136 protein-coding genes, 12 tRNA genes, 1 other RNA gene, 6 pseudogenes and 1 riboswitch (2 of these 156 running past the window's edge) are annotated in these 115343 nt (G+C 23.7%); of the genes and pseudogenes, 44 read left to right on the top strand and 111 right to left on the bottom strand.

Annotated elements, in window-relative coordinates; all coding sequences use genetic code 4:
• From ACQH26_RS02665 to ACQH26_RS02680, 4 genes are all read right to left on the bottom strand, one after another.
• Positions 1-245, bottom strand: partial view of a hypothetical protein gene (locus ACQH26_RS02665; RefSeq protein WP_425382771.1) — the 5' portion only. 217 nt of this gene lie to the left of the window's left edge; only the first 245 of its 462 coding nucleotides appear in the window; the start codon lies at positions 243-245; its stop codon lies off the left edge, out of view.
• Positions 246-481: 236 nt separating this feature from the next.
• On the bottom strand, positions 482-2107 hold the full coding sequence (locus ACQH26_RS02670; protein WP_425382772.1) for a hypothetical protein: 1626 nt from the start codon (positions 2105-2107) through the stop codon (positions 482-484).
• 22 nt (positions 2108-2129) lie between these two features.
• The gene (locus tag ACQH26_RS02675; protein WP_425382773.1) at positions 2130-2741 is read right to left on the bottom strand and encodes a hypothetical protein; all 612 of its coding nucleotides are present in this window, start codon (positions 2739-2741) and stop codon (positions 2130-2132) included.
• Positions 2742-3215: 474 nt separating this feature from the next.
• On the bottom strand, positions 3216-3809 hold the full coding sequence (locus tag ACQH26_RS02680; protein ID WP_425382774.1) for a hypothetical protein: 594 nt from the start codon (positions 3807-3809) through the stop codon (positions 3216-3218).
• A 152-nt stretch (positions 3810-3961) separates the two neighbouring features.
• Between ACQH26_RS02680 and ACQH26_RS02685 the strand changes: the two genes are divergently transcribed.
• On the top strand, positions 3962-4321 hold the full coding sequence (locus ACQH26_RS02685) for a helix-turn-helix domain-containing protein (RefSeq protein ID WP_425382298.1): 360 nt from the start codon (positions 3962-3964) through the stop codon (positions 4319-4321).
• Between the two features lie 40 nt (positions 4322-4361).
• Positions 4362-4850, top strand: coding sequence for an IS630 family transposase (locus ACQH26_RS02690; RefSeq protein ID WP_425382775.1), 489 nt, complete (start codon positions 4362-4364; stop codon positions 4848-4850).
• A gap of 364 nt (positions 4851-5214) precedes the next feature.
• Here ACQH26_RS02690 and ACQH26_RS02695 read toward each other — a convergent pair.
• The 11 genes from ACQH26_RS02695 to ACQH26_RS02745 all read right to left on the bottom strand — a co-directional run bounded on the left by ACQH26_RS02695 (position 5215) and on the right by ACQH26_RS02745 (position 7245).
• Positions 5215-5290 (bottom strand) — tRNA-Asp (locus ACQH26_RS02695).
• A gap of 1 nt (position 5291) precedes the next feature.
• Positions 5292-5366, bottom strand: a tRNA-Met gene (locus ACQH26_RS02700).
• Positions 5367-5387: 21 nt separating this feature from the next.
• Positions 5388-5477, bottom strand: a tRNA-Ser gene (locus ACQH26_RS02705).
• 13 nt (positions 5478-5490) lie between these two features.
• Positions 5491-5567, bottom strand: a tRNA-Ile gene (locus ACQH26_RS02710).
• 7 nt (positions 5568-5574) lie between these two features.
• Positions 5575-5651 (bottom strand) — tRNA-Met (locus tag ACQH26_RS02715).
• A 34-nt stretch (positions 5652-5685) separates the two neighbouring features.
• Positions 5686-5761: transfer RNA gene (locus ACQH26_RS02720), tRNA-Ala, on the bottom strand.
• 13 nt (positions 5762-5774) lie between these two features.
• Positions 5775-5851: transfer RNA gene (locus ACQH26_RS02725), tRNA-Pro, on the bottom strand.
• A gap of 1 nt (position 5852) precedes the next feature.
• Positions 5853-5929, bottom strand: a tRNA-Arg gene (locus tag ACQH26_RS02730).
• A gap of 107 nt (positions 5930-6036) precedes the next feature.
• Positions 6037-6112: transfer RNA gene (locus ACQH26_RS02735), tRNA-Cys, on the bottom strand.
• Between the two features lie 197 nt (positions 6113-6309).
• Positions 6310-6726: a transfer-messenger RNA gene (gene ssrA, locus ACQH26_RS02740) on the bottom strand.
• Between the two features lie 96 nt (positions 6727-6822).
• Positions 6823-7245 (bottom strand): BspA family leucine-rich repeat surface protein, encoded by a 423-nt coding sequence (locus ACQH26_RS02745; protein WP_425382776.1) that lies wholly within the window; start codon positions 7243-7245, stop codon positions 6823-6825.
• 838 nt (positions 7246-8083) lie between these two features.
• On the opposite strand from ACQH26_RS02745, the gene ACQH26_RS02750 reads away from it, so the two are divergent.
• Both ACQH26_RS02750 and ACQH26_RS02755 read left to right on the top strand, forming a co-directional pair.
• Positions 8084-9204 (top strand): IS3 family transposase gene (locus tag ACQH26_RS02750; protein WP_425381867.1). Its coding sequence is split into 2 segments (ribosomal slippage): positions 8084-8354 and positions 8354-9204, totalling 1122 coding nucleotides; the frame shifts between segments, so codons are not numbered across the junction.
• A 9-nt stretch (positions 9205-9213) separates the two neighbouring features.
• Positions 9214-9952, top strand: a protein-coding gene (locus ACQH26_RS02755) for an IS5 family transposase (protein WP_425382777.1) whose coding sequence is annotated in 2 segments (ribosomal slippage) — positions 9214-9423 and positions 9425-9952 — 738 coding nt in all. Because the reading frame shifts where the segments join, the coding sequence is not laid out codon by codon here.
• Here ACQH26_RS02755 and ACQH26_RS02760 read toward each other — a convergent pair.
• The 3 genes from ACQH26_RS02760 to smpB form a co-directional block, all read right to left on the bottom strand.
• The gene (locus ACQH26_RS02760) at positions 9949-10470 is read right to left on the bottom strand and encodes a hypothetical protein (protein WP_425382778.1); all 522 of its coding nucleotides are present in this window, start codon (positions 10468-10470) and stop codon (positions 9949-9951) included. The two genes, ACQH26_RS02755 and ACQH26_RS02760, sit on opposite strands and share 4 nt — an antisense overlap.
• Positions 10471-10627: 157 nt before the next feature.
• Positions 10628-11527 carry a hypothetical protein gene (locus tag ACQH26_RS02765; RefSeq protein WP_425382779.1) on the bottom strand — a complete coding sequence of 300 codons (900 nt, stop codon included), beginning with the start codon at positions 11525-11527 and terminating at the stop codon, positions 10628-10630.
• 413 nt (positions 11528-11940) lie between these two features.
• Positions 11941-12372, bottom strand: a complete 432-nt coding sequence (gene smpB / locus ACQH26_RS02770) for an SsrA-binding protein (protein WP_338961046.1) — start codon at positions 12370-12372, stop codon at positions 11941-11943.
• A gap of 276 nt (positions 12373-12648) precedes the next feature.
• Between smpB and ACQH26_RS02775 the strand changes: the two genes are divergently transcribed.
• Positions 12649-13041, top strand: coding sequence for a hypothetical protein (locus tag ACQH26_RS02775; protein WP_425382780.1), 393 nt, complete (start codon positions 12649-12651; stop codon positions 13039-13041).
• 10 nt (positions 13042-13051) lie between these two features.
• On the opposite strand, the gene ACQH26_RS02780 is transcribed toward ACQH26_RS02775, so the two are convergent.
• From ACQH26_RS02780 to ACQH26_RS02855, 16 genes are all read right to left on the bottom strand, one after another.
• Positions 13052-13540, bottom strand: coding sequence for an IS630 family transposase (locus ACQH26_RS02780; protein ID WP_425381862.1), 489 nt, complete (start codon positions 13538-13540; stop codon positions 13052-13054).
• A gap of 40 nt (positions 13541-13580) precedes the next feature.
• The gene (locus ACQH26_RS02785) at positions 13581-13940 is read right to left on the bottom strand and encodes an IS630 transposase-related protein (RefSeq protein WP_425382781.1); all 360 of its coding nucleotides are present in this window, start codon (positions 13938-13940) and stop codon (positions 13581-13583) included.
• Between the two features lie 109 nt (positions 13941-14049).
• Entirely contained in the window at positions 14050-14562 is a 513-nt protein-coding gene (locus tag ACQH26_RS02790; RefSeq protein WP_425382782.1) for a hypothetical protein, read from the bottom strand.
• An 80-nt stretch (positions 14563-14642) separates the two neighbouring features.
• Positions 14643-16919 (bottom strand): ribonuclease R, encoded by a 2277-nt coding sequence (gene rnr / locus ACQH26_RS02795; protein ID WP_425382783.1) that lies wholly within the window; start codon positions 16917-16919, stop codon positions 14643-14645.
• A gap of 106 nt (positions 16920-17025) precedes the next feature.
• A complete protein-coding gene (gene secG, locus ACQH26_RS02800) occupies positions 17026-17289 on the bottom strand; it encodes a preprotein translocase subunit SecG (protein WP_174480339.1) in 264 nt (87 codons plus the stop codon).
• 88 nt (positions 17290-17377) lie between these two features.
• On the bottom strand, positions 17378-17788 hold the full coding sequence (locus tag ACQH26_RS02805; protein ID WP_425382784.1) for a transposase: 411 nt from the start codon (positions 17786-17788) through the stop codon (positions 17378-17380).
• Positions 17760-18011, bottom strand: coding sequence for a transposase (locus ACQH26_RS02810; RefSeq protein ID WP_425383067.1), 252 nt, complete (start codon positions 18009-18011; stop codon positions 17760-17762). Before ACQH26_RS02810 ends, ACQH26_RS02805 begins: the two co-directional genes overlap by 29 nt.
• Before the next feature lie 21 nt (positions 18012-18032).
• Positions 18033-18398 (bottom strand): transposase, encoded by a 366-nt coding sequence (locus ACQH26_RS02815; protein ID WP_425382104.1) that lies wholly within the window; start codon positions 18396-18398, stop codon positions 18033-18035.
• Between the two features lie 162 nt (positions 18399-18560).
• Positions 18561-18920 carry a helix-turn-helix domain-containing protein gene (locus tag ACQH26_RS02820; protein ID WP_425382360.1) on the bottom strand — a complete coding sequence of 120 codons (360 nt, stop codon included), beginning with the start codon at positions 18918-18920 and terminating at the stop codon, positions 18561-18563.
• 113 nt (positions 18921-19033) lie between these two features.
• On the bottom strand, positions 19034-19252 hold the full coding sequence (locus ACQH26_RS02825) for a transposase (protein WP_425382155.1): 219 nt from the start codon (positions 19250-19252) through the stop codon (positions 19034-19036).
• Between the two features lie 40 nt (positions 19253-19292).
• Positions 19293-19652, bottom strand: a complete 360-nt coding sequence (locus ACQH26_RS02830; protein ID WP_425381863.1) for a helix-turn-helix domain-containing protein — start codon at positions 19650-19652, stop codon at positions 19293-19295.
• A gap of 109 nt (positions 19653-19761) precedes the next feature.
• The gene (locus tag ACQH26_RS02835) at positions 19762-19884 is read right to left on the bottom strand and encodes a hypothetical protein (RefSeq protein WP_425381957.1); all 123 of its coding nucleotides are present in this window, start codon (positions 19882-19884) and stop codon (positions 19762-19764) included.
• Positions 19885-19924: 40 nt separating this feature from the next.
• Positions 19925-20284: a helix-turn-helix domain-containing protein gene (locus tag ACQH26_RS02840; RefSeq protein ID WP_425381863.1), complete on the bottom strand. Its 360-nt coding sequence runs from the start codon at positions 20282-20284 to the stop codon at positions 19925-19927.
• A gap of 410 nt (positions 20285-20694) precedes the next feature.
• Positions 20695-20979, bottom strand: a complete 285-nt coding sequence (locus ACQH26_RS02845; RefSeq protein WP_425382785.1) for a hypothetical protein — start codon at positions 20977-20979, stop codon at positions 20695-20697.
• A gap of 48 nt (positions 20980-21027) precedes the next feature.
• Positions 21028-22320, bottom strand: a complete 1293-nt coding sequence (locus ACQH26_RS02850) for a hypothetical protein (protein ID WP_425382786.1) — start codon at positions 22318-22320, stop codon at positions 21028-21030.
• Positions 22257-22505 (bottom strand): hypothetical protein, encoded by a 249-nt coding sequence (locus ACQH26_RS02855; RefSeq protein ID WP_425382787.1) that lies wholly within the window; start codon positions 22503-22505, stop codon positions 22257-22259. The genes ACQH26_RS02850 and ACQH26_RS02855 overlap by 64 nt, the downstream gene beginning before the upstream one ends.
• A 568-nt stretch (positions 22506-23073) precedes the next feature.
• Between ACQH26_RS02855 and ACQH26_RS02860 the strand changes: the two genes are divergently transcribed.
• Positions 23074-23863 (top strand): IS5 family transposase gene (locus ACQH26_RS02860; protein ID WP_425382012.1). Its coding sequence is split into 2 segments (ribosomal slippage): positions 23074-23334 and positions 23336-23863, totalling 789 coding nucleotides; the frame shifts between segments, so codons are not numbered across the junction.
• Here the strand turns inward: ACQH26_RS02860 and ACQH26_RS02865 are convergent.
• From ACQH26_RS02865 to ACQH26_RS02880, 4 genes are all read right to left on the bottom strand, one after another.
• Positions 23849-24010 carry a hypothetical protein gene (locus tag ACQH26_RS02865; RefSeq protein ID WP_425382710.1) on the bottom strand — a complete coding sequence of 54 codons (162 nt, stop codon included), beginning with the start codon at positions 24008-24010 and terminating at the stop codon, positions 23849-23851. The two genes, ACQH26_RS02860 and ACQH26_RS02865, sit on opposite strands and share 15 nt — an antisense overlap.
• 9 nt (positions 24011-24019) lie before the next feature.
• Positions 24020-25140 (bottom strand): IS3 family transposase gene (locus ACQH26_RS02870; RefSeq protein ID WP_425381874.1). Its coding sequence is split into 2 segments (ribosomal slippage): positions 24020-24870 and positions 24870-25140, totalling 1122 coding nucleotides; the frame shifts between segments, so codons are not numbered across the junction.
• Between the two features lie 22 nt (positions 25141-25162).
• Positions 25163-25312 (bottom strand): hypothetical protein, encoded by a 150-nt coding sequence (locus tag ACQH26_RS02875; RefSeq protein WP_425382711.1) that lies wholly within the window; start codon positions 25310-25312, stop codon positions 25163-25165.
• A 176-nt stretch (positions 25313-25488) separates the two neighbouring features.
• Entirely contained in the window at positions 25489-26091 is a 603-nt protein-coding gene (locus ACQH26_RS02880) for a hypothetical protein (protein WP_425382712.1), read from the bottom strand.
• A 545-nt stretch (positions 26092-26636) separates the two neighbouring features.
• On the opposite strand from ACQH26_RS02880, the gene ACQH26_RS02885 reads away from it, so the two are divergent.
• Positions 26637-27518 carry a DegV family protein gene (locus ACQH26_RS02885; protein WP_425382788.1) on the top strand — a complete coding sequence of 294 codons (882 nt, stop codon included), beginning with the start codon at positions 26637-26639 and terminating at the stop codon, positions 27516-27518.
• 50 nt (positions 27519-27568) lie between these two features.
• On the opposite strand, the gene ACQH26_RS02890 is transcribed toward ACQH26_RS02885, so the two are convergent.
• The 18 genes from ACQH26_RS02890 to ACQH26_RS02975 all read right to left on the bottom strand — a co-directional run bounded on the left by ACQH26_RS02890 (position 27569) and on the right by ACQH26_RS02975 (position 43234).
• A tRNA-Trp gene (locus ACQH26_RS02890) sits at positions 27569-27643 on the bottom strand.
• A 59-nt stretch (positions 27644-27702) separates the two neighbouring features.
• Positions 27703-28164, bottom strand: a complete 462-nt coding sequence (locus ACQH26_RS02895; RefSeq protein WP_252319930.1) for a Fur family transcriptional regulator — start codon at positions 28162-28164, stop codon at positions 27703-27705.
• A 25-nt stretch (positions 28165-28189) separates the two neighbouring features.
• The gene (locus ACQH26_RS02900) at positions 28190-28444 is read right to left on the bottom strand and encodes an acyl carrier protein (RefSeq protein ID WP_425382789.1); all 255 of its coding nucleotides are present in this window, start codon (positions 28442-28444) and stop codon (positions 28190-28192) included.
• Positions 28445-28504: 60 nt separating this feature from the next.
• Positions 28505-28864 (bottom strand): hypothetical protein, encoded by a 360-nt coding sequence (locus tag ACQH26_RS02905; RefSeq protein ID WP_342273029.1) that lies wholly within the window; start codon positions 28862-28864, stop codon positions 28505-28507.
• A gap of 115 nt (positions 28865-28979) precedes the next feature.
• The gene (locus ACQH26_RS02910) at positions 28980-29300 is read right to left on the bottom strand and encodes a hypothetical protein (protein ID WP_425382790.1); all 321 of its coding nucleotides are present in this window, start codon (positions 29298-29300) and stop codon (positions 28980-28982) included.
• A 215-nt stretch (positions 29301-29515) separates the two neighbouring features.
• A complete protein-coding gene (locus ACQH26_RS02915; RefSeq protein WP_425382791.1) occupies positions 29516-29647 on the bottom strand; it encodes a hypothetical protein in 132 nt (43 codons plus the stop codon).
• A gap of 81 nt (positions 29648-29728) precedes the next feature.
• On the bottom strand, positions 29729-30316 hold the full coding sequence (locus ACQH26_RS02920) for a hypothetical protein (protein WP_425382792.1): 588 nt from the start codon (positions 30314-30316) through the stop codon (positions 29729-29731).
• Positions 30317-30379: 63 nt separating this feature from the next.
• On the bottom strand, positions 30380-30736 hold the full coding sequence (locus ACQH26_RS02925; RefSeq protein ID WP_338961069.1) for an MG284/MPN403 family protein: 357 nt from the start codon (positions 30734-30736) through the stop codon (positions 30380-30382).
• A gap of 75 nt (positions 30737-30811) precedes the next feature.
• Positions 30812-32263, bottom strand: coding sequence for a proline--tRNA ligase (gene proS / locus ACQH26_RS02930; RefSeq protein ID WP_425382793.1), 1452 nt, complete (start codon positions 32261-32263; stop codon positions 30812-30814).
• A 6-nt stretch (positions 32264-32269) separates the two neighbouring features.
• Positions 32270-34051 (bottom strand): hypothetical protein, encoded by a 1782-nt coding sequence (locus tag ACQH26_RS02935; protein WP_425382794.1) that lies wholly within the window; start codon positions 34049-34051, stop codon positions 32270-32272.
• A gap of 14 nt (positions 34052-34065) precedes the next feature.
• Complete coding sequence (locus ACQH26_RS02940) at positions 34066-34767, bottom strand: acetyltransferase (RefSeq protein WP_425382795.1); 702 nt, start codon at positions 34765-34767, stop codon at positions 34066-34068.
• A gap of 50 nt (positions 34768-34817) precedes the next feature.
• Positions 34818-36233, bottom strand: coding sequence for a cardiolipin synthase (gene cls, locus ACQH26_RS02945; RefSeq protein ID WP_425382796.1), 1416 nt, complete (start codon positions 36231-36233; stop codon positions 34818-34820).
• A gap of 208 nt (positions 36234-36441) precedes the next feature.
• Positions 36442-36532: transfer RNA gene (locus ACQH26_RS02950), tRNA-Ser, on the bottom strand.
• 200 nt (positions 36533-36732) lie between these two features.
• Positions 36733-39339, bottom strand: coding sequence for a class 1b ribonucleoside-diphosphate reductase subunit alpha (gene nrdE / locus ACQH26_RS02955; RefSeq protein WP_425382797.1), 2607 nt, complete (start codon positions 39337-39339; stop codon positions 36733-36735).
• A gap of 17 nt (positions 39340-39356) precedes the next feature.
• On the bottom strand, positions 39357-40376 hold the full coding sequence (gene nrdF / locus ACQH26_RS02960) for a class 1b ribonucleoside-diphosphate reductase subunit beta (RefSeq protein WP_425382798.1): 1020 nt from the start codon (positions 40374-40376) through the stop codon (positions 39357-39359).
• 157 nt (positions 40377-40533) lie between these two features.
• Positions 40534-40699, bottom strand: a riboswitch (cobalamin riboswitch).
• Positions 40700-40889: 190 nt separating this feature from the next.
• Complete coding sequence (gene coaE / locus ACQH26_RS02965) at positions 40890-41483, bottom strand: dephospho-CoA kinase (RefSeq protein ID WP_425382799.1); 594 nt, start codon at positions 41481-41483, stop codon at positions 40890-40892.
• 10 nt (positions 41484-41493) lie between these two features.
• Positions 41494-42432 (bottom strand): tRNA (adenosine(37)-N6)-threonylcarbamoyltransferase complex transferase subunit TsaD, encoded by a 939-nt coding sequence (tsaD, locus tag ACQH26_RS02970; RefSeq protein ID WP_425382800.1) that lies wholly within the window; start codon positions 42430-42432, stop codon positions 41494-41496.
• Positions 42407-43234, bottom strand: coding sequence for a purine-nucleoside phosphorylase (locus ACQH26_RS02975; protein ID WP_425382801.1), 828 nt, complete (start codon positions 43232-43234; stop codon positions 42407-42409). Before ACQH26_RS02975 ends, tsaD begins: the two co-directional genes overlap by 26 nt.
• 286 nt (positions 43235-43520) lie before the next feature.
• Between ACQH26_RS02975 and ACQH26_RS02980 the strand changes: the two genes are divergently transcribed.
• Positions 43521-43745 carry a hypothetical protein gene (locus ACQH26_RS02980; protein WP_425382802.1) on the top strand — a complete coding sequence of 75 codons (225 nt, stop codon included), beginning with the start codon at positions 43521-43523 and terminating at the stop codon, positions 43743-43745.
• Between the two features lie 176 nt (positions 43746-43921).
• On the opposite strand, the pseudogene ACQH26_RS02985 reads toward ACQH26_RS02980, so the two are convergent.
• From ACQH26_RS02985 to ACQH26_RS03005, 5 genes and pseudogenes are all read right to left on the bottom strand, one after another.
• Positions 43922-44284 (bottom strand): annotated as a pseudogene (locus ACQH26_RS02985) (IS3 family transposase); the annotation flags it as partial.
• A 48-nt stretch (positions 44285-44332) separates the two neighbouring features.
• A pseudogene (locus ACQH26_RS02990) lies at positions 44333-45157 on the bottom strand (IS256 family transposase); the annotation flags it as partial.
• Positions 45158-45165: 8 nt separating this feature from the next.
• Positions 45166-45654 carry an IS630 family transposase gene (locus ACQH26_RS02995; protein ID WP_425381862.1) on the bottom strand — a complete coding sequence of 163 codons (489 nt, stop codon included), beginning with the start codon at positions 45652-45654 and terminating at the stop codon, positions 45166-45168.
• A 40-nt stretch (positions 45655-45694) separates the two neighbouring features.
• A complete protein-coding gene (locus tag ACQH26_RS03000; RefSeq protein ID WP_425382729.1) occupies positions 45695-46054 on the bottom strand; it encodes a helix-turn-helix domain-containing protein in 360 nt (119 codons plus the stop codon).
• A gap of 113 nt (positions 46055-46167) precedes the next feature.
• Complete coding sequence (locus ACQH26_RS03005) at positions 46168-46329, bottom strand: hypothetical protein (RefSeq protein ID WP_425382284.1); 162 nt, start codon at positions 46327-46329, stop codon at positions 46168-46170.
• Positions 46330-46416: 87 nt separating this feature from the next.
• Here ACQH26_RS03005 and ACQH26_RS03010 point away from each other — a divergent pair.
• A protein-coding gene (locus ACQH26_RS03010; protein WP_425382275.1) for an IS5 family transposase occupies positions 46417-47206 on the top strand; the annotation gives its coding sequence in 2 pieces (ribosomal slippage) (positions 46417-46677 and positions 46679-47206; 789 coding nt in all).
• Here the strand turns inward: ACQH26_RS03010 and ACQH26_RS03015 are convergent.
• From ACQH26_RS03015 to ACQH26_RS03045, 7 genes are all read right to left on the bottom strand, one after another.
• The gene (locus tag ACQH26_RS03015; RefSeq protein ID WP_425382283.1) at positions 47203-47340 is read right to left on the bottom strand and encodes a hypothetical protein; all 138 of its coding nucleotides are present in this window, start codon (positions 47338-47340) and stop codon (positions 47203-47205) included. The two genes, ACQH26_RS03010 and ACQH26_RS03015, sit on opposite strands and share 4 nt — an antisense overlap.
• Before the next feature lie 5 nt (positions 47341-47345).
• Positions 47346-48827: a hypothetical protein gene (locus ACQH26_RS03020; protein ID WP_425382282.1), complete on the bottom strand. Its 1482-nt coding sequence runs from the start codon at positions 48825-48827 to the stop codon at positions 47346-47348.
• Positions 48828-49084: 257 nt separating this feature from the next.
• Positions 49085-49999, bottom strand: a complete 915-nt coding sequence (locus tag ACQH26_RS03025) for a hypothetical protein (protein ID WP_425382281.1) — start codon at positions 49997-49999, stop codon at positions 49085-49087.
• Between the two features lie 43 nt (positions 50000-50042).
• Positions 50043-50393: a hypothetical protein gene (locus ACQH26_RS03030; RefSeq protein ID WP_174480758.1), complete on the bottom strand. Its 351-nt coding sequence runs from the start codon at positions 50391-50393 to the stop codon at positions 50043-50045.
• Positions 50394-50557: 164 nt separating this feature from the next.
• Complete coding sequence (locus tag ACQH26_RS03035) at positions 50558-50800, bottom strand: hypothetical protein (protein WP_425382803.1); 243 nt, start codon at positions 50798-50800, stop codon at positions 50558-50560.
• Between the two features lie 13 nt (positions 50801-50813).
• A complete protein-coding gene (locus tag ACQH26_RS03040; protein ID WP_425382804.1) occupies positions 50814-51332 on the bottom strand; it encodes a hypothetical protein in 519 nt (172 codons plus the stop codon).
• A complete protein-coding gene (locus tag ACQH26_RS03045; protein WP_425382805.1) occupies positions 51283-52089 on the bottom strand; it encodes an ATP-binding cassette domain-containing protein in 807 nt (268 codons plus the stop codon). The genes ACQH26_RS03040 and ACQH26_RS03045 overlap by 50 nt, the downstream gene beginning before the upstream one ends.
• Positions 52090-52304: 215 nt before the next feature.
• Here ACQH26_RS03045 and ACQH26_RS03050 point away from each other — a divergent pair, with 215 nt between their 5' ends.
• From ACQH26_RS03050 to ACQH26_RS03075, 6 genes are all read left to right on the top strand, one after another.
• Positions 52305-52457, top strand: coding sequence for a helix-turn-helix domain-containing protein (locus ACQH26_RS03050; RefSeq protein WP_425382806.1), 153 nt, complete (start codon positions 52305-52307; stop codon positions 52455-52457).
• Between the two features lie 8 nt (positions 52458-52465).
• The gene (locus ACQH26_RS03055; protein WP_425382576.1) at positions 52466-52663 is read left to right on the top strand and encodes a hypothetical protein; all 198 of its coding nucleotides are present in this window, start codon (positions 52466-52468) and stop codon (positions 52661-52663) included.
• 40 nt (positions 52664-52703) lie between these two features.
• Positions 52704-53192 carry an IS630 family transposase gene (locus tag ACQH26_RS03060; protein ID WP_425382099.1) on the top strand — a complete coding sequence of 163 codons (489 nt, stop codon included), beginning with the start codon at positions 52704-52706 and terminating at the stop codon, positions 53190-53192.
• 639 nt (positions 53193-53831) lie between these two features.
• Positions 53832-54952 (top strand): IS3 family transposase gene (locus ACQH26_RS03065; RefSeq protein ID WP_425381867.1). Its coding sequence is split into 2 segments (ribosomal slippage): positions 53832-54102 and positions 54102-54952, totalling 1122 coding nucleotides; the frame shifts between segments, so codons are not numbered across the junction.
• A gap of 9 nt (positions 54953-54961) precedes the next feature.
• Positions 54962-55099 (top strand): hypothetical protein, encoded by a 138-nt coding sequence (locus ACQH26_RS03070; RefSeq protein WP_425382807.1) that lies wholly within the window; start codon positions 54962-54964, stop codon positions 55097-55099.
• Between the two features lie 188 nt (positions 55100-55287).
• Positions 55288-55791, top strand: coding sequence for a hypothetical protein (locus ACQH26_RS03075; RefSeq protein ID WP_425382808.1), 504 nt, complete (start codon positions 55288-55290; stop codon positions 55789-55791).
• An 83-nt stretch (positions 55792-55874) separates the two neighbouring features.
• Here the strand turns inward: ACQH26_RS03075 and lon are convergent, their stop codons facing one another.
• From lon to ACQH26_RS03095, 4 genes are all read right to left on the bottom strand, one after another.
• Positions 55875-58259 carry an endopeptidase La gene (lon, locus tag ACQH26_RS03080; protein ID WP_425382809.1) on the bottom strand — a complete coding sequence of 795 codons (2385 nt, stop codon included), beginning with the start codon at positions 58257-58259 and terminating at the stop codon, positions 55875-55877.
• 268 nt (positions 58260-58527) lie between these two features.
• Positions 58528-59838: a trigger factor gene (tig, locus tag ACQH26_RS03085; RefSeq protein ID WP_425382810.1), complete on the bottom strand. Its 1311-nt coding sequence runs from the start codon at positions 59836-59838 to the stop codon at positions 58528-58530.
• 15 nt (positions 59839-59853) lie between these two features.
• A complete protein-coding gene (locus ACQH26_RS03090) occupies positions 59854-60615 on the bottom strand; it encodes a DUF3196 family protein (protein WP_425382811.1) in 762 nt (253 codons plus the stop codon).
• 36 nt (positions 60616-60651) lie between these two features.
• Positions 60652-60727 (bottom strand) — tRNA-Arg (locus ACQH26_RS03095).
• A 142-nt stretch (positions 60728-60869) separates the two neighbouring features.
• Here ACQH26_RS03095 and ACQH26_RS03100 point away from each other — a divergent pair.
• The 16 genes and pseudogenes from ACQH26_RS03100 to ACQH26_RS03175 all read left to right on the top strand — a co-directional run bounded on the left by ACQH26_RS03100 (position 60870) and on the right by ACQH26_RS03175 (position 70312).
• Positions 60870-61322: a hypothetical protein gene (locus ACQH26_RS03100; protein WP_425382812.1), complete on the top strand. Its 453-nt coding sequence runs from the start codon at positions 60870-60872 to the stop codon at positions 61320-61322.
• 117 nt (positions 61323-61439) lie between these two features.
• On the top strand, positions 61440-61799 hold the full coding sequence (locus tag ACQH26_RS03105) for an IS630 transposase-related protein (protein ID WP_425382813.1): 360 nt from the start codon (positions 61440-61442) through the stop codon (positions 61797-61799).
• A gap of 40 nt (positions 61800-61839) precedes the next feature.
• Positions 61840-62328 (top strand): IS630 family transposase, encoded by a 489-nt coding sequence (locus tag ACQH26_RS03110; RefSeq protein ID WP_425381862.1) that lies wholly within the window; start codon positions 61840-61842, stop codon positions 62326-62328.
• 155 nt (positions 62329-62483) lie between these two features.
• Positions 62484-63026, top strand: a complete 543-nt coding sequence (locus tag ACQH26_RS03115) for a hypothetical protein (RefSeq protein WP_425382814.1) — start codon at positions 62484-62486, stop codon at positions 63024-63026.
• Positions 63027-63029: 3 nt separating this feature from the next.
• Positions 63030-63161: a hypothetical protein gene (locus ACQH26_RS03120; protein WP_425382815.1), complete on the top strand. Its 132-nt coding sequence runs from the start codon at positions 63030-63032 to the stop codon at positions 63159-63161.
• A 64-nt stretch (positions 63162-63225) separates the two neighbouring features.
• Complete coding sequence (locus tag ACQH26_RS03125) at positions 63226-63573, top strand: transposase family protein (protein ID WP_425381897.1); 348 nt, start codon at positions 63226-63228, stop codon at positions 63571-63573.
• A gap of 4 nt (positions 63574-63577) precedes the next feature.
• Positions 63578-64072: a transposase family protein gene (locus ACQH26_RS03130; protein WP_425381872.1), complete on the top strand. Its 495-nt coding sequence runs from the start codon at positions 63578-63580 to the stop codon at positions 64070-64072.
• 130 nt (positions 64073-64202) lie between these two features.
• Positions 64203-65420, top strand: a complete 1218-nt coding sequence (locus tag ACQH26_RS03135) for a hypothetical protein (protein WP_425382816.1) — start codon at positions 64203-64205, stop codon at positions 65418-65420.
• Positions 65421-65585: 165 nt separating this feature from the next.
• Positions 65586-65945 (top strand): helix-turn-helix domain-containing protein, encoded by a 360-nt coding sequence (locus ACQH26_RS03140; RefSeq protein WP_425381863.1) that lies wholly within the window; start codon positions 65586-65588, stop codon positions 65943-65945.
• Positions 65946-65985: 40 nt separating this feature from the next.
• Positions 65986-66474: an IS630 family transposase gene (locus ACQH26_RS03145; RefSeq protein WP_425381862.1), complete on the top strand. Its 489-nt coding sequence runs from the start codon at positions 65986-65988 to the stop codon at positions 66472-66474.
• 129 nt (positions 66475-66603) lie between these two features.
• Entirely contained in the window at positions 66604-66963 is a 360-nt protein-coding gene (locus tag ACQH26_RS03150) for a helix-turn-helix domain-containing protein (RefSeq protein ID WP_425382360.1), read from the top strand.
• Positions 66964-67102: 139 nt separating this feature from the next.
• Positions 67103-68223, top strand: a protein-coding gene (locus ACQH26_RS03155; RefSeq protein WP_425382817.1) for an IS3 family transposase whose coding sequence is annotated in 2 segments (ribosomal slippage) — positions 67103-67373 and positions 67373-68223 — 1122 coding nt in all. Because the reading frame shifts where the segments join, the coding sequence is not laid out codon by codon here.
• A 170-nt stretch (positions 68224-68393) separates the two neighbouring features.
• On the top strand, positions 68394-69008 hold the full coding sequence (locus ACQH26_RS03160) for a hypothetical protein (protein WP_425382818.1): 615 nt from the start codon (positions 68394-68396) through the stop codon (positions 69006-69008).
• Positions 69009-69293: 285 nt separating this feature from the next.
• Positions 69294-69518: pseudogene (locus tag ACQH26_RS03165) on the top strand (DNA translocase FtsK); the annotation flags it as partial.
• Positions 69511-70041 carry an FtsK/SpoIIIE domain-containing protein gene (locus ACQH26_RS03170; RefSeq protein WP_425382819.1) on the top strand — a complete coding sequence of 177 codons (531 nt, stop codon included), beginning with the start codon at positions 69511-69513 and terminating at the stop codon, positions 70039-70041. The pseudogene ACQH26_RS03165 and the gene ACQH26_RS03170, both read left to right, overlap by 8 nt.
• A 103-nt stretch (positions 70042-70144) precedes the next feature.
• Positions 70145-70312 carry a hypothetical protein gene (locus ACQH26_RS03175; RefSeq protein ID WP_339043248.1) on the top strand — a complete coding sequence of 56 codons (168 nt, stop codon included), beginning with the start codon at positions 70145-70147 and terminating at the stop codon, positions 70310-70312.
• Between the two features lie 65 nt (positions 70313-70377).
• On the opposite strand, the gene glyA is transcribed toward ACQH26_RS03175, so the two are convergent.
• Both glyA and rpiB read right to left on the bottom strand, forming a co-directional pair.
• A complete protein-coding gene (glyA, locus tag ACQH26_RS03180; protein WP_425382820.1) occupies positions 70378-71679 on the bottom strand; it encodes a serine hydroxymethyltransferase in 1302 nt (433 codons plus the stop codon).
• A 37-nt stretch (positions 71680-71716) separates the two neighbouring features.
• A complete protein-coding gene (gene rpiB, locus ACQH26_RS03185; RefSeq protein WP_174480264.1) occupies positions 71717-72145 on the bottom strand; it encodes a ribose 5-phosphate isomerase B in 429 nt (142 codons plus the stop codon).
• Positions 72146-72408: 263 nt separating this feature from the next.
• On the opposite strand from rpiB, the pseudogene ACQH26_RS03190 reads away from it, so the two are divergent.
• Positions 72409-72662 (top strand): annotated as a pseudogene (locus ACQH26_RS03190) (PPC domain-containing DNA-binding protein); the annotation flags it as partial.
• Positions 72663-72789: 127 nt separating this feature from the next.
• Here the strand turns inward: ACQH26_RS03190 and fba are convergent.
• The 14 genes from fba to ACQH26_RS03260 form a co-directional block, all read right to left on the bottom strand.
• Positions 72790-73659 (bottom strand): class II fructose-1,6-bisphosphate aldolase, encoded by an 870-nt coding sequence (gene fba / locus ACQH26_RS03195; RefSeq protein WP_425382821.1) that lies wholly within the window; start codon positions 73657-73659, stop codon positions 72790-72792.
• A 137-nt stretch (positions 73660-73796) separates the two neighbouring features.
• Positions 73797-75401 (bottom strand): CTP synthase, encoded by a 1605-nt coding sequence (locus ACQH26_RS03200; RefSeq protein WP_425382822.1) that lies wholly within the window; start codon positions 75399-75401, stop codon positions 73797-73799.
• A gap of 36 nt (positions 75402-75437) precedes the next feature.
• Complete coding sequence (gene rpoE / locus ACQH26_RS03205) at positions 75438-75845, bottom strand: DNA-directed RNA polymerase subunit delta (RefSeq protein ID WP_425382823.1); 408 nt, start codon at positions 75843-75845, stop codon at positions 75438-75440.
• Positions 75846-75896: 51 nt separating this feature from the next.
• Complete coding sequence (gene argS / locus ACQH26_RS03210) at positions 75897-77537, bottom strand: arginine--tRNA ligase (RefSeq protein ID WP_425382824.1); 1641 nt, start codon at positions 77535-77537, stop codon at positions 75897-75899.
• An 83-nt stretch (positions 77538-77620) separates the two neighbouring features.
• Positions 77621-78712 carry a hypothetical protein gene (locus ACQH26_RS03215; RefSeq protein WP_425382825.1) on the bottom strand — a complete coding sequence of 364 codons (1092 nt, stop codon included), beginning with the start codon at positions 78710-78712 and terminating at the stop codon, positions 77621-77623.
• A 31-nt stretch (positions 78713-78743) separates the two neighbouring features.
• On the bottom strand, positions 78744-79937 hold the full coding sequence (locus ACQH26_RS03220) for an HD domain-containing protein (RefSeq protein ID WP_425382826.1): 1194 nt from the start codon (positions 79935-79937) through the stop codon (positions 78744-78746).
• 190 nt (positions 79938-80127) lie between these two features.
• Complete coding sequence (gltX, locus tag ACQH26_RS03225; RefSeq protein ID WP_425382827.1) at positions 80128-81573, bottom strand: glutamate--tRNA ligase; 1446 nt, start codon at positions 81571-81573, stop codon at positions 80128-80130.
• An 80-nt stretch (positions 81574-81653) separates the two neighbouring features.
• Entirely contained in the window at positions 81654-82313 is a 660-nt protein-coding gene (locus ACQH26_RS03230; RefSeq protein WP_425382828.1) for a hypothetical protein, read from the bottom strand.
• A gap of 97 nt (positions 82314-82410) precedes the next feature.
• Positions 82411-83070, bottom strand: a complete 660-nt coding sequence (locus ACQH26_RS03235; protein WP_425382829.1) for a hypothetical protein — start codon at positions 83068-83070, stop codon at positions 82411-82413.
• A 14-nt stretch (positions 83071-83084) separates the two neighbouring features.
• Complete coding sequence (locus tag ACQH26_RS03240) at positions 83085-83588, bottom strand: hypothetical protein (RefSeq protein WP_425382830.1); 504 nt, start codon at positions 83586-83588, stop codon at positions 83085-83087.
• An 85-nt stretch (positions 83589-83673) separates the two neighbouring features.
• A complete protein-coding gene (gene ychF / locus ACQH26_RS03245; RefSeq protein WP_425382831.1) occupies positions 83674-84771 on the bottom strand; it encodes a redox-regulated ATPase YchF in 1098 nt (365 codons plus the stop codon).
• Between the two features lie 32 nt (positions 84772-84803).
• Positions 84804-85292, bottom strand: coding sequence for an IS630 transposase-related protein (locus ACQH26_RS03250; RefSeq protein ID WP_425382832.1), 489 nt, complete (start codon positions 85290-85292; stop codon positions 84804-84806).
• 220 nt (positions 85293-85512) lie between these two features.
• Entirely contained in the window at positions 85513-85782 is a 270-nt protein-coding gene (locus ACQH26_RS03255; protein ID WP_425382833.1) for a hypothetical protein, read from the bottom strand.
• Positions 85783-86033: 251 nt separating this feature from the next.
• A protein-coding gene (locus tag ACQH26_RS03260; protein WP_425382834.1) for an IS3 family transposase occupies positions 86034-87154 on the bottom strand; the annotation gives its coding sequence in 2 pieces (ribosomal slippage) (positions 86034-86911 and positions 86911-87154; 1122 coding nt in all).
• Between the two features lie 75 nt (positions 87155-87229).
• Here ACQH26_RS03260 and ACQH26_RS03265 point away from each other — a divergent pair.
• A pseudogene (locus ACQH26_RS03265) lies at positions 87230-87451 on the top strand (transposase); the annotation flags it as partial.
• Positions 87452-87493: 42 nt separating this feature from the next.
• Here ACQH26_RS03265 and ACQH26_RS03270 read toward each other — a convergent pair.
• The 3 genes and pseudogenes from ACQH26_RS03270 to ACQH26_RS03280 form a co-directional block, all read right to left on the bottom strand.
• Positions 87494-87640, bottom strand: a pseudogene (locus tag ACQH26_RS03270) (IS256 family transposase); the annotation flags it as partial.
• A 46-nt stretch (positions 87641-87686) separates the two neighbouring features.
• Entirely contained in the window at positions 87687-88925 is a 1239-nt protein-coding gene (locus tag ACQH26_RS03275; RefSeq protein WP_425383068.1) for an IS256 family transposase, read from the bottom strand.
• Positions 88926-89020: 95 nt separating this feature from the next.
• Positions 89021-89287, bottom strand: a complete 267-nt coding sequence (locus tag ACQH26_RS03280) for a transposase (RefSeq protein ID WP_425382835.1) — start codon at positions 89285-89287, stop codon at positions 89021-89023.
• Positions 89288-89515: 228 nt separating this feature from the next.
• Here ACQH26_RS03280 and ACQH26_RS03285 point away from each other — a divergent pair.
• Positions 89516-90305, top strand: a protein-coding gene (locus tag ACQH26_RS03285; protein WP_425382012.1) for an IS5 family transposase whose coding sequence is annotated in 2 segments (ribosomal slippage) — positions 89516-89776 and positions 89778-90305 — 789 coding nt in all. Because the reading frame shifts where the segments join, the coding sequence is not laid out codon by codon here.
• 104 nt (positions 90306-90409) lie between these two features.
• Here the strand turns inward: ACQH26_RS03285 and ACQH26_RS03290 are convergent.
• The 3 genes from ACQH26_RS03290 to ACQH26_RS03300 form a co-directional block, all read right to left on the bottom strand.
• Positions 90410-90898 carry an IS630 family transposase gene (locus tag ACQH26_RS03290; protein WP_425381862.1) on the bottom strand — a complete coding sequence of 163 codons (489 nt, stop codon included), beginning with the start codon at positions 90896-90898 and terminating at the stop codon, positions 90410-90412.
• 40 nt (positions 90899-90938) lie between these two features.
• Complete coding sequence (locus ACQH26_RS03295) at positions 90939-91298, bottom strand: helix-turn-helix domain-containing protein (RefSeq protein ID WP_425381863.1); 360 nt, start codon at positions 91296-91298, stop codon at positions 90939-90941.
• A gap of 117 nt (positions 91299-91415) precedes the next feature.
• A complete protein-coding gene (locus ACQH26_RS03300; RefSeq protein ID WP_425382836.1) occupies positions 91416-91571 on the bottom strand; it encodes an IS630 transposase-related protein in 156 nt (51 codons plus the stop codon).
• A gap of 261 nt (positions 91572-91832) precedes the next feature.
• On the opposite strand from ACQH26_RS03300, the gene ACQH26_RS03305 reads away from it, so the two are divergent.
• Positions 91833-92486, top strand: coding sequence for a hypothetical protein (locus ACQH26_RS03305; RefSeq protein ID WP_425382837.1), 654 nt, complete (start codon positions 91833-91835; stop codon positions 92484-92486).
• A gap of 131 nt (positions 92487-92617) precedes the next feature.
• Entirely contained in the window at positions 92618-94441 is a 1824-nt protein-coding gene (locus ACQH26_RS03310; RefSeq protein ID WP_425382838.1) for an MATE family efflux transporter, read from the top strand.
• Positions 94442-94742: 301 nt separating this feature from the next.
• Here ACQH26_RS03310 and ACQH26_RS03315 read toward each other — a convergent pair.
• From ACQH26_RS03315 to ACQH26_RS03330, 4 genes are all read right to left on the bottom strand, one after another.
• Positions 94743-95532 (bottom strand): IS5 family transposase gene (locus tag ACQH26_RS03315; protein ID WP_425382839.1). Its coding sequence is split into 2 segments (ribosomal slippage): positions 94743-95270 and positions 95272-95532, totalling 789 coding nucleotides; the frame shifts between segments, so codons are not numbered across the junction.
• Between the two features lie 35 nt (positions 95533-95567).
• Positions 95568-95765 carry a hypothetical protein gene (locus tag ACQH26_RS03320; protein WP_425382840.1) on the bottom strand — a complete coding sequence of 66 codons (198 nt, stop codon included), beginning with the start codon at positions 95763-95765 and terminating at the stop codon, positions 95568-95570.
• Between the two features lie 342 nt (positions 95766-96107).
• The gene (locus ACQH26_RS03325) at positions 96108-96371 is read right to left on the bottom strand and encodes a hypothetical protein (protein ID WP_425382841.1); all 264 of its coding nucleotides are present in this window, start codon (positions 96369-96371) and stop codon (positions 96108-96110) included.
• Positions 96372-96380: 9 nt separating this feature from the next.
• A protein-coding gene (locus ACQH26_RS03330; protein WP_425381867.1) for an IS3 family transposase occupies positions 96381-97501 on the bottom strand; the annotation gives its coding sequence in 2 pieces (ribosomal slippage) (positions 96381-97231 and positions 97231-97501; 1122 coding nt in all).
• A gap of 211 nt (positions 97502-97712) precedes the next feature.
• Here ACQH26_RS03330 and ACQH26_RS03335 point away from each other — a divergent pair.
• A protein-coding gene (locus tag ACQH26_RS03335) for an IS5 family transposase (RefSeq protein WP_425382842.1) occupies positions 97713-98502 on the top strand; the annotation gives its coding sequence in 2 pieces (ribosomal slippage) (positions 97713-97973 and positions 97975-98502; 789 coding nt in all).
• 355 nt (positions 98503-98857) lie between these two features.
• Here the strand turns inward: ACQH26_RS03335 and ACQH26_RS03340 are convergent.
• The 4 genes from ACQH26_RS03340 to ACQH26_RS03355 all read right to left on the bottom strand — a co-directional run bounded on the left by ACQH26_RS03340 (position 98858) and on the right by ACQH26_RS03355 (position 103197).
• On the bottom strand, positions 98858-100096 hold the full coding sequence (locus ACQH26_RS03340) for an IS256 family transposase (protein WP_425383069.1): 1239 nt from the start codon (positions 100094-100096) through the stop codon (positions 98858-98860).
• 89 nt (positions 100097-100185) lie between these two features.
• Positions 100186-100806: a hypothetical protein gene (locus ACQH26_RS03345; protein WP_425382843.1), complete on the bottom strand. Its 621-nt coding sequence runs from the start codon at positions 100804-100806 to the stop codon at positions 100186-100188.
• Between the two features lie 326 nt (positions 100807-101132).
• Positions 101133-102107 carry a DUF3626 domain-containing protein gene (locus ACQH26_RS03350; protein WP_425383070.1) on the bottom strand — a complete coding sequence of 325 codons (975 nt, stop codon included), beginning with the start codon at positions 102105-102107 and terminating at the stop codon, positions 101133-101135.
• A 31-nt stretch (positions 102108-102138) separates the two neighbouring features.
• Entirely contained in the window at positions 102139-103197 is a 1059-nt protein-coding gene (locus tag ACQH26_RS03355) for a DDE-type integrase/transposase/recombinase (RefSeq protein ID WP_425381996.1), read from the bottom strand.
• A 263-nt stretch (positions 103198-103460) separates the two neighbouring features.
• On the opposite strand from ACQH26_RS03355, the gene ACQH26_RS03360 reads away from it, so the two are divergent.
• On the top strand, positions 103461-103793 hold the full coding sequence (locus ACQH26_RS03360) for an IS630 transposase-related protein (protein WP_425382844.1): 333 nt from the start codon (positions 103461-103463) through the stop codon (positions 103791-103793).
• On the opposite strand, the gene ACQH26_RS03365 is transcribed toward ACQH26_RS03360, so the two are convergent.
• Positions 103786-104274, bottom strand: a complete 489-nt coding sequence (locus ACQH26_RS03365) for an IS630 family transposase (RefSeq protein WP_425381862.1) — start codon at positions 104272-104274, stop codon at positions 103786-103788. The two genes, ACQH26_RS03360 and ACQH26_RS03365, sit on opposite strands and share 8 nt — an antisense overlap.
• Before the next feature lie 40 nt (positions 104275-104314).
• A complete protein-coding gene (locus ACQH26_RS03370; protein ID WP_425381863.1) occupies positions 104315-104674 on the bottom strand; it encodes a helix-turn-helix domain-containing protein in 360 nt (119 codons plus the stop codon).
• Between the two features lie 131 nt (positions 104675-104805).
• On the opposite strand from ACQH26_RS03370, the gene ACQH26_RS03375 reads away from it, so the two are divergent.
• The 5 genes from ACQH26_RS03375 to ACQH26_RS03395 all read left to right on the top strand — a co-directional run bounded on the left by ACQH26_RS03375 (position 104806) and on the right by ACQH26_RS03395 (position 107422).
• Positions 104806-105189: a hypothetical protein gene (locus tag ACQH26_RS03375; RefSeq protein ID WP_425382845.1), complete on the top strand. Its 384-nt coding sequence runs from the start codon at positions 104806-104808 to the stop codon at positions 105187-105189.
• A gap of 149 nt (positions 105190-105338) precedes the next feature.
• Entirely contained in the window at positions 105339-105767 is a 429-nt protein-coding gene (locus ACQH26_RS03380; protein WP_425382846.1) for a hypothetical protein, read from the top strand.
• Positions 105768-106068: 301 nt separating this feature from the next.
• Positions 106069-106263 (top strand): hypothetical protein, encoded by a 195-nt coding sequence (locus ACQH26_RS03385; RefSeq protein ID WP_425382847.1) that lies wholly within the window; start codon positions 106069-106071, stop codon positions 106261-106263.
• A 2-nt stretch (positions 106264-106265) separates the two neighbouring features.
• Positions 106266-106403, top strand: coding sequence for a hypothetical protein (locus tag ACQH26_RS03390; RefSeq protein WP_425382848.1), 138 nt, complete (start codon positions 106266-106268; stop codon positions 106401-106403).
• Between the two features lie 188 nt (positions 106404-106591).
• Complete coding sequence (locus ACQH26_RS03395) at positions 106592-107422, top strand: hypothetical protein (protein WP_425382849.1); 831 nt, start codon at positions 106592-106594, stop codon at positions 107420-107422.
• 179 nt (positions 107423-107601) lie between these two features.
• Here the strand turns inward: ACQH26_RS03395 and ACQH26_RS03400 are convergent.
• Positions 107602-108391, bottom strand: a protein-coding gene (locus tag ACQH26_RS03400) for an IS5 family transposase (protein WP_425382012.1) whose coding sequence is annotated in 2 segments (ribosomal slippage) — positions 107602-108129 and positions 108131-108391 — 789 coding nt in all. Because the reading frame shifts where the segments join, the coding sequence is not laid out codon by codon here.
• Between the two features lie 678 nt (positions 108392-109069).
• Between ACQH26_RS03400 and ACQH26_RS03405 the strand changes: the two genes are divergently transcribed.
• Positions 109070-110190 (top strand): IS3 family transposase gene (locus tag ACQH26_RS03405; RefSeq protein WP_425382817.1). Its coding sequence is split into 2 segments (ribosomal slippage): positions 109070-109340 and positions 109340-110190, totalling 1122 coding nucleotides; the frame shifts between segments, so codons are not numbered across the junction.
• Positions 110191-110192: 2 nt separating this feature from the next.
• Here ACQH26_RS03405 and ACQH26_RS03410 read toward each other — a convergent pair.
• From ACQH26_RS03410 to ACQH26_RS03435, 6 genes are all read right to left on the bottom strand, one after another.
• Positions 110193-110690 carry a hypothetical protein gene (locus tag ACQH26_RS03410; RefSeq protein ID WP_425382850.1) on the bottom strand — a complete coding sequence of 166 codons (498 nt, stop codon included), beginning with the start codon at positions 110688-110690 and terminating at the stop codon, positions 110193-110195.
• Positions 110671-111159, bottom strand: coding sequence for a hypothetical protein (locus tag ACQH26_RS03415; protein WP_425382851.1), 489 nt, complete (start codon positions 111157-111159; stop codon positions 110671-110673). The genes ACQH26_RS03410 and ACQH26_RS03415 overlap by 20 nt, the downstream gene beginning before the upstream one ends.
• Positions 111125-111316, bottom strand: a complete 192-nt coding sequence (locus ACQH26_RS03420; protein WP_425382852.1) for a hypothetical protein — start codon at positions 111314-111316, stop codon at positions 111125-111127. Before ACQH26_RS03420 ends, ACQH26_RS03415 begins: the two co-directional genes overlap by 35 nt.
• A 12-nt stretch (positions 111317-111328) precedes the next feature.
• A protein-coding gene (locus ACQH26_RS03425; protein ID WP_425382853.1) for an IS3 family transposase occupies positions 111329-112449 on the bottom strand; the annotation gives its coding sequence in 2 pieces (ribosomal slippage) (positions 111329-112179 and positions 112179-112449; 1122 coding nt in all).
• A 39-nt stretch (positions 112450-112488) separates the two neighbouring features.
• Positions 112489-114168, bottom strand: coding sequence for a hypothetical protein (locus tag ACQH26_RS03430; protein ID WP_425382854.1), 1680 nt, complete (start codon positions 114166-114168; stop codon positions 112489-112491).
• Positions 114098-115343: the 3' portion of a hypothetical protein gene (locus ACQH26_RS03435; protein WP_425382855.1), read on the bottom strand. 116 nt of this gene lie beyond the right edge of the window; only the last 1246 of its 1362 coding nucleotides appear in the window; its start codon lies beyond the right edge, outside the window — the gene reads right to left on this strand; its stop codon occupies positions 114098-114100. The genes ACQH26_RS03430 and ACQH26_RS03435 overlap by 71 nt, the downstream gene beginning before the upstream one ends.

Genomic DNA, 115343 nt, shown 5'->3' on the forward strand with positions numbered 1-115343 from the left:
TTTTCTGCAGAATGATTTAAAATATAATTTACACTCATATAATTTAATAAACTAAATCCATTTGTTATTTCTAGTGTTATTTCTATAATAAGTCTTTTTTCTTTATATAATTTAAGATTTTCAAAAAAACTTTTATCAAAATTTGAAAAACCAATTAACATTAAACCAATTACCATAATTAAAATAGTTAAAATAAATAAAAATAAGGTTGCTAATTTTATTTTTTTATATTTTTGCAATATCATTTATAATTTTCCTTTCAAAATAAAAACCCATTTGCTTTTATCTCAACAAACAATGGGTTAAAAACTACTATATTATTTATATTTTTTATACATAAGAATAATAACAAATTTATATTAATTTTACAATTAATAACCTATATAATTAAAACTATTTTATATAAGTAGTATATAAATATTAAATTATAGTTATCAAAATTTAACCCATTTTCATAAAATCAACACTTATTTTTAAGTATTTAAATTCACTTTACTTTAAAAGTAAAATTAAAACTATGAGGTTTGGGAACATAGCCACTGCTTGTCAAATCTTTTCCAATATGAAATCTAATTTTTTTAATATCATCAGTCTTAATAATATCAGTTGCCTTTAATGATAAATTATTACCATCAATATCTAAAAAAGTAAAAGCAGTTAACTCATCAATTTGTACATTTAAAGCTTTAACAAAATATCCTTTAAAAGTAGCAAGTGATTTAATAACAAGATTTCAATTAATATTTGGATCAACCGTCGAATCAGGATAATCTAATAAGAAAAAAGTAGAATTATTTTTTGCAAATTGATATATTTCTTGTCAATATTTATTTTCTAAAAAAGTTTCTAGATCACCAATATTAACATAATCATTAACATTAATATTTTCAATACTATTATTTATTGAATTTGAAAAACCAAAATAATAACTCAATTCCTTATATTTAAAATGATTACCACTATTATCACTAGTCAATAATACATGTGGAGGACTATATTTTATTAATGATTCATCACTATCTACTGCTTCTTGTACCATACTAAAAGGAACAAAATCAATAGGCTTAACTTTAAAATAATCAATAACCTCTTCAATACTTGTTGGTTTTAACTCAATGAAATCATAAACAACATTTGGATTAGAAACATATGTTATATAAAAAGGCTTTAATGGAAAATTTGAAGAATATGAATAAAGGTTAACATATTCTTTGGAACTACTCACAGCATTACCAACATAATTTAATTCGGGATTATAAACTAATTCGAAATATGGTTTAATAGTAGCTACATCATTAAAGTCAATATTTGGTAAAGGAATTGTTGATATTATTGGATAAAGATGAGTAGTACTAGCAAATTCTTCTTCATAATCATTAATAAATTTATTAATTTCATCTTCGATTGTTTTATAAATAACAGTATTATCAATTTTATCCGCATAATAAAAATTAGTTGATAAATAACCATGTGTTCATTGTTCTTGCAAATAATCACTACCATTTGGAAATTTTCCTGAAATATGTTTACTAAATTTTCCTTCAAATTGATTAAACATCATAAATTTTTCATAAAATTTAGCAGTATTTTTAATTAATGCAATTACTGGTATTTTAAATTCAATAAATGAAGATTGTAACTTTAATTTTAAATCAAATTTAGTAACACCATCAGTTTGAATTAAACTCTTATCTAATTCATCATTACTATTAGGTTTATAAAAAGTGAAATCATAATTAGTAATATTAGTTGGAAAAAAACTATCTCATCAAGATTCTTTTATTAATAAATCAAAAACTTGTTTTTTTGATTCTTCTTCAAAAAATGACAAACGTAAATTTTTATTACTACTATCAATTGGAACATCATTCATATCAACAATAATTGATTCTTCTGAAATATTTTGTTTAAAATCACCAATATTAAAAGCACTCTGCATAGCAAGAGCAATAAAAAAAGTACTAATTGCTAAACCAATTATCATAATTAAAGAAATAATTATTGTCAGAAAACTTTTTTTTACTTTTACTGGTTCTACTTTACCAGTAACATATTTAGTAATATTATTTAGTTTTCTTCAATCATCATTATCTTTCTTTTTAGCCATATATTATTCACCTAAATTTCCATTATCTAAAACTTAATTCATACATTTTAATAATACTTTTAATTAAATATTTTTTATTTTCAATAGTATTTAATCATCAATGCAAAATAGCAATTCATCATAATAAGAGTGCTATAACCGCGAAAATCAATACTGTTATTCGATAAGGACTGTCACTATAAGAAAACATAAAAAAACTAATACCAATAATTATTAAGTTAACAATAGAACCAAATATTAAAAAAAATAAACAACTTAAACCAATACCTCTAATAGTTTTAGATAAAAAAACGGGTAAAATCATAATTAAAATTATAAAAGCAAATAAAACAGTAACTAACATTGCTACTACTTTTAATATTGCACTTTGAAAAACTGGTGCTGATGGTATATCAGGAAGATTAGCAACCAATTGACCAAAACCAATGCCATTAAAAAAAATCAAACCAATTCAAAAAATTTGAATAGTTAAAATAAATATTCGCGAAAAACCATCACCAAGACTAGTAAAATAAACTCTTGTTAAATTTAAATCTAATAATGAAGGTAAAGGAGTTTCCTTTAATTTCTTTACCTCTTTTTGACCAATAAGATTACTTGTAGTTAAAAATTGTTTATCTAATGATTTATCCATATCTTTCACCCATCCTATAAAATAATTATAATGCATTTTATTTAAAAACTATATAGTTAACTTATATCCGAATTTTAAATCTATAAAATAATCAAATTATTATTTTAAAATAAATACAAACATAATTAATAATATCTATTTTTAACTACAAATAATATGAAAAATAAACAATAATTTTCAATAATTATTGTTTATTTTAATAATATAGTATTGTTTAAATATTTTTTTGATTATATGGAGTATCCAGAAATACTTACACTTGCTAAGTGTGACTGAGAATATGATAAATCTATTGAGTTTATTTGTTTTCACTTATCAACTTGATTATTTAGACTTTCTATATTTTCATCACATACAGATTGTAATTCAATATTATCCATAATTAATATTTCTTCTTCATTATTTATATTTATTAATTCTTGTGATTTATTTGCATTATTTCTTTCTAAGTTATTATTTGATTTAAAATTAGTTCTAATTAAAACCTATTAAGCCTCCAACTAAACAAAGAGGTAAAATAGGTAAAATTCAAAAAGACATTGAAACTAATTTATTGTTTTCAACTTGCTCTGACTCTAATTTAAATGTTGCCAATTGTTCTTGATTAAATCATGAAATTTGTTCTAATGATAATGATTGAATTTCTGATTTTGATAATAATTGCATTGGTTTTGAATTAAATTTTTCAACTTGTTTTACTGTTGTTGAAGCAACTGTTGTGCTATTAAAATATTTATTTATTTTTCCCTCAAAAATTTTTCGTTGTTCTGCTGTCAAAAAATGAATTTGCTCTTCTGTACAAGATTGGATTTGTTCAACTGTAAATTTTTCTATTTGTTCTGGTTTAAATTTTGGTATTTGTTTGTTTGTGAACGATTGAATTTGTTTTGGACTAAATGCTTTAATTTGTTTTGGACTAAATGCTTTAATTTGTCATTTTGTAAACACTGGAATTTGTTTGGCTGTAAATGCTTGAATTTGTTTTTTATTAAACACTTTAATATGTTTTTGCGTAAATAATTGTATTTGTTCTGCCGTTAGTAACTGCAGTTGTTCTTTAGAACTCATTTCAATATTATATAAAAAATTTAATGATAATATAGCTAACTAAAGTAATATTTACTCATAAATAATATAAAATAATAATATGTAATTTAAACAGTTTTTGAATTTAAAAGTACAATTCAGCAATAATTAAAATAGATTAGGAAGATTAAATTATGCCAAAACCATACAGTGAAGACTTACGAAGAAAAGTAATAGAAGCTTATGAAAGTAAAAATATGAAAATTAAAGAAATTTGTAAAGTGTTCAATATCACTAGAAAGACTTTATTTTTATGAAGAAAAAGAAAAAAAGAAACTGGGCATATAAAACCAATTTTGAATTATCAAAAAGGACATAGCCACAAAATAAAGGATTTAGATGAATTAAAAAATTATTTAGCAGAAAATAAAGATGTTACAGTTCAAAAAGTAATTGATAAATTTGGAAATATAACTAAAGAAACAGTTTATAACTATTTTAAAAAACTAAATTATACATATAAAAAAAACTTTTCTATATGAACAAAGAGATAAAAATAAACAAGAAGATTTTTTAAAAGAAATAGCTAAAATAATGAATGAAGATTTAGTATATATTGATGAATCTGGAATTGATGATAATGAATTTTATAAATATGGTTGATCTGAAAAAGGTAAAAGATTATTTGATAATAAACCCGCATATAAAATAAAGAGAATGAGTATAATTGGTTCACTAAATAAAGGTAAATTAAAAGCCTTATGAGCATTTGAAGGACATTGCAATAGTAAAATTTTTGAATCATATGTTAAAAATAAACTAATTCCAGTATTAAAGCGTGGACAAATTATAGTTTTAGATAATGCAACGTTTCATAAATCTAAATTAACACAACAATTAATTGAAAATGCTGGATGCAAACTATTATTTCTTCCGCCATATTCTCCTAATTTAAATCCAATTGAACATTTTTGATTTGCTATAAAACATAATATAAGAAAAATATTACCAAATTATTGACCAAATATTAAAAAAGCGATTGATTTTGTTTTTCAAGATATGAATAAACATTACTTTAGTTAGCTATATATTTTTTAAAATTGGTTCATTGATACCATTTTCTAATGTTAATGCATTATTCACTGGTATCAATGTCTCAACATTATTGCTACTTATAATACTTGAAGATGAGTTATTAAAGTTTAATAAATTGTTTAGCATATTTTTGCTCCTTTTTAAAAAAAACTATTATAAAGTAATAGTTAAATTTAAATAAAATTATATTGATTATTTAAATTATACGTGTATTTTAATATTTTTAATTTACTTAATCAATCAAAAACTTTCTTCCATAATGAATAAAATAATTATTAATTACAACAATAAAAAAGAGTAAGACCTTTTACTTACTCTCTAAATTAATACTGCTTATGTTTTATTTTCTAAATGGCGGTCTTGACGGGGATCGAACCCGCGATCTCCTCCGTGACAGGGAGGCGTATTAACCACTTTACCACAAGACCGTGGTTGCGGAGACTGGATTTGAACCAATGATCTTCGGATTATGAGCCCGACGGGATACCACTTCCCCACTCCGCGATGTATAAAATTTAATAATAATGGAGGAGGCTGAGGGATTCGAACCCTCGAGCACTTGCGCACTGACAGTTTTCAAGACTGTTCCCTTCAACCGGACTTGGGTAAGCCTCCGAGTATTTAAGTATGGTGGACCCTATCGGATTCGAACCAATGCTCGCCCGGTTATGAGCCGGGAGCTTTAACCAACTAAGCTAAGGGTCCTAGACTATGGTAGCGGGGATGGGACTCAAACCCATGGCCTCTCGGGTATGAACCGAACGCTCTAATCAACTGAGCTACCTCGCCAGTTTTAGTTTAAATGTTTAAACCGATATATAAATGGTGGACCCTATCGGGATCGAACCGACCACCTCCTGCGTGCAAGGCAGGCGCTCTACCAAATGAGCTAAGGGCCCTTGTTTTTAATAATGGTCGGGAAGACAGGATTCGAACCTGCGACCTCTCGGTCCCAAACCGAGCGCTCTACCAAGCTGAGCCACATCCCGATGGTGCGCCTGGCAGGACTTGAACCCACAACCTTTTGATCCGTAGTCAAACGATCTATCCAATTGATCTACAGGCGCATTTAATTACTAAAATTTATAGTAACTCATTAAATCATTAAACCTAATCAATTATAACTTATTAAAAGTAATATTTACAAGTATATTTGCAAATATTATTAATATTTTGGAGGAGCCGATCGGATTCGAACCGACGATCAAAGTTTTGCAGACTTATGCCTTAAACCACTTGGCCACGGCTCCAAATATAATTAAAAAAATTTAAAGACTTTTCAATATTACCAAGACTAGTTACTATTTGCAACTTGTTTTACAATATTATTCATAAAATATTTAAATATTTTTTTATTATTTATTTCACTAATTAAAATTTTATAAAGTTATTTATAATTAATTATTAAATTAAATAATAAAAAAAGCACAATTGTGCATTTAATTTATGGTGGAGATGGCGGGGATCGAACCCGCGTCCAAAAGTTAACTGACTAACTGTATCTACAGTTTAGTATAATTTAGAAAAATCACTATTTAATAACAAATTATACGAAATTATGAATAGCTAGTTAATGGAAATTCGAAAAAATTTATTAACATCATTTTTTCTAGTTTATCCTTATGATACGTTACTAATATTGATAAACTTGCTATTAGCAACGGTAGTATTTACTTCTTAAGTAATTAAACAGGTAAAACTGCTTGATTTCCTAAACCAAATCCAAAGTTGTTTAACTTTGTTGTGAATCAGTTAGGTACTACGGTTTTAGTTTGTTTTCCGGTTATGAAACCTCGTAGTATTATGGTCTACCAAACCACTGCCACAATTAGTTGTTCACTCCTGTCGAAACCAGAACATCCCCGCTAATATTATACATTACTTTCTAATATAAAGCAATTTTTGGTTTTCTTAAAAATTACTAATAATTCTTTCAAATTTTCATCATAAATTATAAAATCTAAAAATTAAAATTTGGCAATTTATCAATGCTATTACTAATTCGAGAATTAATAGCAAAATTATCATGAATTATTACTTTTGAAACATTTCATTGTGATAAATTTTGATCAAACGTTATTGCACCAGCAAACAAACCATACATATCTGTCACTTTATTTACATTTCAACTTGAAATATTTTGATCAAAAGCATGTGCATTAAAAAACATACCTCTCATAATTTTTAATTTTTCTACTCTTCAAACTGAAATATTCTGATTAAATGAAGTTGCATATGCAAACATATCACTCATATCTGTAACATTTGAAACATCTCAACCCGAAATATCTTGATTAAATGATGAAGCACTTTGAAACATCTGTTTTGTACTTGTTATTTCTGATGGTAACTGATCTGGTACTTTTTGAATTGTTTTTGGCATTTTAACAGCTTGAATTTCTCCAATTTTATTTTCATAAAATCCAATTTGAACAATTTCAGTAGTTTTTATATCTGATAAATCTATTTTACTAGTTGTTTGCTCTTTTCCATTACTATCAACGTAAATTGTATCTTGTTGTTGTATTATTGTATATTTATAACGATTTGATTGTCTATTTGAATTTGGTGGTTTAGGTAATAAAATTTTTGGATTAGATTGTGATTTTATTTTTTTTCTTTTTCATTTTCTTCCTCGTTTTTTGCTTCTATATCAGAAGTATACAAAATACCAGCAGTGGCTCCACCAACTAAAGTAGTACCACCAACAATGGCAGTAATAATTTTCTTTTTTTACTTTTTTCAGACATAAAAAACCTCTCTTAAATTCTTAATTTTTTTATAATGGCATGACCATATTTTATATAATTTTATGTAATAAAGTATTTAATATGCTTAAATTTTATTTCAATAGTGATTTGTTAAAACATTTTGAAAATATTAAAAAAAATAAAAATCCCACTTCATAATTACATTTTATTTATGGTCTAAAAAATAATCATGAAATAGGTTATTTTATTATTTATTATATTAAATTCAATATTAAATCATATATAAATAATTTTCTATAAAACTAAGAAATATTTTTATATATAGCTAACTAAAGTAATATTTACTCATAAATAATGTAAAATAATAATATGTAATTTAAACAGTTTTTGAATTTAAAAGTACAATTCAGCAATAATTAAAATAGATTAGGAAGTGGATGGGTTACACTTTATTGGACACTAATTACGTAGACAAGTGAACAAATTAGTTGAAAGAAAGGAACTATAATTATGGCCAATATTAATTCATATACCGATGAATTTAAAAAACAAATAGTAGCTTTATATCAAAGCGGCAAATCAGTATCTTACCTTGCTAAAGAATATAATGTTACAAGAGCAGCTACTTATAATTGAATTAAGCAATTTACTAATTCAGGTAGTTTTAAAGCTAAAGATAATCGTTCTGTTGAAGAAAATGAATTAATTAAATTAAGAAAAGAATTAAAACAATTACGAATGGAAAATGATATTTTAAAGCAAGCAGCACTAATAATAGGCAGAAAATAGAAATTATTACAAACAATAAGTTTAAATATAAAATTCGCACAATGTGTCATTTTTTAAAAATTTCTAAATCAACATATTATTTTAATTTAAAGAAAAAAGAAAATAAAATTCAAAATAATATTTATGATGAAGCTATTATTAGTGCTTTTAAAGAAAATAAATGTGTTTATGGAACAAGAAGATTAAAAGTAATATTAGAAAACCAAGAAATTTATTTATCAAGACGAAAAATTAAAGAAATTATGAATAAGCATAATTTAATATCAAAATACACTAAATTATCATTCAAAAATCATAATAACAAAGTAAATGATGAAAAAATCACTAATCTTGTGAATAGAAACTTTAATAATAGGCTTAAAAATGAAGTTATTGTCAGTGATTTAACTTATGTTCAAGTTAATGGTAAATGAAACTATATTTGCTTATTAATTGACCTATTTAACCGCGAAATTATTGGACATAGTGTAGGTACTAGAAAAGATGCCTTATTAGTACATCAAGCATTTATGCAATCAAATCGCTGTTTAAAAGATATTCAAATATTTCATAGTGATTGTGGTAATGAATTTAATAATAAAATTATTGATAAACTTTTACTAGCATTCAATATTACTCGCTCTTTAAGCAAAAAAGGTTGTCCTTATGACAATGCTGTTGCTGAAGCAACTTTTAAAACTTTCAAAACTGAATTTATTAATGATAAAAATTTTAGATCATTAATCCAATTAAAATTAGAATTATTTGATTACATCAATTGATACAACAACATAAGAATCCACAGCACTTTAAACTACTTAACTCCAGTTAATTATCAAAAACAAATGTCTACCAAAAAATAGTCCTAAAAAGTGTTGCCATTCCAAAATAGCAAAAAGAAAACAAAACCAAGAAGTTTAGATTTATATGAAGTATTTTGTGCAATTTTATATGTATTAAAAAGTGGTTGTCAATGAAGAATGCTACCAAAAAATTTTCCAAAATGACAAACTGTATATTATTATTTTCAAATTTGAAGTAAAAATAACGGTAAAGAAGCTAGTGTATGGCAATTAATTTTAAAAAAAATTGGTTAAAAAAGTTCGTATCAACAATAATCGCAAAGAACAAACTAGTTTTTGTATAATTGATTCGCAAAGTGTTAAAAATACAGATACTACTGAAAATAAAGGTTATGATGCTGGTAAAAAGATTTCAGGAATAAAGCGTCATATTATTGTTGATTCTCAAGGTTTACCACATGCAATTTACATAACCACAGCAGAAAAAACAGATCGTAATAGCGCTATAATAATGATTGAAAATGAAAAAGAAAATCTTTCTGCAGTTCAAAAAATAATAGTAGATGCTGGTTATACTGGTGAAAAATTTGCTTCTGAAATCAAAACAATCATAAATGCAAATGTTGAAATTATAAAACGCAATGAACTACATACTTTTGTAGTATTACCAAAAAGATGAATTGTAGAACGAAGCTTTGCTTGATTAGAAAAATACAGAAGATTATGAAAAAATTGTGAAAGAAAACTAAATACTAGTTTACAAATGGTTGTTCTTTCCTTTATTTCAGTTTTATTAAAAAGATTCTAAACAGGTTCTAACATTAACTCCAATTCCGTTGGTGTAAGCTTATAAACTTTATCTTCTTGTGTCCTAAAAATATTACCTTGTGAATCAACACCCAAATCATAAATATTTTCATCTGCTAATTTTTGAGGAACAAAATTAATAATATTATATTGTAAAGTTACTTCACCTACATAGTTATTCTTACCAATAATCGTAACAGAACTTACACTATATTTTTTAATATCAAAATTTTCAATAGTTAGTAATGCAGCTTTTTTATTTACTTCTTTAATTCCTATTAATAAACTCATTTTAGATGGCATTAGATCTTTTCCACTATTAACTTTTCCCAAATTATATTCAGTAATGATATCAGCTAAGTCAATTGCACTATATTGTTTTTCTAAAATTGTTTTATTTTTAATATTATTATTTTCAAATTTAGTTTTTTGTGAAGTTGTTTTTAAAACATCCTCAGTTAAATTTCCTATGGTTGTTGATAATGTTAAAGCACCTACTGCTGCTAATAATGTTTTCATATTAAAAACCTCCTTTTTATTTTTATAATTAATTTATAGAAACATTAAATTAATTATAAAAATAAAAAATAATTATAAATTAATATTTTAAAACTTTAAAAATAAACTACAAGTATTTTAATAATTAACACTTTAAATATAATATCTAAAAATAAACTTATTTTGTCATTAAAACATTATGCTTTTCTGTCACTCAATAATTTGAAGAAAATAACATAATAAATATTAAACTAATAACAGTTAATAACGCAATACTATTACCAATATAAAACATTATTTCGTTATTTAAAGTAATTAAATTATAATTAATAAAACTATCGAGTAAATCAACACTACAAGTTAAAATAGCTATACATGATGCATAAATTCCTGTGATAGGCATTAATTGTCGATAATTTCAATCTAAAACCAAACTATATACAACAAAACTACAAATACCAAAAGCAATATTGGATAAAATTTGTGAAATCAAAACTGCGTAAATATTATTAGTTACTAAACTAATCATAATACTTACTATATAAATCCCAAAACCAAAATATAAAGCAATATTAGCACTGAAAAAATAATATAATCATCATCCCAATAAAAAAACACCAATTACTTGTGGCAAAGTAGTAAATAAAGTTTTATAAACATGCCATCTTTGATCAATATTACTTATTCTATAATTAAAAAATTGAGAATTCATTAAATAATAAATTAAATAAATAGTTAATCCAAACATAATTAAAATTATTATTTTTCATTGAGAAAAAGTTTTAATTTTTTTTAAAACTATTTCATCGTGCATACCCATATTTTTTGGATCTTCTCGTAAAAGAAAAGACATGAAAAAAGTTAAAATGAAAAAACACAAAGCAGCAATAATAAAATAACTGATTTTTGAAATTGTAATAGTTGAAATATTAAACGTAAGCATATTAATTGGTATAATAATTAAACTTGCCAATAATCCTGGAACAATAAGTATAGTAAAAGTTAAAAAAGCATGTGATTTTACAAAATATTGTTCATTGAACATTAATTCATGAACTCCTAATGATGCAGTACTCATTCCTAACGCAATATTTAACAAAATCAAAGATCATAAATTTGGTACAATTAAAACTAAACAGCAAGTAACCAAAAGTCAACTATGCATTCATCAAATATACAACTTTCTTTTTTTAAATTTTGCAGTAAAAAAAGTAGCTGGTATAGGAAAAATAATTACAGTAAGCGAAATAATTACTGTAATACTAATTGATTCAGTTACTAAATTAGTTAATGATAAAACTAAAAAATTATTAATAACTTTTAAACTATTAATACCAAGATAAAGAAAAAAATAATAACTAATAAATAATCATTGTCACTTATTTATCTTTTGCTTAAAAAGAAAAAATAAATAAAAACTTGTAAATAAACAAAAGATTATTAAGAAAGGTAATCATATTATCATAGTTTTTTCCTTTCTTAATTAAATTATTATTTTTTGATTTGTCTTACTGCATCACGATTTTTAATGGTCTCTCTTTTATCATAATTTTTTTTACCACGAGCCAATGCTATTTCTAACTTTGCTCTACTTTTACTATTTAAATATATCATTGTTGGAACAACAGTTAAGTTTTTTTGCTTTTGTTCTTGTTGAATTTTTTTAATTTCACGAGCATTTAAAAGTAATTTTCTTTTTCTTAATGGATCAAGTATATAACTAGTAGTAAATTTATAAGTATTAATGTTCATATTAATAATATAAGCTTCATTATTACTAAAAGTTACATAACTATCCTGTAAAGATACATTACCTAAACGAATTGATTTAATTTCAGAACCAGTCAAAACAATTCCCACTTCTAATTTTTCTAATAATTCATAATTAAAGTACGCTTTTTTATTTTTTGCAATTATTTTCATTGTTTCCACCATTATTTTCATAAACTTTATAATTAGATTATATAATAATAATTTCATAAATACTGAAATACTTACTTAAATTTGTTTTTTATTAAGAACATGCTATAATCTAATGAAGGTTAGATTAATCAATAGTTTTTCTAGCAATGATTAATGTAAAATTAAACATAAAATTAATATTTGTTGTATAGCGACCCAAGAAATAGATTTTATATTTGTTTTACGGGTTTTTGTTAATTTTATATATTAATAAATAACTGAAAGGAGTCTAAGGACATGGCAGGAGAGTTAAATACTAAAGCAACAGCAGTAAAAAATAGTCAATTTTATCAAGGCGATTTGGGTTTTGATAAAAATAATAATGATAAAGTAATTATTTATAAGATTTTAACTGGTAAAAAACTTGAGGTTTGTAAAATTATTATTGATGAACAAAATCATATTTTAAAAATTTCTACTAAAACGGAAATTATTAATGAAGATGAATTTGAAATTTACACATTTGCTTTAGAAGCAGATACTGCTGATTTTATCTTAAAACTTATTGCTAAAAATCAAATTAATGCTGAAATTAATTATGCATTTATAAATAATATTGAAGATTCTTATAATATATCTGAATCAGACTCATTAGAAGAAAAAAAGAGAAAAATTAGGAAACTCTTTTAACTATTTATAGCTAACTAAAGTAATGTTTACTCATATCTTGAAAAACAAAATCAATCGCTTTTTTAATATTTGGTCAATAATTTGGTAATATTTTTCTTATATTATGTTTTATAGCAAATCAAAAATGTTCAATTGGATTTAAATTAGGAGAATATGGCGGAAGAAATAATAGTTTGCATCCAGCATTTTCAATTAATTGTTGTGTTAATTTAGATTTATGAAACGTTGCATTATCTAAAACTATAATTTGTCCACGCTTTAATACTGGAATTAGTTTATTTTTAACATATGATTCAAAAATTTTACTATTGCAATGTCCTTCAAATGCTCATAAGGCTTTTAATTTACCTTTATTTAGTGAACCAATTATACTCATTCTCTTTATTTTATATGCGGGTTTATTATCAAATAATCTTTTACCTTTTTCAGATCAACCATATTTATAAAATTCATTATCATCAATTCCAGATTCATCAATATATACTAAATCTTCATTCATTATTTTAGCTATTTCTTTTAAAAAATCTTCTTGTTTATTTTTATCTCTTTGTTCATATAGAAAAGTTTTTTTTATATGTATAATTTAGTTTTTTAAAATAGTTATAAACTGTTTCTTTAGTCATATTTCCAAATTTATCAATTACTTTTTGAACTGTAACATCTTTATTTTCTGCTAAATAATTTTTTAATTCATCTAAATCCTTTATTTTGTGGCTATGTCCTTTTTGATAATTCAAAATTGGTTTTATATGCCCAGTTTCTTTTTTTCTTTTTCTTGATAAAAATAAAGTCTTTCTAGTGATATTGAACACTTTACAAATTTCTTTAATTTTCATATTTTTACTTTCATAAGCTTCTATTACTTTTCTTCGTAAGTCTTCACTGTATGGTTTTGGCATAATTTAATCTTCCTAATCTATTTTAATTATTGCTGAATTGTACTTTTAAATTCAAAAACTGTTTAAATTACATATTATTATTTTACATTATTTATGAGTAAATATTACTTTAGTTAGCTATATAAATTTCTTCTCAATTATAAACTGAACCATAACACAAAGCTTTAATTTTAAAATCATTGTTATTATTGATAATTTCTAAAATAGTTTGGGCAATAGAAATCCCTGAGGCAACTATATCATCAATAATAATAATGTTTTTTTTATTAAAAAAATTAATATATTTAGGTAATAAATGAATCTTATTAGTAATTTCCATTTGTCTTTCGCTAACTTTTAATTTATTTTCTCAAAATTTACGATAGTTATCAACTTGGAAAATATTATTAATAAATAATATTTTATAATTTAATTTTTTTTTAATAATTTTAACTAATTCAATTATTACTAATTCTAAACTACTAACTGAAGTAGGTTTTTTTGGCATCATAATAAAATAATCTAAATTTTCAAACAAATTAAATTTTTGACCAACTTCAAATAAATTAGTTGCTAATCTTATTACAATATCTTGTTCAATATTTACTTGCTTAATTAAGTTATAATCTTCATTAACTCACAATAAATCCGGATATTGTTTTAAGCCTGGCGATTTAAAATAATTATAATAATAGCATTCAATGTTAAGATTGCTTTGTTGAATTAATCTTTTTTGCCCTTGTATTTTCATTTTTTTACTCCATTTTTCTTTTCACTTTTATTTTTTTTAACTTTACCATTTAGTTTTATCTTTTTTCTATATTTAAAATTATTTGCTTTATACATTTTTGATGATTGATTATTATTATTTTTATCACGGTTTTTATTTTGCTGACCATTTTCTTCTAAAATAAAATCAATAGTTCTAGCAACTTTATTTGCACTTTTTACAAGAACACTGATCTTTTGACCAAGAGCATACTGTTTTCGTTTTCTTTCACCAAACAAAATCATTGCTTTTTCATTAAAAATATAATAATCATCAGTCATGTCTGCAATTCTAATTAAACCCTCAATTGTATTATCTAACTCAACAAATAATCCAAAACCAGTTACACTAGAAATTATACCTTCAAATTTATGACCAATAAATTGCATCATGTATTCTGCTTTTTTCATTTGATCTACAGCTCGTTCACACTCTAATGCTTTTAATTCCATATTACTAGATTGCTCAGCAGCTCAATTACTAAAACTTTGATATTTCTCAATTATTTTAGCATTTATTTCTCTTTTAACTATATATTGACGCAATAAACGATGAACTATTAAATCGGGATAACGTCTAATTGGCGAAGTAAAATGTGTATAATAATCACTAGCAAGTCCAAAATGGCCAATACATTTATTAGTATACTGTGCTTTTTCCATACTTCTTAATAATAAAGTTGATAAAACTTGAAATGTTGGTAATTGTTTTAAAGAATTTAATAATAATTGTAAATCTTTTGAACTAATATTTGTGATTTTTGGATTTAATTTAATACCCATTAATTTCAGAATTGTAACCATTTGATGCATTTTTTTAGAACGAGGATGTTCATGAACACGATAAATAAAAGGTAATTTCATATCAAATACAGTTTTAGCAACTACTTCATTAGCTCTAATCATAAAACTTTCAATTAATTTTTCAGCGATATCACGAGTTCTTAAAATAATATCAGTTACTTCTCCATTATCGTTAATAATTGTTTTTGCTTCATTAATTTCAAAATCAATTACTCCAGCATCTTGTTTAAACTTTCATAAAATTTGGTGCAATTCTTTTGCTTTTAGTAACATTTCTCAAATTTGTGGATGTGTTTTAATAAAATTTGGATTTTTACCATTATATCCATCATTTACTTCGTCATAATTCATTCTTCTTGCTGATTTCATAAATGCCTGATAAATTTTATATTTTACTGTTAAACCATTCTTATCAATTTCCATATCACAAACCATACATAAACGTTCTACTTGTTCATTTAAAGAACAAATACCATTTGATAACTGCGTTGGTAACATAGGAATAACACGATCTGCTAAGTAAACAGATGTACCACGAGTAAATGCTTCTTCATCTAAAGGACTATTTTCTGTTACATAATGACTAACATCAGCAATAGCTACAATTAAACGATAATTACCATTAACTAGTTTAGTAACACAAATAGCATCATCAAAATCTTTAGCATCTTTACCATCAATTGTAACTAATAACTCTTTAGTCAAATCAATACGACCAATTTTATCTGATTCTAAAACTGTTAATGGCACCTTATCTGTTGCTGCTAATGTTTCAACATCAAATTGTGCTTTAATACCAATTTCATAAATAACAACTAAAATATCAACACCAGGATCGTTAATATTACCCAAGATTTTAGTAATAGTAACATTAAAAATATTTTGTTCAAAATTTTTAATTTTTGCAACAACAATATTATTTTCTAACGCTTTATCGGGGTTTAAAATATTAACTTCATACTGTTGTAACTTTGCATTTTGAATTAATAATGTTTTTACTTTCGTATCTGCATTAACAATAACAGTACCAACAAGAAGATTAGTATCACGTTTAATAATTTTTAATACTACAGCCTCATCATTCTGATTATTAATTTTTACTAACTTACATAATACTTCATCATTATTTAACGCATTATTTATGTTTTTTATATTAACGTAATATTCTTCTTCACTATTTAATAATTTAACAAATCCAAATCCTTTTTTAGTAATTTGAATTTTGCCAATAAATAAATTATTATTTTTTAGCATATAAAATTGTTGTTCTTTATTTTCCAAAATAATTTCACTATTTTTCAATTCTTCTAAATCAGCAATAAGTTCTTGCTGTTGATGATGATTAGTAATATTAAGTTTCACTGTTAAATCAACCGTTGATAAAGGTGTAATACTATTTTGTAACTCATTAATAATCTCTTGCTTCATTTCAATCAATCCCAACTTTATCCTAATTATATAATTAATTATAATCTATCTTTTAAAATTTATAAAAAGGCACATTTTAGTGTGCCTTTTTATAAAATAATTATCATTAATTTATAACTCCAATAGTATTAATAAGAATTCTTACTATTATTGCCATAGTAAATAACGATATACCTAATACTAAAGTGGCAATAGAAAATAACTTACTTCAACCACGTTCTTTAGTACTGGCAAATAATTCTTGATTACCCCCACTTAAAGCACCAAGTCCATTATGATTTTTTTTACCTTGTAATAAACCTAAAATTACTAATAATATAGCGATAATTAAGGCAATAATTTCAAAAGCAAAAATAATGTTTTGACTCATTTTGTCACTTCCACTTCTTTATAATATTATTAATTTTACACTTAATTTTACTAAAAATAAAAAAATTTCATAATTATAGTTAACTAAATTAATGTTTACTCATATCTTGAAAAACAAAATCAATCGCTTTTTTAATATTTGGTCAATAATTTGGTAATATTTTTCTTATATTATGTTTTATAGCAAATCAAAAATGTTCAATTGGATTTAAATTAGGAGAATATGGCGGAAGAAATAATAGTTTGCATCCAGCATTTTCAATTAATTGTTGTGTTAATTTAGATTTATGAAACGTTGCATTATCTAAAACTATAATTTGTCCACGCTTTAATACTGGAATTAGTTTATTTTTAACATATGATTCAAAAATTTTACTATTGCAATGTCCTTCAAATGCTCATAAGGCTTTTAATTTACCTTTATTTAGTGAACCAATTATACTCATTCTCTTTATTTTATAGTTAACTAAATTAATGTTTACTCATATCTTGAAAAACAAAATCAATCGCTTTTTTAATATTTGGTCAATAATTTGGTAATATTTTTCTTATATTATGTTTTATAGCAAATCAAAAATGTTCAATTGGATTTAAATTAGGAGAATATGGCGGAAGAAATAATAGTTTGCATCCAGCATTTTCAATTAATTGTTGTGTTAATTTAGATTTATGAAACGTTGCATTATCTAAAACTATAATTTGTCCACGCTTTAATACTGGAATTAGTTTATTTTTAACATATAGCTAACTAAAGTAATGTTTACTCATATCTTGAAAAACAAAATCAATCGCTTTTTTAATATTTGGTCAATAATTTGGTAATATTTTTCTTATATTATGTTTTATAGCAAATCAAAAATGTTCAATTGGATTTAAATTAGGAGAATATGGCGGAAGAAATAATAGTTTGCATCCAGCATTTTCAATTAATTGTTGTGTTAATTTAGATTTATGAAACGTTGCATTATCTAAAACTATAATTTGTCCACGCTTTAATACTGGAATTAGTTTATTTTTAACATATGATTCAAAAATTTTACTATTGCAATGTCCTTCAAATGCTCATAAGGCTTTTAATTTACCTTTATTTAGTGAACCAATTATACTCATTCTCTTTATTTTATATGCGGGTTTATTATCAAATAATCTTTTACCTTTTTCAGATCAACCATATTTATAAATTCATTATCATCAATTCCAGATTCATCAATATATACTAAATCTTCATTCATTATTTTAGCTATTTCTTTTAAAAAATCTTCTTGTTTATTTTTATCTCTTTGTTCATATAGAAAAGTTTTTTTTATATGTATAATTTAGTTTTTTAAAATAGTTATAAACTGTTTCTTTAGTCATATTTCCAAATTTATCAATTACTTTTTGAACTGTAACATCTTTATTTTCTGCTAAATAATTTTTTAATTCATCTAAATCCTTTATTTTGTGGCTATGTCCTTTTTGATAATTCAAAATTGGTTTTATATGCCCAGTTTCTTTTTTTCTTTTTCTTCATAAAAATAAAGTCTTTCTAGTGATATTGAACACTTTACAAATTTCTTTAATTTTCATATTTTTACTTTCATAAGCTTCTATTACTTTTCTTCGTAAGTCTTCACTGTATGGTTTTGACATAATTTAATCTTCCTAATCTATTTTAATTATTGCTGAATTGTACTTTTAAATTCAAAAACTGTTTAAATTACATATTATTATTTTACATTATTTATGAGTAAATATTACTTTAGTTAGCTATATGATTCAAAAATTTTACTATTGCAATGTCCTTCAAATGCTCATAAGGCTTTTAATTTACCTTTATTTAGTGAACCAATTATACTCATTCTCTTTATTTTATATGCGGGTTTATTATCAAATAATCTTTTACCTTTTTCAGATCAACCATATTTATAAAATTCATTATCATCAATTCCAGATTCATCAATATATACTAAATCTTCATTCATTATTTTAGCTATTTCTTTTAAAAAATCTTCTTGTTTATTTTTATCTCTTTGTTCATATAGAAAAGTTTTTTTTATATGTATAATTTAGTTTTTTAAAATAGTTATAAACTGTTTCTTTAGTCATATTTCCAAATTTATCAATTACTTTTTGAACTGTAACATCTTTATTTTCTGCTAAATAATTTTTTAATTCATCTAAATCCTTTATTTTGTGGCTATGTCCTTTTTGATAATTCAAAATTGGTTTTATATGCCCAGTTTCTTTTTTTCTTTTTCTTCATAAAAATAAAGTCTTTCTAGTGATATTGAACACTTTACAAATTTCTTTAATTTTCATATTTTTACTTTCATAAGCTTCTATTACTTTTCTTCGTAAGTCTTCACTGTATGGTTTTGGCATAATTTAATCTTCCTAATCTATTTTAATTATTGCTGAATTGTACTTTTAAATTCAAAAACTGTTTAAATTACATATTATTATTTTACATTATTTATGAGTAAATATTACTTTAGTTAGCTATATATGCGGGTTTATTATCAAATAATCTTTTACCTTTTTCAGATCAACCATATTTATAAAATTCATTATCATCAATTCCAGATTCATCAATATATACTAAATCTTCATTCATTATTTTAGCTATTTCTTTTAAAAAATCTTCTTGTTTATTTTTATCTCTTTGTTCATATAGAAAAGTTTTTTTTATATGTATAATTTAGTTTTTTAAAATAGTTATAAACTGTTTCTTTAGTCATATTTCCAAATTTATCAATTACTTTTTGAACTGTAACATCTTTATTTTCTGCTAAATAATTTTTTAATTCATCTAAATCCTTTATTTTGTGGCTATGTCCTTTTTGATAATTCAAAATTGGTTTTATATGCCCAGTTTCTTTTTTTCTTTTTCTTCATAAAAATAAAGTCTTTCTAGTGATATTGAACACTTTACAAATTTCTTTAATTTTCATATTTTTACTTTCATAAGCTTCTATTACTTTTCTTCGTAAGTCTTCACTGTATGGTTTTGGCATAATTTAATCTTCCTAATCTATTTTAATTATTGCTGAATTGTACTTTTAAATTCAAAAACTGTTTAAATTACATATTATTATTTTACATTATTTATGAGTAAACATTACTTTAGTTAGCTATATTATTATGACTTATTCCAAAATTAAAATTTTAATTATGAAATAAGCCTAATATATTATGTTTTATAATTCTTTTATAGGAAAAATTTATTAACTTTATTCTGGTTCAATTTCTAAGTAATTTCCAACAGCATTTGTTACAATCTTTCATCCATGTTGATTTGTCATCATATAAAAAATGTTTATTTCTGAAAAATTATTATACATAACTTTAACTAAAGTTTTTAAATTACTATCACTTAAACTATTTGCTAAGGTTCCTATAAATTGCGGAAATTTAGTAATTTCACTTAAAATTTTTTTTCAAAAAGTTGATAGTCATCTTTATTATCTTGATAAATTTCTGCTAATCTTATTCACATATCATTACTAATACCTAATTTAATTTTGCTTGATTCTGTATATTGTGGAGTTTTATTGTCTAAAGGTACGTAATATTTTTCTATTTTATTATATTGATTATGGGAATTGATATCAGCATTTTGAGCATGGGATCAATTATACGCTAAATATGCCATTCCACCAACTATAATTACTCCACCCACAACTCATCCAATAGGTCCTCCTTCAATCATAACAGATGCACCACCTTCAACAACCTCTTCGCCAATAGCAATCGCTCCTTATTCACCAACTTCTAATAAAGACACTGCTTCTTCTGTTTCAACTACTGTTGTAGCTTGTGGAGAACTTATTCATTTAACAACTTTATATGCAGGTGGAATACTCATAGTTGTGGTAGTGGCTAGACCTTTTAATAAATATTGATTTTTATTAGGTGTTATAAAAACGATTCCGTATTTATGCAATTCAACAATTTTTTCAAATTGTGCTCAACTAGCATCAGTAAAATGTTGTCCATAAATTTCTGTTAGTTTTTTTCTTGCATTATTTTTACTTTCTGTAGATGTGGTGTGATAAATATCTAATAATTTTTGATCAATAATTTGTGTTTTTAAAATATCACACTTTGGTTTCTGATTTGTTCTAGAGTCTGTAGTTTGATTACTGTGTTGATTTCTATTTCTAGAACTAGTTCCAATGTTAAAAGATTGTTCAGATGTTGATGGCAAAACAGCGCTTCTACCTGCTGAAGGTGAAGGGGTTGTTGTTGTAGTGGTGTGCGAATTACTTGGTCTATAATTTGATATATCTTCAAGGGTAGTAAAAGTAACACTAAAATCACAATCATAAATAATATTCAAATTTTGTGTAAATATTATACTGTTTGGACGAAACATATGTGATAATGGAATTATTAATGTAGTTGAAGTTAAAAATGGAGAGAAGTCTATACCAGCCGCAAAATCGAAATGAAAAACTAAATCAGGATTTAATTCTCATAATCTCTCCATAATAGTACTCGGATCATTACGTCTAATTTGTCCTAAATTAGTATTTCTAAGTAAAGTTGATAATCTTACGCTTTGTTCATTAATAGTAAAAGTTACATTTAAATCACTATCAAAAACAATATGAGGATTATTCTGTTGAAAATCATAAACATTTTCTGATAAAATTTGAAAATTATTTATGCCTATAGGATGTCTATTTGTAAAACTAGGATAACGTAAATGCAAATCGGGATTTAAAAAATTTAGTCTCTCTATTATTGTTAATGGTGCATTATCTAACAATTCTCCTAACTCAGTTCTAATAAGAATACTTGATAATGTTAATCTTTGAGGTGTAAAGTTAATAGTAAAATTTAAATTTTTTGGAATATTTCTTGCGGGATTTTGATCGTAAATGTTAATACCAGCATGCACTGTTGCATTAATATTTGTAATGTTTTCAAATTCAATATTTTCTAAAAAATCTTCTCTAGATAAAATTGGATGATTAATTTCTCTTAATCTTTGAATAATATGTTGTTTATCATTCGCTTCAATTTGACCAATATTAATTGTTGTCATTGTTTTTTGTAAACTTGGTGGAGTTTGCCTTTTAACTCTTTTTTTGTAGAATTTACTCTTTCATCTTTTTCTTCTAATTCATTTTCTGTTTCAGTTTCTATTTTAGTTAAAGTACCACTTTCGGCAGGAATACCACTAGTTAATGCAGTTGATGCAATGATTGTTTTAATAATTTTCTTTTTCATAATATAACCCTCTCTTTAAATCTTTAAATTTTTCATAATGTAATCATTTTATATGATTTATGAAATAAAACAGATTTGATATAAAAGTATCGGGGTTTTAGAAATTTAAAATATATTCTTTGATAATTAGAAAAAACACAACATATTGATTTATATCATTAATATTTTCATCAACATTTCAATATTGATTTGAGTTTTTAAGTAGTCATTCATTTATTTGGATTTTTTTATTTTTATTACTTAATGAGTTTTATTTTTTAACTTTTTTAATAAATTTTTCTTGATTTTTAAAAAGTAATATGCTGATAGTTTTGGTTTAATATATTTTGTTAGATATTTAATTAAATTTTTTTCCATCATTAATAATTTTTAATTTTGAAAAAATATTTAATTTATTAATAAAATCCTTTCATATCAAAATTAGTGTTAATTATATAACACAATTATTTTTAGAATACATTCAGTTTTTTTAAAATTAATGTTCTGGTAAAAAATCTAAGAACCTGTTTAGAATCTTTTCGAAAATAATGTAAAATGATTATATATTTTAAAATCAGAGGTATATATTATGCATAAAAATTATCCAAGTCATGTCACCAAAGAACAATTTGAGAACATAAAATCAATTTTAGAAAATAGCAAAAAGAAAACAAAACCAAGAAGTTTAGATTTATATGAAGTATTTTGTGCAATTTTATATGTATTAAAAAGTGGTTGTCAATGAAGAATGCTACCAAAAAATTTTCCAAAATGACAAACTGTATATTATTATTTTCAAATTTGAAGTAAAAATAACGGTAAAGAAGCTAGTGTATGGCAATTAATTTTAAAAAAAATTGGTTAAAAAAGTTCGTATCAACAATAATCGCAAAGAACAAACTAGTTTTTGTATAATTGATTCGCAAAGTGTTAAAAATACAGATACTACTGAAAATAAAGGTTATGATGCTGGTAAAAAGATTTCAGGAATAAAGCGTCATATTATTGTTGATTCTCAAGGTTTACCACATGCAATTTACATAACCACAGCAGAAAAAACAGATCGTAATAGCGCTATAATAATGATTGAAAATGAAAAAGAAAATCTTTCTGCAGTTCAAAAAATAATAGTAGATGCTGGTTATACTGGTGAAAAATTTGCTTCTGAAATCAAAACAATCATAAATGCAAATGTTGAAATTATAAAACGCAATGAACTACATACTTTTGTAGTATTACCAAAAAGATGAATTGTAGAACGAAGCTTTGCTTGATTAGAAAAATACAGAAGATTATGAAAAAATTGTGAAAGAAAACTAAATACTAGTTTACAAATGGTTGTTCTTTCCTTTATTTCAGTTTTATTAAAAAGATTCTAAACAGGTTCTTACAAATTCTAAAAATGGTGTTCTAATGATAGTTGTATGTTTAGATTCTTTTTTTATAAGCTCTTCATTATTTTTAATTTCATTTAAAAATTGCTTATAACGTAAATGTCTAATTTGTTGAACATGGAATGGCAACACTTTTTAGGACTATTTTTTGGTAGACATTTGTTTTTGATAATTAACTGGAGTTAAGTAGTTTAAAGTGCTGTGGATTCTTATGTTGTTGTATCAATTGATGTAATCAAATAATTCTAATTTTAATTGGATTAATGATCTAAAATTTTTATCATTAATAAATTCAGTTTTGAAAGTTTTAAAAGTTGCTTCAGCAACAGCATTGTCATAAGGACAACCTTTTTTGCTTAAAGAGCGAGTAATATTGAATGCTAGTAAAAGTTTATCAATAATTTTATTATTAAATTCATTACCACAATCACTATGAAATATTTGAATATCTTTTAAACAGCGATTTGATTGCATAAATGCTTGATGTACTAATAAGGCATCTTTTCTAGTACCTACACTATGTCCAATAATTTCGCGGTTAAATAGGTCAATTAATAAGCAAATATAGTTTCATTTACCATTAACTTGAACATAAGTTAAATCACTGACAATAACTTCATTTTTAAGCCTATTATTAAAGTTTTTATTCACAAGATTAGTGATTTTTTCATCATTTACTTTGTTATTATGATTTTTGAATGATAATTTAGTGTATTTTGATATTAAATTATGCTTATTCATAATTTCTTTAATTTTTCGTCTTGATAAATAAATTTCTTGGTTTTCTAATATTACTTTTAATCTTCTTGTTCCATAAACACATTTATTTTCTTTAAAAGCACTAATAATAGCTTCATCATAAATATTATTTTGAATTTTATTTTCTTTTTTCTTTAAATTAAAATAATATGTTGATTTAGAAATTTTTAAAAAATGACACATTGTGCGAATTTTATATTTAAACTTATTGTTTGTAATAATTTCTATTTTCTGCCTATTATTAGTGCTGCTTGCTTTAAAATATCATTTTCCATTCGTAATTGTTTTAATTCTTTTCTTAATTTAATTAATTCATTTTCTTCAACAGAACGATTATCTTTAGCTTTAAAACTACCTGAATTAGTAAATTGCTTAATTCAATTATAAGTAGCTGCTCTTGTAACATTATATTCTTTAGCAAGGTAAGATACTGATTTGCCGCTTTGATATAAAGCTACTATTTGTTTTTTAAATTCATCGGTATATGAATTAATATTGGCCATAATTATAGTTCCTTTCTTTCAACTAATTTGTTCACTTGTCTACGTAATTAGTGTCCAATAAAGTGTAACCCATCCAATTTTGATGACACCTAATAAAATTTTTAGTAAATCATGTTAAATCTGCTACATTTCTTAATTCTTCTTCAATAATAGTTTTTGTTTGTAAACTCATTTTGATTCCCCCTTTTATTAAATAAAAACCTATTATTTTAAAAATAAAAAACAATAGGTTTATTTAGTTTACACTTATTTTTGCTAAAGTTTTAAAATTATGCAATAAACTTTTTAATATTTTACAAATATAGAAAAAAAGATTTCAATTGAAATCTTTTTTCCATATAATATTTTTTACAAGTTTGGTAAATTTAATTTAGATTTAACTGTTGATGATTGAGTTTGTAAATCAATTGCGTTGATATCATTTTTTTCGATGTCATCAAAATCACTATCACATTCTAAATTACTTTCTAATTCATTAATTTTATATTTTAATCTTTCTGCCAAATTCATATTGGAACTTTCAATATCATTTATTTTAAATCGTTTTCCATCAAATAATAATTCATATACTATTGTTTCTTCGGATTTATCATTTGTATTTAATAAACCAGAATAATTAGATTCCTCTTTATTTAGATTTTTCAAAGTAATACTTAATTTATACATACCAAATGATAAACATAGTTCATCAATGGATAAAGAAATATTTTGAGTTCAAATTATTTTCTTAGAATCTTTATTAATACAATTCAATACTACTGATTGTAAACATTCTTTTTCTAATCCTAATAATTGCTTTGAAATAGTTATTTCTGTTGTTAATTCTTTACGAAATACTTGTGTTGCTGTTACTCAAAGTATTTTTAACGCAGCTGCTTTTTTATTAGGTGGTGTTTTTAACTTTAATCTATCTAAATGACTAATCTTTGTTTGACTTTTTTCTTTTTTCATAAATTTTCTCCATTCAAATTAATAATCTTATTTAATTTTATTATATGACCAAGTTCTCCATTAATAATTAATATTTTAACTATTAATAAATTCATTATTTAAATAACATAGTTATTCGAAAATTATTATTTTTATTTATTTTATTGTTTTATTTAACATATCTTTTTATCTTCCTTTTCTCTAAGAACCTGTTTAGGATCTTTTTTGATTAATTTTTAATAAAATTTATATTATAATGGTTATTTTATAATAAAAAATAGATTTTTAGTCGATAAGTTTTCAAATGATAAAATCTTTTTAACAAAAAAATGAAAAAGAAAATAAATTATTGGTTAAGTACCTATTTATAAATGATTATTTCTTGTTTTAGTTAAATTCTATTAAAAAGATCCTAAACAGGTTCTAAGAAACAAGAATCAATCATTCCAAAAACAACATATTAACTATTTTATATATCTTTCAACGATGAAAGTCCATTTTTAAGTAAAAAATATATGTTATAATTTAATAAATAAGTAAAAAATATTATAGTTAGGGTGAGAAAATTGAAAAAAAAAATTGGTATTGTTGCTGATTCCTCTTCAGGATTTTCAATTAAAGATTTAAAAGAAATGAATATTGGATTTTGTCCATTATTAATCACTTTTAGTGATGATACAACTATTACTGATGACCCTAACATTCTAAAGGATAAAGAATTCTATAATAGAATAGTTCATGAAAAACAATCTGCCAAAACTTCGCAAACACCACTTGGTCAAATGAGTATAATTTGAGAAGATGCTTTAACTAAATTTGAAAAGATTATTTTTATTCCTTTATCAAAGGGGTTATCGGGTCAATATAATACTGCTACTATGTTATCAAAAGAATCTAATTTTAAAGATAAGGTTTTTGTTTTTGATAGTAATGGTGTTTCAGTTATTAACTGACTATTAGTTAAAAAAGCATATCAAATGTCACTTAACGAAAAAAATAATGTTAATGATATTATAGAAGCACTAAAATTAATAAGAGATAACTATATAGCATTTATTTTACCTTATGATTTAAATTATTTAGTTCGTGGTGGTAGAATTTCAAAATCAGCAGCAGCCTTAGCTACTATGTTAAAAATAACTCCAATTTTATCTTTTGACGGAACCATTGATAAATTTGATAAAACAAGAACATGAGATAAAGCTATTAAAAATACTCTTAAAGAAATTAATAAAAATAAAAAAATAGAAAGTATTACTCTTTTTTACATTATTCATGCTTTTGCTGAGGCAAAAGAAATAGAAAAAGTTACAAAATTTGTTAAAGATTATGGCATTAAAAACGTCAAAACTATTAATTTAGCAAATGTAATTTGTGCTCATACAGGAATTGGAACCTTCAGTTTTGTTGCTTTTAATTTAGATAAAGATAAATTACCAAAATTATAATAATAAAAAATTCACTTTTATGAAAAACATTTAAAAGTGATTTTTAATAATGGCAGGGGTGGCAGGACTCGAACCCACAACACTCGGATCTGAAGGCCGATGTTCTACCATTGAACTACACCCCTAAAATATTTAATTTAAATAGTACATGTTCAATTTTACGCGAAAGAAGTTTTAAGTTCAATTAAAATTTCATTTTTTTTATTTTTAATTCACATTTATCACAAATTCCATGAATTTCTAACTTATAATGTGAAAAATAAAAATTATTTTTAGTTGCTAATTTTTCAAGTTTTTCTTCTTGTAATGGTGAAATTTGTTGTTTATCTTCGAAAGAGGCATGAATAATTTTATTACAAAAATTACAAATAATATGAACGGTATTTTCTGATAGTTCATAAATTATTTGTTTTCCTTCAAAAACATTAGCATGAATAATATGTTCTGTCATTAATAAATCAATAGTATTATAAATACTCATAATATTAATATTATCATTACCTTCTTTTGTTAAAAAACTAATAATATCATTAATACTAACATGTTGCTTAAGCGTTAATACTTTAATAACTGCTTTACGAACATCAGTTAAACGATAGTCTTTATCTTTCAACTTTTGGATAATATTTTCAAAATTTTTATTCATACTAATCTCCTGATAAAATATAATATTACTTTTTTTTATTTTCTGCTGATTCTAATCTCTCAATTTCATTTATTAAATCTTGAACCGTTTTTGTTTGTAAATCCAGTAATTTATTATCATCAATTTTTACATGATGCTCTTTTTCTAATTTAAGAACAATCATTACTAATCCAAGAGAGTCAATTTTTACATCTTTAAATTTAGTTTTCGGTGTAATTTTTTCTTTAATCTCTGGATAATCCTCTTTAACAATTTTATGAATTTCACTTAAAATATTCATAAATTCACTCCTAATTTAAATCATTTTTATTAATAGTTATACTTAGTATAACATAGAGCATTAAATTTTATTTGTTATTTTAAAATATCATTCTAAATAATCTAGTTTTAAATTAGTATTATATTCAACTCATACAGCATTATTTAAAATATTAAAATGAAAAATAAAATTATTAATTTTTCATTGTGGAAATGTTTTAATAATTAACTTTAAAAATATGTATTGAAATAAATCTTGATTAAATTGTATTTTATATATAATCTGTGACTGATTTGCTAAGATAGTACTATTTTTATCTAAAATAATTGTAATACTTTCATTTAATTTTTTAATATCAATAGCTTCTACAACTATCTCTGGATTTAAATTTTCTTTTTTATCATCTACGGTCTCTAATTCTACATCATATTCTTTTACCATTTCATTTAAATTTTTATTAGTTGAAAAATTTTTGATAATAAAAAATAACATAATACTTAATGTAATAGTGATAGTAATAATTAAAATGCTAATTTGTAACTTACGTATAAACATTTTATACCTTTATTTGACTATGAATTAAATACTTATAATCAATAAAACTAAAGTTATCACTACTATAAAATTTTAATATTTCATTGTAAGTTAAACTAAAATTAGTAGTTGCCACTCAATTTTCACTATTATTTCTTATTAATTTTTTAATAAAAATAGAATGATATGGACCACCAATAATTGGTTCACTACTTTCTTCAATAAATTTTAAATTAATATCATATTTAAAAAAGGTTTGAAAATTAAATGGAATATTTATATTAAAGTGAAAATCTTCAAATCTTGGTAAATCAAATTGATTTTTTCCTATTTCATCATTCAATACTATTTTATTTACAATGCTATTATAAATAGTGCTATAAAATTCTAAATAATATTCATCAATATTTTTTTATTACGTAATAAAAAAGCTGGTATTTTATTATTTTGATAAAATTTTGATAGATTTTCATTAATATTTAATGATGTATTTTGTTGTAAATCAAAATTATTATTAAATATTAATATTTTACGTAATATTGTTTCTTTATCATTATATTACTCTTTTACTTTTGGAAAATGTGATACTAGATAACGTTTTATTTTTATTGGCACTATATTTGCAGTATTAATATTATTACCAGAAAACTTAAAAACCTCATCTAATCTTGATTTTCCACCAACTATCATGTTCTTCATAATCGTTTTAGAAAAAATATGATAAAATCCTTTATCAGAGAAATTTGTCGTTAAAATAATGGGATTTTTAATTTAGAAATTAAAAATTGTTGTAATAAACATTTTTGGTTTAATTTGTAATTTATACTGTGGATTATTATTAAAATAAAAACTAAGTGATCCATAATTATATTTGTTATTAATATGACGAATTTCCTTTAAATTACTAGGTTTTTTACAATTAAAACTATAATTTAAAATATTTACATTATCTTTTTTAATTGCTATTGCTGGTAAAATTATCTTATAAGTTTTCATAACCATATGCAAAAAAGAAATATCAGCATATGGACCAAGTTTATTATTTTCAAGTAATTCTAAATATGAAGAAGTAAGAAATACTCACTTAATTGATTTAGATATCACAAGTTGTCCACTTGCTTGCTTAATATTACTATAATTCAAATCATATTGAAACGTTACATCGTCAAGTAATCCTTCACTTGGTTCTTTGTTAATATCAAAATCATAACTATATGCTTCTAGAATTTGAAGTTCAATATAATAATAACTGCTTTTTTGCAAAGTTTGGATCGGAAAGCCAACCACTGTAAATCTTGGAATTAAAAATAATTCTTTTTCATAAATGGGGCTGTTTTTTACATCACTCGTTAAATTCATCTTTTGTTCTAAAAAACTACGCGAATTCAATAAATCAATGCTATTAATATTCATTTTATATCCTTAAATTAAATATAAGTATAAAAAACGCTTAATAGCCGTTTTTTCTAATTTTTCATATTCTTTGATATGATAATATTTTTTTCATCAATTTTTATTTGATTTAACTAAGAACGTTCTAATAATATAACTATATTCATTTTTTGGTAATAATGCTAAAACTGTATCAACAATTTGCACATGTTTTTCATAATTTTTTAAATCCTTATTTATCACTATCTTATTAGCATAGTGAACACTATCCTCTTTCAAAACATAATTTTCTTTAAAATTATTATTTGCTAATGTTAATTTTGCTTGTTCATATTTAACAAAAATAGCAGCAATTAGTTGCTTATCAGCACTTATTTGTTCTTTCATTATTATCACCTCAATAATAATTTAAAAACAAATAATTATCTTTCCTCTATTTTATTTCTATTTAACTTACTAATTTTAATATGATCTTGCAAAATAAGTTCAGACACTATTAGGAGTTTGACACTTAAAACAATTACTTGGTTTTTTATATGGTTCTAAAGGAATACAACGTGATGTTGTACCAGTTAAACTTTTAATTTCTTCTTCACACTTTATTTGATCACAAAAAGGTACAATAAAGAAACCTTTATGAATTTTAACTAATTTATGATATTCATTAAAATCTGTTAATTCTTTTAAACTTGTATTTAATTTTTTTTGTGAACTATTAAATAAATCTTTATTTAATTTATTTAATTGATTAATAATAGTTGTTACTAATAATTTTTCATTATTAATTTCAACATCAATAGTATATAAATTATGACGTAAAATTAATTTAATTACTTGGTTTTCAATTTCTTGCTCACCAATTGCAATAGTAATTGGAATACCTTTAATTTGACTTTCACTTTTCTTATAAGAAAAACTTTTATTATCTTCATTTATTAATACTCGGAAATGAGAACTTAAAATTTTAAATATTCTTTCAACAGTTATTTTAAATTTATCACTTTTAGGTGATAAATTTAAAAGCATAATCTGATGCGGTGCAATTGTAGATGGCAATACTAAACCTAGATCATCGCTATGTGCCATAATTAAAGCACCAATTAATCTTGTCGATACACCTCATGATGTTTGATATCCTAATTCTTGTTTATTGTCTTTATTGCTAAATTTAATATTAAATACCTTTGTGAACTCTTGGCCAAAATAATGACTAGTACCGGCTTGTAATGCTTGTCCATCTTGCATCATAGTTTCAATTGTATATGTCATTTTTGCCCCAGCAAAACGTTCGTGAATTGTTTTTGCGCCAACAATAACTTTAATTGCTAATTGTTGTTCAACAAAATCAGCATACAACTTAATCATTTTTAATGTAAAGTTTTTTGCTTCTTCATCGTTATTATGCATTGTATGTCCTTCTTGTCATAAAAATTCACTAGTTCTTAAAAATGGTTTTGTATTTTTTTCTCATCTAACAACATTACATCATTGATTATATAATAATGGTAATTGTTTATATGAACTAATTATTTTTGAAAAATGACGACAAAATAAAACTTCTGAAGTAGGACGAATAATTAGTTCCTCTGATAATTGATTATTTCCAACTTTAGTTACAGTTGCACATTCTGGTGCAAAACCCTCAATATGATCTTTTTCAACTTGAAATGCTTTTTGACTAATTAAAAGTGGTAACATTACATTTTCAATATTTAAAATTTTAAATTTTTGATTTAATAAATGTTGAATATTTTCTCAAATTGCATATCCGCGAGGACGAAAAATAATGGTACCGGCTGCCGAACCATTTTCTGCACCATAATCACAAAGTTCTGCTTGCTTAATAACATCAGTATATCATTTGGCAAAATCAATCTCTCTTGCTGTAATATTTTTATTCTTTGCATTATTCATAATGATCTATTCACCTTTCGTTGATTGACTTTTATGTCATTTCCAATAATTTGGATAATTTAAAGCATCTAGCACTTTATTTGCTTGTTCTGATTCTAATACTTTTCCTAGTAAATAGTCAACCTTTAATCCTTTTAAAACAATAATTTCAGGAACATTAATAATACCACGAGCTAAAATATTTTTAATACCTAAAATTCTTAAATAATGCAAACAAATAATAACATCAATATATTTACTAAAACTAAAAGTAACTTGTTCTAATAAATTAGAAGTTAAAACTACATAATCAGGCTTAAAATGATTAATTAATTTAAAATTATCAATATGACGTAAATCATGAGTAAAAGAAATTTTTATTTTATTACTACGAATAGTTTTAATAATTGAATCATACTTATTCCAACTATTAATTTCACCAATATCTTGAAAATCAAAAATTAAATCACAATTTTCAAAAAGATTTTTTCTCTTATTAACAAGAGCAATCAACTTTGTTAAAATAGTTTTATCTTGTAACTCAATTAAACTAACAGGAAGAATAAGGTTTTTTTCTTGTTTTAATTTCGCAAATTTTTCAAATGTTTGAATAAATAAAGGTTCATTTACTTTTCATAACAATCCTGAATCTTGAATATTACGCATCAAAACAATAAACGAAACATAATAAGAGTTTTTAACAAAATTTCATCAAGCATAGTAACAATTTGGCTCATTTGAATTATCACTTTTATATACTGGTCTAATACTAACACTTAATAATTTTTCCATTTGCTCTGATTGTAGAAGTGAATAATGATTATAATCAGGATAATTTAAAATATCATTTGTCTTCAATTTAATTTCAATTAAGTCTCTACTTTGTACTACTTCTAATTGATTCTTATCAATAATTTTATTATATAATATATAGACATTTGAAGCATCAGTTTTTACTGAAGCATAAACACATAATATTTGACTTTGAATCTGCAAATAACTACTTTTTTCTACTAAATTACGTTTAATATAACTATTTATTTTTTTTTGGAATCGATATAAATTTATTTTCTTATTTCTAGAATAAATTAAAAACTGACCATCATAATATTTACAAATAATAGTATTATCTAATCCTAAAGTTATTTTACTATAATATGAAATTAATAATTCCATTCGTTCAATATTATTAACAGTTAAAATATTTTCTAATGCTAAATAATTTTTTATTTTTATTAAAATCATATATTCAAATTGACTATTTATTTTTTTATTATATTTTTTTTGACTAAAATTATCTAAAATAGTTTGTACAAAAACTGACTTTACCACTGTTAACTCATTTTGTTGTAAAATAATTGCTTGTGAAATAGCAAAACGATTATAACGAATATTACTTTGCATTTGACCATACAAAACTTTATTATTATCAAAATAATCAATTGATAAATCATAAACAATAACTTTACTTCCTAATTGAAAGGAAACCGAAAAATGACACGGCTCAAATGGAACTTTATTCACTAATAAATCTTGAATAAAAATTTCAATTTTTACTTTAGTTTTACGATTCATCATTGATTTAAATACAAACAATGAAATTCGTTTTTTACGATTTAAAACTTCTAAGCGTTCAGAAAAAGTAATAATTTCATTTTTTAAATCAATTTTCAATGGAACTAAACTTAACAAATCACCATGGATAACATTATAATATTGATTATTACGATGATTTAAACGTATAAATAAAATAATTATTATTGTCATAAAAGGAATTAAAGCAATAATTACAATTGCAGATCAACGCATAATTTTACCTCCATTTAATCAGAGCCTAAAGTAATATTACCATTATTTCCTTGGAAAAGTTTTAACTTTAGTCTTTGATTATCAATATATAATTTAGCTAAACGAAACATTTTGCGATCTTTAACCAAAATTCAATCAATAGCTTCAACAGGAATTGTTTCATATATTTGAACACGATTAGTATCAACATTTAAACCTCAATCTTTAATAGTGCTTTGAAATAGTTTATGAATATCAACAGAAATAATACCTATTTTATTAACATCAACATTTTGCTCTGCACATCACTTTCAAAAAAAATGACGTGTTGAATTACCTAACTCTAATTCTAAATAAGTAGCATGTTCTAAATAAGTTCAAACAATATATTCTTGCTTTGGCAATAATTTAATTTGTGAAGAAGGTTTAATTCCTTGTTCTAATATTAATGTAATGTTACTAACATCAGTATAAAAAAATAAGTTAAAAATATTTTTATTTTCTAAATGTTTAATAATTTGAATAGTTGATCTTCTTCTAAAATTTAAAAAAATATTATTGCGTTTTTTATTATTCGTTAAAGTAGAAGATTTATTAAATTTTTTTTGTTTTTTAAACCTATTAAAAAAGGGAGTTTTTTTTTCATTATCTTCTGATAATTTAGAAATATCCAAATTAGGTTGATTTTCATCACTAAAATATTCTTTAATTTTTTTAATTCGTCGACTTCAACCCATAAATTATGACCACCTTATTATTAATATTTACCTAATTATACTAAATTTTTTTAAAATAATGGTGCTAAAATTCTAAGCAATAATAAAAATACACCACGATAGGCAAAACTACGATGTAGTAGTGGATTACTAATAATTAAACTAGAATGAATAAAATCTTTTTCAAATGAAGCAGATAAATCACTATTTGTTTTACTATCATAAACAATTACTAAAGTTTGATGATCTGAATAAAGACTACGATAATCAAGATTAGTTGAACCAATAATAGTAATATCATCATCAAAAATACCAGACTTAGAATGGTTAAAAACATTATTATATTCATAAATTTTAACATCTGACTCAATCAATGAATCATAATAAGTTCTTGACATATCTAATGATAAAAATTTATCAGTAATTCCGGGTAATGATAATCTAACATCAACACCAGAATAAGCACTATTACGCAATGCAGTAATTAAATCGTTAGTTGGAATTAAATAAGGAGTACTAATTCAAACTCGCTTTTTAGCATTACTAATAAATTTAATAAATAAATCTTTTTGAATTGTTTCTTTAGTAATCGGTCCATCATCAATTACTTGGACAATAATATTATTTTTAATTTTTATTTCAGATTTTTCAGCACTAATATCAAGAATATTACCAGTAATAAAATGCCAATCTTGTCTAAATATTAAATCAATTGATTTAACAGCTTCCCCAACAATTCTAATTTGGGTATCTCTTCAGAAGCCATACTTTGCAGAAAGATAAATATAGTTATCTGCTAAGTTAACTCCGCCAGCATAGCCAATATTCCCATCAATAATGATATCTTTACGATGATTACGAAAATTATAATTTCCTGTCATAAATGGTAATCTAACTGGTGAAAATTTATGAATAATAATTCCCATTTTTTTCATTTTTCATATTTTATATTTAGATAAACTAAAATATGAACCAACAGCATCATAAATCATATAAACTTTAACTCCTGCTTCAATCCTTGCTTTTAAAACATTAATAATTACTTCTAATAGTTCCCCTTCACCAAGAATAAAATAATTAATAAAAATATAACTTTTTGCTTGTTTTAAATCTTCAATTAATTTAACAAATTTATTAGGACCATTATTTAAAATTTGAACATCAGTATTATTATAAAATGGTCGATGAGAAATTCTTGTTGTATAGTTAAATAAAGATAAAGTATCCTCACTCAAAGTTATTTTTTTTGATTCTAAAATTGAATTAGCAAAAGTTCAATCTTCTTGGGTATAAAAATAACTATTTGTTTTTAAATAAGCTTTTTGCTTTCGTCCATAACGATAAGGACGACCAAAAGTTCAATATAAAAAAATACCGATGATTGGCAAACATAAGGTAACCATAATTCATGATAGTTTTGCATCTTGCATACGATTGGTAATAAAAATAATAATACCAGTTAAAATAGTTAAAGTAATAATTATCATCAAAATAATTCATGAATATTTAATATAATTAAATATAACGAAAACTATTGTTGCAATCAAAGCAATATATAAGATTAATGATAAAAGTAAGTTTATTCGTTTACGCATGATTTCTCCTTAATATAAAGAGTTCTTTATTAAATTATATCTAATTATTAATAAATTTATTATTTAAAAGTAAAAAAAGCAATTAATGCTTTTTAAATAATGGCGGAATGGGAGAGATTCGAACTCTCGCGACAGTTTCCCGTCCTAACTGATTAGCAATCAGTCCTCTTCAGCCTCTTGAGTACCACTCCAAAGTTATAATAATTATTTTTTTTACAATTATTATTATAACTTTAATTTTAAAATTTACTATGTATTTTTTAATTTTTTTTAAAAATCCTATATTCCAAAATAAAATTTCACTATTTTTTAAATTAAATAAATAATATATTACTAAATTTGTTACAAATTTATTTATTACTTGAAACTACTATTCAATAATCTAATTAATTTATACAACACAAACATTGCATTGATAATTTTCACTATCCTCTAAAACCTCTTGACGAATACGAACATAATAAATTGATGAACAACCTTTTTTAAAGGCTCTAATATAAGCTTTATTTAAATCACGAGTTGTCGCTTTATCAGTAATAAATAAAGTTAAAGAAATTGCTTGATCAACGTGTTGTTGTGCTGCTGCTACAATATCAATAATTGGATTAGGGCCTAATTCATATCCACCTGCAGTGTAATATGCTAAATTATTATCATCAATCTTATAAGCAGGAACATAAACACGACCTAATTTCCCTTCTTTTCGTACCTCAACAGGAGCAACTACCGGTTGTAGACTTGGTGTACATGATGATAAATAACTAATTGAACCAGTGGGTGCTACTGCCATTAAATGTGAATTAGCCAATCCCGTTTCTTTAATTTTTATTACTAATTCTTTTCATTGCTTCTGAGTTGGAATCATAATGTTATATTTTGCAAATAATTCTTGTATTTTTTTTGTTTCAGGAGTTCATTTATCTGACTGACATTTTATATATTTATCAAAATATGAACCATCAGCAAATTTTGAATTTTTAAATCCACTAAAACTTCCAAATTTTAATGCTAATTTATTTGAAGCACTAAAAGCATGATAAGCCATAACATAAAAGAAAATATTAGTAAAATCAATTGCTTCTTTTGAATCATAAAAAATATGATTTGTTGCTAAAAATCCATGTAAATTCATAGCACCTAAACCCAAAGCATGATTTTTTTTATTTCCATATGCAACTGATGGAGCACTAGAAAAATCACTACTTCTTGATACGTGGTCTAATGAATGAATTGCTTGAAAAATAACCTCACCAAATTCACTTCCACTTTCCATTACTTTTGCAATATTAATACTTCCTAAATTACAACTAATATCTTCACCAATTTCTTTAAAACTTAAATCACTATTAAATTCACTAGCTGTACTTACTTGAATAATTTCACTGCACAAATTACTCATAACAATTCTACCAGGATGAGCATTATTTTTATTTACTGTATCATCAAATAATAAATAAGGATATCCACTTTCAAAATGTAATTCAGCAATCATTTGAAATAATTTGCGAGCACTAATAAAATTTTTACTAATATCAGGGTTTTTTAACATATTATAATACTCTTTAGTAATAGAAATATCTGTCATTGCTTTACCATAAACTTTTGCAATATCATAAGGACTAAAAAGTGCCATCTGTTCATTATTTTTTGCTAATTCAAAAGTAATATCAGGAATAACTACTCCTAAAGACATTGATTTAATACGAATTTTTTCATCTGCATTTTCACGCTTTGAATCTAAAAATAACATAATATCTGGATGATGAACATTTAAATAAACTGCCCCAGCACCTTGTCTTTGACCTAGTTGATTAGCATATGAAAATGAATCTTCAAGAATTTTCATAACCGGGATAACCCCTGTTGCTTGATTTTTAATATTTTTAATTGGCGCTCCAAATTCTCTTAAATTTGTTAAACACAAAGCAACTCCACCACCACGTTTTGATAACTGTAATGAAGTAGTAATAGCGCGAGCAATTGATTCCATGTTATCTTCAATTCGTAAAAGATAACATGAAGTGTATTCACCTCTTTGTTTTTTCCCTGCATTTAAAAATGTTGGAGTAGCTGGTTGAAATCTACCAGACATAATTTGTCTTAAAATTTTACTAGCATGTTCAATATTACCATCAGCAAAAAATAAACTATTCATAACAACTCTATCTTCATAATTTTCTAAATATTGTTTACCATTAAAACTTTTTAAAGCATAAGAATTATAAAATTTTAAAATACCCATAAAACTTGTAAACTGATAATTAAAACTGTATGCTTCATTTGTTAATCGTTCAATTTCCGTAATTGAATATTTATTAATTATTGTTTCATCATAATATTGATTTTTTACTAAATATTCTATTCTTTCTTTAACGGTTTTAAAAAGCAATAAATTTGGTTTAATATGATTTTTCATATAAGATTGTGCTGCTTGCAAATCAAATTGTGCATTATTAGTAGTTTTTGCTCTAGCATTTAAAGTAACATATTCATCACTTTCTAAAGTTCCAGATAAAGTATTTATTTCATTAGTATTTTTTTTATCTTTATCTCAAAAATCTACTAATATATTTTTTATTGTTGATACATCATTATGAGTTCCTAATAATTCAAATTGAAATAATAGTGGGACATTTAATTTTTTTGAAAGAATTGGCCCAGCAATTGCAAAAGTATCACCAAAATTAGTATTCCCCGACGCAATAACACCACGACAAAAATTACGATTTTGCTTATTATTTAAAAATTTAATTACCTGTTTAGGAACCGCCCCTTCTTTAATATCACCACCCCCACTATATGTTGGTGTTATTAACACATAATCTTTATCAACTAAAATTTCCTCTTGTAAATCGTGAGGAATTCTTGAATTTAAAACCTCTAATTTTTGAATAAAACGATGAGTATTATTTGACAAAGAAGAAAAATAAACAACATGAATTTTTCCTTCTGGCTTTAATATTTTTTGGTTTGAAACTTTTACAACATCATTATGCATTTTTTTCTCCTTTAAAATTAAAATTCTCAATCTTCATCTTGCGTTTCTACAGTAATGCCCATTACATAAGATGAACCATTACCTGAAAAGAAATCGTGATTTTCATCAGCTCGAGCTGATAATTGATTAAAAATTTCCGGTTTAATTCTTGTTTGTTCTTCACTAAAAGGTGAATCATATCCTAAATTTTGTAAAAACTTACCAGCATTATATAAACTAAACTTAATAGCGTCTTCAGCTAAATTAAATTCTTGATATAATTCTGTCAAATATTGCTTTTCTAAATCAATTAATTTAAACAATAAATCAAATACAAATTTTTTCATTTCTTCTTGTTTTTCTTTTGGTAACTTTTCAACTTTTCTTTGATATTTATAGCCACTATAATAATTATGAATAACTTTATCACGTAAAATTAATCTAATAATATCTGAAGTATTAGGTAATTTACTACGAGCAGATAAATAAAATGGTAAATAAAAACCACCATATAATAAAAAACCTGGCATTAAAGCGGCAGCTACTTTGGATTTTAAAGGATCATCACTTGTATAATAAGGAATTAGTGCACGTGCTCTGGCTTGTAAACTTTCATTATTAATTACTCACTCATGAGCAGATTCAATCTGCTCACTAGAACATAAAGTTGAAAAAATTGTTCCGTATGATCGAGCATGAACTGCTACCATAAAAGCAAAATTTGTATAAATAACTTGTTCATGATCAGTTAAAGAATTAGGTATTTGTGCAATATCACCAACCGTTGCCTGAATTGTATCTAATAAAGTTAAACCTGTAAATGTTCTTATTATTAACTCTTGTCATTTTGGATTTAATGTTTTTCAAGAAGTCAAGTCATTAGAAACAGGAATTTTTTCTGGTAACCAAAAATTTTGAGTAATACGATTTCAAACCTCTAAATCTTTTTCATCATTGATTACATTTCAATTTACAGATCGCATTTTTCCATTAAAATTTTTCATAATATACTCTAATGGTGACTGTGATTGTTGAAAATATTTATTATCTTTTGCCATTTATTATTACCCCTCTACTTAATTACACAACTAAAAACATCCCCTATATTATATAAAGGATGTTGTCATTATTAAAAATTACTTTATTAAAATTACAAATATTAAAAAATAAAAGTAATTATTAAAAATAATCATTAATTCACACCCAGGAATATAATATCACTTAAAAAATTAGACCGGTCTACTGGCTTAGCTTCATTTTACTTGTTACCCTTCTCAAAGTTTTATCTTCAATGGTTTTGTAACGTTCATCAACATCACAGTTGCTGGGGCAGCAAAGAATTCTCATCTTTTTCCCGAACATCTAAAGTTCCTTGTTATTTAGTTGTATAAATATTCTACTACAAGAAAAACAATTTTGGTAATTTATAAATACATTACTATGTATTTTTTTAACCTCAACTATTTTAAAATTATTCTTAATTTTTTTATTATGAAAATTTTCATTTTAATATACAAAAATAATTTAATATATTTTACTATTGTTTTTTAAAGTAAAAAAAACATTAATCTTTATACTTTATTTGTTAATAACTTTTTTTCAACTTTTTGTAATTGTTTAATAAAATCATTAATAGTACCGTTATTTTTAACAATAAAATCAATATCTTTATTTAAAATTAAATATTTTTTTTGTTGATTTAATAGTGAAATAACTTGTAAATCATTAACGTTATCACGTTCTTTTATTCGTTGGATTTTTTTATCTTCTTCAGCCTCAATTAAAAGAATTTTATCAACTAATAAATTTAAATTTGCATTAAATAATACTGCACAATCAATAACAATTAATTCTTGGTGTATTTTATTACGAATAATATCTTCTTCAACAATTTTTATCATTTTTGGTCAAATAATATTTTCTAATTTACGTAAAATATGAGGGTGTTGAAACGCTTCATACCGTAATTTTATTTTATTAATTGTTTTATCACTATTAATAAAAGTATCACCGAATTCATTAATTAATGCTTTTTTTGTTTCTTTTAGTGTATAAATATGTTTAACAACTTTATCAACAAAAATAACATACGCACCTTTATTTTGAAAAAAATTTGTAGCGGTTGTCTTACCTACTCCCGCTTCACCAATAATACCAATAATCATGAGTTCACCCTTACTTATATTCAATTTGATAACTTGCAAGAATACCAATCATTGCTGCATTATCAGTACAGTATTCTAATTTTGGAACAATTATTTTTAAATTTGGATATTTAATTTTTAAATCTAATACTGCTAATCTTAATTGCTGATTAGCACTAACTCCTCCTGCTAAAACTAAAGTTTTTGGATTATGTTTTTTTAATGTTAATTCAATTTTATTAATTAACACTTGAATAACTGTTGTTTGAAAAGAAGCTGCAAAATTATTAAATTGTAACTTACCTTTTTCTTTATTTATCAAATTAGCACATGCTGATTTTAAACCACTAAAACTAAAATCTAAACTATTATCATTTTTAGGTAATGGTAATTTATAAGTTGGCTTTCCCAATTTAGCACTTCGTTCAATTTCAGGACCACCCGGATATTTTAAACCTAACATTCTTGCTGCTTTATCATAACATTCACCAACAGCATCATCTAATGTTTGACCAAGTATAGTAAAATTTAAATGTTCATTTGCCAACATCAACTGTGTATGACCACCACTAACTAATAAACCAAGTACTGGAAATTCTCATTCATTATTAATTAAAGAAGCATACAAATGTCCATACAAATGATTACATGGAAGCAATGGCTTTTCTAAATAAGCAGCAATAGTTTCTGCTATAATTTTACCTACGTGTAAACAACTAGCAAGACCAGGAGTATTAGTATAAGCAACAAAATCAATATCCATAATTGAAATGTTAGATTTTTCAATTGCTGTTTGTAAGACAGTAGCAATATTTTCACTATGAGCTCGTGCTGCTAATTCTGGAACAACACCACCATATTGTTGATGAAGCTTAATTTGTGAAGCAATAATATTACTTAAAACATTTTTATCTTTAATAACAGCAACACTAGTTTCATCACAACTAGTTTCTATTGCTAAGATTATCATCAATATCCTCTTCTTTATAATAAGCAACTGCTGATTCTAAAGCTAAAATCATCATTTTTTTAAAACTAGTTTCGCGTAATGTTGCTGAAATTGATTCACCGGTAATAAAAGAATCAGAAATTGTTAATAAACAAGCAGCATTTTTTTCTAAATGTTTTGCATTAGCAAATAAAGCAAAAGATTCCATTTCTACTGCTAAGCATTTGCTAATTAAAGGATTAGTTTTATAATCATTATCATTAATACGATAAAATACATCACTTGAATGAATTAAACCTGATCTTAAATTTATTTTTTCACTTACTATATACGAAGAATTTTCATTTTTTTGCTGATCAAATTCATTATCAATTTTTTGTGCCACTTTATTAATAATTTTGCTAATATTACCAACAAATTCAATTTGATTTTCATCAATATTAGCAGCATATTTAGCGAAAGTAGATTCACTATATACTTTAGTAGTATTAATAATATCATAAACTTTAACATCTTTTTGATATGAACCAGCACTACCAACACGAATAATACAGTCAACATCATAAAATTTAAATAACTCATATGAATATATACCAATTGAAGGCATACCCATACCACTAGCAGCAATAGTAATATTATATCCTTTATATTTTCCAGTAAACATTAGCATATTACGAACATTATTTACTTGTTTTCAATCTTGTAAAAAATTAGAAGCAATGAATTGAGCACGTAATGGATCGCCTGGCATAATTACTACTTTTGCAATTTGATCACGAGCAGCTTTAATATGAGCTGTTGGAATTTTTTCTTTATTTTCCATATATTCTCCTTTTTTTAAATAATAATAGTTATTATAATATATTGTTAATTTAGTAACAACATTAATATTTTTAATGACTGGTTTTTTATTTTAAAAATTAAATTTAATTTTATAACTTTTCATACTAATTAAAGAAAATAAAAAATAATCTAAAAAAGTTTAATCAACACCTTTTTAGTTTTTTTAGTATAATTTACTAAAACTAAATAATGTTTAGTTTATAAAAAAACTCATTACTTTATTTTAAAGTAAATGAGTTTTTATTTTAAAAAGGTGGGAAACATAAATGTTTAAAAATTTAACTAAAGGAAATAAAAAAGAAATAGAAGAATGCCAAAGAAAAATGAAAAATTCTTCTGAAAATCAAAAATATTTACAACAAAAAATATATTTGGAATGAGAAAAATTAAATAAAATAAATTGAATAATAGAAGCAGAACGAGTAGTTGAAACAAATAATACTATAAAAACATTAGAACAAAAATTAAGAAAAGAAGAAAAAAATGAATAAATAATTATAAACAAATAGAAGTAATAAAAAATAGACCATATTGTCAAGAAGAAAGAAAACAACGAGAAGCATTAAAAAGTCAAGAATTTGAAAAATTAAAACATGTACGTATGAATGAACCATCTATTTATCATGATGGAACTTTTGGTATAGTGGAATGGCAACACTTTTTAGGACTATTTTTTGGTAGACATTTGTTTTTGATAATTAACTGGAGTTAAGTAGTTTAAAGTGCTGTGGATTCTTATGTTGTTGTATCAATTGATGTAATCAAATAATTCTAATTTTAATTGGATTAATGATCTAAAATTTTTATCATTAATAAATTCAGTTTTGAAAGTTTTAAAAGTTGCTTCAGCAACAGCATTGTCATAAGGACAACCTTTTTTGCTTAAAGAGCGAGTAATATTGAATGCTAGTAAAAGTTTATCAATAATTTTATTATTAAATTCATTACCACAATCACTATGAAATATTTGAATATCTTTTAAACAGCGATTTGATTGCATAAATGCTTGATGTACTAATAAGGCATCTTTTCTAGTGAGGCTTTTATGTAATCTGTGTATCTTTGTTTTACAAAGTTACTAGTTCAGATTAATTCTATCTTCAAATTTTATCATAAAATGAGCAATTGCTGTATTTCAATTTTGAATGGGCATTGTTCATTTTTTTGTTATATTTTCAATTGCTAAGTAAAATATTTTGAAAACTGCCATATCATTAGGAAAAACTTTTTTATTTCTGATAACTTTTCGTAATTGACTATTAACAGATTCAATAGCATTTGTAGTATAAATCACTCTTTTAATTTCTGGTGGATAACTAATAAAAACCATTAAATTATCTCAATTTTTATATCAAGATTTAGTAATTTGCGGATATTGTTTATTTCATTTACTTTCAAATGATTCTAAAGCTTGCATTGCTTGTTCTTCACTACATGCACTATAAATTGGTTTTAAATCTGCAACTAAGGTTTTTCGATGTTTGTATGAAACATATTTTAAACTATTTCTAATTTGATGAACTATGCATAATTGATGTTCAGTTTTAGGATAAACTGCTTGTATTGCTTCTGACATGCCTGTTAAATTATCACTACAAGCAATCAAAATATCATTTAAGCCTCGATTTTTCATTTCTGTAAAATTAGCTAGTCAAAATTTAGAACCTTCATTTTCACTAATTCATAAACCTAAAACATCTTTTTTGCCTTCTAAATCCACTCCTAATGCTATATAAACTGATTTGTTAATAATGCGTTTATCTTGCCGTACTTTAACTACTATACAATCAAAATAAACAATAGAATAAATACTTTCTAATGGTCGATTTTGCCACGCCTTGACATCATCTATCACATCATCAGTAATTTGACTAATAACACTTTCACTAATATCTGCACCATGATATATAGCTAACTAAAGTAATGTTTACTCATATCTTGAAAAACAAAATCAATAGCTTTTTTAATATTTGGTCAATAATTTGGTAATATTTTTCTTATATTATGTTTTATAGCAAATCAAAAATGTTCAATTGGATTTAAATTAGGAGAATATGGCGGAAGAAATAATAGTTTGCATCCAGCATTTTCAATTAATTGTTGTGTTAATTTAGATTTATGAAACGTTGCATTATCTAAAACTATAATTTGTCCACGCTTTAATACTGGAATTAGTTTATTTTTAACATATGATTCAAAAATTTTACTATTGCAATGTCCTTCAAATGCTCATAAGGCTTTTAATTTACCTTTATTTAGTGAACCAATTATACTCATTCTCTTTATTTTATATGCGGGTTTATTATCAAATAATCTTTTACCTTTTTCAGATCAACCATATTTATAAAATTCATTATCATCAATTCCAGATTCATCAATATATACTAAATCTTCATTCATTATTTTAGCTATTTCTTTTAAAAAATCTTCTTGTTTATTTTTATCTCTTTGTTCATATAGAAAAGTTTTTTTTATATGTATAATTTAGTTTTTTAAAATAGTTATAAACTGTTTCTTTAGTCATATTTCCAAATTTATCTATTACTTTTTGAACTGTAACATCTTTATTTTCTGCTAAATAATTTTTTAATTCATCTAAATCCTTTATTTTGTGGCTATGTCCTTTTTGATAATTCAAAATTGGTTTTATATGCCCAGTTTCTTTTTTTCTTTTTCTTCATAAAAATAAAGTCTTTCTAGTGATATTGAACACTTTACAAATTTCTTTAATTTTCATATTTTTACTTTCATAAGCTTCTATTACTTTTCTTCGTAAGTCTTCACTGTATGGTTTTTGCATAATTTAATCTTCCTAATCTATTTTAATTATTGCTGAATTGTACTTTTAAATTCAAAAACTGTTTAAATTACATATTATTATTTTACATTATTTATGAGTAAATATTACTTTAGTTAGCTATATTTAGCAACTCTACCACAAAAACTATTAGGTAATATTTTAAGTGATTTACTATTATCTTCATTAACTATAATCATAATAAATACTTTACCCATTAAACTATTTTGTAAACCAAATTTATAAAATTTTTCTAATCATTTATCTTTTAAATTCATTTCATTTAAATAATCTAAGAACCTGTTTAGAATCTTTTCGAAAATAATGTAAAATGATTATATATTTTAAAATCAGAGGTATATATTATGCATAAAAATTATCCAAGTCATGTCACCAAAGAACAATTTGAGAACATAAAATCAATTTTAGAAAATAGCAAAAAGAAAACAAAACCAAGAAGTTTAGATTTATATGAAGTATTTTGTGCAATTTTATATGTATTAAAAAGTGGTTGTCAATGAAGAATGCTACCAAAAAATTTTCCAAAATGACAAACTGTATATTATTATTTTCAAATTTGAAGTAAAAATAACGGTAAAGAAGCTAGTGTATGGCAATTAATTTTAAAAAAAATTGGTTAAAAAAGTTCGTATCAACAATAATCGCAAAGAACAAACTAGTTTTTGTATAATTGATTCGCAAAGTGTTAAAAATACAGATACTACTGAAAATAAAGGTTATGATGCTGGTAAAAAGATTTCAGGAATAAAGCGTCATATTGTTGTTGATTCTCAAGGTTTACCACATGCAATTTACATAACCACAGCAGAAAAAACAGATCGTAATAGTGCTATAATAATGATTGAAAATGAAAAAGAAAATCTTTCTGCAGTTCAAAAAATAATAGTAGATGCTGGTTATACTGGTGAAAAATTTGCTTCTGAAATCAAAACAATCATAAATGCAAATGTTGAAATTATAAAACGCAATGAACTACATACTTTTGTAGTATTACCAAAAAGATGAATTGTAGAACGAAGCTTTGCTTGATTAGAAAAATACAGAAGATTATGAAAAAATTGTGAAAGAAAACTAAATACTAGTTTACAAATGGTTGTTCTTTCCTTTATTTCAGTTTTATTAAAAAGATTCTAAACAGGTTCTAATATTTCTTTTTTACTTGAATTAAATAAAAATCCTTTACCTAATCATAATTTAGTTGATTTTTGAGCAATAATCATAGGTATATCAATATATCAATTACTTTTATCACAACTTAAATATTCCATTGTATTTATCATAATTCATCACCATTAAATTTATTTTTATTAATTAATAATTTATTATTAATACCATTAATTAATCATTTCATTTCATGCATTAAAGCATACATATCACTATCTCAAGTATCATCATGTAAATCTAACATTTTAGGAGTATTATTATTAGTATCTATTTTTACTTTAGATAATCATTGCATTAAACTATATTGTCTTTTAGTTTCTGGACATCTTTCTCAATTAAAACTAATAATATTTTTAAGCATACAAATTGTTGTAAAATCAATTCTATCATTTAAATATAAAGTTGATTTATCTACTGCTATAAATTTTAATCATGTTATATTACGTTTTTTAACTCAACTTTTTAAAACATCAATAAATACTAATCCACCATTACCATAATCAACATAACAAATAAAACCAAATAACATTGCTATATAACGTTTACTTTCATTTAAATAATAATTAATAATATCATTTGCTAATGTATCAGTATCTTTATATTGCATTGTTACATTACTATGATAAAATTCACTTTCTTTATGTGCTCTTCTACTATATTCATTTTCACCAATAAATCATAATGAAGCAGCAGTTGGATGACCACTACTACTTGTTGCCATACCAATATCTAATCCACCAGTTAATCTTTGTACTTGAAAATCTAATTTAGTACCAACTTTATCAAGATATCTTGCAAATATAGCACCAGTTAGAACACTTGGTACACCATAATATCAACTTTGTGCTTTAATAGGGTCTAATATTTTTAATTCTTCTAAATCATTAATCATATCTAATGTCAAATTATGAGAATTTACTTTTCAATTTGAATAATGAAATAATTTAAAAATATTATTATCAAATATTGATTTAATTTGTTCATTATTAGTTTTCATAATTTCTAAATTAAAAGGTACTATTTTATTCATATATTCAATAAAATATTGATAAATATTATCTGGATTACAACTTTTAATTTTTATTCTTTTTTTAGCATTTCCTAATGCAAATGTTATTGCTTGAAATTCTTGTTGACTAAATTCATTTGCTTCTTCACATCATTCAATTGCTAAATCAAATCCTTTTATTTCACTACGAGAAAGCCCTTTTAAAGGTATTCTATCATTTGAATTACTATATACACCCATAACTCTAATAAATGATTTTGAACCTTTAAAACGAAAGTCTGCTTGTTTATTAGGATATTTTAAAGTAAAATCTTTATAATCATTTAATCCAATTGTTATTAAAGCATTATAAATTTCTTTAACTAAATCATTAATATCTTTATTTAATTTTCTAAAACAATATATAGCAATTAATTTATTAACTTTAATTGAAATTGCAATTAATATTGCTAATTCTTCTGCAATACTATATGTTTTACTTGAATAACGACTTCCACTTAAATTATATTCACTATGAGTAAAATCACTTTTATTTAATAATCAATAACTAATTTCATGTAAATAAGTAAATTCTTTATTCATAATATTATTCCTGTAATTCTTCTAATTTTAAAAGTTGTCCATATCTTACAGGGTCACTAACAATAGCAATTGTATCATTTTGCATTTGTAAAGAAATTATTATTCTATCATTATGGATGGGTTACACTTTATTGGCCATAATTATAGTTCCTTTCTTTCAACTAATTTGTTCACTTGTCTACGTAATTAGTGTCCAATAAAGTGTAACCCATCCAGATTTTTCTTTTTGATTTCAAGTAAATTCATAATTTTTAACCTTACCATTTTCTTTTTTCTTTAGGTTGAATAATATTAGGACTATTAATGTCTATTTCTCATAATGATTCACTACTACCACCAGTAGCACTAATTTTATTATTTTCATCAATTTTAATATTTTCACCAGCAATTAATTTATCTTGTTTTTTATCTAATAAATTATCAACATATACTTTATTTGTAGCATCAGTTAAAAATGTAGGTGTTCCAACATCAATTATTCTTTTATCATTAGCACTAATACCTTTATCATCTTTTGGTTTAATAAAATTAGGAATATCTTTATCAACTTCTCATAATAAATTATCAATATTTGTTTTAATATCAGTTGTATCAATATTAACTATTGGTCTTAATAAATTTTGTGGATGACTGATAGTAATTTTAGTTCTAGAATCTAATGATTTTATATTATTATAAGGTATATATGCAGTTAATGGACTATCTTCACCACAATTTGAAATAAATTTATTAAATCAATTATTTTTTTGTGGTTCTATATCTTTTAAATTAAAACCTTTAATATTTGGATATTCTTTAATTTTTCTTAAACAATTAAATACTTCTGGTGGTATAAAATAAGGGTCATCTGGATTAGTTTCACTATAAGTTAATCCACCTTGACTAATTAAACCTTGACCACGTAAATAATCTACATCTTTAGTTAATAAAAATCTAACATAATGAGTAGTTGCTGTTTGAATATTATCAGTAAAATCAGTTGGTGTTATTTCTGGTCATTTTTTTGAAATAGTAAAACCACTTAAGTAATCAATATTACTACTTGCTACAGATATTGCAAATCAAATTTCATTATCTGGAGTAGTTACTTTATCAAATAATAATTCATTAAAATATTTAGAATTTTTAAATTCTTCAACTGTTATAAACATTAATGGTTCTTTAATTGCCATAATAATTTACTCCTTAATGTAAAATAAAGGGTATTTAAACCCTTTAAATTCCAACTTTAGTTGCTTTTTTCTTATCTTTTTCTGATAATTCTTTTTTAGAAGCTCTTTGACTAATAATAGTATTTTTAAATACTTCATCTTTTTCATTATCATTATTAAAACTATCAAGTAATTTAGCAACTGATGTAGTTTCTAATTGTAATTGAGAATTTATTTGTTTAATATTTTCAATAATAAATTGAATTTCTTTATCTCTTTTTAATTCTTTTGATATTTTATTTTGTTTTGATTTTTTAATAATTTTTGATAAAAATAATAAAACAATAGTAACTATAATTCCACTAGCTAATGCTCCACTTAATACTGCTGTTATTAATTCTTTTGATAAATTCATTTTTTATTCCTCCAATTGTATTTTATTTGAATGCTGTTTACATAAATGACATTCTTTTTTATGTTTTCTAATATGTTTAGTTAGCTATATTTTCTTATATTTTTAAGCATTGTATATTTTCACTCCTTTGTTATTTTATAATTCATTACATAATTTTATAAAAATTAATCAAATCATTTAAATAGTTTTCAAGTTAAATAATAAATGCCACAACTAATAAGATTTAAAGCAATAAATATACCTACTAAAATACCAACAACAGCACCAACACCAATACTTGAAACTAATCCTTCACCAATAAGACTAGCTAAAAAGTAAGTTAAAATAATTAATGGCGCAACAATTAATAAACTAGTAAATAAACTAACAATTGCTTGTCCAGTACGACTTTTAATAATAACTGACATTAGCAAAGCAATACTAGTAATAGTAATAGAAAAAAGTATTTAAAAAAATAACAATTAATAATTGTCAATTAAAAATGGAACTAATCATTCCAGATAAAGGAACAACATAACCAATAATAATAACACCAATAAAAATAATAATATCAGAAATTAAAACTAAAGCTAAATTAAATATTGATGTTATAATAATAAACTTGGTTTTGCTAATTCTTGTTAAACCAATGCGTCGATAAACTACGCTTTGTTTTAAATCTAGTAAAATAGCTAAAAAAGTTTGAATTGAAAAGGAAGCAGTTTGTGTCAATCAAATAATCATCAAAATAAATCGTCCAATATTTTTACCAGCAGGTGATGATAATATTTGATTATTTCCACCAATTGATGCACCAATAAAAATCAATGGTGAAACGAAAACTGAAAAAATAATAATTGAACGATTACGTTTTAAATAACTTCAAAATAAATTAAGAAGAGATCAATCATTATTTTTGTTTTTTAAGGTGTTTTTTTCAAGACTTAGCTCATTTTTCATTATTTTCCCCTCCTAATCTTTTTAATAACGCTTCACTATCATACATACCTATTTTATATTCTTTAAATTTAGTTTTAACATATTCTTCAATACTTCCATATTCTTTAACAACAGTTTTAACATCATTTATACTAATAATTGAACCTTCAAACATGAAAATAATTTGTTGACAAAAACGTTCAATTTCTTGCATATTATGTGAAACAATCAATACTGAAAGATTAGGTTTAATAAAAACTTCTTTTTCTAGTAATTCATAAATTCGCTCACGTACCTCTAAATCTAATCCCGTAGCTAATTCATCTAAAATTAATAAATCTGGTTCAACAATTAATGCTAATAAAATATTTATTTTTTGTTGTTGACCGCCCGATAAAGTAATAATGGGTTTATTAATAAATGCTTCAGCGTCCAAATAGTACAATAACTTTTGAATGTCTTCAACAGACTTATTTAAACGATAAGCTCTCATATAATATTGGGCCATATCTCAACCAGTTAGACCACGAGGAAATTTAGTTTCTTGTAATTGCATGCCTATTTTTAAATCAGGTTTAATATTAATAGTACCTGTTGTTGGTTTACGAAGTTGGGAAATCATTTCACATAATGTTGTTTTTCCAGTACCATTGGTGCCAACAATACCAATTTTGGCACCAATAGCAATATTCAGACTAACATTTTTAATGACTTCATTACTATCATAGTTTTTACTGACATTAATGATTTCAACATTATTTTTTTTATCTTTAATCATAATTACTTCCTTCCTATAATTTTATAATTTTATCATAATTATTACATAAATATTACTTGTTTTTTAAGTTATAAAAATTAAAATATTATATAATATAGCTAACTAAAGTAATATTTACTCATAAATAATGTAAAATAATAATATGTAATTTAAACAGTTTTTGAATTTAAAAGTACAATTCAGCAATAATTAAAATAGATTAGGAAGATTAAATTATGCCAAAACTATACAGTGAAGACTTACGAAGAAAAGTAATAGAAGCTTATGAAAGTAAAAATATGAAAATTAAAGAAATTTGTAAAGTGTTCAATATCACTAGAAAGACTTTATTTTATGAAAAAAAAGAAAAAAAGAAACTGGGCATATAAAACCAATTTTGAATTATCAAAAAGGACATAGCCACAAAATAAAGGATTTAGATGAATTAAAAAATTATTTAGCAGAAAATAAAGATGTTACAGTTCAAAAAGTAATTGATAAATTTGGAAATATGACTAAAGAAACAGTTTATAACTATTTTAAAAAACTAAATTATACATATAAAAAAAACTTTTCTATATGAACAAAGAGATAAAAATAAACAAGAAGATTTTTTAAAAGAAATAGCTAAAATAATGAATGAAGATTTAGTATATATTGATGAATCTGGAATTGATGATAATGAATTTTATAAATATGGTTGATCTGAAAAAGGTAAAAGATTATTTGATAATAAACCCGCATATAAAATAAAGAGAATGAGTATAATTGGTTCACTAAATAAAGGTAAATTAAAAGCCTTATGAGCATTTGAAGGACATTGCAATAGTAAAATTTTTGAATCATATGTTAAAAATAAACTAATTCCAGTATTAAAGCGTGGACAAATTATAGTTTTAGATAATGCAACGTTTCATAAATCTAAATTAACACAACAATTAATTGAAAATGCTGGATGCAAACTATTATTTCTTCCGCCATATTCTCCTAATTTAAATCCAATTGAACATTTTTGATTTGCTATAAAACATAATATAAGAAAAATATTACCAAATTATTGACCAAATATTAAAAAAGCGATTGATTTTGTTTTTCAAGATATGAGTAAATATTACTTTAGTTAGCTATATATTGTAAACTTTATTAGGTTTTTACTCATTATTTTCATAAAAAGTAAATGAGTTTTTATTTTTAAAAGGAGAAAATTATGAAAAAAAATGCACAAAAAAAAGAAATAAAAAAATTAAAAAAAGAGAAAAGACAATTAGAAAAAAAGTTTGAATCCATTTAAGAACCTGTTTAGGATCTTTTTAATAGAATTTAACTAAAACAAGAAATAATCATTTATAAATAGGTACTTAACCAATAATTTATTTTCTTTTTCATTTTTTTGTTAAAAAAATTTTATCATTTGAAAACTTATCGACTAAAAATCTATTTTTTATTATAAAATAACCATTATAATATAAATTTTATTAAAAATTAATCAAAAAAGATCCTAAACAGGTTCTAACAAAAATTTTAGTCTTAATAATAAAGAAAAGGTATTAAAAGAAATTGCTTTAATCAATGAAAAAATTGTTAACTTAAAACAAAAATTATTAGTAGATTATGAAGAACATTTAGATGAAATTGAAAATGGAAATCTAGAATTTAATTTTAACCTCCAACAGTTAAATAATGAAGATGGATGGGTTACACTTTATTGGACACTAATTACGTAGACAAGTGAACAAATTAGTTGAAAGAAAGGAACTATAATTATGGCCAATATTAATTCATATACCGATGAATTTAAAAAACAAATAGTAGCTTTATATCAAAGCGGCAAATCAGTATCTTACCTTGCTAAAGAATATAATGTTACAAGAGCAGCTACTTATAATTGAATTAAGCAATTTACTAATTCAGGTAGTTTTAAAGCTAAAGATAATCGTTCTGTTGAAGAAAATGAATTAATTAAATTAAGAAAAGAATTAAAACAATTACGAATGGAAAATGATATTTTAAAGCAAGCAGCACTAATAATAGGCAGAAAATAGAAATTATTACAAACAATAAGTTTAAATATAAAATTCGCACAATGTGTCATTTTTTAAAAATTTCTAAATCAACATATTATTTTAATTTAAAGAAAAAAGAAAATAAAATTCAAAATAATATTTATGATGAAGCTATTATTAGTGCTTTTAAAGAAAATAAATGTGTTTATGGAACAAGAAGATTAAAAGTAATATTAGAAAACCAAGAAATTTATTTATCAAGACGAAAAATTAAAGAAATTATGAATAAGCATAATTTAATATCAAAATACACTAAATTATCATTCAAAAATCATAATAACAAAGTAAATGATGAAAAAATCACTAATCTTGTGAATAGAAACTTTAATAATAGGCTTAAAAATGAAGTTATTGTCAGTGATTTAACTTATGTTCAAGTTAATGGTAAATGAAACTATATTTGCTTATTAATTGACCTATTTAACCGCGAAATTATTGGACATAGTGTAGGTACTAGAAAAGATGCCTTATTAGTACATCAAGCATTTATGCAATCAAATCGCTGTTTAAAAGATATTCAAATATTTCATAGTGATTGTGGTAATGAATTTAATAATAAAATTATTGATAAACTTTTACTAGCATTCAATATTACTCGCTCTTTAAGCAAAAAAGGTTGTCCTTATGACAATGCTGTTGCTGAAGCAACTTTTAAAACTTTCAAAACTGAATTTATTAATGATAAAAATTTTAGATCATTAATCCAATTAAAATTAGAATTATTTGATTACATCAATTGATACAACAACATAAGAATCCACAGCACTTTAAACTACTTAACTCCAGTTAATTATCAAAAACAAATGTCTACCAAAAAATAGTCCTAAAAAGTGTTGCCATTCCAAGATCAATATTTAAAAGATAGTACTTTTCTAATAACTAATGATGATATAAATAGTATAAATTCAGAAGAATTAATTAATATGCAATATGGTAAAAAATGTTGTCCACCATGCACAATTTTTTAATTTTAAATATTTTTATATAAAAATATAAAAAATATTAATAACAACACTTTTACTATTTATAATTTAATTTTTCAATTATAAAATTAAAATAATATATAATATAAAAACAAACTTGATCAAAGTTTTAACCCATTACTTTATTTTAAAAGTAAAGGGTTTTTTATTTTTTAAAAGAGGAGACATTAAAAATGGATATTAATGACTTAGAAAGAGAAGTTAACTTTATAGCAGATAATTATCATATTATTAATCTTTATTTACATTTTCCGATTGAAACTTATAGTAAAGATTACAATGATATTTTTGACTTTTGAGAAAATAATAAAAAAAATACTCAAAATCATTATCAATTTTTAAATAAAAAAATAAAAACTTTAGAATCCTTAAAAAAATTAGAAAATAATTTTATAAATTCAATAAATAACCTATCAAAAAAATTAAATAATAAAAAAATAAATAAAAAAATAAATAAAATAATGAAAGTACTTACTATTGGATTATTTAATTGAAATAAAAAAATAGAAATAAAAGTAACTATTTTAACAAAAATTAAAGAAATTAAACAACAAAATTTAGTAAAAATAAATGAACTAATATTACGAATTAACAAAAAAAATATAATTAAAAGTGTAAATTCGGAAATTAATTTTTCTGTAACAAATAAAAGCAAATCAAATTTATCACAAATATAAAAAAATTTTATATAAAAAAAGTAAATACTTGTTTTTAGTATTTACTTTTTTAAAGTTATAGTTATTAATAATTTAATTAGATTTTAACCTTCATCAATAATACTTGAAGTTGGTTTAATATTATTAATAGGTGAGTGAATTTTTGCTTTATGTTTATTAAAAATAAAATCATATACTTCAGAATAAAATTCAACTGAAACAATATTTAATTTTTTCTTTACTTCTTCTGGAATATCTTCTAAGTCTTTTATATTAGCTTTTGGAATTAAAATTGTTTTTAGTCCACTACGATGGGCAGAAATTGATTTTTCTTTTAATCCACCAATTGGTAATACATGACCACGAAGTGTAATTTCACCTGTCATACCAATATCTTTTGATACAGGTCTACTTGTCAGAGCAGAAATAATTGCAGTTGTTAAAGTAATACCAGCACTTGGACCATCCTTTGGCACTGCTCCTTCAGGAACATGGATATGAATATCATGTTCTGCAAAGAAAGTATCAGGAATATTGAAAGTAATAGCATTTGCTTTAATATAATCTAAAGCAATAGTAGCAGATTCTTTCATAACTTCACCTAATTTACCAGTTAATACTAAATTACCTTTTCCTTTAAAGTAGTTTACTTCAATTGGTAAGATATCACCACCATATTGAGTATAAGCAAGACCAGTTACCACTCCAATTTGTGATTCATTTTCTTTTTTAGTATAATCGAAAATTTGTTTTCCTAAATAATCTTTAACATTGTCAGTAACAATTTCTTCAGTACTAATTTTTTTATTCAAAAGTTTAACAATAAATTTACGAGCAATTTTATTTAATAATCTTTCTAATTGTCGAACACCTGATTCTCTTGTATAATATTTAATTATTTCTTCAATTGAATTTGGTTTAAATTTTAACATTTTATTATTTAAACCAGTAATTTCAATAACACGAGGAATTAAATATTTTTTTGCAATTTCAAGTTTTTCTAATTCTGTATATGAAGAAAGTTCAATAATTTCCATTCGATCTTTTAATGGTTCAGGGATACCTTCCATATAATTAGCTGTTGCTAGAAACATAACTTGTGATAAATCATAATTTTCTTCAATATAATGATCTGAAAAATTAGCATTTTGTTCAGGATCTAATACTTCTAACATAGCACTAGCTGGATCACCACGATAATCAGATGACATTTTATCAATTTCATCTAATAAAAATAATGGATTAATAACTTTAGCACGTTTCATACCTTGGATAATTCTTCCTGGCATCGCACCAATATAAGTTTTACGATGACCACGAATTTCAGATTCATCTTTAACTCCACCAAGTGAAACTTTAACGAAAGTACGCCCCATCGCTTCAGCAATTGATTTAGCTAAAGAAGTCTTACCAACACCAGGAGGACCAACTAAACAAATAATTTGTCCTGGCATTGCCTTAGCCATTTTTTTAACAGCAAGATATTCAATAATTCTTTCTTTAACTTTTTCTAAACCATAGTGATATTTATCAAGAATTTTTTTTGCATTAATTAAATCAAATTTTTCTTCACTTTTTTGAAATCAAGGTAAAGTCATCATTCAATCAATGTATGTACGAATTATATTTGATTCACTTGAAGCTTGTGGCATATCTTCATAACGACTAATTTCTTCTTTAACACGAGTTTTGATTGCTTCAGGAAACTCTTCTGTTTCTAAACGTTCTAAATAACGTTTCATTTCATTAGACTTACCATCAATTTCGCCTAATTCTTCTTTAATAGCACGCAATCTTTCTCGTAAATAATATTCACGTTGTTGTTCATCAATACGATCTTTAATTTTAGCTGTTAAATCCTTTTCAATGGCACCAACTTGTTTTTGACCACCAACATCTTTCAATAATAAATCTAAACGTTTATTAATATCAATTTCTTGTAAAATTTCTTGTCGTTTATTGATAGTTAAAAATGGTAAAAATTGAGCCATTTTATCAATAATTTCACTAGCTTTCATTCCATCGGTGATTTGACTAATTACACCTTGTGGAATTGAACCATGAACATCTAAAATCTGTTGTAAATTATTTACAATTCTTTGGATCAACTCTTCTTCTAATGATTTTGAAACATTAGGATTAACTAAAGTTTCAGCATCTCCTGTATAAAATTTATCATCATAAAACTTAGAAACTTTAACTCTTTGTTGTCCGTAAAAAGATACGGTAAGTGTACCATCATTATGACTTTTTTGAATTTGCACTTTACACAAAGTACCATGATTGTAGACTTCACTTAATTGAGGATTATCTACTTTTGGATCCTTTTGCGAAACTAAAATAATTTCTGAATTAAACTTAGCTACCGATTCATTAATTGCCGCTACTGATTTATGTCTGCCAACTTCTAGTTCTATTTCAACTGTTGGGAAAACAAAACTTCCTCTTGTTACTAGTACTGGAATATTAGTAATATTTTTTATCTTCATTGTCTCACCTCAAATAATGTATTAACTGGATTATAATATAAAACATTAGCACTTGCAATACTTAATTGCTAAAATATCTAATTTTTGATTTATACTATACTATTGCAGCAGCACTTATTAATTCATATTTAATTTATACTAGTAGTATTTTATTACATTTATTTTTTTTTGATAATTTTTACTTTTTGAAAAGAAAAAAATAAACGATAAAATAACCTAATTATTAAATTGGTAATTAGGTTATATAATAATTATCAAATTAAATTAATTAAGCACTTGTTGTTTGCTTTTGGTTTTTACCGTTACTTTCTCATAATAAATCAAAGGCTTTATTACGTTTTAGGGTAGTAGTCACTAAACTTAAATCTTTAATATTTGCTTTAACTTCTTCAATGCTTATTTTAAATTGGTCGGCAAATGTTGTTAATTGTTTTTGAACTTCTTCTTCGGTAATTTCTATTTTTTCTTGTTTAATAATTTCTTCAATAACTAAAAAATTCTGAAGTTGCATAATTGCATCCTTTTTTATTTCATTAATAATTTCTTCATGAGATAAACCGGTTGCTGCCATATAGTTTTCAATTGTAAAGTTTTGATTAGCTAATTGTTTTTTAAATTCATTTTCTAAACGTTCAGTTTCATTTTTAACAGCAAAATTTGGAATTATTATTTTTGAATCTTTAACAATTTTAGCAATAAGTTCTTCCATAAATTGTTCCTTAATTGTCATTGTTTTTTGTACTTCAATTTGTTTTTTAATATTTTCTAATAATTGTTCAGTAGTAGTAACATCTGGAATGTTAACATCTTTTACTAACTCTTCTAAATCTTCATTAATAACTTTTGTTTTTATTTCGTTTAATTCAATTTCAAATTGTACTAATTGACCTTTTAAATTTGGAACATGATAATCTTCTGGGAAAGTTACTTCAATAGTTTTTTTAGATTTAGATTCCATACCTATCATTCCTTCTTCAAAACCAGGAATAAATTTACCAGAACCAATTTCTAATTCCATGTTTTTAGTTTCACCGCCAGGGAATTTTTTACCTTCTAAAAAACCAGTAAAATTAAAAGCTGCAGTATCACCTTTTTCTAATTTTCCTTTTTCTTTTGGATTAAAAATAGCAAAACGATCTTGTAATAGTTTAATTTGAGTATCAATTTCTTCTTGATTAACAGTTGCTACAGGTTTTACTATATCAATACCACGATATTTACCAATAGTAATTTCTGCTGGTAAATCAAATACAAACATTATTTCACACTCTTTAATAGTAGATTTTTCCACATTAACTTCGGGTTGATTAGTAGGCATTAAGTTAGGTTTTTGTTTTAAGGCAAAATCATAAGCAATAGTAATAACTGCTTTAGTTGCTGTTTGTAAAGTTTGTTCTTCAGTTACATGTTTTTTAGCCATTTTAGTAGGAACTTTTCCTTTACGAAATCCAGGAATTTCTACTTGTGCAATCAATTTATTTTCAGCTTTTGCCAATTGATCTTTTCAAGTTTTAGCATCAATGGTAACATGTCATTTTCCAAGACCATTTTTTTCATCTTTTATAATATTTAATGTCATTTTTCAAATCTCTCCTTATGTAATTTGTTGTTGAATCATAATACTTAAGTATTTTTTTATTAAAGTAGTAGTAGTTTTAAATTTTTTAGCACTTTCTACCAATTTTACACTAATAAATTGGAAACTACAAGCACGAATATACAAAGCAGCTGCTAATGCTGCTGCTTGATTTTTATTAGGTAATGTTGGAAACAAATTCTCAAAATAACTATCCAATAAAAACAAGCAAATACCATAAATACCTGGATTATCAATATGAACTTCATCTTCAAATATTTTTGTAATCTTTAAATAAACGAGTGATTCTTGTCATTGTGTTATTTTTTTTGGATTAATTTTAAATGTATCATAACCTTTTATTACTTCTATTTCTTCATCAATACCTTGATTATTTAATATAAATAATAGTTGTGTTTTATTTATATTATTTATATTTTTATTTGTAAGATAAATCTTAATTGTTGGCAAAATTAACCTAGCATTATGACTTTGTAAATAATAAAATGCCACCGGATGAAGATCTTCATCAAATGGATTCATTAATACATGACTTATTCTCTCTAAATTTCACTCATGACTTTCATTTTTACTATTTAATCTAATATGAGTAGTAATATTATGATGTAACTCTTGTAATGTAATTTCATGATGAATAGGAATATAAGGCATCTCTAATTCATGTTTGACCAACTTCATTGCTTGATTTCATTTATTTTCACTAATGAGGTGGTTAATTTTACCAATAATGTCTTGATAATAATTGTCATGATTTATCATTATTTAGTTAAACCTTCTTAGTATTTTAAAATTTAATGGCGCCCACGAGAAGATTCGAACTTCTGACCCCCGCCTTAGAAGGGCGGTGCTCTATCCACTGAGCTACGTGGGCATAACATTTACCATAAGTAATCTTAACTTGTTTGATTAAAAAATGCAATTATTAATTGGCTACTTTTCTGTAGATTAGACACACTTTTTGGACTAATAAAAGTTTTTATAACTTTATATTATTAGTTGAGGTGTAGTTTAAAATGAAATATTTAATTAATAGTGCTGATTTTACTAAATTTGATTATAAATTTAACAAGTTTGTAGAAAAGTATAAAAATGATAAAAATATTAACAAAGTTAATATTTATTATCGTAAATTTAGAAAATTTTGTTTTATTTTTAAAAATAAAAATACTTGTAAAGAAATAATTTCTCAATTACATATGCCAAAGCAAACCTTTTATTATTGAGCTAAACGTTTTTATGATATTTTCTACAGAAATAAACCTTTTGAAGAATTATTATTTAAATCAACAAAACCTAAAAATATTAAATATTTCTATAATTTGGAATTATCAGAAAAATTTATAAATTATTTTGTTCAATATAAAGAAGAGTTTGGTATAGGTGCTTTTCAATTTTGTTATTTAATAAGACATATTGATGATATGAGGTTTAATTTTTTGCCAAAACCATCGGTTAAAACTATATAGCTAACTAAAGTAATATTTACTCATAAATAATGTAAAATAATAATATGTAATTTAAACAGTTTTTGAATTTAAAAGTACAATTCAGCAATAATTAAAATAGATTAGGAAGATTAAATTATGCCAAAACCATACAGTGAAGACTTACGAAGAAAAGTAATAGAAGCTTATGAAAGTAAAAATATGAAAATTAAAGAAATTTGTAAAGTGTTCAATATCACTAGAAAGACTTTATTTTTATGAAAAAAAAGAAAAAAAGAAACTGGGCATATAAAACCAATTTTGAATTATCAAAAAGAACATAGCCACAAAATAAAGGATTTAGATGAATTAAAAAATTATTTAGCAGAAAATAAAGATGTTACAGTTCAAAAAGTAATTGATAAATTTGGAAATATGACTAAAGAAACAGTTTATAACTATTTTAAAAAACTAAATTATACATATAAAAAAAACTTTTCTATATGAACAAAGAGATAAAAATAAACAAGAAGATTTTTTAAAAGAAATAGCTAAAATAATGAATGAAGATTTAGTATATATTGATGAATCTGGAATTGATGATAATGAATTTTATAAATATGGTTGATCTGAAAAAGGTAAAAGATTATTTGATAATAAACCCGCATATAAAATAAAGAGAATGAGTATAATTGGTTCACTAAATAAAGGTAAATTAAAAGCCTTATGAGCATTTGAAGGACATTGCAATAGTAAAATTTTTGAATCATATGTTAAAAATAAACTAATTCCAGTATTAAAGCGTGGACAAATTATAGTTTTAGATAATGCAACGTTTCATAAATCTAAATTAACACAACAATTAATTGAAAATGCTGGATGCAAACTATTATTTCTTCCGCCATATTCTCCTAATTTAAATCCAATTGAACATTTTTGATTTGCTATAAAACATAATATAAGAAAAATATTACCAAATTATTGACCAAATATTAAAAAAGCGATTGATTTTGTTTTTCAAGATATGAGTAAACATTATTTTAGTTAGCTATATATAAATTACAAGAAAAATTTGAAAAGTTAGAAAAACAAGCATTTGAAAAAATTAATAAATTAAAAGAAAAAGTAACAGATTTATTTACTAGTGCAGAAAAAAGAGCAATTAAACATGCACAATTAATTCCATTAAATTCACCAGTATTTATGGGTTGTAAAATTCAACCTTTATCATTAGATAAATGTGCAATTACTATTTATCATCGTAATCCTAAGTATAAACCAATTACAGTTGTTGATAGTATTCTTAAAGCAGAAACTTTTGTTACTCAAATACATCCATTCCATTGATATCGTTGATATAGTGGTTGATACATTGGTTATGGAGTTAATCAAAATAAATGATTAAAAGCAATAGCATTTGCACCACCAGTTGTTCAACAAGTAATTAGAGATAGTTTTAAAGTATATAGAGAAATATTTAGAATAGTAAGGACTTATCATAAAGTAGTTAATGTTATTAATAATCCTATTGAAAATATTAATAAATCATTTAAAAACGTTGGTTTAAAATTTTCAGTAAATACTTTATTTGGTACAGGATTATTACATCATTTAGAAAAATTTGCATATAGTCAAGTTGTAAAAAAAGGTAAGAAAAAATTACAAAAAGAAATTATCCATATATCACATAGAAAAACTAAAACAAAAACTAAGCATTATAAAAAAGCATTTTTTAAGGAATGATAAATTATGATTAATAAACTTTGAACTGATGTCAGTCTTGAAAATTATAATAACTGATATCCATTAACTGGAAAAATTACAGAAACTCCACAACAATATATAAATACATGACCTAATATTAATAGACTTACTGCATAACTAGTTAACTTTTCATTTTTTTGTTATTATTAAAATAAAATTTGAATAGTTAAGGATAAATTTTATGACATATTTTGAATTAAAAGATAAACCGGATCAATATTTTCGTAAAATAGTTGGTATTAATAAACTAGTTTTTAATGAAATTTTAAATATTTTATTAGATCATCAAAATCTAAAAAATACCACTGGTGGAAGGCCATATAAAATGTCAATAGAAGATAGACTAGTAATGACTTTAAGATATTTATATGAAAATCGTACATATCATAGTATTGGTGCTGAGTATGATATGGTTGATACTACTGCTTTACGAAATATTCGTTCAATTGAAGACATTTTAATAAATAATAATAAGTTTAATAATTTAACAAATAAAAATATTTTTTTAAAAAGAAGAATTCAAAAATAAAATTTTGATAATTGATGTAACAGAAGTAGAAACAGAACGACCAAAATATAATCAAAAAGATTGATTTTCTGGCAAAAAATGAATGCATACTGTTAAGTTTCAAACCATAATTAATGCACATACTAATGAAATTTTAAATATTTTTCCTGATACTGGTAAAAATCATGATTTTAAAACTTTTAAAAATTCAAAGTTAGAATTTTTGTCAGAAACTGTAATTCTTGCAGATAAAGGTTATCAAGGTTTACAAAAAATTCATAGTAATACATTTTTACCCATTAAAACTAGTAAAAATAATCCTAAAACAAGTAAAATTAAAATTTTTAATAAGATTATTAATAAAACTCGCAGAAAAATTGAACATGTTTTTGCATTTTTAAAATGTTTTAAAATTATTGGTTATAAATTTAGAAAAGGTAGAAAACGAATATTTTTAAGATTTAATTTAATTGCAGGATTTTATAATTTATCATTAAAACTTAAAAACGTTATGCAGTAAGTCTAATGATTGATTTATAACTTTTGCTATTCGCGCTCAAAATGATATTAATGCTTATCTTGATTTTATTTTATCTAAATTTCCTTTCGATAGTTTTAAAGATGAGTTAATTAAAGAAACATTAAGAGATATGGTTTATGTAATGGTTGAACATTGAGTATTTAATCGTACACCAATTGAATTTAATGTTGATGCTACTATTCAATTTAATAATGGTAGTCAATTTAGTGCAAATAGTACTCCTACGATTAATGTTTGAGATTTAGCACCTAGTAGAATGAAAATATGAGCAAGATTAACAGAATTAAAACAAATATTTTCAAGTTATAATGATGATGAAATAGATGTTGAAAAAATTGACTTAAAAGCATTTTATACTAGAAATCAAGTTGATGAATTAATAAAACAACAAAAAGAATTTACATTATTAAAACAAATTAAATTATATGATGATTTAGTTGATGATAATGAAAATGAAATATATAGAGGTCCTGTTAGTAAATTTGTTAATAAAGGTTATGTTGCAACAGATTATGATAAAGAAACTGAAACAATGATTTTAGATTGACCTGATGAAATTGGTACATTACCACCAGAAGCATTACAAAATAATCCACAAATTGGTGATTATACGCATGCTGCAACTTGTGACTTTTCTGCTAAACAACAAAAACGAATTACTACTAATGAAAATGAAATTACCAAATTAAATAGTGAATTAATTAAAGCAAACGAAAATATTAATGATGTTAAAAATAATTGATTTAATATTGAAACTAGTCCTTTATGAAAAAAAGTTGAAAATAATAATATAGAAACATTTAAATGATATTTTATTAAAATCAGTTATCAATATTCAACAGAAAATAACTTTATGAAATTTTATAAAGTAATTAAAATTTATTTAAATAATGTTTTTAATAAATTTGAATTGTTAAATGTTGATTCCATGACTTATAAAGAACAAATACAAAATAAAAATATTTTAAATATTGGAACTATTTACTATAACAATAGAAATAAAAAATTTAGTGGTGGCAGTAATTCTTATCCTGAACGTGGAAAAATTAATTTAATTGGTGATATAGAAGAAATATATCAATATCAAGGAATAGATACACCAACTGAATTTATAGAAGAAGAACGTACTGAACGTGATTATTACACAAAACTAGAAACTAATAATTTATTAGATAAAAAACAAGATAAATTAACTGTTGGTTCAAATATTAATATTGATGAAACTAATACCATTAGTGCAAATTTAACTAATTATTATAATAAATCAGAAATTGATAAAAAATTAGAAGATACAAAATCACAATTTCCTATTGCATTTCAATTATAGCTAACTAAAGTAATATTTACTCATAAATAATGTAAAATAATAATATAGCTAACTAAAGTAATATTTACTCATAAATAATGTAAAATAATAATATGTAATTTAAACAGTTTTTGAATTTAAAAGTACAATTCAGCAATAATTAAAATAGATTAGGAAGATTAAATTATGCCAAAACCATACAGTGAAGACTTACGAAGAAAAGTAATAGAAGCTTATGAAAGTAAAAATATGAAAATTAAAGAAATTTGTAAAGTGTTCAATATCACTAGAAAGACTTTATTTTTATGAAGAAAAAGAAAAAAAGAAACTGGGCATATAAAACCAATTTTAAATTATCAAAAAGGACATAGCCACAAAATAAAGGATTTAGATGAATTAAAAAATTATTTAGCAGAAAATAAAGATGTTACAGTTCAAAAAGTAATTGATAAATTTGGAAATATGACTAAAGAAACAGTTTATAACTATTTTAAAAAACTAAATTATACATATAAAAAAAACTTTTCTATATGAACAAAGAGATAAAAATAAACAAGAAGATTTTTTAAAAGAAATAGCTAAAATAATGAATGAAGATTTAGTATATATTGATGAATCTGGAATTGATGATAATGAATTTTATAAATATGGTTGATCTGAAAAAGGTAAAAGATTATTTGATAATAAACCCGCATATAAAATAAAGAGAATGAGTATAATTGGTTCACTAAATAAAGGTAAATTAAAAGCCTTATGAGCATTTGAAGGACATTGCAATAGTAAAATTTTTGAATCATATGTTAAAAATAAACTAATTCCAGTATTAAAGCGTGGACAAATTATAGTTTTAGATAATGCAACGTTTCATAAATCTAAATTAACACAACAATTAATTGAAAATGCTGGATGCAAACTATTATTTCTTCCGCCATATTCTCCTAATTTAAATCCAATTGAACATTTTTGATTTGCTATAAAACATAATATAAGAAAAATATTACCAAATTATTGACCAAATATTAAAAAAGCGATTGATTTTGTTTTTCAAGATATGAGTAAACATTACTTTAGTTAGCTATACATATAGCTAACTAAAGTAATGTTTACTCATAAATAATGTAAAATAATAATATGTAATTTAAACAGTTTTTGAATTTAAAAGTACAATTCAGCAATAATTAAAATAGATTAGGAAGATTAAATTATGTCAAAACCATACAGTGAAGACTTACGAAGAAAAGTAATAGAAGCTTATGAAAGTAAAAATATGAAAATTAAAGAAATTTGTAAAGTGTTCAATATCACTAGAAAGACTTTATTTTTATGAAGAAAAAGAAAAAAAGAAACTGGGCATATAAAACCAATTTTGAATTATCAAAAAGGACATAGCCACAAAATAAAGGATTTAGATGAATTAAAAAATTATTTAGCAGAAAATAAAGATGTTACAGTTCAAAAAGTAATTGATAAATTTGGAAATATGACTAAAGAAACAGTTTATAACTATTTTAAAAAACTAAATTATACATATAAAAAAAACTTTTCTATATGAACAAAGAGATAAAAATAAACAAGAAGATTTTTTAAAAGAAATAGCTAAAATAATGAATGAAGATTTAGTATATATTGGATGGGTTACACTTTATTGGACACTAATTACGTAGACAAGTGAACAAATTAGTTGAAAGAAAGGAACTATAATTATGGCCAATATTAATTCATATACCGATGAATTTAAAAAACAAATAGTAGCTTTATATCAAAGCGGCAAATCAGTATCTTACCTTGCTAAAGAATATAATGTTACAAGAGCAGCTACTTATAATTGAATTAAGCAATTTACTAATTCAGGTAGTTTTAAAGCTAAAGATAATCGTTCTGTTGAAGAAAATGAATTAATTAAATTAAGAAAAGAATTAAAACAATTACGAATGGAAAATGATATTTTAAAGCAAGCAGCACTAATAATAGGCAGAAAATAGAAATTATTACAAACAATAAGTTTAAATATAAAATTCGCACAATGTGTCATTTTTTAAAAATTTCTAAATCAACATATTATTTTAATTTAAAGAAAAAAGAAAATAAAATTCAAAATAATATTTATGATGAAGCTATTATTAGTGCTTTTAAAGAAAATAAATGTGTTTATGGAACAAGAAGATTAAAAGTAATATTAGAAAACCAAGAAATTTATTTATCAAGACGAAAAATTAAAGAAATTATGAATAAGCATAATTTAATATCAAAATACACTAAATTATCATTCAAAAATCATAATAACAAAGTAAATGATGAAAAAATCACTAATCTTGTGAATAGAAACTTTAATAATAGGCTTAAAAATGAAGTTATTGTCAGTGATTTAACTTATGTTCAAGTTAATAGTAAATGAAACTATATTTGCTTATTAATTGACCTATTTAACCGCGAAATTATTGGACATAGTGTAGGTACTAGAAAAGATGCCTTATTAGTACATCAAGCATTTATGCAATCAAATCGCTGTTTAAAAGATATTCAAATATTTCATAGTGATTGTGGTAATGAATTTAATAATAAAATTATTGATAAACTTTTACTAGCATTCAATATTACTCGCTCTTTAAGCAAAAAAGGTTGTCCTTATGACAATGCTGTTGCTGAAGCAACTTTTAAAACTTTCAAAACTGAATTTATTAATGATAAAAATTTTAGATCATTAATCCAATTAAAATTAGAATTATTTGATTACATCAATTGATACAACAACATAAGAATCCACAGCACTTTAAACTACTTAACTCCAGTTAATTATCAAAAACAAATGTCTACCAAAAAATAGTCCTAAAAAGTGTTGCCATTCCACAAAATGAAAAAGTAAAATTTTTAACCAATAAAAATAAAAGTACTCATGCTTCAATTTTAAATTATTTTGGTTTTAATGATTTTAATCATGAAACTTATTTTACTGATTTTGTAGCAGAAAATAATGCTAATTTATATAATGCTCCATTGGAAATAAATAATGAAACTATTAAACAATATTTAATTCAACAAGAATTTTATAGAAAAAATTGAAATTCTATTTTTAAATTAAGTAAATTAGGAATTAGTGGTTATTTAATTTATATTGCTAATGATGACTTATATTTTCAAGTAGTAGATATACAACAAAGAGTTTATGATATTATTGATAAATTAATTCAATGTACTATTTTTTATGATAGTTATGAACAAAATGCACAAATGGTAAGATTATTTGAAATTTATACATTAAATAATGAACAAGTAACTATTAATCGTGCAATTTATAGTATTAGTGATAATAAAAAACAATTTCCATTAGATTTTAAATCATACATTAATAATCCTAATTTAGCACAAGAACAAACATTAAATATTAACTATATACCAATAGCAATTATGCGAAATAAAGCAAATGAGTTAGCAGATTGTGATAAAGTAATGGATAAAATTAAAGCATTAGATGTCATCTTTGAACAAATTGTTTTAGATACTATTTTAAACTCACCTAAATTTATTTTTAGTCAAACTTATGGTAATGTTCAATCAACATTAGAAGAAGCAGTAAGAACCTGTTTAGGATCTTTTTTGATTAATTTTTAATAAAATTTATATTATAATGGTTATTTTATAATAAAAAATAGATTTTTAGTCGATAAGTTTTCAAATGATAAAATCTTTTTAACAAAAAAATGAAAAAGAAAATAAATTATTGGTTAAGTACCTATTTATAAATGATTATTTCTTGTTTTAGTTAAATTCTATTAAAAAGATCCTAAACAGGTTCTAAGAAAAATATTACCAAATTATTGACCAAATATTAAAAAAGCGATTGATTTTGTTTTTGAAGATATGAGTAAACATTACTTTAGTTAGCTATACGAGGTTTCAATCACTTCAGGAATGAAAATTAACAAAATTACTAACTTAGAAGAAGAACTAAAACTAGTTTTAGCAAATAATAATATTAGAATCGAAGCACCAATAGCTGGTAAATCAATGATTGGAATTGAAGTTAGTAATAAAAATATTGTTCCAATTAATATGCAAGAACAATTTGAAAATATAAGCGAAAAATATAAAAATAAAAAAATATTAATTAGTATTGGTTAGAAATACTACTGGTGATTACATATTTCATTCATTAAAAGAAATGCCCCACTTATTAATTGCTGGTAGTACTGGTTCAGGAAAATCCGTTTTTATTAATGATTTACTAATTTCTTTGCTCTTACAATACAAACCTCATGAAATAAAACTAATATTAATCGATCCTAAATGAGTAGAATTAGCAATTTATAATGATATCCCACATTTAATTATTCCAGTAATTAATGAAGCAAACAAAACACCAGCAGCATTACAAGTAGTAATTTTAGAAATGATGCGTCGATACCAACTATTTGCAAAAAATGGAAATCGTGATATTGAAAGTTATAATAAAAAAATAAGTCAAGAAATTGATAAATTACCTTATTATATTATTGTTATTGATGAATTAACAGATTTAATGGTACAAGCAAGCAAATTGAAGAAGGAATCATGCGAATTACACAAATGGGGGTCGAGCGGCAGGAATCCATTTAGTAATAGCAACACAAAGACCATCAGTAGATGTAATTACTGGCGTAATTAAAAATAATATTCCAGCAAGAATTGCTTTTAAAGTTGCATCTTGAATTGATTCAAAAACAATCCTTGATACTGCTGGAGCAGAAAAATTATTAGGTAAAGGCGATATGTTATTTTTAGCTCCAGGACAAAATAATATCAATCGCTTACAAGCACCATGAATTAGTGATGAAGATGTTTCGGAATTAATAAAGTTTATTAAAGAACAATCTTCGGTTAAATATGATAATAATTTTATTGAAAAAATAAAAGAAATTAAAGATTCAAAAAAATAAAATAAGTTTTCTGTTAATTAACAGAAAACTTATTTTCATATTCCAAATTTAAAATTATTATTTTATTATTGAGGTAATTTTATATCTTCATAAATGGGAAATTTATTTAAAAGTATATCAACTTTTTTTCTTAATTCATGTAAACCATCATCATTAATACCCTTAGGTAATTTTCAAGCACTAATAATAATCTTTCCTAATTCAATAAACTGCTCTTCTTTAAAACCTCTCGTTGTCATTGCTGGACTACCAAAACGAACACCACTAGTAATAACAGCTGGTAAAGGATCAAAGGGAACACCATTCTTATTAGCAACAATATTAATCTTTTCTAAAATATCAACAGCTTCTTTACCATTTAAACCGTTAATATTAGTAACATTAACAGTTAATAAATGATTATCAGTTCCACCCGCCACTACATGAAATTTTGCATCAAGAAAAGTTTTTGCTAATGCTTGCGCATTTTTAATTACTTGCATTTGATAAGTTTTAAATTCTGGTGTTAATGCTTCATAAAAAGCTTGTGCTTTTGCTGCAATAATATGTTCCAATGGTCCACCTTGATTACCAGGAAATACCGCACTATCAATTTTCTTTTTTAATTCTTCAGTGCAAAGAATAGCACCACCACGTGGTCCTCTCAATGTTTTATGAGTTGTTGTTGTTGTAATATCAGCATAACAAATAGGATTTTGATGTAATCCAGCAGAAATTAATCCAGCAATATGCGCCATATCAACCATTAAATATGCTCCAACAGTATCGGCAATTTTACGAAACTTTGATCAATCAATAAGTCTTGAATAAGCACTAGCTCCTGCTACAATAATTTTTGGTTTACATTCTTTAGCAATTTTTAAAATTTCATCATAATCTAAATATTCATCCTTTTTACTTACACCATAATTAACACCGTGATAAATTTTACCAGAAAAATTAATTTTATAACCATGAGTTAAATGACCACCGGCATCAAGTTCCATACCAAGAATAGTATCACCTGGACGTAATATAGCAGCATATGCTTCAGCATTAGCTTGACTACCAGAATGAGGTTGTACATTAGCATGAAAATTACCTTTTTTACATTGACCTGGTTTATGATTACAATTAAATAATTGTTTAAAACGCTCTATTGCCAAATTTTCAATTTTATCAACATTTTCGCAACCATTATAATATCTTCTGCCCGGATAACCTTCTGCATACTTATTAGTTAATATTGTTCCAGCAAGTGTAAGTACAGCTGGTGATACATAGTTTTCTGAAGCTATTAATTCAATATGATTTTGTTGACGTTGTCATTCATCTTTCACAATTTTTTTTAATTCTGGATCAAGACCTTTATTAAAAGATTTATCCATTTTTAAACATCCTCTCTTTAATAATTTAATAGTAAAATTATTTTAGTTTTGCAACTCTTAATTGATGTCTTTTTTCATCACTTGTTTTAGTATTTAAAAATAATTTCACAAGTTCTACTGCTTTATAATCAGAAATAATTCTAGCACCTAGTGCTAAAACATTAGCGTCATTATGAAGCCTTGCCAATCTTACTGTTTCTTCTTCATAGCAAAGAGCACAACGAACACCATTAATACGATTGGTAGCAATGCTAATACCAATACCAGTACCACAAATTACAATACCAAAATCTGCTTTTTTACTAACAATAGCATTTGCAACATTAAAACCAAAATTAGGATAATCAACAGGTTCACTGCTATTTGTTCCTAAATCTAAAATTTGATAGCCTTCTGTATGTAAAAATTTAATAATTGGTTGTTTAAATTCATAAGCGGTATGATCATTACCAATAGCAATTACTAAACCATTAGTTTTCAACTTTATCACTTCCTTAGTTTAAATATTAGTTTTATTATACCTATTAATTTTAAAATTAATATATTTTCTTTTTAAAATAATTTTTATTACAAAAAAGAAAAATATTTTTTTCTTATAATAATCAATTTTAATCATTATTGCTATTAATAAATATGTTAAAATACTGCTAAAAGAAAGGTGAGATTCTTATTATGAAAATTAAAAAAATGATCGGAAATAAGTATGCATTAATTATTGAAAAAGATGAAATGATTATTAAAACTTTAGAGCAATTTGCTATTAAAGAAAACATAGGAATGGCACAATTCCAAATGATTGGTGCTATTACTAATGTCACTTTAGGCTACATTCCTAAAAAAAGTACTGATTATGTAAAAAAAATTTTCTTGAACAATATGAATTGTTATCAACAATTGGAACAATCATTTGAGATGAAAAAGATAGAAATAAACCAATTATTCATTGTCATACTACTTTTGGTGATGATAATTTTAATGTAATTGGTGGTCATATGTTAGAGGCGAAAGTTGCTATTAAGGCCGAAGTAATAATTGATATTTTAAGTAATGAAAAAATATCACAAGTTATTGATAATAAAAGTAATTTTCATATTTGAAATTTATCTTAATTTAAGATTTTCCTAATGAACCAAATTCTATTAATAATTCTTTAGCTTTAAGTTTAATTGCTTCCATTCCTAGCTTAAAAATTTTTCTAGGATCAAACCCTTTATCTTCATTAAGTTTTCCTTCCGTAACATATTTTTCAATAGCTGCGGCGAATACTTCTTGTAATTCAGTATTAACATTAATTTTACTAATTCCTAAATTAATAGCTTTTTTAACCTGATCTTTTGGAATTCCAGAACCACCATGTAATACCATTGGCTTATTTGAAGCTACTGATAAATTTTTTAACACATCAAAATTTAAACCATCTCAATTTTTAGGATACTTTCCATGAATATTATTTATTCCGGCTGCTAAAAAGTCAATTCCTAAAGCTGCTAATGATTTACAATCTTCCTCACTAGCAATCTCACCACTACCAATAACTCCATCTTCTTCACCACCAATAGTACCTGCTTCTGCTTCAACAGATGCATTTTTTTTCTTAGCATAAGTAACTACTTCTTTGGTACCTTTTATATTTTCATTAAAATCTAAATGAGAACCATCAAACATAACTGAACTAAAACCAGCATCTAATGCTTTCTTACAAGAATCTACTGATTGACCATGATCTAAATGTAATGCCACTGGAATAGTAATATTTAAATCATTCAATAACGCTAAAGTCATACTAACAACTGTGTTAAATCCACCCATGTATTTAATAGCACCTTCTGAAACACCTAAAATAACAGATGATTTAGTTTCTTGTGCAACTTCAAGAATAGATCTTGTTCATTCTAAATTATTAATATTAAAGTGAGCAACGGCATATTTACCTGCTTTTGCTTTATCAATCATATTTTTTGCACTAACAAATTTATTCATTTCTTTTCCTTCTTTCTTAAAATATTATAACCTTATATTATATATTTTCATAAAAAATCTAGTTGCATATATATTTTGAGAATATACAATTCATAAAAATTATAACAATTTTAAAATTAAATTTTCTTACTTTATCATTATTTTTTAATAATACTTTTAATTAATCCTAAAAATAAAGGATTTGGTTTATTAATTCTTGATGTGAACTCAGGATGAAACTGACTTGCAATAAAGAATGGATGTACTTCTTTTGGCAACTCAATCACTTCTACCAAATCTTCTTTATTATATATACCACTAAAAATTAATCCATTTTTTGCAAGTAATGTTTTATAACTATTATTAAATTCATAACGATGACGATGACGTTCAATAATAATAGTTTGTTTATAAAGAGATTTTGCTAATGAATCATTAATTAAAGTGGTTGGATAATTACCCAATCTTAAAGTTCCCCCAATTTGATCATTTTTATTTTTACCACGTAATAAATCAAAAATAGGGTTTTTAGTTTTTTCATTAAATTCAGTAGAATTAGCATCTTGTAAATTACATACATTACGAGCATATTCAATACAAGCTAACTGCATACCTAAACATAATCCCAAGAAAGGAATTTTATTAACTCGAGTATAATTAATTACATTGATTTTGCCTTCAACACCACGATTACCAAAGCCACCAGGAACAATTATTGCTTGGAAAGGAGAAAGCATAGAATTAATGTTTTTACTATTTAAACTTTCGGTGTTAATAATTTTATAATTAACTTTAGTATTAAGACTATAACCTGCAATTTTCAATGATTCAATTACTGATAAGTAAGCATCACTTAAATTCGAATACTTTGCCACAATACCAACAGTAACTTCTTGATTAATATTATCTAACTTTTTAACAATTGCATGTCATTCTGACATATCTGGTTTAGTTTTATTTAATTTTAATAATTCTGAAACTACTTCATCAATTTTTTGTTGTTCTAAAGATAATGGCACTTTATAAATATTATCACAATCAGGAATTGCTAAAACATGACTGCGTTTAATATTACAAAATAAAGATAATTTATCAAAAATATGATCAGGTGGCATAGTTTCACTACGACAAACCAAAATATCAGGTTGAATACCTAATGATAATATTTCTTTTACTGAATGTTGACTGGGTTTCGTTTTAAATTCACCAACCGAATGTAAATAAGGAATTAATGTAGTATGAATAACAATAACATTTTCATGACCTTTTTCGTTTTTAACTTGTCTAATGGCTTCAATAAAAGCTAATGATTCAATATCACCAACTGTTCCACCAATTTCGGTAATAATAACATCAGCCTTACTATTAATTGCGGAATTAAAAATATGTTTTTTAATTTCATCAGTAACATGAGGTACAACTTGTACAGTTTTCCCTTCATAAAAACCATCACGTTCCTTTTTTAAAACAGTTTGGTATACTTTTCCGGCAGTAATATTGGAGTCTCTAGTCAGATTTTCATCAATAAAACGTTCATAATGACCTAAATCTAAATCAGTTTCAGCACCATCACTAGTTACATATACTTCACCATGTTGATAAGGACTCATAGTACCTGGGTCAATATTAATATAAGGGTCAAATTTTTGCATAAAAATCTTAATATTTTTTTGCTTTAATATACGGCCAAGCGATGCTGCTGTAATTCCTTTACCTAAAGATGATACAACACCACCAGTAATAAATATATACTTTGAATTCATTAGTTTTCTCCTAAATATTAATTAATAATATCATTATTATTCATCATCATAACTATCTTCTAATGGTTTAATACTAATGGTATCTAAATCATCATCTTCATCTTCTACGTCTTCACGTAAATCTATAGTTTCATCATTATCTGTAACTGTTTCAGTACTATCAATTTCTTCTTTTATATTACTTGGAATTTCTACTCTTGTCATATGTTCTTTAATTTCCTCTAATGAAACTTCATTACGTGGATATCAAAGTTTATCATTTTTTAAGAAAAAATTGGTATTTAAAATAATTCCAGTATAAAGTTCACCAGCAATTTTTTCTTCATCTTCTTTAGAAATATTACATTGTTTTTTAACATGTGTTCAAATTTCATTAAAACTGCTTTTTTTCTTTTTGCATAAAAAACTATATGCTACTTCTACTAATGTTTGTTTGTTTTGCATTTCTTAATCACCTTCTAAATTGTATATTATAAATAATAAAAAATATATTTTTTACATCTTTTTAGGCGCATCCACACCAATTAAATTTAAAGCATTGGCCATTATTTGTTTTATTGCTAAAACTAATGTTAATCGTTGAATTGTTAATTGTTGATCTTCACTAATAACTTTATGTTTATTATAATAAGAATGAAATAACTTAGCTAATTTCTGAATATAATTTGTAAGTAAATGCGGTTGATGCTGTTTTTCAATTTTTTGCAAAATAATTATATATTCATCTAATGTAATCAATAATTCTTTTTCCTTTTGTTCTGTTAATAAATTAATACTATTTGCAATTTCAAATTTTGGATAATTCTCTATAATTTGATTTATACGTGCATGAACATATTGAGCATAATAAACAGGATTTTCGTTAGATTGTTGTTTAGCAAGTGCTAAATCAATATCAAGATGTGATTCAACTGATCTTGATACTAAAAAATAACGTAAAGCATCCTTTCCAATTAAATCTATCATATGTCTTAAAGTTATTGATGTTCCTGCTCTTTTTGACATTTTTTGTTCTTTGCCATTATCAATAACCTTTACCATTTGCATACATAAAATATCAAGTTTAGTGGCATCATTATTAAGCATATATAATCCTGCTTTAATTCGTGGAATATAGCCATAATGATCTGCTCCTCAAATATTAATTAACATATCACTACGTTGAAATTTAATATGATGATAAGCTAAGTCAGGAAGCATATATGTATAAGTTTTGTCTTTCTTAACAATTACACGATCTTTATCATCTTCAAATAAAGTAGTTTTTAAAAAAATAGCACCCTCAAGTTGATAAGTATTGCCTTGCATTTCAAATTGTTTGATTAAATTAGAAATAATATTTTCTTTATATAAAAATGATTCAGAAAATCAAATATTAATTTTAACTTTAAATTTTTTTAAATCTTTTTTAATTTCTGAAAGCATATAATTAATACCAAATTCTTTAAAAATTAAAGAAGAGGTTTCATCAAAAGGTTTATTTGAAAATTTATTACCATTTAATTTCAAAAATGATTGTGCAGCAGTTAAAATTTCAGAACCACGATAACTTTCTTTTGGTAATTCAACAGCATTGCCACAAAGATTTTGATAATTTATGAAAATTGAATTGGCCAAAACATTAATTTGATTACCAGCATCATTAATATAGTATTCTCTAACTATATTATATCCTCTATGTTCTAATATATTAGCTAAACTATCACCAATAGCCGCATTTCTTGCATGTCCTAAATGTAAAAGTCCGGTTGGATTAGCACTAATAAATTCAATATTATAAGTAATATTTTTTTTATTAGATTGACCATATAATGATTTCTCATTAATAATTTTCATTAATAACAAACTAAATACTTCAACATTAATATTAATATTAATAAAACCAGGAGTAATATAATCAATTTTTTTAATTAATGGGTGTTTCTGATCAATATTTTTAACTATAATTTCAGCAATGTCTAATGGTTTTTGTTTATATTTTTTTGCTAATATCATTGCTATTGATGTAGAATAATCACCTAAGTCATTATTTTTATTAATTTCAATAACAACCTGATTCAATTCTATTTCATAATTTGCAAATGCTACTGCATCAAGAATAATAGTAGTGAGTTCATTAATAACATAACTGTCCACAGTTCAGACCCCTTTCAATATCTAAAATATTATACTCATAAATTTAATTTATATCATATAAAAAAATAAAAATAAATACTTTTTTATAAAAGTTGCTCAATTGTATCATTAACATACTGTATAAATCCAATTCTGATTAAAAATTCCAAAATAGCAACATCATTGTAATTTAAATCAATTAATTCTTGATAGTTACCAAAAATTTGATTATCAAGTACATTTCTTAATTTATCATTAATTTTTTTTGGATCATCTTCGATCTTAATTCCTGAAACTTTAACTAATTCTAAATCAATTTTTTTTTGCATTTTAACTTTAGTATTATCATCTTTATATAATTCTATTAATTTTAAATATAATTCTTGTAATAAACTTAAAGCCTTGACAAAATTACTTAGTAATTCTTGTTCATTAATTATATACGAACTTAAATTATGAAAATAATTATGATTTATCTCAGCTTCATACCTTGCTGCTTGACCACCAGGATTAATTTGTTCAAAATAACGCAAACATTCTCTTAAGTTTAATAATATTTTACTCATTTCCTCACTTTCAACTCTTGTAGTACTAATTAATTTAATCAATCGTATTAAATTATGAAAATTAAATTTTTTCTTACTAGCTGAAGGTTCAACTTGAATATATTTTCTTAAACAATGCTTTAGTTTTAATTCTAACGATTGATATACTGAAAAAAGAGTAATATGAAAATTATCATATCCAATCCCTTTTTTAATATTTAAAATAGCGTTAACTGCATACATATTAGCACGATCATTATCATTACCCAAAACATTAGTTAAATGCAAAGTTCTTGGAAACTTATTAATCATTGTAAATAATGTTTCTTTAAATTTAATTTTTAACGTATTATCTTTAAATTTAATTTGATTTATTTTAACTGATTTTAAATCATTATATTCATTACCTATTATAAGGTAGGCAAAAATAGAAAAATAAACAATTACTTTTTCTTTAAAATTTATTCAAGTAAAATTTAAAGTTTTAATAGCATTTTCAATTTTTTCTTTATTAATTAATACGCCCAATATCACTATTACTTCTTGCGTTGCTAAGTGATACTCATGTGAATTTAAGTAAAAATCTCCTGGCGTTAAATCTAAAATATTTGGATACTCAAAAACTTTATTAATTGATTTTAAAATTTTCATAATTACCTCATTTTATAACACTTTTAAATTTCTATTTCTTTTTTAAAAAATAAATTGTATTTGGTGCTTTAATTGGATCTTGCAAAATTTGTGAGATTTTTTCTAAAGTAATATACTCTTCGTTTTTTGTTTTAATAATAATTGGATCTTTTTTAAAATAATAAAGTACATTTTTTAAATCTTGTTTAACCCCAATAACATTAGTGTTATTTTGACTTGTTAATAACAACAATTCATTTTCTCAGTTAAAACAAAATAAAATTACTTTTGATATTTTTACTAACTCATTATCTTTTTCAAAATTAATAATATCTTGCATTAACTTAATTAAAGTAGCATCTGTTCAATTTAAATATGTTTGTATTTCAACACTTTTTCCCTCAAAAATAGCAATAAAATCATGAATATTGACTTTAAATGAATAAGTTTTATCAAAATATAATTCAGTTATTCTTGAAAATAATTTTTGTAAATTAAGATCAAAAAGGATTCCACTTTTATGATAATAAACTTGAGAATACATATGGAACCTTGTGATTAAATAATTTTCAATAGCAGAAATTGCCTTGTATGAAAAAACTAAACCCTCTTTAATATCAATTATCATATTCGTAATAATTCAATCAATATCAATACTTCCATAACCAACTCCTGTAAAATATCCATCACGCATTAAATAATCAATACGATCACAATCTAATTGCGATGATACCAATTGAATTTGATATTTAGGATAATTTTTATAATCCTTCTTAAGGATACCAATAATAGCATTAATATTAATATTAAATTGTTTTAAAATCATGTTAATTTCAGTACTATTATCATTAATAATAGCACAAGTATAATCTTCATGAGTAAAATTTTCTTTTTTATTAACATTAAGGTTTATGATTTTTTCAAAAGTGTGTGAAAAAGGACCGTGTCCTAAATCATGTAATAAACCAGCAATTTTAATGTTTGTTTTTTCCTCTTTAGTTAGTAAAGAAGAACCTTCAACTTCACTAAGAACACGATTTAATATATGATAAACACCGATACTATGAACATATCTAGTATGAGTTGAATTAGGAAAAGCAATTTGCACACCACCAAGTTGATTAATTCATCTTAATCTTTGAAATTCTTTACAAGATATTAACGCCTGAATAACGGGTTCGTTGATATTAATATTTTTGTGTATAGCGTCACGAATAAAAGTTACTTTATAATTATTGCTTGACATAAATTTTAACCTCTCATTAATATCTTATAAATTTTAGGTATTATTAATTTTTTACTTTAATAGTAACATAATATAAAATTTTTCTTCTATTTTAATAATTATTTTGAGTAAAAAGAACAATTTTATAATTTTTATTTATAACAAAAGTAAATATTATATTTTCTATATAAGTAATAATAATTATTTTTCTTTAATATTTAAAATTTAATTTCACATTATTAATAATGGTATCATAACCTAATAGTTTAATGGTGCTAACTAAATCAGGTCCATGCATTTGTCCTGTCGTAATAATTCTAATTGGCATAAATAATAATTTACCGTTAACATTAATTTCTTTTTTAACTTCATTAATAATGTTTTTAATATTATCACTAGTTCAATTTTTACAATCAATAATCTTTTTAACAAATGCTGTACAAACTAAGTTACATTCATTATCATTCAAAAAAGTCTTTGCTTCTATATCTACCTTAAAATTATTTTTAAAAAATAAACTTACCAATTCATTAATTTGACTACCATATTCTAACTGTGATTGATAAATTAATAATACTTCTTTTCATCATTCAATAGTTTTGCTATTTCAATTATATTTTTCTTTAATAAAAGGTGTTACTAAAGCTAAGTATTGTTCAACATTTAATCTTTTAATATAATAATTATTCATTCACACTAATTTTTCTGGATCAAACATACTTGGTGCTTTACTTAAATATTTTGGGGTAAATAATTTAATTAATTGTTCTTTAGTATAAATTTCTTTTTCTTCATGCGAACTTCATCCTAATAAAGCAATAAAATTAAAAATTGCTTCTGGTAAATATCCTTCTTTACGATATTGATAAATAAATTGGATAATGCTACCATCACGTTTTGATAATTTTTTACGTTTATTATTAACAATTAATGTTAAGTGGGCAAAAATTGGCATTTTCCAATTAAAATATTCATAAATAACTAATTGTTTTGGTGTATTTGACAAATGTTCTTCACCACGAAAAACATGACTTATTTCCATTAAATGATCATCAATAACAACAGCGAAATTATAAGTGGCCACTCCATTTGATTTAATAATAATGTAATCTCCTAAATCTACTGAATTAAATTCAACATTACCACGAACTAAATCTTTAATTTTATAACTTTTATTAGTGGGAATTTTAACTCTAATAGCATATGAAATTTTATTTTGTAAATTTTCTTCAATTACAGACTGCTCTAATTTTGAACATGTTCCATCATACTGGAAAGCTAAAATATTTTTATCTGCTTGTTTCTTACGCATTTCTTCTAGATATTGAGGTGTACAAAAACAATAATATGCTTTTTTTTCTTTTATTAGTATTAATGCATGTTGAATATATATATTTAAACGTTTAGTTTGTTTATAAGGACCATATTTACCTGGTAAATCAATAGTTTCATCAGGAATTATTCCCATTCAACGTAAATTATCTAATTGTGAACTAATTCCATCTTCAATATTGCGTTCTAAATCAGTATCTTCAATTCTAACTATAAAATCTCCTTTGTTATTTTTTGCAAATAAATAATTAAATAATGCTGTTCTAGCACCACCAATATGTAAATACCCAGTAGGACTAGGTGCATATCGTACACGAATTTTCATATTTTCACCATCTTTATTAAATTTAAGATTTTTTAATCTTACTAACTTTTTTTCTACTTTATTAGTCTTTTTTTTAGAATTTAATTTTTTTTATTATTTTTAGAGGATTTCATTATTTTTTTACGATTAGTTTTAGATTGTAATTTTTCATTTACTTCTTCATCAAGAAAAATTGTAATAGTCTGTGTATCATTTGGATCAAATTCATTAGAACTTGGTAATGGTTGTTTTAATTCTGGTTCAAAATCAATTGCTTGTTCAATACGTTGACGATAAAAGTGATATGTTTGAACATTAATTAAATTTAATTTAAGTAATAAAATAACTGCTGCAACAAGTAATGCAAAATAAAAACCAAAAATTGATCAAACAATTGTTGAAGAAACTCAATTTCGATAATAAAAACTTGGTGTTTCAATTGTTCCACCCCTATTAGGTATTATTTGTGCACTATCATTACTTCATTCACAATAAAGCAATTGACCAGAAAAACTTATTAAAAATCCAACAACAAAAATTATAAAGTTTACAACTAAAAATACAAATTTAAAACGAGGAGATTTTTCAAGAAAAACTCTTGCCGTAAAAATACAACTTATCAACCCAAAACTACTTACAATCAAACCTATTATTGGTAAATAATAAACTGCAGTATAACTTGAAGGATTAAAACTTGGTGAAGGTTCTGCAATTTCAAAACCATAATAATATAAATCTTTTAAAACTGTATTTTTTGACAAAGCAATTAAAAAAAATAATTCATAAATAATAAATGTGCTTAATAATAAATAAAAACTAATAAACCACCAATTACGAATTCTCATAAATCTGCCCCCCTTATTTAATATTCAAAGTTTTTTTACTAAATCCCTTTTCTTGTTTTTTAATTTTTTTTAATTCTTGTTTTCTAATTCGTCTTTGTTTTTTTTCCATACTTCTAGTAGTATAAATTTCATAATCTGAGTTCATAAATGTAAACTTTCTACGCATAATTCAAAAAAATAGTTGTGTAATCAAAATTAAAAAAAGACTAAAAATAATAAATATTCTTGCAATAATTGGATTAATTCAATGATAATTTTCATTATATAATATTCCAGATTGTGAAATATAAGTTAATTGTACTTCTGAACTTAACATTACACCAAGAATTAATAATCAAAAAGCAGTATAAAACATTCTACTGCTATACTTTGAAGAGACAATACTTACTCTAGGAGCAAATATTAATAAAATCATACTTACAGTAATTGCAATTAAGCAAACAATTGGTGCATAAAATAAATTCAAAATAGGATAATTAAAATCAGTAAGTTTTACATTATATAATTTATATTTTGATACATTAATAGCAGCAAATAATGAAAAAATAAAAACTGATAAAAAAAGAACTATTGATATTGTCAAATAAACAAAATATGCATTTTTAGTCTTTTGTTCATATGGAATAAAACATGTTTCTTTGTTTTTAATATTATCTAAATCTTTAATTTTCATTATTTTCACCTACTTTATTTTTCATTAGGCAATTCTTCAACTACTAAAATTAGAATAATCGCTGCTATTACTTCACATATTCATACAATTAATGATATTAATGAAAAAAATAATAATACTGGTATTGATCAAAAAACTAGACTACCGCTTAATATTAATGTTGATAATATTAATGTTGAAATAGCGGTAATTCTAAATGAAGATTTCTTTTTAAGTTTCTTTGCTGGTATCATAAAACAAATAATACTGACTAAAATTGCAATTCCAACATATGATAATGATAAAGCTAATTGTAGTTTACTAAATTCAAACCCCATTTTTTGCCCAACAAATGCATTAACTATTAATAGTATTAAAAAAGCAATACTACCAATAATTTGCACAATTGGTGATCAAAAAAGTAAAGCTCTTGAAACTTTTATTTTATTAAGAACATCAAACTTTTTAGTTTTTTTATTTGGAACATAATTGTTTTCTTGAATGTCAGAATCAGGATTTTGTAAATTACTTTTTAACATAATAATTTTTTCCTTTCTTGCTAGTATATTTTCAAATTAATTATAACAAAACTATAACCTTTTTATAATTAATATTATCTTAAAACTAAACATTAAAAAGGAAATGACAAATATCACCATCTTCAACTATATAATTTTTACCTTCAACTCTCATTTTTCCCTTTTCCTGAACATTTTTTTCACTACCCAATAATTCTATATCTTGATAATTATAAACTTTAAGTCTAATAAAACCTTTCATGAAATCTGTATGAATGATACCAGCACACTCTGGTGCTTTCATTCCTTTAATAAAAGTTCAAGCATGAACTTCTTTGGGTCCAACAGTAAAATAAGTACCTAAATTTAATAGTTTATAAGTTGCTAATACAATTTGATCAATTCCTGATTCAAAAATATTTAACTCTTTAAACATTTCTTTTTTTTCTTCTGCTTCTAATTCAGAAAGTTCACATTCTGTCTTAGCACAAACAACAATTACAGTAATATTTTTTTTGTTCATATATTGTTGTAATTGTTCAACATATTTATTGGTTTTAGTTATTAAATCTTTTTCATTAATATTAGCAATAACAATTATTGGTTTAGCAGTTAAAAAATTATAAGGTTTAATCATTAGTAATTCTTCTGAACTTAACTTTTGATTGCGAATAGCAATACCATTGTTTAATTCATTATTAATTTTTTCTAATAAAGCTACCTCAGCAATACCTTGTTTATCTCTAGTTATTTGCGATTTTTTACGAACTTTTTCTTTTCGTTTACTTATTACTTCTTGATCAGCTAACATTAATTCCAATTCAATAATTTCAAAATCATTAATTGGATCAATTTTATTTTCAACATGAGTAACATTAATATCATCAAAACAACGAATAACTTCGCATATTGCATCAACCGTTCTAATATTGGCAAGAAATTGATTACCTAATCCTTCACCTTTACTAGCACCTTTGACAAGTCCGGCAATATCATGTAATTCTAAAATTGTTGGTACAACTTTTTGTGGATTAAAAATTTTTATTAAATTTAAAATTCTTGAATCATTGACTGGAACGCTACCAATATTTGGTTTTATAGTAGCGAAAGGATAATTTTCAATTAATACTTGTGAATTGGTAATGGCTTTAAATAATGTTGATTTACCTACATTAGGTAAACCAACGATACCGGCAGTTAACATATAATATACACCTGTTTCTTTTACTTATATGATTACATCGTATCATATAAATTATAAAGAAAAATATAAAATTCATTATCATCAATTCCAGATTCATCAATATATACTAAATCTTCATTCATTATTTTAGCTATTTCTTTTAAAAAATCTTCTTGTTTATTTTTATCTCTTTGTTCATATAGAAAATTTTTTTTATATGTATAATTTAGTTTTTTAAAATAGTTATAAACTGTTTCTTTAGTCATATTTCCAAATTTATCAATTACTTTTTGAACTGTAACATCTTTATTTTCTGCTAAATAATTTTTTAATTCATCTAAATCCTTTATTTTGTGGCTATGTCCTTTTTGATAATTCAAAATTGGTTTTATATGCCCAGTTTCTTTTTTTCTTTTTCTTCATAAAAATAAAGTCTTTCTAGTGATATTGAACACTTTACAAATTTCTTTAATTTTCATATTTTTACTTTCATAAGCTTCTATTACTTTTCTTCGTAAGTCTTCACTGTATGGTTTTGGCATAATTTAATCTTCCTAATCTATTTTAATTATTGCTGAATTGTACTTTTAAATTCAAAAACTGTTTAAATTACATATTATTATTTTACATTATTTATGAGTAAATATTACTTTAGTTAGCTATATATAATCATTTTACATTATTTTCGAAAAGATTCTAAACAGGTTCTTAGAAAAAGTAAGATTAAATGATTTACAATTATTAATTGTAATATCTCTTATTTTATAGTCTCATGTTTTTTTTTGAATTTAAATATTTAATAATAACAGTAAAATTATCTCTATTTTTTTGTAAAACCTTAAAATAGACTAATTCATTTTCTTTAATACCATCAATATTAACCAAACTATTAACTGCAATAATATCATTAACTTCTCATTTACCTAATTTTACTTTTGCTCTTTCTTCTGAAATTTTAAATGCATCAGATAATTCTTTTTGAAAACCTTCTGATAGTTTCTGATTTATTTTTAATATATTATTAGCTTTCATAAGTTTTAACTTTGCTATATTATGACTATCATTATCTTTAAGAATATTAGTTTGTAATATTTGTTCTTCTAATAAAAAGTGTTCTTCTAAACTAAATTTAGGTAAAATTTCTTGTTTTTCACTAGGAAAATAAACATTTACTAATTCATTAATTAATGTAGTAAAATCATACGATTTTCAAAATTTAACCCTTAAATCTTTTAATTCTTGTTTATATATTTTAAATTCTGGAATGGCAACACTTTTTAGGACTATTTTTTGGTAGACATTTGTTTTTGATAATTAACTGGAGTTAAGTAGTTTAAAGTGCTGTGGATTCTTATGTTGTTGTATCAATTGATGTAATCAAATAATTCTAATTTTAATTGGATTAATGATCTAAAATTTTTATCATTAATAAATTCAGTTTTGAAAGTTTTAAAAGTTGCTTCAGCAACAGCATTGTCATAAGGACAACCTTTTTTGCTTAAAGAGCGAGTAATATTGAATGCTAGTAAAAGTTTATCAATAATTTTATTATTAAATTCATTACCACAATCACTATGAAATATTTGAATATCTTTTAAACAGCGATTTGATTGCATAAATGCTTGATGTACTAATAAGGCATCTTTTCTAGTACCTACACTATGTCCAATAATTTCGCGGTTAAATAGGTCAATTAATAAGCAAATATAGTTTCATTTACCATTAACTTGAACATAAGTTAAATCACTGACAATAACTTCATTTTTAAGCCTATTATTAAAGTTTCTATTCACAAAATTAGTGATTTTTTCATCATTTACTTTGTTATTATGATTTTTGAATGATAATTTAGTGTATTTTGATATTAAATTATGCTTATTCATAATTTCTTTAATTTTTCGTCTTGATAAATAAATTTCTTGGTTTTCTAATATTACTTTTAATCTTCTTGTTCCATAAACACATTTATTTTCTTTAAAAGCACTAATAATAGCTTCATCATAAATATTATTTTGAATTTTATTTTCTTTTTTCTTTAAATTAAAATAATATGTTGATTTAGAAATTTTTAAAAAATGACACATTGTGCGAATTTTATATTTAAACTTATTGTTTGTAATAATTTCTATTTTCTGCCTATTATTAGTGCTGCTTGCTTTAAAATATCATTTTCCATTCGTAATTGTTTTAATTCTTTTCTTAATTTAATTAATTCATTTTCTTCAACAGAACGATTATCTTTAGCTTTAAAACTACCTGAATTAGTAAATTGCTTAATTCAATTATAAGTAGCTGCTCTTGTAACATTATATTCTTTAGCAAGGTAAGATACTGATTTGCCGCTTTGATATAAAGCTACTATTTGTTTTTTAAATTCATCGGTATATGAATTAATATTGGCCATAATTATAGTTCCTTTCTTTCAACTAATTTGTTCACTTGTCTACGTAATTAGTGTCCAATAAAGTGTAACCCATCCAAAGAATTAACAAAAAGATTAGTAGAAAAGATGTTAAATTCTGAAATGCAAAATTATTTAGGGTATGAAAAAAATCAACATAGTAATAGTGAAAATGCTCGTAATGGTATAAGTTCAAAAAAATTAATAACTCAACAAGGTAAAATTGAAATTAATGTACCAAGAGATCGTAATAGTGATTTTACTCCTGTAATAGTTGCAAAAAGACAGAGAAGATTTGATGAGGCTTTTATGTAATCTGTGTATCTTTGTTTTACAAAGTTACTAGTTCAGATTAATTCTATCTTCAAATTTTATCATAAAATGAGCAATTGCTGTATTTCAATTTTGAATGGGCATTGTTCATTTTTTTGTTATATTTTCAATTGCTAAGTAAAATATTTTGAAAACTGCCATATCATTAGGAAAAACTTTTGAGGCTTTTATGTAATCTGTGTATCTTTGTTTTACAAAGTTACTAGTTCAGATTAATTCTATCTTCAAATTTTATCATAAAATGAGCAATTGTTGTATTTCAATTTTGAATGGGCATTGTTCATTTTTTTGTTATATTTTCAATTGCTAAGTAAAATATTTTGAAAACTGCCATATCATTAGGAAAAACTTTTTTATTTCTGATAACTTTTCGTAATTGACTATTAACAGATTCAATAGCATTTGTAGTATAAATCACTCTTTTAATTTCTGGTGGATAACTAATAAAAACCATTAAATTATCTCAATTTTTATATCAAGATTTAGTAATTTGCGGATATTGTTTATTTCATTTACTTTCAAATGATTCTAAAGCTTGCATTGCTTGTTCTTCACTACATGCACTATAAATTGGTTTTAAATCTGCAACTAAGGTTTTTCGATGTTTGTATGAAACATATTTTAAACTATTTCTAATTTGATGAACTATGCATAATTGATGTTCAGTTTTAGGATAAACTGCTTGTATTGCTTCTGACATGCCTGTTAAATTATCACTACAAGCAATCAAAATATCATTTAAGCCTCGATTTTTCATTTCTGTAAAATTAGCTAGTCAAAATTTAGAACCTTCATTTTCACTAATTCATAAACCTAAAACATCTTTTTTGCCTTCTAAATCCACTCCTAATGCTATATAAACTGATTTGTTAATAATGCGTTTATCTTGCCGTACTTTAACTACTATACAATCAAAATAAACAATAGAATAAATACTTTCTAATGGTCGATTTTGCCACGCCTTGACATCATCTATCACATCATCAGTAATTTGACTAATAACACTTTCACTAATATCTGCACCATGATATAACTCTTGCAACTGCATTCTAATATCTGATAAAGTCATTCCTTTGGCATATAGTGAAAGAACTTGTTGATCAAAGCCATCAAATCTTCTCTGTCTTTTTGCAACTATTACAGGAGTAAAATCACTATTACGATCTCTTGGTACATTAATTTCAATTTTACCTTGTTGAGTTATTAATTTTTTTGAACTTATACCATTACGAGCATTTTCACTATTACTATGTTGATTTTTTTCATACCCTAAATAATTTTGCATTTCAGAATTTAACATCTTTTCTACTAATCTTTTTGTTAATTCTTTATATAATCCTCCTTCTTTAAATACTGTTGTTAAATCTTCAGTATTTTCTAGTAATAAATCTACTGCTTTTGATATTGGATCATTATTATTAATACTTTGTTTTTTAGCCATCTGTAACTCACTCTTTCTAGTCATTTAATTATATTTACTAGAATTAATTAAACATAGTTATTTTTGTAAGTTACACAGATTACTAAACATTACCTCTAAAAAACTATAATTTGTCCACGCTTTAATACTGGAATTAGTTTATTTTTAACATATGATTCAAAAATTTTACTATTGCAATGTCCTTCAAATGCTCATAAGGCTTTTAATTTACCTTTATTTAGTGAACCAATTATACTCATTCTCTTTATTTTATATGCGGGTTTATTATCAAATAATCTTTTACCTTTTTCAGATCAACCATATTTATAAAATTCATTATCATCAATTCCAGATTCATCAATATATACTAAATCTTCATTCATTATTTTAGCAATTTCTTTTAAAAAATCTTCTTGTTTATTTTTATCTCTTTGTTCATATAGAAAAGTTTTTTTTATATGTATAATTTAGTTTTTTAAAATAGTTATAAACTGTTTCTTTAGTTATATTTCCAAATTTATCAATTACTTTTTGAACTGTAAGAACCTGTTTAGAATCTTTTCGAAAATAATGTAAAATGATTATATATTTTAAAATCAGAGGTATATATTATGCATAAAAATTATCCAAGTCATGTCACCAAAGAACAATTTGAGAACATAAAATCAATTTTAGAAAATAGCAAAAAGAAAACAAAACCAAGAAGTTTAGATTTATATGAAGTATTTTGTGCAATTTTATATGTATTAAAAAGTGGTTGTCAATGAAGAATGCTACCAAAAAATTTTCCAAAATGACAAACTGTATATTATTATTTTCAAATTTGAAGTAAAAATAACGGTAAAGAAGCTAGTGTATGGCAATTAATTTTAAAAAAAATTGGTTAAAAAAGTTCGTATCAACAATAATCGCAAAGAACAAACTAGTTTTTGTATAATTGATTCGCAAAGTGTTAAAAATACAGATACTACTGAAAATAAAGGTTATGATGCTGGTAAAAAGATTTCAGGAATAAAGCGTCATATTATTGTTGATTCTCAAGGTTTACCACATGCAATTTACATAACCACAGCAGAAAAAACAGATCGTAATAGCGCTATAATAATGATTGAAAATGAAAAAGAAAATCTTTCTGCAGTTCAAAAAATAATAGTAGATGCTGGTTATACTGGTGAAAAATTTGCTTCTGAAATCAAAACAATCATAAATGCAAATGTTGAAATTATAAAACGCAATGAACTACATACTTTTGTAGTATTACCAAAAAGATGAATTGTAGAACGAAGCTTTGCTTGATTAGAAAAATACAGAAGATTATGAAAAAATTGTGAAAGAAAACTAAATACTAGTTTACAAATGGTTGTTCTTTCCTTTATTTCAGTTTTATTAAAAAGATTCTAAACAGGTTCTAACATCTTTATTTTCTGCTAAATAATTTTTTAATTCATCTAAATCCTTTATTTTGTGGCTATGTCCTTTTTGATAATTCAAAATTGGTTTTATAGCTAACTAAAGTAATGTTTACTCATATCTTGAAAAACAAAATCAATCGCTTTTTTAATATTTGGTCAATAATTTGGTAATATTTTTCTTATATTATGTTTTATAGCAAATCAAAAATGTTCAATTGGATTTAAATTAGGAGAATATGGCGGAAGAAATAATAGTTTGCATCCAGCATTTTCAATTAATTGTTGTGTTAATTTAGATTTATGAAACGTTGCATTATCTAAAACTATAATTTGTCCACGCTTTAATACTGGAATTAGTTTATTTTTAACATATGATTCAAAAATTTTACTATTGCAATGTCCTTCAAATGCTCATAAGGCTTTTAATTTACCTTTATTTAGTGAACCAATTATACTCATTCTCTTTATTTTATATGCGGGTTTATTATCAAATAATCTTTTACCTTTTTCAGATCAACCATATTTATAAAATTCATTATCATCAATTCCAGATTCATCAATATATACTAAATCTTCATTCATTATTTTAGCTATTTCTTTTAAAAAATCTTCTTGTTTATTTTTATCTCTTTGTTCATATAGAAAAGTTTTTTTTATATGTATAATTTAGTTTTTTAAAATAGTTATAAACTGTTTCTTTAGTCATATTTCCAAATTTATCAATTACTTTTTGAACTGTAACATCTTTATTTTCTGCTAAATAATTTTTTAATTCATCTAAATCCTTTATTTTGTGGCTATGTCCTTTTTGATAATTCAAAATTGGTTTTATATGCCCAGTTTCTTTTTTTCTTTTTCTTCATAAAAATAAAGTCTTTCTAGTGATATTGAACACTTTACAAATTTCTTTAATTTTCATATTTTTACTTTCATAAGCTTCTATTACTTTTCTTCGTAAGTCTTCACTGTATGGTTTTGGCATAATTTAATCTTCCTAATCTATTTTAATTATTGCTGAATTGTACTTTTAAATTCAAAAACTGTTTAAATTACATATTATTATTTTACATTATTTATGAGTAAATATTACTTTAGTTAGCTATATATGCCCAGTTTCTTTTTTTCTTTTTCTTCATAAAAATAAAGTCTTTCTAGTGATATTGAACACTTTACAAATTTCTTTAATTTTCATATTTTTACTTTCATAAGCTTCTATTACTTTTCTTCGTAAGTCTTCACTGTATGGTTTTGGCATAATTTAATCTTCCTAATCTATTTTAATTATTGCTGAATTGTACTTTTAAATTCAAAAACTGTTTAAATTACATATTATTATTTTACATTATTTATGAGTAAATATTACTTTAGTTAGCTATATAAGAAAAATATTACCAAATTATTGACCAAATATTAAAAAAGCGATTGATTTTGTTTTTCAAGATATGAGTAAACATTACTTTAGTTAGATATATATAGAAAAGACCCAACAACTACTATTGAATCTATTCAAAAGGCTATGTTTAGTATTTACGATACATATATTAAAGAAGTTAAGTATCCTAATAATTATGATTATCAAAAAGAACAAACAATAGTATTAGCAATTAAGAATGGTAGTACTATTACTCCACCAACTACTGATGCTCCTAAGGACTTAGTTACTCATATTTACAATATTAGTAATGCTTTTCGTCAATGAAAAGAACAAAGTTTTGAAGAATTAATGACAGGTAAAAAAGTTGGACTAGATAACCTTGATCCCAAAAGATCAAATGGTGTTGGTAGCAATAATGTTGATTATTCAGTAAATTTTATGATTATGGGTTTAAATACATCTCTTTCTCAATCACAATATGATGCTCTTAATACTAAGACATCACAAGTTAAAGCAATGCGTTATTTAAATATTTTTTATCAATTAAAATATATTTGAGATGGAATATCGACTGAACAAAGTTCAATCTTTGCTAATCCAGGGGAGTATTCTATGACAGCAGATCCTTATTTAGTTAGTTTTAATAAAGTTAACACAAATTATCAAGTTGATACCAATAAAGCAACTAATAGTAAAATTCTTAATTTTCCAGTTTTATTGACTGTCTATGTTTTGCTTGGTATTGGTTTATTTTGTTCTTCATGATTAGTATTTAATCGTAGAGATTTTACTTAGTAGTTTAGTATCTTTTATAAAAATCAACATCTTTGATGTTGATTTTTATATATTAAATTTCAAACCTCATTATTTAAATGATGTAAAATTATTATTATAATATAGAGCAAATTAATGATAAGGGTGAAATTATGAAAATTAGTGGATTTAAAATTAATAATAGAGCAAATCCACATAAAATTAGTAATTTTTTTGCTACTAAAAAATGGTATTTATTAGCATTAATGATTATTATTCCGGCAGTATTGCAACAAATATTATCAGCATCAATGAATTTACTAGATAATATTATGGTTGGAGAATTAAAGGATAGTTTTATTAGTGATTTAAAGCCAATGAATAATCATATTAGGGATATTTTTACTTCATTAGGACTTTGAGATAATTGAAGTTGATGAAAAGATAATGGTTTAGAACATTTTTATCATTTGCAATATTCAGCAGGACAAATTGCTGTTTCGGGAGTTACTGCTTCTAATCAAATTTTTGTTATTATTTATGCCGTTATGGGAGGTTTTATCAACGGTGTTAGTATTTTTGGTGCTCAATTTTATGGAGCTGGAAGATATGGTTCTTTAAGACAAACAGTAAGAATGAGAATTATTTTTGGATTTTTAATTGGAGTAATAGTTATTATTTTATCTTATACAGTAGGTGAATATTTAATTTCTTATACTACTAGTCCTAGTAGTGCATTGGATAAATTTAATCAATTATGTGCTGCTAAAGGATTAACTCTTAATGATATTAATGAGTTAAAGGACATTTTAAATTATAATCATCCTTTTAGTGAAAATTCACTTATTGATTTTATGAATGTTCATAATATTGATAAAAATGATCCCCAATTTGTACAAATTATTTTACGTTATTATGAATTTCATTCAGCATCTTTAGCAACAGCACAAGGTATTGATTATAATCAATGAATTGTTTTTTCTTATCCATTGTTAGGAATAAACTTTGCTTTTGTTTCAGTATTTCGCGAAACAAAACGTGGTTATATTCCATTAATATTAACTTTTGTTTCAGTATTTATTAACTTTTTATTAAATTTATTATTAATTAATGGTATTGGTGCAGTTACAGGAATTGGAGCACGAGGTTCAGCGGTTGCTACTTTAACAGCGAGAATTGCTCAGTTGGCATTAATTAGTGGTTTTATTATATGAAAGAAATATGAATTTCAACCAAAAGTTTTGAAAATGTTTAAGATTAGGGGTGATTTATTTAAAAAAATTATAATTAAAACATGGCCATTAATGTTAAATGATTTATTATTTGCAGTTGCTACGACAATGATTATTAGATTAATTTCGCAATGAAGCTTTGAAGCATTAAGTGGTTCGTCAATTGCTTCCACGATTAATACCATGTTCTATACTTTATATATTGGATTTGGTATTGCTTCTTCGGTGTTAATTGCCAATCGTTTAGGTGCCGATGATTTGATTGGTGCTAAATATAATGCTAAACATTTAATTAGGTTAGGCTTTTTTGTATCATTATTTTTTGCTGGCTTATTAGTTTTATCTTCATTTTTTTTACCACAATTATTATTTAATGCAACAACAGAAGCCTTACGAATTTCTAGTTGAATGATGCGTGTTGATGCTATAGTTTTTAGTGCTTATACTATTTTGTATACTTGTATTTATGCATTTCGTGCTGGTGGCTTAGCAATTACTGTTTTACTTGTTGATAGTTGTTTTACTTGGTGTTTTTCAATATTAATTTTATTTATTGAGGTACATTATAGTCCTTTAGATATTGTTTATATTTATGCTATTATGCGTTCTTGTGATGTTCTTAAGATGATTATTGCTTTATTTATTTATCATCGTGGTAAATGAGTAAGAAATTTAGCAAGTAGTATGAATAAAGTATATCCAGAATCTCCACCAGTAATTGATATACCAAAAGCAAAAGATAAAGTTGATATTGCTAATTTCTAAAGATTGAAAATTTCTTTAATATATAATTTAAATAAACGCCTTTTATGGCATTTATTTAAATATGTTTAATTTTTAAAATTTTACTATTCTTGAATTACTTGGCTTTATTTTTTGTTGGAATATCATTTTCATATTTACGTAGTGTTTGTTCTCAAGGGATGTCCTTTTCTTTTTGTTTATTAATGGGGTTAGATGTTTGTAGTTTTGGTTGCATTTTTAGAGGTACTGAAATATCTGAATTTAAAAAATCTGTTGATGTGGATTTTGAATTAAAACCTTCATCACTACTGTTAGAACCTGTTTAGAATCTTTTTAATAAAACTGAAATAAAGGAAAGAACAACCATTTGTAAACTAGTATTTAGTTTTCTTTCACAATTTTTTCATAATCTTCTGTATTTTTCTAATCAAGCAAAGCTTCGTTCTACAATTCATCTTTTTGGTAATACTACAAAAGTATGTAGTTCATTCCGTTTTATAATTTCAACATTTGCATTTATGATTGTTTTGATTTCAGAAGCAAATTTTTCACCAGTATAACCAGCATCTACTATTATTTTTTGAACTGCAGAAAGATTTTCTTTTTCATTTTCAATCATTATTATAGCGCTATTACGATCTGTTTTTTCTGCTGTGGTTATGTAAATTGCATGTGGTAAACCTTGAGAATCAACAATAATATGACGCTTTAATACTGAAATCTTTTTACCAGCATCATAACCTTTATTTTCAGTAGTATCTGTATTTTTAACACTTTGCGAATCAATTATACAAAAACTAGTTTGTTCTTTGCGATTATTGTTGATACGAACTTTTTTAACCAATTTTTTTTAAAATTAATTGCCATACACTAGCTTCTTTACCGTTATTTTTACTTCAAATTTGAAAATAATAATATACAGTTTGTCATTTTGGAAAATTTTTTGGTAGCATTCTTCATTGACAACCACTTTTTAATACATATAAAATTGCACAAAATACTTCATATAAATCTAAACTTCTTGGTTTTGTTTTCTTTTTGCTATTTTCTAAAATTGATTTTATGTTCTCAAATTGTTCTTTGGTGACATGACTTGGATAATTTTTATGCATAATATATACCTCTGATTTTAAAATATATAATCATTTTACATTATTTTCGAAAAGATTCTAAACAGGTTCTTAGATAATAATTGATTTTCCAAATCACAAATTTTTTCACTAAGTTGAAATATTTCTGATTCAAATTGTTCAACCATTAGTTCATTGACTTCGACAATTTTTTTTTCTTGCTGTTCTTTTTGATTTAATAAATCAATTAATAAATTATTGTTATTATTTAACAAATTATTTTTATCTTCTAATAATTTGTTTTCATGTTCAGTTATTTGATTAATATTAGTTATTAAATTTGCATATTCTGTTTGTTTTTCAATATAATTTGAATTTAAAATATTAATTTTTTGTTGATTATTTAATTTTGTTTTTTTAAATAATTCACAATTTATTTCTTCTGTTTCAATTAAATTATTAATACTTTTATTTTTATTTATTTTTCCAAATGAAAAAAGATTAATAAAAAAATTTTTAATTTTGTTAATTTTTTGTTCCTTTAATTTATAGATTTGAATATTAAATTGAAATACTTTATCTTCTATTTCTTTATTTTGTTTAATTCAAAATTAGACTTACTGCATAACGTTTTTAAGTTTTAATGATAAATTATAAAATCCTGCAATTAAATTAAATCTTAAAAATATTCGTTTTCTACCTTTTCTAAATTTATAACCAATAATTTTAAAACATTTTAAAAATGCAAAAACATGTTCAATTTTTCTGCGAGTTTTATTAATAATCTTATTAAAAATTTTAATTTTACTTGTTTTAGGATTATTTTTACTAGTTTTAATGGGTAAAAATGTATTACTATGAATTTTTTGGAATGGCAACACTTTTTAGGACTATTTTTTGGTAGACATTTGTTTTTGATAATTAACTGGAGTTAAGTAGTTTAAAGTGCTGTGGATTCTTATGTTGTTGTATCAATTGATGTAATCAAATAATTCTAATTTTAATTGGATTAATGATCTAAAATTTTTATCATTAATAAATTCAGTTTTGAAAGTTTTAAAAGTTGCTTCAGCAACAGCATTGTCATAAGGACAACCTTTTTTGCTTAAAGAGCGAGTAATATTGAATGCTAGTAAAAGTTTATCAATAATTTTATTATTAAATTCATTACCACAATCACTATGAAATATTTGAATATCTTTTAAACAGCGATTTGATTGCATAAATGCTTGATGTACTAATAAGGCATCTTTTCTAGTACCTACACTATGTCCAATAATTTCGCGGTTAAATAGGTCAATTAATAAGCAAATATAGTTTCATTTACCATTAACTTGAACATAAGTTAAATCACTGACAATAACTTCATTTTTAAGCCTATTATTAAAGTTTCTATTCACAAGATTAGTGATTTTTTCATCATTTACTTTGTTATTATGATTTTTGAATGATAATTTAGTGTATTTTGATATTAAATTATGCTTATTCATAATTTCTTTAATTTTTCGTCTTGATAAATAAATTTCTTGGTTTTCTAATATTACTTTTAATCTTCTTGTTCCATAAACACATTTATTTTCTTTAAAAGCACTAATAATAGCTTCATCATAAATATTATTTTGAATTTTATTTTCTTTTTTCTTTAAATTAAAATAATATGTTGATTTAGAAATTTTTAAAAAATGACACATTGTGCGAATTTTATATTTAAACTTATTGTTTGTAATAATTTCTATTTTCTGCCTATTATTAGTGCTGCTTGCTTTAAAATATCATTTTCCATTCGTAATTGTTTTAATTCTTTTCTTAATTTAATTAATTCATTTTCTTCAACAGAACGATTATCTTTAGCTTTAAAACTACCTGAATTAGTAAATTGCTTAATTCAATTATAAGTAGCTGCTCTTGTAACATTATATTCTTTAGCAAGGTAAGATACTGATTTGCCGCTTTGATATAAAGCTACTATTTGTTTTTTAAATTCATCGGTATATGAATTAATATTGGCCATAATTATAGTTCCTTTCTTTCAACTAATTTGTTCACTTGTCTACGTAATTAGTGTCCAATAAAGTGTAACCCATCCATTCCGCCATATTCTCCTAATTTAAATCCAATTGAACATTTTTGATTTGCTATAAAACATAATATAAGAACCTGTTTAGAATCTTTTCGAAAATAATGTAAAATGATTATATATTTTAAAATCAGAGGTATATATTATGCATAAAAATTATCCAAGTCATGTCACCAAAGAACAATTTGAGAACATAAAATCAATTTTAGAAAATAGCAAAAAGAAAACAAAACCAAGAAGTTTAGATTTATATGAAGTATTTTGTGCAATTTTATATGTATTAAAAAGTGGTTGTCAATGAAGAATGCTACCAAAAAATTTTCCAAAATGACAAACTGTATATTATTATTTTCAAATTTGAAGTAAAAATAACGGTAAAGAAGCTAGTGTATGGCAATTAATTTTAAAAAAAATTGGTTAAAAAAGTTCGTATCAACAATAATCGCAAAGAACAAACTAGTTTTTGTATAATTGATTCGCAAAGTGTTAAAAATACAGATACTACTGAAAATAAAGGTTATGATGCTGGTAAAAAGATTTCAGGAATAAAGCGTCATATTATTGTTGATTCTCAAGGTTTACCACATGCAATTTACATAACCACAGCAGAAAAAACAGATCGTAATAGCGCTATAATAATGATTGAAAATGAAAAAGAAAATCTTTCTGCAGTTCAAAAAATAATAGTAGATGCTGGTTATACTGGTGAAAAATTTGCTTCTGAAATCAAAACAATCATAAATGCAAATGTTGAAATTATAAAACGCAATGAACTACATACTTTTGTAGTATTACCAAAAAGATGAATTGTAGAACGAAGCTTTGCTTGATTAGAAAAATACAGAAGATTATGAAAAAATTGTGAAAGAAAACTAAATACTAGTTTACAAATGGTTGTTCTTTCCTTTATTTCAATTTTATTAAAAAGATTCTAAACAGGTTCTAAGAAAAATATTACCAAATTATTGACCAAATATTAAAAAAGCGATTGATTTTGTTTTTCAAGATATGAGTAAACATTACTTTAGTTAGCTATATACTAAATCTTCATTCATTATTTTAGCTATTTCTTTTAAAAAATCTTCTTGTTTATTTTTATCTCTTTGTTCATATAGAAAAGTTTTTTTTATATGTATAATTTAGTTTTTTAAAATAGTTATAAACTGTTTCTTTAGTCATATTTCCAAATTTATCAATTACTTTTTGAACTGTAACATCTTTATTTTCTGCTAAATAATTTTTTAATTCGAGGCTTTTATGTAATCTGTGTATCTTTGTTTTACAAAGTTACTAGTTCAGATTAATTCTATCTTCAAATTTTATCATAAAATGAGCAATTGCTGTATTTCAATTTTGAATGGGCATTGTTCATTTTTTTGTTATATTTTCAATTGCTAAGTAAAATATTTTGAAAACTGCCATATCATTAGGAAAAACTTTTTTATTTCTGATAACTTTTCGTAATTGACTATTAACAGATTCAATAGCATTTGTAGTATAAATCACTCTTTTAATTTCTGGTGGATAACTAATAAAAACCATTAAATTATCTCAATTTTTATATCAAGATTTAGTAATTTGCGGATATTGTTTATTTCATTTACTTTCAAATGATTCTAAAGCTTGCATTGCTTGTTCTTCACTACATGCACTATAAATTGGTTTTAAATCTGCAACTAAGGTTTTTCGATGTTTGTATGAAACATATTTTAAACTATTTCTAATTTGATGAACTATGCATAATTGATGTTCAGTTTTAGGATAAACTGCTTGTATTGCTTCTGACATGCCTGTTAAATTATCACTACAAGCAATCAAAATATCATTTAAGCCTCGATTTTTCATTTCTGTAAAATTAGCTAGTCAAAATTTAGAACCTTCATTTTCACTAATTCATAAACCTAAAACATCTTTTTTGCCTTCTAAATCCACTCCTAATGCTATATAAACTGATTTGTTAATAATGCGTTTATCTTGCCGTACTTTAACTACTATACAATCAAAATAAACAATAGAATAAATACTTTCTAATGGTCGATTTTGCCACGCCTTGACATCATCTATCACATCATCAGTAATTTGACTAATAACACTTTCACTAATATCTGCACCATGATATAACTCTTGCAACTGCATTCTAATATCTGATAAAGTCATTCCTTTGGCATATAGTGAAAGAACTTGTTGATCAAAGCCATCAAATCTTCTCTGTCTTTTTGCAACTATTACAGGAGTAAAATCACTATTACGATCTCTTGGTACATTAATTTCAATTTTACCTTGTTGAGTTATTAATTTTTTTGAACTTATACCATTACGAGCATTTTCACTATTACTATGTTGATTTTTTTCATACCCTAAATAATTTTGCATTTCAGAATTTAACATCTTTTCTACTAATCTTTTTGTTAATTCTTTATATAATCCTCCTTCTTTAAATACTGTTGTTAAATCTTCAGTATTTTCTAGTAATAAATCTACTGCTTTTGATATTGGATCATTATTATTAATACTTTGTTTTTTAGCCATCTGTAACTCACTCTTTCTAGTCATTTAATTATATTTACTAGAATTAATTAAACATAGTTATTTTTGTAAGTTACACAGATTACTAAACATTACCTGAAAATTTGTGTAGTTCGTGCAAACACAACAATAGGAATAATTACTAATGCAGCGATAATAAAATATCAATTAATAGGTGTTTTTTGGTTTATTTCTGTAAAAGTACTTAAATCTAATGATTTTAAATCACTAAGGTATGCATTTTCATTTTCATATATTTTAAATTTTTGTTCAAATTGATTATTTTCATCTAAATTTGATAATTCCAAAATCACTCTACCGTTTTTCAAACGAATAGTTTTCTGTCATTTTAAATCATTAGAAATATCAATAACATTTTCATGAATCATTATACCAGAATATACTACACCAGGTTCAAATCTCGTACGATATTTTCAACGTCCATTAATATCCAATCTTTTTTGTGTTATTCCACCATAACGACTATTAGTATCATTTATTCAATCTTCTTCATCGCTTGTTGAAACTTGATCTTGACTTTCTGTTCTTGTGTAATTAATATTGTCTTTATTTCTAACTACTAAATTTTCTTGATGATATCCATTAACATGTTCTTGACTTGTTGAAGGTTGATCTTGACTTTTGATTGCATTGTAATTATTGTTATTTTTATTTAATAAAGGTGTTTGTTCTGAATTCTTTTTTGTTTTCATTTTTCCCTCTTTTAATTATAAAAGTCCTGCTTTACTTTTAATAAGTAAAATAGGACTACTTAAACATACATTTCAATTGAATGATATTTCTTTTAATACTTATAAATAAAAATTTTAATTAATAAACTAGATTGTTACTAAATTATTTTTATTTTTTTACAATAAAAGAGTGTAAATAAAAATTAGAAATTTTTAAAAATTTTAATAGTAACTAATAGTAACTATGATATATAATTTTTATGATTTAACTTTACCATATTTAATTAAAAAAAATAGAAAAATAATAATATCAGCATAGTTATTAAAATGGTTCAATATATATTTTATTAAAGAAGATTTTGTTGTGAATTTGAACAACTGTTTAAAAAGGGATTATTTAATTCTTCATCATTTGCTAATTGTTTATCAAATTTTTTTTCATCAGTTACTTTTTGATCTTGTAATAATGGCATAGTTTCCCTTGAAATTAATGGTGAATTTGGTGTTTCATTATTTTTTATGTCTAATAACAAATTTTTAATTTCAATATTTTTAGCATTTATTATTTCTTTTATTTCTTTATTTTTATTAATACATCCAAAACTAAAAACTTTAATAACAAAATTTAAAATTGGATTTATCTTTTTTTTCTCTAACTTGACAATATCACTTTTTAATTTTGTTATTTTTTCTTGTTTTAATGATAATTTATCTTCTAAATGTCTTTCTTCTTGTTTTATTTTGTATTCTTCTTGAGTTATGAATATAATAAATGAAGTTCCTAGACATGAGTTTATTTCATTTATTTTTTCTAATATTTGTTTTTGTTTATTAGGTGTATGACTATCAAATTCCGCTTTTGATAAGCAAATTTGTTTTATATCACGTGCAAATAAGATTCTAGAATAAATATGAGCCTCTATATAATTTCCTTCACTTTTACCATAATTACGATGAGGAACAATTTTTTTTCCATTAGTTTTATTAATTAAACTTTCTAAACAATTATATCCAAATAAATCATTTTGACAATATCTTATCAATCTTGGGAAGTGCAAAAAAGTAGATATTTTATCTTTTAATTTCCCACCACTGAACGTAGGTGGTGAATACGTATCATAAGGACTATATGTACAATTATGTTTTACATAATCTTTTAGTATAATAAAAGATTTTCCATACATAGGAGCTCCACCCATAGGATTTTCCAAAAAATCTAATGCCGCATAGCAAGGTCTACTTGTTCACTGAAAATTAGCACTTTTTTTGTTTGATCGCCAGTAGGGGTTGAAAAACGTCCTATAATTTGTTAGTAAAATAATAAATTATGTAAGGTAGTACAGACATTTTGGACTATTTTTTATCTAATAAAAGTTTATCAAAATAATCCATAGGAGTCATTAATCCTAATGATTTATGTGGTTTAGAATTGTTATAATATTCTTGAAAAGAATTCACTAATTTTTGAAATAAACTAAAATCACTATTTAAATATGGTTTTATTTCAAATAAATTACTTCAATTTCTGTGAAATCTTTCAATCTTACCATTACTCTGTGGTGATCTAAACGGTGTAGTTTCATGAACTATACCTTTTTTATTACAAAAATTTGTAAATCAACGATTCCTTTGTGGTTTTCCACAAGATGTATTAGTATATTGACTACCATTATCAGTTCTAATTCTTTTAATTTTAATTCCTAATTTTTCATAGAAATTTAAAGCATTTTTAGTAGCATTTACAATATCTCTGGTTTGTGCTTGTTCAGATGGATAACAATAAGTAATTCGAGTTTTTTCATCAATAAAATCAATAATATATCATCTTTTACTTCCTGTTATATAATCTGATACTACTTTAATATCAGTTTGTAATAATCCAGTTTCTTTTACTTCATATCTCAAATGTTTTTTCTTAATAACTTTTTGTGAACAAAAACCAAAACGTTTTAATCAACGATATATAGTTTTAACCGAGGGTTTTGGCAAAAAATTAAACCTAATATCATCAATATGCCTTATTAAATAACAAAATTGAAAAGCACCTATACCAAACTCTTCTTTATACTGAACAAAATAATTTATAAATTTTTCTGATAATTCCAACTTATAGAAATATTTAATATTTTTAGGTTTTGTTGACTTAAATAATAATTCTTCAAAAGGTTTATTTCTGTAAAAAACATCATAAAAACGTTTAGCTCAATAATAAAAGGTTTGCTTTGGCATATGTAATTGAGAAATTATTTCTTTACAAGTATTTTTATTTTTAAAAATAAAACAAAATTTTCTAAATTTACGATAATAAATATTAACTTTATTAATATTTTTATCATTTTTATACTTTTCTACAAATTTGTTAAATTTATAATCAAATTTAGTAAAATCAGCACTATTAATTAAATATTTCATTTTAAACTACACCTCAACTAATAATATAAAGTTATAAAAACTTTTATTAGTCCAAAAAGTGTGTCTAATCTACATAAAATAATAAATTATATATTGCAAAAGTTTAAAAATATGTTATTATTAACAAAATATTTTTTAATATATAGCTAACTAAAGTAATATTTACTCATAAATAATGTAAAATAATAATATGTAATTTAAGCAGTTTTTGAATTTAAAAGTACAATTCAGCAATAATTAAAATAGATTAGGAAGATTAAATTATGCCAAAACCATACAGTGAAGACTTACGAAGAAAAGTAATAGAAGCTTATGAAAGTAAAAATATGAAAATTAAAGAAATTTGTAAAGTGTTCAATATCACTAGAAAGACTTTATTTTTATGAAGAAAAAGAAAAAAAGAAACTGGGCATATAAAACCAATTTTGAATTATCAAAAAGGACATAGCCACAAAATAAAGGATTTAGATGAATTAAAAAATTATTTAGCAGAAAATAAAGATGTTACAGTTCAAAAAGTAATTGATAAATTTGGAAATATGACTAAAAAAACAGTTTATAACTATTTTAAAAAACTAAATTATATAGCTAACTAAAGTAATGTTTACTCATATCTTGAAAAACAAAATCAATCGCTTTTTTAATATTTGGTCAATAATTTGGTAATATTTTTCTTATATTATGTTTTATAGCAAATCAAAAATGTTCAATTGGATTTAAATTAGGAGAATATGGCGGAAGAAATAATAGTTTGCATCCAGCATTTTCAATTAATTGTTGTGTTAATTTAGATTTATGAAACGTTGCATTATCTAAAACTATAATTTGTCCACGCTTTAATACTGGAATTAGTTTATTTTTAACATATGATTCAAAAATTTTACTATTGCAATGTCCTTCAAATGCTCATAAGGCTTTTAATTTACCTTTATTTAGTGAACCAATTATACTCATTCTCTTTATTTTATATGCGGGTTTATTATCAAATAATCTTTTACCTTTTTCAGATCAACCATATTTATAAAATTCATTATCATCAATTCCAGATTCATCAATATATACTAAATCTTCATTCATTATTTTAGCTATTTCTTTTAAAAAATCTTCTTGTTTATTTTTATCTCTTTGTTCATATAGAAAAGTTTTTTTTATATGTATAATTTAGTTTTTTAAAATAGTTATAAACTGTTTCTTTAGTCATATTTCCAAATTTATCAATTACTTTTTGAACTGTAACATCTTTATTTTCTGCTAAATAATTTTTTAATTCATCTAAATCCTTTATTTTGTGGCTATGTCCTTTTTGATAATTCAAAATTGGTTTTATATGCCCAGTTTCTTTTTTTCTTTTTCTTCATAAAAATAAAGTCTTTCTAGTGATATTGAACACTTTACAAATTTCTTTAATTTTCATATTTTTACTTTCATAAGCTTCTATTACTTTTCTTCGTAAGTCTTCACTGTATGGTTTTGGCATAATTTAATCTTCCTAATCTATTTTAATTATTGCTGAATTGTACTTTTAAATTCAAAAACTGCTTAAATTACATATTATTATTTTACATTATTTATGAGTAAATATTACTTTAGTTAGCTATAGGTGATAATATGCCAAAACAAAGAAAAGAATTAGGAAATTATAAAGAAAAAATACAAGAATATTTAAGAGAAAATAAAGATAATTTAAAAAAATGTACTAAACAAGAATTAAATTATATTTTAAATGTGGATAATAAATATATATTTGATTGCCGAAGAAGGTCGACAAAATGACAAAATGATTTTATTAAAGAATATGATAAAGCGTGTCTTAAAATAGGAATTGCACGATTAAAAAATGTAACTAAAGTTGCACAATATGAATGATTATATTTAAGAACAAATCATAGAGATATGTTTGATGATTTAATAGATAATCAAGATATAGAAACAAATAATAGTAATATAATTATTAATATTTGTGAACCTAGAAAAATAGAAAATGATGATTAGAAACCTATGATAAATATAGGTTTTTTTCTTTATTTTAAAGGGAAAAAATGATATAATTTAATAAAGTGAATATGTTAAATTAACATATATAAAAGTGACCTATTAACCAAGTGAATTATTAAAATTTAATAACAAGGGAGATTAAAAGTATGAGTGATTTTACTTTTGATGAAAAAGAGAATTATAGTTTAGATGATGTTAAAAATTTACTAAAACAACATAGAAATGTAGTATATGCTGAAAGTAAAAAAGATATTGAACCTAAATTAACTAAATTAACTGAATATGAAACAAAAATAAAAGAATATGAAAATAAAATTAATAGTTTTGAAGAGCAACAATTATTTTCAAATATTAAAGATACTAAAAAAGTAAATTTAATTAAAAATTTAATGAGTACTGATAATTATAAATCTTTATCTAAACAAGAAGCATTTAATAAAATAAATGAAGATTATAAAGATTTTTTAATTGATAAAACAGAAACTATTAAACAAGAAAATAAACAACAAGATAATTCAATGAATCCTACTGATTTAATTTTAAAATTACATAATAATTCATTAGAACCTGTTTAGGATCTTTTTTGATTAATTTTTAATAAAATTTATATTATAATGGTTATTTTATAATAAAAAATAGATTTTTAGTCGATAAGTTTTCAAATGATAAAATCTTTTTAACAAAAAAATGAAAAAGAAAATAAATTATTGGTTAAGTACCTATTTATAAATGATTATTTCTTGTTTTAGTTAAATTCTATTAAAAAGATCCTAAACAGGTTCTTAGTGAAAATAATTGAAATATAACAATATCAAATCATGATGAAGCAGATAGTTTATTAATTGGTTGATATTATTTAAATAAGGAAGTAAAATAATGCAAAAACAAAAAGAAGAAAAAGTATTACTTAAATGTATTGTTAAAGATTGTAATAGTAAAGTATTAGTTACTTTAAAAATTGGAAATATTGAAGATAGTGTAGTTCAATTTTTTAATATGTGTTATTTTCATAAAAAACAATTTAAAAATAAAGTAAAAGAAATAAAAAATGAATATAAGAATAAGGAGTAAAAATGTTAATTAAAATAAAACGATTAAGAAAAAGTCGTTATAGTGGTAAATGTAATCCAAATTCTAGAAATGGTGGTTGTAAACAAGAATGTAATCAAGAAGTAAGAAGTAAAATAAAAAATTCAAAAGAATATGAATAAGGAGTAAATAATGGAAAATAAAGATAAAAATGTTAAAATATCATATTTGTTGCAATAAGTTTATAAAGTAATAAAATGTGGGTAGATTTTAGATTGATAAAAAAAACACTAAAAAAGTTTTTTAACTTATTTATTTTAGTTTTAAAATAAATAAGTTTTTATCTTAAAACAAAAGAGGTATTATAAAAATGAATGATATTATTAAAATTGCTAATGAAATAGCAAATAGTACTAATAATGCAACAAATTTTACTAATATACAAAATGCTACAACTTGAAAAAGTCCTACACAAGAACAAGAAGATAAAATTAATGAAATTCATCAACAATTTTTACAAGCACAAGAATGAGGGAATAAATTAAATCAAGAAGTAGAAACAAATAAACATAAACATAGAAATAGAGCAAAAAGAGGAATTCCTACTGAAAATATTATTAATTATCAAATGTTTGTATTTGATTCTAGTAGATTACTTTTTGCTTTTTCAAAAGATTTATGAAACAGAATAAGTAAAATTTATTATGAAAATGAAGATAGTAGAGCTACATTTGTTCAAAAAGTAAATACAATGATTTATGAAAGAGAAGTATGACAAGACCCAAGAGCAAATAATAATGATTCACATCGAGTACTTTTTGAAGTTATATGAAATAAATTTGATGAATTAAATTCACAAATAACTTCTTCATCAAAACCTTATTTTAGAGTTACTACAAGTCATACAAAAAATTATTATAGATTTACAGAAATGGATACTCCAGGCGAAAGAGAAGAAGGTTTTTTTAAAGGTGGCATTGGTGCAGATATATGTAATGGTGTTAAAACTATTGTTAGTGTTGATTCAAAATTGAGAACAAAAATTCAAGGTTCAACTATTGAAGTTCTAGAGAATGGAGAACCAGTTACTGGAATAAAAAAAGGAGAAGGAAAAATAATAGCAACACTTGCTAATGAAGTTAAAGAAGTTTGAGATAATTATGATGGTAATAAACAAGGTTTCTTGAATAAATTTTGTTAAGTTATTAAATCAAAAAAATGTTTTTATTATAAATAATAAAACAAGTTTATAATTAAAATTTAAAAGTATAAACAAAAAAAGTTACCTTATTGGTAACTTTTTAATTAGGTGCTAACCTAACAATTACATAAATTTGAGAACTTTTTTTATTTCATATACTTACTTATGTAAGAACCTGTTTAGAATCTTTTTAATAAAACTGAAATAAAGGAAAGAACAACCATTTGTAAACTAGTATTTAGTTTTCTTTCACAATTTTTTCATAATCTTCTGTATTTTTCTAATCAAGCAAAGCTTCGTTCTACAATTCATCTTTTTGGTAATACTACAAAAGTATGTAGTTCATTGCGTTTTATAATTTCAACATTTGCATTTATGATTGTTTTGATTTCAGAAGCAAATTTTTCACCAGTATAACCAGCATCTACTATTATTTTTTGAACTGCAGAAAGATTTTCTTTTTCATTTTCAATCATTATTATAGCGCTATTACGATCTGTTTTTTCTGCTGTGGTTATGTAAATTGCATGTGGTAAACCTTGAGAATCAACAATAATATGACGCTTTATTCCTGAAATCTTTTTACCAGCATCATAACCTTTATTTTCAGTAGTATCTGTATTTTTAACACTTTGCGAATCAATTATACAAAAACTAGTTTGTTCTTTGCGATTATTGTTGATACGAACTTTTTTAACCAATTTTTTTTAAAATTAATTGCCATACACTAGCTTCTTTACCGTTATTTTTACTTCAAATTTGAAAATAATAATATACAGTTTGTCATTTTGGAAAATTTTTTGGTAGCATTCTTCATTGACAACCACTTTTTAATACATATAAAATTGCACAAAATACTTCATATAAATCTAAACTTCTTGGTTTTGTTTTCTTTTTGCTATTTTCTAAAATTGATTTTATGTTCTCAAATTGTTCTTTGGTGACATGACTTGGATAATTTTTATGCATAATATATACCTCTGATTTTAAAATATATAATCATTTTACATTATTTTCGAAAAGATTCTAAACAGGTTCTAAGTAATATAATTATACATTATTTAAGATTGTGGGGAAATGTTATTTTCAAATAGTGAATGCTGCAATTAAAAGAGCAACAGTTATCATTAAAACTACTATAGATATTATAGTAATAGAAATTAGAAAAAATTTATTATTATAAACTTTATCAGTAAATTTTTCTTTTTCAATTTCATGAGTTATAACATTTTTTTGTATCCATAATTTACTCCTTAATGATTTATATTATTAAATTTAACTTACTAATATAATACCATATTTATCTTGCATTTAGTACTATTTTATATATATTTGATTTAAGACTATTAATGTATAATTGAGCATATGCTTTATTATCTTCTCCAATTTTTTCTCTAATATATCACATATCTTCAATTTTTCCTAAGGTTGCTTGTAAATAAAAATTTCATTTAAATTCTTTATTATCAACTATGCAAAAACCTAATAATTTATTATTTTCATATTTTATATTTCAACCACCAACATTACCGTTATCAGTTATAGTAAACTTATAACCATTTAAAATATAATGGATGGGTTACACTTTATTGGACACTAATTACGTAGACAAGTGAACAAATTAGTTGAAAGAAAGGAACTATAATTATGGCCAATATTAATTCATATACCGATGAATTTAAAAAACAAATAGTAGCTTTATATCAAAGCGGCAAATCAGTATCTTACCTTGCTAAAGAATATAATGTTACAAGAGCAGCTACTTATAATTGAATTAAGCAATTTACTAATTCAGGTAGTTTTAAAGCTAAAGATAATCGTTCTGTTGAAGAAAATGAATTAATTAAATTAAGAAAAGAATTAAAACAATTACGAATGGAAAATGATATTTTAAAGCAAGCAGCACTAATAATAGGCAGAAAATAGAAATTATTACAAACAATAAGTTTAAATATAAAATTCGCACAATGTGTCATTTTTTAAAAATTTCTAAATCAACATATTATTTTAATTTAAAGAAAAAAGAAAATAAAATTCAAAATAATATTTATGATGAAGCTATTATTAGTGCTTTTAAAGAAAATAAATGTGTTTATGGAACAAGAAGATTAAAAGTAATATTAGAAAACCAAGAAATTTATTTATCAAGACGAAAAATTAAAGAAATTATGAATAAGCATAATTTAATATCAAAATACACTAAATTATCATTCAAAAATCATAATAACAAAGTAAATGATGAAAAAATCACTAATCTTGTGAATAGAAACTTTAATAATAGGCTTAAAAATGAAGTTATTGTCAGTGATTTAACTTATGTTCAAGTTAATAGTAAATGAAACTATATTTGCTTATTAATTGACCTATTTAACCGCGAAATTATTGGACATAGTGTAGGTACTAGAAAAGATGCCTTATTAGTACATCAAGCATTTATGCAATCAAATCGCTGTTTAAAAGATATTCAAATATTTCATAGTGATTGTGGTAATGAATTTAATAATAAAATTATTGATAAACTTTTACTAGCATTCAATATTACTCGCTCTTTAAGCAAAAAAGGTTGTCCTTATGACAATGCTGTTGCTGAAGCAACTTTTAAAACTTTCAAAACTGAATTTATTAATGATAAAAATTTTAGATCATTAATCCAATTAAAATTAGAATTATTTGATTACATCAATTGATACAACAACATAAGAATCCACAGCACTTTAAACTACTTAACTCCAGTTAATTATCAAAAACAAATGTCTACCAAAAAATAGTCCTAAAAAGTGTTGCCATTCCAATAATCGTTATCTGTATAACCATAAGCAGATGATATACCACTTTCGCTTTCTAAATGCACTAGTTGTTTTCCTTGTGTATTTGGACTTCAACCAGCAATAAATAAACCATTTGTTGGTGGATATTCTTGAAAAATTAAATCTTTTAATAAAATTTCTTTAAAACCATCATATTTTTTTGGATTAGTGAAATCTTCTGTTGTAGAAAAATCAGTATATCAATTTCCGCCTATACCTGTAATAGAATTATTATGTATTTCTTTTTTGGTTTCGATATCATAATCATAATATATAGTTATACTTTTATAATAGCGTTGTAAGTCATTAAAAGTATTAATTAATAATGTTGGGTCTAATAATGATTTTAAGTTAACTTCATAATTTGCTAATTTGTTAGGATTATTTTTTAATCACTCATGAGTATTATTAATTGTTTTAGAGCCATTATCAATTGTTAAATTAATATCATTTGCTGTCATTTCTAATTTTAAATCTGGAATAATAATTATTGATTTTGCTATATTTTGTGGACTTGGTGGTAATAATTTTTGCTGGATATGAAAATGTAGTTTCTTCAGTTTCACTATATTCATCATGATTTAATTTATATAAAGTTGTTCAATCAAACATATTAGTAGATAATGAACCAATATTATTATATCTAACTTGTGCAACTGATATTTCATTATAATCACCTTGATAAGTAAATGGATTATCACTATAAAATGTATGTCTTTCTTCACCTTGATGTAAACTTTGTGTAACAATTGTATCAATAATATAAGCATAATTTGAACCATCAATAACTCCAGTACTTGTAGGATTTCATTGACAATCTTTATCTTTATTTGTAAATGGTGAAGCAATATCTAAAAATTCAGTATCTTCTGCTAAAATATAAACTTTGGATGGGTTACACTTTATTATTTTTCTTTTGTGATAAATCAACTGTACTTATTTGTTCTTTTACACTTAATTTCTTACCAGTAGTAGGGTCTCATGGATAAACACTAACTCTATCACTTAATTTCATAGTCATAGCAGTTGTTGAAACATTTGCACCTAATAATTTACCAATAGTAAAATCATTATCATGGAATGGCAATACTTTTTAGGACTATTTTTTGGTAGACATTTGTTTTTGATAATTAACTGGAGTTAAGTAGTTTAAAGTGCTGTGGATTCTTATGTTGTTGTATCAATTGATGTAATCAAATAATTCTAATTTTAATTGGATTAATGATCTAAAATTTTTATCATTAATAAATTCAGTTTTGAAAGTTTTAAAAGTTGCTTCAGCAACAGCATTGTCATAAGGACAACCTTTTTTGCTTAAAGAGCGAGTAATATTGAATGCTAGTAAAAGTTTATCAATAATTTTATTATTAAATTCATTACCACAATCACTATGAAATATTTGAATATCTTTTAAACAGCGATTTGATTGCATAAATGCTTGATGTACTAATAAGGCATCTTTTCTAGTACCTACACTATGTCCAATAATTTCGCGGTTAAATAGGTCAATTAATAAGCAAATATAGTTTCATTTACCATTAACTTGAACATAAGTTAAATCACTGACAATAACTTCATTTTTAAGCCTATTATTAAAGTTTCTATTCACAAGATTAGTGATTTTTTCATCATTTACTTTGTTATTATGATTTTTGAATGATAATTTAGTGTATTTTGATATTAAATTATGCTTATTCATAATTTCTTTAATTTTTCGTCTTGATAAATAAATTTCTTGGTTTTCTAATATTACTTTTAATCTTCTTGTTCCATAAACATATTTATTTTCTTTAAAAGCACTAATAATAGCTTCATCATAAATATTATTTTGAATTTTATTTTCTTTTTTCTTTAAATTAAAATAATATGTTGATTTAGAAATTTTTAAAAAATGACACATTGTGCGAATTTTATATTTAAACTTATTGTTTGTAATAATTTCTATTTTCTGCCTATTATTAGTGCTGCTTGCTTTAAAATATCATTTTCCATTCTTAATTGTTTTAATTCTTTTCTTAATTTAATTAATTCATTTTCTTCAACAGAACGATTATCTTTAGCTTTAAAACTACCTGAATTAGTAAATTGCTTAATTCAATTATAAGTAGCTGCTCTTGTAACATTATATTCTTTAGCAAGGTAAGATACTGATTTGCCGCTTTGATATAAAGCTACTATTTGTTTTTTAAATTCATCGGTATATGAATTAATATTGGCCATAATTATAGTTCCTTTCTTTCAACTAATTTGTTCACTTGTCTACGTAATTAGTGTCCAATAAAGTGTAACCCATCCAATCTTTGTAAATGCATTTAAAGGAATTAAACCACCATTACCAATAATACTTTCTAAATTACTTGTAAAAAATGCACTCATAAAACCATTAAAATATAACATTTTTTTATATTGTTGAGCATTTTGAGTAATAACTCAACTACTTCAAATACCTAATGTTAAAGCATTTAATAATTTACCAATTAAAGGAATATCACTTAAAGCAAATGGTAATCATTGATTTGAATCATAAGGCATTTGTATTAAAGGACTAAATACTACACTATTAAAATTTAATATTGCTGACATATATTTTTGTGTTATTTTACTATAATCAACAGTTGGACTTCCTATAATTAAATGAGTATCTGGGTCTTTATATTTAAAATTACTACTCATATCTACATTATAATTACCTGTTAAATTATTTATATTTCATTCACTATCTCAAAAGAATTTTGCTTCTCCAATTGCTGTACCATTACTTTTAGTTGCTTTATCTTTATCAAATGCTAACATACCTTTAAAATCTTTTGTTACAAATAAATTATCTTGAAAATTTAATGAAGTTTTTAATCATTCTGTAAAATTTTTAAAATTAGTAAATCCAGTTGGTTTTGCATCCATTATATTATAAAATGTTGTTTCTGGATGACTACTTGTTGTTATTTTATCATTTATACCAGCAAGTAAACCACCATTATTTTTAATATCTGTTGTAGAATTGTCATTATTACCAGCAATAAATAATCTTCTTGAAGCAAATACTTTACTTTCAAATATTTCTTCATTATTTTGTTGAATAGGTTCTTGACCTTGAATTATTGGTCTTCCATAATAATAACAACTTGATAATAATTCTAATCCATAACTTTGTCTATGACTATATCTTACTCCTATATCTTTCATTAAAGTACGATTTAATGTTACTTTTCCTTGTTGAATAGTAGGAAAAGCATAACCACTACCCGGGCTTGCATATTGTACAAAATCAAGTGTATTTTGACCACTTGCAACTACTCTATCATTTAAACTACTAAAAGTTAATACTTGCATACTAAATGCACCATTATAAGGACTATAATAATTTGTTGTTACATTTGAAATATATAATAATTGTCTATCTTGATTTTTAGCACTATTACCACCAATATTTTCATTTTCATCATTAAATACAACAAAAAATTGTAAATAATCATCAATTGTAATATGTTCTTCAAACATAACTAAAGTATATTGTCTTTTAGTTTGTACTGTTTTAAAAATTTGATTATTTGGTAAATTACTAAAATCAACACCACTTGTATCATCAATTAAATAAGCATTTCAATAATCACCAATTTTATATTGTTTAGTATAAAATTCATCTTGACCAGTAGTTTTATGAGTATTTGGGTCAATTTTACCTTTATTTTTTTGATATATTTTTGTACTATTTTTTCAAATACATACAACTGGAGTATTACCAGTTAATATTAATTCATATTGTCCAAAATCACTTATTTTACTATTAATTGGTTTATAACCAGTTTCAGTTAAAGGTATAGCACCATTATTTATAATAAATGGAAATATTTTTCAATAACTACATCTTTTAATTAGTAATTGTTGTCTTTTTAATTGAAGATGTAGATGTTTCATTAATTGAATTTGTTGATGTATCATTTTCATTTTCTCCTAATAATTTTATTGTTTGTTTATCTTCATCAATTATTTCTTTATAATGTTTTTTTGCTTGTTGTTTTGTTACTTCATCTAATTCACTAATTGCATTTTTATATGAAATTGTTTTATCTGCTAATCTTTGACTAATCATTTCTTGTTTTAATAATTGGTCAGTCATAGCAATAGGTAAAAATTTAAAACTATAAGGTCTATCACCTTTACCATTTCATAAATTTTCATGAATTAATAACATATCAAAAAATCTATAAAAATAATATGAATAATGACTTATTTTAGTTTCTGTTGTTTCCATATCATTTTTATTATTAAATAATGATTTAGTTTTATTTTCATAATTTACACCAGAAAATTCATGATAATCATAACCAGCACCATTTCATATATCTTTACCTAAATCATCTTTATCTAAAATATAATTACTAGCTTTAAAATCACCTTGTATAACTTCCATACCACCAGCACCAGATTTATTATATCCAGCAGTACCAACATTAACTACAATATTTTTTTTAGGATTATCAATTATTTTTCCATGTTCAATCATATTTTTAACAGTTTCATTATCAAATGCACCAAATAAAGTTGTAACATTTAATTCTCTATCAACATTTCTTTGAGTATAAGATTTATGATAATATTCAATTAAATTTCATACTGGATAAGTATCTGGATATGCATTTAAAGTTGTTGAATTACCATAAAAATTAACCATTGGTAAATTTGTTATTTCTAATATTGGTAAATAATTTCAAGGATTTTTAATTTCATAACTATATTTTGGTATTAAATTAGGTTTTAATTTTGTATGTGCTGTTCCTAAAATAATTTCTTTTTCATTTTTATTATCATTTTTATAAGTTTCAAATCTTATTTTTCCATTTTCAGCAATTACTCAAGTTAAAGTTGCACTATCTGCTTGTTCATTTATAAAAAAGAATTCTGCTGCTTGTTCTTCTTCATTATATTTAGCAACTCTTCCAGCAAAACTATTAGGTAATACTTTTAAACTTGTACTATTATCTTTATAAATAATAGGCATTATATATACTTTTCCAAGTAAACTTTCTTGAATTCCAAATTTATATAATTTTTCAAATCATTTATCACTAATAATTTTATTAGTAAAATATTTTAAAATAGTTTCTTTTTCACTA

Source organism: Spiroplasma endosymbiont of Melieria omissa, from assembly GCF_964031175.1.
Lineage (GTDB): Bacteria > Bacillota_I > Bacilli_A > Mycoplasmatales > VBWQ01 > Spiroplasma_E > Spiroplasma_E ixodetis_A.